The organism is Burkholderia sp. Bp9004, from assembly GCF_003858025.1.
GTDB classification, from domain to species: Bacteria; Pseudomonadota; Gammaproteobacteria; order Burkholderiales; family Burkholderiaceae; genus Burkholderia; species Burkholderia diffusa.
In genome coordinates this window covers 57,672-171,699 of the sequence record NZ_QTQD01000011.1, presented here as the reverse complement: position 1 = coordinate 171,699, position 114,028 = coordinate 57,672, and the positions used below count along the sequence as shown (strand labels likewise).

The window sequence follows — 114,028 nt, the reverse complement described above, 5'->3', positions numbered from 1 at the left end:
CATTCATGCGCTCGCGATCGTGGCTTATACGCCCGAAGAATTCAACGAATCTTCAATCTAGTCTCAACAGGAATTCCCGATGATCCTGAAATCCCCCCGCCTGTGGGTCGCGGCGGCTGCATTTGCAGCGGCACCGGCATTCGCCCAGAACATCGCCGTCGTCAACGGCACGCCGATTCCGAAGTCGCGCGCCGACGCGATGGTCGCGCAACTCGTCCAGCAAGGCCAGACCGACAGCCCGCAGCTGCAGCAAGCCGTGCGCCAGGAACTCGTGAACCGCGAAATCCTGATGCAGGAAGCGATCCGCGAAGGCATCCCGAACCGTCCGGACGTGAAGGCGCAGGTCGCCGTCGCGCAGCAGACGGTGGTGCTGCGCTCGATGATCGAGAGCTTCCTGAAGAAGAACCAGCCGACCGACGCGGAAGTGAAGGCGCGCTATGACGATCTCGTGAAGGGCGCCGGCGGCAACCGCGAGTATCACCTGCACCACATCCTCGTCGACAACGAGCAACAGGCGAAGGACCTGATCGCGAAGATCAAGGCCGGCGCGAAGTTCGAGGATCTGGCCAAGCAGTACTCGAAGGACCCGGGCTCGGGCAAGAATGGCGGCGACCTCGACTGGTCCGATCCGAAGGCGTACGTGCCGGAATTCGCGGCCGCCGCGCAGAAGCTCCAGAAAGGCCAGATGACCGACGCGCCGGTGAAGACGCAGTTCGGCTGGCACATCATCCGTGTCGACGACGTACGCGACATCGCCCCGCCGCCGTTCGACCAGGTGAAGGCGCAGATCGCGCAGCAGCTCGTGCAGCAGAAGCTGCAGGCGTTCGAGGAAGGCCTGCGCCAGCAGGCGAAGATCCAGTAACGTCGGCGACGATCGCCCACGCAAAGGCCGCTCCCCGGAGCGGCCTTTTTCTTTTTCACGCATGCTTGTGGTGGGCCGGCCCACGCGGCGGCCGCACAAGGAAAAAGCCGCTTCGAGGCGGCTTTTCAGGACTGCGGAATCGCGTACGGGCAGCGCGGTGAACCGCTATGCCGGATAGAACACATCGTGGTAGCGGACCTCGCCCGACGGCCGCGGCGCGGCTTCGTCGAACGACAGCGCGAGAAAATACTCGGGCGGCGCATCCGGGAACACCAGATCGCCGGACCGCACAAAGTCGAAACGCGCGTAATACGCGGGATCGCCGAGCACGACGCAGCCGCGCGCACCGAGCCGGCGCAACGCGTCGAGCCCCGTGCGCACGAGCCCCGCGCCGATGCTCTGCCGCTGGCATTCGGGCAGCACCGCGAGCGGCGCGAGCCCGTACCACTGCTGGCTGCCGGCCGGCTCGCCGCCGATCGACACCGGCGAAAACGCGACGTGACCGATCACGCGCTCGTCGCGCTCCGCAACGAGCGACACGCTGAGCACACCCTCCGCGCGCAGCGCATCGACGATCTGCCGTTCGAATCGACCCTGCTGCGGCTCGTCCGCGAACGCGGCCACGATCACGCGACCGATCGCATCGACATCGCTCGCGCGTTCGTCGCGCAGCGTGACGATCTCGACCGGTGCGTGCGGATCGAACATCAGCCGATCCAGCGGCGTGCGTTACGGAACACGCGCATCCAGGGGCTCGCTTCGCCCCAGCCTTCCGGATGCCAGCTCATCGTGACCGTGCGGTGCACGCGCTCCATGTGCGGCATCAGCACCGAGAAGCGGCCGTCGGCCGTCGTGACCGACGTGATGCCGGCCGGCGAGCCGTTCGGGTTGAACGGATAACGTTCGGTCGCCTCGCCACGGTGGTCGACGTAGCGCATCGCGACCGCGACGCGATCGATGTCGCCCTGCTGCGAGAAATCCGCATAACCTTCGCCGTGCGCGACCGCCACCGGAATCCGCGAGCCTTCCATCCCCGCGAAGAAGATCGACGGCGACTTCTCCACTTCGACGAACGAGAAGCGCGCCTCGAACTGCTCGGACTTGTTGCGCGTGAACTTCGGCCATGCCTCCGCGCCCGGAATCATCGACGCAAGGCTCGACAGCATCTGGCAACCGTTGCAGATGCCGAGCGCGAACGTGTCGGGACGCGCGAAGAAGGCCGAGAACATGTCGGCGAGCTGCGCGTTGAAGCGGATCGTCTTCGCCCAGCCTTCGCCCGCACCCAGCACGTCGCCGTACGAGAAGCCGCCGCATGCCACCGCGCCCGCGAAATCGGCGAGCGTCGCGCGGCCGGCCAGCAGGTCGCTCATGTGCACGTCGTGCGCGTCGAAGCCCGCGCGGTCGAACGCATACGCCGTTTCCAGATGCGAGTTCACGCCCTGCTCGCGCAGGATCGCGACACGTGGGCGCGCGCCCGTCGCGATGAACGGCGCGGCGATGTCGTCGGCCGGATCGAAGCTCAGCACCGGCGAGATGCCCGGATCGGCCGCGTCGAGCAGCGCGTCGTATTCGGCATCCGCGCAGGCGGGGTTGTCGCGCAGGCGCGCGATGCGCCAGCTCACTTCGCCCCACGCGCGATGGAGTTCAGCGCGCGGCGCGTCGAACACCTTCTTCGCGTCGCGGTACACCTCGATCACGTCGCGATCGTTGACCGTGCCGATCACGTGCGAGCAGGCCGACAGGCCGAACTCGCGCAGCGCGCCGAGCACCGCGTCGCGATCGGCCGCGCGCACCTGCACGACGGCGCCGAGTTCTTCCGAGAACAGCGCGCGCAGCGTGCGATCCTCGCGACGGCCGCTCGTCTGCTTCGCCCAGTCCTTCGCGTCGCCGTAGTCGGATTCGTGATTCGGGTCGAGCGTCAGCATATCGACGTTCAGCGACACGCCCGCGTGACCCGCGAACGCCATTTCGCACACCGTCGCCCACAGGCCGCCGTCCGAGCGGTCGTGATACGCGAGCAGCTTGTCTTGCGCATTGAGCGACTGGATCGCGTTGAAGAAGCGCTTGAGGTCTTCCGGATCGTCGACGTCCGGCGTCGCGTCGCCGACCTGCTGCGTGACCTGCGCGAAGATGCTGCCACCCATCCGGTTCTTGCCGCGGCCAAGATCGATCGCGATCAGCACGCTGTCGCCCGCGTCGGCGACGCGGCGCAGTTGCGGCGTCAGATGGCGGCGCACATCCTCGACCGGTGCGAACGCGGAGATGATCAGCGACACCGGCGACACCACTTCCTTCGCGACGCCCTGCTCGTCCCACTTGGTTTTCATCGACAGCGAATCCTTGCCGACCGGGATGCCGATCCCGAGCGCCGGGCACAGCTCCATGCCGATCGCCTTGACCGTGTCGAACAGCGCGGCATCCTCGCCGGCCGTGCCGCACGCGGCCATCCAGTTCGCCGACAGCTTCAGCTTGTCGAGCGACGCGATCGGCGCGCTCGCGATGTTCGTGATCGCCTCGCCGACGGCCATGCGGCCCGATGCCGGCGCGTCGATCACCGCGAGCGGCGTGCGCTCGGCCATCGTCATCGCCTCGCCCTTGAAGCCCGCGTAGTCGAGCGCGGTCACCGCGCAGTCGGCCACCGGCACCTGCCACGGGCCGACCATCTGGTCGCGCACCGACGTGCCGCCGACCGAACGGTCGCCGATCGTGATCAGGAACGACTTGCTGCCGACCGTCGGGTGCTTCAGCACGTCGACCGCGACTTCCGACAGCGCGATGCCCGTCACGTCGACCGGCGCGCGCTCCGTCGTCACACGCGTGACGTCGCGATGCATGCGCGGCGGCTTGCCGAGCAGCACTTCCATCGGCATGTCGACCGGGAATTCCTCGACGCCCGTCGCTTCGTCGTCGACGAGCTTCAGCTGGCGTTCGTCGGTCGCGACGCCGACCACCGCGAACGGGCAGCGCTCGCGTGCGCAGATCGCCTCGAAGCGCGGCAGGTCGGCCGGCGCGATGGCGAGCACGTAGCGTTCCTGCGCTTCGTTCGACCAGATTTCACGCGGCGACAGGCCCGATTCCTCGAGCGCGACCTTGCGCAGTTCGAAGCGCGCGCCCTTGCCCGCGCCGTCGACGATTTCGGGGAACGCGTTCGACAGGCCGCCCGCGCCGACGTCGTGGATGCTCAGGATCGGGTTTTCCGCGCCGAGCTGCCAGCAGCCGTTGATCACTTCCTGCGCGCGCCGCTCGATTTCCGGGTTGCCGCGCTGCACCGAGTCGAAGTCGAGTTCGGCCGTGTTCGCGCCGGTCGCCATCGAGCTCGCCGCGCCGCCGCCCATGCCGATCCGCATGCCCGGGCCGCCGATCTGGATCAGCAGGGAACCTGCCGGCACGTCGTGCTTGTGCGTGTGTTGATCCGCGATGTTGCCGAGGCCGCCCGCGATCATGATCGGCTTGTGATAGCCGCGCACCTGGCCGCCGACGTTCTGCTCGTACACGCGGAAGTAGCCGCCGAGGTTCGGACGGCCGAATTCGTTGTTGAACGCGGCGCCGCCGAGCGGGCCGTCGATCATGATCTGCAGCGGCGACGCGATGCGGTCCGGGCGGCCGTACGGGCCGTGCGCATCGTTCGGATTGCGCTCGCCGACCGGCTGGGCCGCGTCGCGTGCGTTTTCCCACGACTGGCGTGCGTCCGGCAGATCGAGGTTCGACACGGTGAAGCCCGTCAGGCCGGCCTTCGGACGCGCACCGCGGCCCGTCGCGCCTTCGTCGCGGATCTCGCCGCCCGCGCCGGTCGCCGCGCCCGGGAACGGCGAGATCGCCGTCGGGTGATTGTGCGTCTCGACCTTCATCAGCGTGTGGGTGAGCTCGGTGTGACGACCGTAGCGTTCGCCCGGCTCGCCGGCCGCGCCCGCGTTGCGCGGGAACCAGCGCTCGGCTTCGGCGCCGACCATGATCGACGAGTTGTCCGAATACGCGACGATCGTGCCTTGCGGGCTCAGCTTTTCGGTGTTGCGGATCATCGCGAACAGCGACATGTCCTGTGCTTCACCGTCGATCGTCCACTGCGCGTTGAAGATCTTGTGGCGGCAATGCTCGCTGTTCGCCTGCGCGAACATCATCAGTTCGACGTCGGTCGGGTTTCGTTCGAGCTTGCGGAACGCGTCGACCAGGTAGTCGATCTCGTCGTCGGCGAGCGCGAGGCCCAGCTCGACGTTCGCGCGCTCGAGCGCGCCACGGCCGACGCCCAGCACGTCGACGATCTCGAGCGGCTTGGCCGGCAGTTCGTCGAACAGGTGCTTCGCGTCGTCGCGCGTGGCGACCACGCTTTCGGTCATCCGGTCATGCAGCGCGGCCGCGACGGCTGCGCGCGCGTCGTCGGACAGCGCCTTCTTGCCGCCGAGCAGGCCCGACTTCAGCGTGACCGTGAATTCGACGCCCCGCTCGATGCGGCGCACTTGCGTGAGGCCGCAGTGCTGCGCGATGTCGGTCGCCTTGCTCGCCCACGGCGAAACCGTGCCGAAGCGCGGCAGCACGACGAAGGTCTCGGCCGTGCCCTTCTCGGCCGCCGGCTCGAACGGCGCGCCGTAGTGCATCAGCGCGTCGATGCGTGCGCTGTCGTCGGCCGACAGCGGCTCGGCCGCATTGACGAAGTGCAGGAACTGGCCGCGCACCGCGACGGTGTTGGCGTCGATTTGCCTGAGCGTGTCGAGCAGACGGGTTTGACGGAAATCGGAGAGGGCCGAAGCGCCGGGAAAACACGAGAAGTGAGCCATGGGCTGGACTGACGTCGATGAGTCGCGCGAGGTGGCGACGTGGGGCGAAAGGAAGGCCGTAATTATACCCGGAAGTCGGCCATCCCAGACCGGCTGATCGGCACCCGTCACGCACCGCGACGGTGCGCCGGCATCCGCCGCACGCAGCGGCCCGCCAGGCCGGCGCGCGCGGCCGCGGTAGCCGGCAACCACCCGGCGGCGGAATCGGACGAGGTCGCGCGAGCCCGGTTCGCGCGATTTTGGCGCTATCATTCCTGGTTCACCGGGCCGGGAGCCCGTCAGCAAATCCTCACCGGGCGGCACGCACGCCGCCCGTCATCGAAGCAATTCATGGATGTCATTGTCATCGGCGGCGGAATCAGCGGCGTCGCCACCGCCTACCAGCTGCGCGCGGCCGGCCATCGCGTATGCATGGTCGAACGCCACGCGACCGTCGCGCAGGGCGCGACCTACGGCGACGGCGGCACGCTGCTGCCGAGCCCGCTCGACGTCTGGTTCGGCCCGACCTTCATGCGCCAGCGCCAGCCGCGCGACACCGGCATCGTCTACAAGCCGGGCTTCAACGGCGGCGTGCGCCGCTTCGTCAAGCAGCTCGCCGCGCTGCGCGAGCCCGACGCATTCGCCGCGCAGTATGCGCGGCTGCGCCCGCTGATCGACGCGTCGCGCGAGTCGCTCGCCGACATCGAGGCGCGCTTCCAGCTCGAATTCGAGCAGAAACCCGGGATCCTGCACGTCGTGCGCGACCCGCGCGACTGGGAAGCGCTGCAACCGGCACTCGACCTGTTGCGTGCGCTCGACCAGCCGTACCGGGTGCTCACGGCCGACGAATGCGCGGCGCTCGAGCCTTCGGTGCCGGCCGAGCCCGGCTTTGCCGGCGGCGTGCTGCTCGAGACCGAACGCACCGGAAACTGCCCGCTGTTCGCAAAACTGGTCAAGCAGACGCTCGACGAGCACGGCGTGCAGTTCCGCTTCGGCGCGGACGTCGCCGCGATCCGCGTCGACTCCGGCCGGGCCGCGGTCGAGCTCGCGCCGGCCGGCGGCCGGCGTGCGACGAAGGCGCACGAGGTCGACGTGATGTCGGCCGACGCGATCGTGGTCGCCGCGGGCGCCGGCAGCCTGCCGCTGCTGGAGCGGCTCGGCTGGCGGCTGCCGCTGCATCCGGTGCGCGCGCATACGCTGACCGCCCCCGTCGCGTACGAAGAACATGCGCCGCACCTGAGCGTCGTCGATTCGATCAAGCGGATCTCCATCACGCGCACCCACCAGCGGCTGCGCATCGGCGGCGGCGCCGTGCTGCAGAGCCTCGCCGACACCGCGAAGCCGCTCCCCGAGCCGCTGTCCGAGGCCGCGCTCGCGCTGCTCGGCCAGGCCGTCCACGACTGGGTGCCGGGCGCCGCGAAGATTTCCGCCGCCCTGTCGTGGCAGGGCACGCAACTGCTGTCGCCGGACGGCCTGCCAGTCGTCGGTCCGACCCCGCATCCGCGCGTATTCGTCAATTTCGGGCACGGCCCGGCCGGTTGGGGCCTCGCGTGCGGGTCTGCTAAAGTGGTGACCGACTGTCTGAGCGGCGACACGCAGCAGTGGCCCGCCGACACGCTCGCCGCGCTGAGCGCCACGCGCTTCGCGACCTGACCGCCACGGGCCCGTCCCGGGGCGGCCTCCTCCTGCCGCCATGACCCCGCGATGACGAATCCCCGCCCGCTTCCCGACCCCGCCCCGCTCGCGCTGCTGCGCGTCGCCGACCTGCGCGCGGCCGAGGCCGCCGCGACCGCCGAACTGCCGCCGCACACGCTGATGGGCCGCGCGGGCGCCGCCGCCGCGCGCTGGCTGTCCGAACGGGTGGCCGGCGACGACCGCCCGGTCTGGTTCGCGGTCGGCCCCGGCAACAACGGCGGCGACGCGCTGGTGGCCGCCGCGCAGTTGCAGCAGCTCGGCGTCGCGACGCAGGCCTGGATGCCCGTGCCGGTCAAGCCGGACGATGCGCAATGGGCGCTCGGCCTCGCGCGTGCGGCCGGCGTGCCGCTGTCGGCCGAGCCGCCCGCCTCGCTCGACGACTACGCGTGGGTCGTCGACGGCTTGTTCGGCATCGGCCTGGCTCGCGCACTCGACGGACCGTTCGCTGCCCAGGCCACGCGTATCGCCGCACATGCCCGAAGCGGCGGCCGCGTGCTCGCGCTCGACGTACCGAGCGGGCTCGACAGCGACACGGGCCGGATCGTCGGCGCCGGCGTTGCCGTCACCGCGACGCATACGCTCACCTTCATCGGCGCGAAGCCCGGCCTGTATACCGGCGACGGCCGAGACCTCGCCGGCGAGATCGACATCGCGTCACTCGACGTCGCACCGCCCGCCGCGCCAGCCGTCGTGCTGAACGCACCGGCACGGTTCGCCGCCGCACTGCCCGCCCGCGCGTTCGCTTCGCACAAGGGCACGTTCGGCAGCCTGGCGGTGCTCGGCGGCGACACCGGCATGTGCGGCGCGCCGATCCTCGCCGCGCGTGCCGCGCTGTTCGCGGGCGCCGGCAAGGTGCATGTGGGCTTTCTCGGCACCGGCGCACCGCCGTACGACCCGCCGTTTCCCGAACTGATGCTGCATCCCGCGGACAACCTCGACCTCGATGCGATGTCCGCGATCGCTGCAGGCTGTGGCCTCGGCGCGCGCGAGGCCGCGGCCACCCTCGTGCGCGACGTACTCGCGCACGACGCCGCGACGCTGCTCGACGCCGACGCGCTGAACCTCATCGCGACGCACGCCGACCTCGCGGCCGCCGTTGTTGCCCGCGGCACCCGGGGCAACGCGTGCGTGCTGACACCGCATCCGCTCGAGGCAGCGCGGCTGCTCGGCAGCGACACCGCGACGGTGCAGCACGACCGGTTGGCCGCGGCCCAGGCGCTGGCCGCGCGCTACGCGAGCATCGTCGTGCTGAAGGGTTCGGGCACGGTGATTGCGGCGCCCGACGGCCGCCTGACGATCAATCCGACCGGCAATGCAGCGCTCGCCACCGGCGGCACCGGCGACGTGCTCGGCGGCCTGATCGGCGCGTTGCTCGCGCAGCGCGTCGCGCCGTACGAAGCCGCGCTTGCGGGCGTATACCTGCACGGCCTCGCGGCCGACACGCTGACCGCGAACGGCACGGGTCCGGCCGGCCTCACCGCGGGCGAACTCGCGCCGATGGTGCGCACGCTGATCAATCGCCTTTTTTACCCGTCGGCGCGCGCCGACATATAACGCCGCTATACTGGGTGCCCCGCCGCACGGCGGGCCCGCTCGTCCGCCGGCGTTCCGATCCCGATGCGCCGGCGCGGCATTCCTCCCGATTCACGCTTCACTCGAACCGCCATGACGCTGAATTCGCTCCCCGCCTGGACTGCCCTTCAATCCCACTTCGAACAGATCCGCCACGCGCGGCTGCGCGACTGGTTCGCGCCGGAAAACGACCGCGCGCCGACCCGTGCCGAACGCTTCACGATCCCCGGCGGCGGCCTTGCGGCCGACTTCTCGAAGAACCGCATCAACGACGACACGTTGCGCCTGCTCGTGCAGCTGGCCCGCGAAGCGCGCGTCGAGGCGCGCCGCGACGCGATGTTCGCCGGCGAGATCGTCAACCCGACCGAAGGCCGCGCCGCGCTGCACACGGCATTGCGCGCGACCGACCCGCACGCGCCGTTCCATGCGCAGGTCAGCGCCGAGCGCGCGAAGATGGCGACCTTCGCACGCGCCGTGCGCAGCGGCGCGTGGACCGGCTACACCGGCAAGCGCATCCGCCACGTGATCAACATCGGCATCGGCGGCTCGGATCTCGGACCGAAGATGGTCACGCACGCGCTGCACCATGTCGCGACGCCCGACATTTCGACCCACTTCGTGTCGAACGTCGACGGCGCCGATCTCGCGCGCGTGCTCGAACAGGTCGACCCTGAGGAAACGCTCGCGATCATCGTGTCGAAGACCTTCACGACACTCGAGACGATGACGAACGCACGCTCGCTGCGCGACTGGTTCGTCGCGCGCGGCTGCCCGGAAGACGCGCTCGCGAAGCACTTCGTCGGTGTGTCGGCGAACCCGGCCGAAGTCGTGAAGTTCGGCATCTCCGCCGACAACGTGTTCGAAATGTGGGACTGGGTCGGCGGCCGCTATTCGCTGTGGTCGGCGGTCGGCCTGTCGATCATGATCGCGATCGGGCCCGAGCAGTTCGACGAACTGCTCGCCGGCGCGAACGACATGGACCGCCATTTCCGCGAAGCGCCGCTCGAGCGCAACCTGCCGGTGTTGCTCGGCCTGATCGGCATCTGGTACCGCAACTTCTTCGGCTCGCAGAGCTATCTCGTCGCGCCGTATTCGGAAGCGCTGCACTACCTGCCGTCGTACCTGCAGCAGCTCGAAATGGAAAGCAACGGCAAGTCCGCGCGCCTGGACGGCACGTTCGTCGACTACCCGACGTCGGCCGTCACGTGGGGCGAGCCGGGCACCAACGGCCAGCACGCGTTTTTCCAGATGCTGCACCAGGGCCCGACGATCGTGCCGATCGACTTCATCGCCGTGCTGACGCCCGAGCATCCGCTCGCTAGCCATCACCCGAAGCTGCTCGCAAACTGCTTCGCGCAGAGTGAAGCGCTGATGCTCGGTCGCACGCTCGACGAAGCGCGCGAGGTCGCCGGCCCCGGCAAGGAAGCGCTCGCGCCGCACCTGACGTTCCCCGGCAACCGCCCGACGACGACGCTGCTGGTGGATGCGCTGACGCCGCGCACGCTCGGCGCGCTGATCGCGCTCTACGAGCACAAGGTGCTGGTGCAGGCAACGGTGTGGGACATCAATCCGTTCGACCAGTGGGGCGTCGAGCTCGGCAAGATTCTCGGCAAGGTCGTCGAAGCCGACCTGTCGGCCGAATCGATCGATTCCGCGAAGCACGATTCGTCGACGACCGCGCTGATCGAGCGCGCGCGTGCGGCACTCAAGCGCTGACGCGACAACGTCGAACGCATGCCGGCCGCACCGGGCGATCCAGCCGGTGCGGCCAACAAGCAATTCGGTCTCGCGCTATGCCGCGTGCGGCGCGACGATGCGGCCGGCGTCGATGGTGACCGTCGTGGCGCAGCGCCGCGCGAGCTCGGCATCGTGCGTCACGAGCACGAGCGTCGCCCCGTGCGTGCGGTTCAGTTCGAACATCAGGTCGATGACGGCGTGGCCCGTGGCTGCATCGAGACTGCCGGTCGGTTCGTCGGCGAACAGGATTGCGGGATGCGTGACGAACGCGCGCGCAAGCGCGACGCGTTGTTGCTCGCCACCAGACAGCAGCTTCGGATAATGCGCGGTGCGCTCGCCGAGACCGACCTGCACGAGCAACGCGCGCGCCCGATCGGCCGCGTCGCGCGCGTTGATGCCGCCCTGCAGTTCGAGCGGAAGCATCACGTTCTCGAGTGCCGTCAGGTGCGGCATCAACTGAAACGACTGGAACACGAACCCGACCGCGCCGTTGCGCAGCGCGGCGCGCTCGTCCTCGTCGAGCTGGTCGAGCGCGCGACCGAGCAGGCGAACCGTGCCGCTCGTTGCGCTGTCCAACCCCGCAAGCAGGCCGAGCAGCGTCGACTTGCCCGACCCAGATGCGCCGACGATCGCGAGGCTGCTGCCGGGCCGCACGGCGAACGTGATGCCGTCGAGGATCGTCAGCTCGCCCGTTGCGTCGGCGACCCGCTTGCACACGTCATGGACTTCGATGATCGGATCGGTAATCTTGAACATGGACACGACATTCCGCTGGAAAAGACGCGCGGCGCTCGCCGCGCTGCTGGGTACCCTGCTCGCAGCAAACGTGCCCGCACGCGCTGCGACGACGGCGGCCCCGACATCGGGCCACCCCGCGCTCGTCGTGCTCGGCGACAGCCTGTCGGCCGAATACGGGTTGCCGCGCGACACCGGCTGGGTTGCGTTGCTGCGGCAACGGCTCGCAACCGAGCGGATCGATTATAGCGTCGCGAACGCAAGCGTCAGCGGCGACACCACGAGCGGCGGCCGTGCGCGACTCCCTGCGGTGCTGCAACGGCTGAAGCCGTCGATCGTCGTCGTCGAGCTCGGCTCGAACGACGCGCTGCGCGGCGTGCCGCTCGCGACGACCGAACAGAACCTGCGCGACATCATCACCGATGCGCGGCAAGCGCGCGCGAAGGTCGTGCTGGTCGGCATGTACGTGCCGCCCAACTACGGGCCCGACTACACGCAGAAATTCCATGCGGTCTACACGCGCCTGTCGAAGGAACTCGGCGTACCGCTCGTGCCGTTCCTGCTGGCCGGCATCGAGAACAAGCCGGAAATGTTCCAGTCGGACCAGATGCATCCCGCGCAACAGGCGCAGGGGATCCTGCTCGACAACGTCTGGCCGGCGCTGAAGCCGCTGCTCGGCAAGCCGCGCGGTTGACCTCGCGGCGCGCCACCGCCGGAAAGCAAAAAGCCCCGTTTCGAACGGGGCTTTTTGTTGCTGCGCGCGAAACCGTGAACGGCGCTTCGCTTGGTTGTCGCTTGATCGCGGCTTAGCTGCCGCCGTCCTGCGACTGGCTCTGCGTGGTGCCGTACAGCTTCACCTTCGAGCGGTCGCGCAGTGCGGCGAGATACGCCTCGCCTTCGCTTTGCGCTTCGACCTGCGCCATCTGCTGCTGCGCGGCCGCGAGTTGCTGCGGATCGACGGCCGTACCCGGGATCACCGCATTCACGCGATAGATCGCGTAGCCGTCCGCGCCAAGATCGACACCGACGTATGCCGGCAGCGTCTTCGCATCGATCTTGTAGACGGCGCTCAGCGCCGCCGGCGTCAGGCCCTGCGACTGCGAGCGCGACACCTTCTGCGCGGCCGTGAAGCCATCGGCCGACTTCGACTTCTGCAGTTCGGCCAGCTTCGCCGCGCCGTCCTTCTTCGCAAGTTCCGCGGCCTGCTCGGCGATGACCTTCTGACGCACCGCATCCTTGATCGCGTCGAGCGCCGGCACGGCAGCCGGCTTGTAGTCGGTCACGCGCGCCGAGATCAGCGTGTTGTTGCCCACATCGATCGCCTGCGTGTTGTTCTGGTTCTTCACCGAGTCGTTCGCGAACACGGCGGCGAGGAACTTCGGGTTGTTCAGCGGGCTCGTCGCCGGCAGTTGCGGATTCGGCGTCGGCGTGACGGTGGCCGTCTGGATCGTCAGCTTGTACTTGTCGGCGGCCGGCTGCAGCGTCTTCGCCTTTTCATAGACGGTCGACGTGAAGCCTTCCGCGTTGTCCGAGAACGCCTTCGCCGCGTATTGCTGCTTCAGGTCGACTGCGATCTGGTCCTTCACGTCCGCGAACGGCTTGACCACGGACGGCTTCACTTCCGTCGCCTTCAGGATGTGAAAACCGAGGTCCGATTGCACGATACCGCTCACGTCGCCCTGCTTGAGCGCGAACGCGGCATCGTCGAACGCCTTGCCGCCCGCCGTCGAGCCGCGCGTGATGAAGCCCAGATCGCCGCCCTTCGCCGCCGACGGCGCGTCCTGCGAGCTCTTCTGCGCGATCTGCGCGAACTGGTCCGGATGCGCCTTCACGTCGGCCAGCAGCTGCTCGGCCTTCGCCTTCGCGGCCGCCTTGTCGGCCGCGCTTGCGTCGCTCGCCGCGGCGATGAAGATGTGGCTCACGCGCACCTGCGCTTCCGAGCGGAAGTGCGTCGGGTTGTCGTCGTAGAACTTCTTGATGTCGGCATCGGTCGGCTGCGCGCTCGCGGCGGCCGCTGCCGGCGAATAGACGAGATACTGGATCGTCGCGGTTTCCGGCGTCGCGAATCCTTGCTTGTGCGCGTCGTAGTACGCCGTGAGCTGCGCGTCGGTGGGCTGCACCTTCGCCGCGTAGTCGCTCGTCTTCAGCACGAGCGCCTGCACTTCGCGCTGCTGCGCCGCCAGTTCCGACAGCCGTTGCGCCGGCCCCTTCGGCGTGAATGCGCTCGCCACGATGCTCGCCGGAATCTGCTGCAGCGCGAGGCTGTAACGCACGCGTTCCTGATACTGCTCGGGCGTCATCCCCTGGAACGACAACAGTTGCGCGTAGCGCTGGACGTCGATCGTACCGTCGGGTTTCTTCAGCGACGCGATCATCGGGTCGCTCATCAATGCGTCGCGCACGGCGTTGTCGGATGCGGTCAGGTGCAGGCGCTGCGTCTCGTCGGTCAGCACGCGTTGCTGGATCAGGCCGTCGAGCACTTGCTTGCGATGTTCGGGCGTGTCGAACGCCTTGATGTCGAACTGCCCGCCGAGCGCCTGGCGCGCCTGGTCGATCTGCTGGCGGAACGCGCCGTCGAATTCGACCCGCGTGATCTTGTGCCCGTTGACCGCCGCGACGTTCGCGCTGTCGTCGAAGAAGCCGCGGAAACCTTGGATCCCGACGAAACCCAGCCCCGGCAACACGATCAGGAGCAGGAGCGCCATCATCAGGCGCTGGTGATTACGGAAGAAATCGAGCATGCGTGACGGGAAAATTGGACAAAACGTCCGATATTACAACATACGGGGTGGCACGGGAAAAAAGCAGGTGCGCAACGAACGGGCGCAACCGACGACGCAAATGAAAAAGCCCGCACGAGGCGGGCTTTTTCATTTTCTGGCGGAGCGGACGGGACTCGAACCCGCGACCCCCGGCGTGACAGGCCGGTATTCTAACCGACTGAACTACCGCTCCTTGGTCTGGCTGAATCAGGAAACTGGTGGGTGCTGAGGGGTTCGAACCCCCGACCTACGCCTTGTAAGGGCGCCGCTCTACCAGCTGAGCTAAGCACCCGTTTCCGATTCGTTCTGGCTGCGATCTGCGTTTCGGCATCAACAACCAGCGAGCCCGCAAGTTTAATTCATCCCCGATCATTTTGCCAAGCCCGTGCGCAAAAAATTTTAACGCCCCCTGCTCAACACACACGATGCCGACGCACATAAAAAAACCCGCGGACACGCCGCGGGTTTCGTGAACAACCGTCAGGGACGGCGCTCAGGTTTTCAGTGCTTGACGACTTCCGTCGAGCCAGCATCCGTCGCCGCCTCGCCGACCGGTGCCGCAGCCTTCGCCTCTTCTTCCGGCGGCAGCGGGGTCGGCGTACGCTCGAGCGCGAGTTCGAGCACCTTGTCGATCCAGCGGACCGGCACGATCTCGATCGCGTTCTTCACGTTGTCCGGAATGTCCGCGAGATCCTTCACGTTCTCTTCCGGGATCAGCACGAGCTTGATGCCGCCGCGATGCGCAGCCAGCAGCTTTTCCTTCAGCCCGCCGATCGGCAGCACTTCGCCACGCAGCGTGATCTCGCCCGTCATCGCGACATCGGCACGCACGGGGATCCCCGTCAGCACCGACACCAGCGCGGTCGTCATCGCACCGCCGGCGGACGGACCGTCCTTCGGCGTCGCGCCTTCCGGCACGTGGATGTGGATGTCCTGCTTCTCGAACGCTTCGTCCTTGATACCCAGACGGCGCGAACGCGAGCGCACGACCGAACGTGCAGCCTCGACCGACTCCTTCATCACGTCGCCGAGCGAACCCGTGCGGATCACGTTGCCCTTGCCCGGCATCACCGCGGCTTCGATCGTCAGCAGGTCGCCGCCAACTTCCGTCCACGCGAGGCCCGTCACCTGACCGACCTGGTTCTCCTTCGCCGCGAGGCCGAAGTCGTACTTGCGCACGCCGAGGAACGTATCGAGGTTCTCGCCATCGACCTTGATCGCGCCCGATGCCTTCTTCAGCAACAGCATCTTCACGACCTTGCGGCAGATCTTCGACACTTCCCGCTCGAGCGAACGCACACCGGCTTCGCGCGTGTAGTAGCGGATGATGTCGCGGATCGCCTGCTCGGCGACTTCGATCTCGCCTTCCTTCAGGCCGTTGTTCTTCTTCTGCTTCGGCAGCAGGTAGCGCTGCGCGATGCTGACCTTCTCGTCTTCCGTGTAACCCGACAGACGAATCACTTCCATCCGGTCGAGCAGCGGCGGCGGGATGTTCAGCGAGTTCGACGTCGCGACGAACATCACGTCCGACAGGTCGAAGTCGACTTCGATGTAGTGATCGGCGAACGTGTGGTTCTGTTCCGGATCGAGCACTTCGAGCAGCGCCGACGACGGATCGCCGCGGAAATCCATGCCCATCTTGTCGACTTCGTCGAGCAGGAAGAGCGGATTGCGCACGCCGACTTTCGCCAGGCTCTGCAGGATCTTGCCCGGCATCGAGCCGATGTACGTGCGGCGGTGGCCGCGAATCTCGGCTTCGTCACGCACGCCGCCGAGCGCCATCCGGACGAACTTGCGGTTCGTCGCGCGAGCGATCGACTGGCCGAGCGAGGTCTTGCCGACGCCCGGGGGCCCGACGAGGCACAGGATCGGCGCCTTCACCTTGTCGACGCGCTGCTGCACCGCGAGATACTCGAGGATGCGTTCCTTCACCTTCTCGAGGCCGAAGTGATCCTCGTCGAGCACCTGCTCGGCGTTCGACAGGTCGTTGTTGACCTTGCTCTTCTTGCGCCACGGCAGGCCGATCAGCGTGTCGATGTAGTTGCGCACGACGGTCGCTTCCGCCGACATCGGCGACATCAGCTTCAGCTTCTTGAGCTCGGCATCGGCCTTCTTCTTCGCTTCCTTCGGCATGCGCGCGGCGTTGATGCGCTTCTCGAGTTCCTCGAGGTCCGCACCCTCTTCGCCTTCGCCCAGTTCCTTCTGGATCGCCTTGACCTGTTCGTTCAGGTAGTACTCGCGCTGGCTCTTTTCCATCTGGCGCTTCACGCGCCCGCGGATGCGCTTTTCGACCTGCAGGATGTCGATCTCGGCTTCGAGCTGCGCGAGCAGGTGCTCGAGGCGCTCGATGACCGGGAACATCTCGAGGATGTGCTGCTTCTGGTCGAGCTTCAGCGGCAGACGCTCGGCGATCATGTCCGCGAGGCGACCTGCTTCATCGATGCCCGACAGCGACGTGAGAATTTCCGGCGGGATCTTCTTGTTCAGCTTCACGTACTGGTCGAACTGCGACACAATCGCGCGGCGCAGCGCTTCCGTTTCCGCGCTGTCGGCGTGATCGGGCTCGAGCGGCATGACTTCACAGGAGAACTGCGTCTCCTGCTCTTCGATCGACAACGCCTTCGCACGCTGCAGGCCCTCGACGAGCACCTTCACGGTGCCGTCCGGCAGCTTCAGCATCTGTAGGATGTTGGCGATACAACCGACCTCGTACATGTCCTTTTCGGTCGGTTCGTCCTTGGCCGCGGTCTTCTGGGCGACGAGCATGATGTGCTTGCCGCCTTCCATCGCTGCTTCGAGGGCCTTGATCGATTTCGGCCGGCCCACGAAGAGCGGAATCACCATGTGCGGGAAAACGACGACATCCCGCAGCGGCAGCAGCGGGAGCGTAATGCGTTCCGGCGGGAGAAGTTGGGTGCCTGACATTTCATTTCCCCATGAGTGGAATCAATTGTTCGGTAATTGAGGCCGCCACAACGAATTGCAAGCCTTCAAGTGCGGGAAATATTCGGTAAGAAAGTAACCACCGCGTGTCGAGTCAGAGTTACCCACAAGATAAACGAAAAAAAGCCGCCCACGGTCTCATGAACGGCCTTTTTCGCAGAACATCGTCGGCAAGCCGGTCAGTTCGAACCCGCCACCTTCGGCGTGTCCTCATAGATCAGCAGGGGCTTGCCGTCGCCATCGATGACGTTCTCGTCGATGATGACCTTGCTGACCCCTTTCATCGCCGGCAGTTCATACATCACGTCGAGCAATGCCTGTTCGATGATCGAACGCAAACCGCGCGCGCCCGTCTTGCGGCGGATCGCCTTGCGTGCGACTGCCTGCAGCGCGCCCGGCCGGATTTCCAGCTCGACGCGCTCCATCGCGAACAGCTTGTGATACTGCTTGACGAGCGCATTCTTCGGCTCGACGAGGATCTTCATCAGCGCGGCTTCATCGAGCTTGCCGAGCGTCGCGACCACTGGCAGACGGCCGATCAGTTCGGGGATCAGACCGAATTTGATCAGGTCTTCCGGTTCCGTTTCGCGCAGCACTTCGCCCGCGTCGCGTTCCTGCTTGCTCTTGACCGTCGCGCCGAAGCCGATGCCCGTCTTTTCGGTGCGATCGGTGATCACCTTCTCGAGCCCGTCGAACGCGCCGCCGCAAATGAACAGGATGTTGGTCGTGTCGACCTGGATGAAATCCTGGTTCGGGTGCTTGCGGCCGCCCTGCGGCGGCACCGACGCCATCGTGCCCTCGACGAGCTTCAGCAGTGCCTGCTGGACGCCCTCGCCCGACACGTCGCGCGTGATCGACGGGTTGTCCGACTTGCGGCTGATCTTGTCGATTTCGTCGATGTAGACGATCCCGCGCTGGGCCTTGTCGACCTCGTAGTTGCAGTTCTGCAACAGCTTCTGAATGATGTTCTCGACGTCCTCGCCGACGTAGCCGGCTTCGGTCAGCGTCGTCGCATCGGCGATCACGAACGGCACGTTCAGCAACCGCGCGAGCGTCTGCGCGAGCAGCGTCTTGCCGGAGCCCGTCGGGCCGATCAGCAGGATGTTGCTCTTCGACAGCTCGACATCGTCCTTCTTGTCGAGGTGCTTCAGGCGCTTGTAGTGGTTGTAGACGGCCACCGCGAGGATCTTCTTCGCGCGCTCCTGGCCGATCACGTACTGATCGAGGATGTCGCGAATTTCCTGCGGGCTCGGCAGATCCGACCGGGACAGGCTGGCCTCGACGCCGGCGGCAGCCGCCTCGTCGCGAATGATCTCGTTGCAGAGGTCGATGCATTCATCGCAGATGAATACCGACGGGCCCGCGATGAGTTTCTTCACCTCATGCTGGCTCTTGCCGCAAAACGAACAATACAACAGCTTCTCGCTGTTCGAACCTTTTTTGTCCGCCATGAATGTAGAGCCTCCGGACAGGTAAATGACATGATACGCCGAATGCTCCGGACGCCGCGCCTAGGGCGCGACCGGAGCCGGCTGGATGCGCTTGCCGCAGATGCTCAGGGCACTCGGGACATTGCGGGGGCACCGACCGAATCGGGGCGGCACCCTACTTAAGCTCACGGGCGCTTCAGCAGCACCTGATCGATCAGCCCGTACACCTTTGCATCTTCGCTCGACATGAAGTTATCACGGTCGGTGTCGCGGGCGATGCGCTCGACGTCCTGGCCCGTATGCTGCGCGAGCAGGTTATTCAGCCGCTCCTTCAGGTAGAGGATTTCGCGTGCCTGGATCTCGATGTCGGACGCCTGGCCGCGCGCGCCGCCGAGCGGCTGGTGAATCATCACGCGCGAGTTCGGCAGCGCGAAACGCTTGCCCTTCGCGCCCGACGCGAGCAGGAACGCGCCCATGCTGGCCGCGAGGCCCATGCAGAGGGTCGACACGTCCGGCTTGATGAACTGCATCGTGTCGTAGATCGCCATGCCGGCCGATACGGAGCCGCCCGGGCTGTTGATGTAGAGGCTGATGTCCTTGTCGGGATTCTCGCTCTCGAGGAACAACAATTGCGCGACCACGAGGTTGGCGGTCTGGTCGTTCACTTCGCCGACCATGAACACCAGGCGCTCCTTCAGGAGACGCGAATAGATATCGTACGAACGCTCGCCGCGGCCGCTCGTTTCGACGACGATCGGCACCAGCCCCAGCGCTTGCGCCTCGAAACCCTGCGGCGCGTTCGACGCAAGCATGTCCAGCAATTCAGCGCGAGTGATCATTCAATAAGCCTTGTTCGAATGGAAAATTGAACGGAGGGAAGCCGCCCGCTCAATCGCCATATTAATGGCAACCGTGCGCTTGACGTAGAAACGGCGTGCGGGCCGTCGCTCCGACAGCCGGCACGCCGCTAGAGCGACACTTACGCTTGCGCCGATGCGCTCGCGAGTGCCTCGAAGCTCACTTCCTTGTCCGTCACCTTTGCCTTGCCCAGCACGAAGTCGACGACGTTGCTTTCAACGACGAACGCTTCCATCTCGGCGAGGCGCTGCTGGTTCGAATAATACCAGCGGACCACTTCCTTCGGGTCTTCGTAGCTCTTCGCGAACTCGTCGACTTCCGCGCGGATCTGCTCCGGCTTCGCTTCGAGGCCGTTCGACTTCACGAGCTCGGCCAGCACGAGGCCCAGCTTCACGCGACGCTCTGCCTGCTCGGCGAACATCTCGGCCGGGATCGGTGCGTCCTTCGCGTTCGGCACGCCGCGCTGCGCCAGATCCTGGCGAGCCATTTCGACGAGGCGTTGCTGGTCCTGCTCGATCAGCGCCTTCGGCACGTCGAGTTCGGAAATCTTCAGCAGTGCGTCCATCACCTGGTTCTTGACGATGGCTTGCGTGCGACGCTTCGCTTCGCGCTCGAGGTTTTCCTTGATTTCGGCGCGCATCTTCGTCAGGTCGCCGTCTTCGATGCCGAGCGACTTCGCGAATTCGCCGTCGATTTCCGGCATGTGCGGCCACTCGATCTTCTTCATCGTGACCGTGAATTGCGCCGTCTTGCCCGCCACGTCCTTGCCGTGGTAGTCGTCCGGGAACTTCAGATCGAACGTACGCTGTTCGCCGACCTTCAGGCCCAGCGCCGCCGTTTCGAATTCCGGCAGCATGCGGCCTTCGCCGAGCACGAACGGGAAGTCTTCGGCCGTGCCGCCCTGGAACGCGACGTCGTCGATCTTGCCGACGAAGTCGACCGTCACGCGGTCGCCGTTCTTCGCTGCGGTGTCCGCACCGCCGTCACCGTGCTCGCCGGCTTCGCCGCGAGCGTGGAAGTGCACGCGCTGCTTGCGCAGGATATCCAGCGTGCGGTCGATTTCGGCGTCGCCGATCGACGTCGTCGAGCGTTCGACTTCAGCCGTCGCCAGATCGCCGATCTTCACTTCCGGGTAAACCTCGAACGTCGCGTCGAACGCGTATGCATCCTCAGCCTGCTCCTGCTTCGGCTCGAAGCTCGGCTGGCCGGCCACGCGCAGGTTTTCCGCACGGCTGATCGTGAAGAATTCCTGGCCGATCTTGTCGCTCAGCACTTCCGCCTCGACCTGACCCGAGTACTGCTGTGCGACCATCTTGAGCGGCACCTTGCCCGGGCGGAAACCCGGCATGCGAACGTTCTTCGCGAGTTTCTGGATACGGGCGTCGATTTCCTTCTGCACGGTGTCCTTCGGCAGGGAAATCGTCACGCGGCGTTCAAGCTTGCCGAGGTTCTCAACAACGTTAGCCATGGCTTCAATCGTCCTAAAATTATTCGAGCGAATCGGGTTTTCCTTGCCGTACCTGCCTGCAGCGTGTGGTGCATCGCATGCACACGCCGCGCCGGAGCGCCACGCCATCCCTGCACGCGCCGGATGGCTAGCGCAAGCGGCTCGGAGCACGGCTTTGGCCGGAAGAATCGACTATTCTAGCAAACAATTTTCCTCGTACCGCCAGAACGGCACGACAACGATGCCGAGCGGTCGCGCCGTCCGCTTCCGTCGACGGCAATGCGCGCGGATCGCCGCTATGCCGAACGGCGTATCCACCGCCGGGCCGCCATCCTGTAAGCTCCGATTGAGCATGCGCCGCGGTCGCGGCCGCCATTCTTCACATCAAACACGCCTTCCGGAGACACCATGCCGCAACACCCGTCCGCGCCTGTCGTCGTCATCGCGCCCGATTCGTTCAAAGGCTCGCTTTCCGCCGAGCAGGTCGCGGACGCGATCGCCACCGGCATCCGCCGTGCCCGTCCCGACGCGATCGTGCGCTGCTGCCCGATGGCCGACGGCGGCGAAGGCACGCTCGACGCGATGCTGGCGGGCGGCGGCACGCGGCGCGCGCTGCGGGTGGCCGGCGCGTCGCTCGCGGCACGCGACGCGGCCGTCGGCGTGATCGACGCGCACACCGCGATCGTCGAGACGGCCGAGGTCGTCGGGATCACCGACGCGGTCGGCATGAGCGTGCCCGTTGACGCGCGCAGCACGCGCGGCATGGGCGAAGCGATCCGCATGCTGCTCGACGAGGGCGTGCGCCGCTTCTTCGTCGCGCTCGGCGGCAGCAGCACCAACGACGCGGGCGCGGGATTGCTCGCGGGCCTCGGCCTGCAATGCTTCGATGCGGCGGGCCAGCCGGTCGAACCGGTCCCGGCGCGGCTCGCCGATATCGCGCGGATCGACGCGTCGGGGCTCGACCCACGCCTGAAGGAAGCGGAATTCATCGGCATGTCCGACGTCGACAACCCGCTGACGGGCGCGCACGGCGCGACCGCGGTGTTCGGTCCGCAAAAGGGCGTGACGTCCGAGCAGGTTGCGACCCTCGACACCGCGCTCGGCCGTTTCGCCGACCTGCTCGAGACCGCGCTCGACCGGCGCGCCCGCGACCTGCCAGGCGCCGGCGCGGCGGGCGGTCTCGGATTCGCGCTGCACATGCTGGGCGCACGGTTCGAAGCCGGCGCGGAAGTGGTCGCACGGCAAATCGGGCTCGATGCCGCGCTCGCCGGCGCCGACTGGCTGATTACCGGCGAAGGCCGCTCCGACGTGCAGACGCTGCACGGCAAGGCACCGTTCATCGCCTGCCGTCATGCGCGGGCCGCGGGCGTGCCCGCGTCGCTGCTGTCGGGCGCGGTCGACCCGGCCGCGCTGCCGCGCCTGTCCGAACACTTTTCGGGCTGCTTCTCGCCCGCGCCCGGCCCGATCACGCTCGATGTCGCGATCCGCGACGCGGCGAACCTGCTCGCGAACGAAGCCGAACAGTTGACACGGCTGAAGTACGGCGCACACTGACCGTTGACCCGAGCGCGCGATACAGGAACAATCGGGCCCGCCCTTTTTCTTCAGGATTCGACATGAAAGGCCGCCAAGCCGGGCTCGATCAGTTTCTGACCTATCGCCTCCATGCGCTCACGAAGCGATCCGACCGCGGGATCGCCGAGGTGTACCGGCACAAGCTGGACATCTCGCTTCCGGAGGCGCGGGTGATCGCCGCCGTCGGCGCCTTTGGTCCGTTTTCGATCATGGATCTCGCCCGCCATACCAATCTCGACAAAAGCCAGGCGAGCCGCGCGGCGGAAGCGCTGCTGCACCAGGGGTTGCTCCAGCGCAGCGCGAGCAAGGAAGACGGCCGGATCGTGCTGATCGCGCTGACCGCCGACGGCCGTGCGCTGCATCGCAAGATCATGCCGATCGTGCGCAAGTGGAATGACGGCCTGCTCGCGTGCCTGTCCGATAGCGAGCGCCAGACGTTCGAGCGACTGCTCGACAAGGTCGTCGCGAACGCGGTCGAACGCGACGACTGAGTCGCAATACGGGGGCAATCGGTACCGCACCCGCGTGGCGAAGGTGCGGCATGCACCGGGATCGCCTAAGCGGCCCCGCACGCGCCTCAAGCGGACCCCAGCGCCCGCCGCGTTATTTCAGATGAATCCTGCGGGCCTTCCAGTCGCGCAGGCGCACGGGCAGCGTGCCCGGCTTCCCCTGCCGCGGCTACCGGACGCCTACCCGGCGCCTCGCAGCCTTCTCCGCGTACCGGGCAGGCGCCGCGATCCCCCTCCGCTATAGCCCGCTGTTCGCCGCCCGCTGACGCAGCAATCCCAGCACCGCGTCGCAATACGGCGTCGGCACGTCGAGCTTGCGCCCCAGTTCCGGAAACACGCCGAGGATCGGTCCGATCTCCAGTGCCCGCCCGGCCTCGAAATCCTGCAGCATCGACGTCTTGAACGCGCCGAGCTTGCGCGTCACGGCAATCCGCTCCGGCCCGCTCATTCCCGTATCGAGACCAAGTTTCGCGCCGATCGCGGCCGCCTCCTCCATCATCCGCAACGCGAGTTCCTGCGTGAACGGATCGTCGAGCAGTTGCGAGGCGGTCGAACCCGTCAGCGCGCTCAACGGGTTCATGTTCATGTTGCCCCACAGTTTTGCCCAGATCTCGGTGCGGATCGCCGGGGTCGACTCGACGTCGAAACCGCCCGCGGCGAGCGCCGCCGCGAATCGCGCGGTCGCCGCATCGAGCCGCGGATCGGGCGAGCCGACGATCAGACGGTTGCCGCGGCCGCGGCGCACGATACCCGGCGCGTCGGTGCTGGACGACAGGTGCACGACGCAGCCGATCGCCTGCGCGGGCGGCAGCGCTGCCGAGACCGCCCCGGCCGGGTCGACCGCATCGAGCGGCACGCCGTCGAGCGGGCCCGCTAACCCGTGCGTGAACCACCACGGCAACCCGTTCATCGCGGCGACAATCACCGTGCCGGGCCCGACCAGCGGCGCAACGCGCGCGGCCAGCGCCGGCAACGCCTGCGCTTTCAGCGCGATCACCACGTAGTCCTGCACGCCGAGCGCGGACGCGTCGTCGCTCGCGCGCACCGTGACCGACGACTCGGTCCCCGCCTCGTCGATCACGCGCACGCCGTGTGCGTTCAGCGCATCGAGCGTCGCGCCGCGCGCGAATGCACTCACCGTCATGCCAGCCCGCGACAGTGCGGCCGCGAGCAACCCGCCGATCGCGCCGACCCCGACCACCGCAGCGCGCACCGACCCTGAATTCGTGTCGTTCATGATGAAAATCCGTCTACCCGGAGCGGACGAGCATAGCGCCCAATGGTTGCGGATACAACCATTTACGCAAGCATCCGCGCGGCCGTGTTCGCATGAGCGTTTCAGCGCGGTGCGATGACCGCCTCCACAGGCTCGTCGTCGGTCGTGCCGCCCGTCGCGCCGAGCACGCCGGCGATCTGGCTCTTGTCGTGCATGCCGAGCTTGCGGTACGCGCAGCGCAGATAGTGACGCACCGTCGTCGGCGAAATCGCCATCTGCTGCGCGACCTCCTTGTGCGAACGGCCGGCACCGTAATAGCGAATCGCCGCGAGCTCGCGCGGGCTCAGCCTGTCGAGCAGCGAGCGCGGCCGCGCCTCGATCTGGAACAGTCCCGCGATGGGCACGCACTGGATGCGCAGCGCGTCGCCGATGTACGGCTGGCCCGATTGGCGGCGCACATGCGCGACCAGCGGCTCCGGCACGCGCGGGCCCGTCCACGCCGGCCATTCAGTCCGCAGCACGTCGTCGAAGCCGTGATCAGCGTGATGCAGCACGCCGAAGTTGTCGCACAGCGCGCGCGCCGCCGGCGCCACCGCATCGGCACGCTCGCGCGTGAGCTGCGCCGCGCGATTGATCGTCAGCGCGGCCGCCAGATGCGGAATCACTTCCTCGAAGCGACTCGCTTCGTCGTCACTGAACGGACGATTCAGGCCCTGGCGATAGATCGACATGAACGTCGTCAGCCCGAAGCGGCGATCGAGCGTACACACGCACATCAGTTGCGCCAGCCCGTACTTCACGCACCAGTCGCGAAACCGCGCGTCGAACCCGGGCTCGACGACCGACAGACGCACCGCGCGACCGTGCGCGCCGAGCAGCGTGCGTTGCGCGAGCGGATCGCAATCGCGCACGCGTTTCCAGTCGCTGAAGAACGCGTGCGGAAGACGGTACAGGAAACTGTTGTGCATCACGGGGCCGGTCGGCGTGTGCGTCGCGACGCCGGTCCACGCGGCGTCGAACGGGATGAGCCCCTGCAGCAGCGAAAAGAAGCGGCACTCGAATTCGCCGATGCTCGACTGCGCGGCGACCGCATACAGGTCGAGCAGCATCAGGCCGAGTTCGCGTCGCGCCGCGTCGCCGCGCGTCGCGCCGTCGAAATCGGCGCGGCGGGACGGCAGCGGCGGCCATGCGGATTCGTCGAGCACGATCGCGGCCGGCACGTCGCGCAGCGCATCAGGATCCTGTCCGATATCCGTGGTGATCCTCACCTTCCGCTCCCCTGCCCGATCGGGCCGCTGATGCACGCAACGCAGACCGGCCGATTATAGCGACCGGCATTTTTGGCGGGCGCCGCCGCCGGAACACGCCGCAACCCCATCCATTTGAACGGTGCGCCGCCCGTTGCTGCTGCGCAGCACGCCGCGTCGCGGTGTCGCGGCACGTCCACCCCGTGCACCGCGGGTTTTCCTCACCGTTCATCTGCACGACTGTTCAGCGGTTTTCCCGCTGCCGACACTGCGTCGCGACAACGCCAACAACAAACGATGCAGGAAGGTATGGAGAACCCCACGTGATGACATCCCGCTTCATCCGCACGGCGACCGCCGCGGCGCTCGCCGCGTGCAGCCTTGCCGCGCACGCGCAATCGACCCTCACGCTGTACGGCGCGCTCGACGCCGGCGTGCAGTACCTGACGCATGCCGACGGACGGCACGCGGCCGTGCAATTGCAGAACTACGGCATCCTGCCGTCGCAGGTCGGGCTGAAAGGCTCCGAGGATCTCGGCGGCGGCTGGCGCACGCTGTTCAAGCTCGAACAGGGCCTCAACATCAACGACGGCACCTCGACCGTGCCGGGCTACGCGTTCTTCCGCGGCGCGTACGTCGGCATCGCGGGGCCCGTCGGCACCGTGACGCTCGGCCGGCAGTTCAGCGTGCTGTTCGACAAGACGCTGTTCTACGACCCGCTGTGGTACGCGTCGTACAGCGGCCAGGGCGTGCTCGTGCCGATGACGGCGAACTTCATCGACCACTCGATCAAGTACCAGTCTCCGACGTTCGCCGGCTTCGATGTCGAGGCCCTCGTCGCCACCGCCGGCGTCGCGGGCAATACGCGCGCAGGACGCGTGCTCGAGCTCGGCGGTCAGTACGCCAGCAACGGGCTGTCGATCAGCGCGGTGCTGCATCAGGCGCACGGCGACGCGTCGGCCGCGGACGACGCCTCCGCGCGCCGCCGCGAACTCGGCACGCTCGCCGCGCGTTACGCGTTCGCGACGCTGCCGCTCACGCTCTACGCGGGCATCGAACGCCTGACTGGCGACCTCGATGCGGCGCGCACGATCGTCTGGGGCGGCGTCCGTTATCTGACGTCGGGTGGAATCGGGCTGAACGCGGGCGTCTATCACACCGATTCGCACACGCCGGCGATCGGCCACCCGACGCTGTTCATCGCGAGCACCACCTACGCGCTGTCGAAACGCACCGTCGCCTACGTGAACCTCGGTTATGCGCGCAACAGCGGCCAGAGTTCGCAGACCGTCTACGAATACGACCCGACACCGCTCGCCGGCGCATCGCAGTTCGGCGCGATGGTCGGCATGTATCACCTGTTCTGATTCCGTCCAGCGAGATCCCGCCATGAAAACCCTTTGCTCCGATGCCGCGCTGCCGTCCGACGGCCGCGCGTCCCCTTTCGCGCGCTCGACGCTCGTCGCACTCGTCGTGTTCGCGGCCATCACGCCGCTGCTGCTGCTCGTCGCGCCGGCCGTCGCCGGTCAGCTCGCGACGCAGCTCGGGCTGTCCGCGTCGCAGATCGGCACCTACTTCTTCGTCGAACTCGGCACGTTCAGCCTCGCGACCCTGCCGTCGTACCTGTGGCTCGGCCGCGTCGATGCGCGCCGCGTCGCTGCGTGCGCGATCGCGCTGTTCGGCGCGGGCAATCTCCTGACCGCGTTGTGGATGCCCGGCTTCGTCGCGCTGCTCGCGCTGCGAGCCGTCACCGCGCTCGGCGGCGGCTCGCTGATGGTGCTCTGCATGACCAGCGCAGCCACGAGCGAGAACAGCGATCGCGTGTACGGGCTGTGGGTCGTCGGCCAGTTGATCGCCGGTGCGATCGGCCTGTTCGTGCTGCCGCACGTGTTCGCCGCGTTCGGGCTGCGCGCGCTGTACGTCGCGCTGGCCGCGCTCGCGCTGCTTGCCGCACCGCTGTCGCGCGGCTTTCCGGCGACGCTCGGTGCGCGGACCGCGTCGGGCCGGGCCGCGCGCGGCGCGTCGACGGATGCGTCACGGCGCTTCGTCGTGCTCGCGATCGGCGCGGTACTGAGCTTCTATCTCGCGATCGGCAGCGTGTGGACGTTCGCGAGCCGCGCGGCGGCGGAGGCCGGACTCGACCCGCGGTCGATCGGCAACGTGCTCGCGATCGCGAGCGTGATGGGGATTGCCGGCGCGGCGCTCGCATCGTGCGCGGGCGGCCGGCTTGCGCGGCGCACGATGCTCGCCGCCGGTTACGCGCTGCTCGCGGCGTCGCTCATCGCACTCGCCGCGCTGCCGCATGCGGGCGGCTACAGCGCCGCGATCTTCGCGTTCAAGTTTGCGTGGACATTCGTACTGCCGTTCATTCTCGCGACTGTCGCGCAGATCGATACGTCCGGGCGGCTCGTCGCGACGCTCAATTTCGTGATCGGCGCGGGCCTCGCGGCCGGCCCGCTCCTCGCCGGCCTTCTGCTCGACGCGGGCGGCACGATGCACGTGCTGTTCGCGGCCGCGACCGCCGTCGCGATCGCGTCGTTTGCCGCGCTGCGCCATATCGATCGGCGCGTGCGGATTTCCGTGGCTTCCGTTTCCTCCCAACCGTGACAGGTCAAAACCATCCATGAATCGCACTGCCTTCTTCACCGACGAACGCACCTTCTGGCACACCGGCGGCACGCACGCGCTGTTCTTCCCGGTCGGCGGCTGGGTCCAGCCGCCATCGAGCGCCGGCTACGCGGAATCGCCCGATTCGAAGCGCCGCCTCCTGTCGCTCGTGCAGGCTTCCGGCCTGGCCGACCACCTCGACATGCGCGGTGCCGCGCCGGCCACCACCGGCGATCTGTTGCGCATCCATCCGGCAAGCTATCTCGACGCGTTCCGCGCGCTCAGCGATGCGAACGGCGGCGACCTCGGCGATCTCGCGCCGTTCGGCAAGGGTAGCTACGAGATCGCCGCACTGTCGGCGGGTCTCGCGATCGCGGCGGTCGACACCGTCGTCGCCGAGCGTGCGGCCAACGCGTTCTCGCTGTCGCGGCCACCCGGCCATCACTGCCTGCGCGACCGCCCGATGGGCTTCTGCCTGCTCGCGAACATCCCGATCGCGATCGAGGCCGCACGCGCGAAGCATGGCATCGACCGCGTCGCGGTGATCGACTGGGACGTGCATCACGGCAACGGCACGCAGTCGATCTACTACGACGATCCGGACACGCTGACGATCTCCCTGCATCAGGACCGCTGCTTTCCGCCCGGCTACAGCGGCGGCGACGAGCGCGGCGCAGGCGCGGGCTTCGGCGCGAACCTGAACGTGCCGTTGCTCGCGGGTAGCGGCGACGACGCGTATCGCCATGCGTTCGAGCGGATCGTGCTGCCGGCGCTGGAGCGGTTCCGGCCGGAGCTGATCGTCGTCGCGAGCGGCCTCGACGCGAACGCGGTCGATCCGCTCGCGCGCATGCAATTGCATACAGAAAGTTACCGGTACTTGACGCGCTCGGTGAAGGAGGCGGCGCAGCGCCACTGCGGCGGACGGCTCGTGATCGTCCACGAGGGCGGCTATTCGGAGGCGTACGTGCCGTTCTGCGGACTCGCGATCGTCGAGGAGCTGGCCGGCATCCGCACCGATGTCGCCGATCCGATGCTCGATCTCGCGATCGCGCAGCAGCCGGGCGAGCGGTTCGTCATGTTCCAGCGCGAACTGCTCGACGAACTTGCCGTGTCGTTCGGCTTGTAACGCGCGCTCACCAACGATGCGGGGCCAGCCCTTGCGCGATCGGTACGGATAGGGTTTCCTGTGTCTTTACACCTGCCAGGTCCGGCCCCCTCTTCAGATGAATTCGTCTTCGCGCGATCCCGACACCAACGACAAACCGCGCCGCCAGCCGTCGAAGCTCGCACTGAATATCGCCGCCGTGCTGGTCGGCCTCATCACGTTCGCGATCGGCGCGGCGTGGTTGATCTATAGCTGGATCGTCGATCGCGAAGCGCAGTATTTCGCGATTCCGCTGGTGTTCTCGGTGCCGGTGATCGTGGCGGTCGCAGTGCGGAGTTTCTGGGACTAGGCACGCTCGAAACGACAAAGCACCGCGATCGGTGGACGCGCGGCGCTTTCTTTCATCAGGTGCAGGCAGGTATCCGCGACGGGCAGCAAGCCTCTCCGTTCAGCCTGGAACCGTTCACAGGGCCGCGCCGTGCGCACGGATTCGCGATCGGCCCCTGATAGCCGTGGATGGCGCTCAGCGCGGAACCCACCAGCACCGTGCCGACCGATTTCAGGACGGCTTCCGTCGTCGGCGGCTCACCGCTCGAGATGGGCCGCCCCGAGTAGGCCATGCACTCCGGGGACGGCGCGATCGCCTGCACGGGCTGTGCGCTCCATACAACGTTGTCGGCAGGCGTGGCAGCAAACGCCGGTATTGCCAGCGTCAGGGGAAGAACGGAAATCAGCATGCGTGCTGCGTTGAGCATCGATGGTCCCCGGTTGGACAACCCACGTGAATGAATGGCGTTGCTCATAATATGCGCAGCCGGTTTTCCGTGCCTGCGAAAGCGTGTGCGCTCCATGCGGCGCCGCACCAACAAAAAAGCGCTGCCGGTCAGCCGACCGGCAGCGCTTTCTCGGAACGGCCCTTAGCGGGGCACGTTCGACTTCGTGGTGCGTGAGGCCGGACTCGAACCGGCACACCCTTGCGGGCGTCAGGACCTAAACCTGGTGCGTCTACCAATTTCGCCACTCACGCAAATATCCGCCGCCTCAGCGCATGGCACGCAAGATGCGTTCTCCACGCGCCCGGGACTTGCCGGGGCTTCGTATCGGCACGAAAACCGGCACGCCCGATCAGGCGAGCGCGAGATTCTACCCGATCTGTGCAGCATTGTCTCGCCCTACCGGCGCCCGTCGAAGAGCGGTGCTAGAATGCCGCGCTCGAGTGCCGGCCATGCGCCGGCGCGCGTCCCCGAATCCGCCTCCGCCACGATCCCACCCGTGAACTTCGACGACTACTGTCAGCAAAAGGCCGCCCCCGCGGGCTCCAGCGTCTACTACGCGCTGCGCCAGGCGCCGCTCGCCGCCGAACCGCGCCTGACCGCCCTGTTCGCGCTGCGCCGCGAACTCGAGGAAACCGTCAAGGAAACCAGCGATCCGACCGTCGGACACACGAAGCTCGCGTGGTGGCACAAGGAACTCGCGGCGCTCGCCGCCGGCGAACCGTCGCATCCGGTCACGAAGGCGCTCGCGCAACACCACCCGGCGATCGAGGCCGAATCCGACGCGCTGCGCACGCTCGTCAGCGGTTACGGGATGGATCTCGAACAGGCGCGCTACCTGGATTTCGCGAACCTGGAGCGCTACATCGCGCAGGTCGGCGGCACCTTCGCGTCGCTGGTCGCCCGCGCAAGCGCCGCGAATCCGGCCGCCCCGCAACCGTGGGCCGCGGATGCCGGCCGCGCGCTGATGCTCGCGCAATTCGTGCAGGAACTCGGCAACGATGCGCGCCACGGCCGCATCTATCTGCCAATCGACGAACTGCAGCGCTACAACGTGACCGCTGCCGACCTGCTGAACCGCCGCTACAGTCCGGCCTTCACCGAGCTGCTGCAGTTTCAGACGGGCCGCGCGCGCGAAGCGCTGGCCGCCGCCGACGCAGCGGTCCCCGCATCCGAACGCCGCGCGCAACGCACGCTGCGCGCGCAGATTGCACTGGCCGGTGCACTGCTCGACGAAATCGAGCGCGACGGCTACCAGGTGCTGCACCAGCGCATCGCGCTGACACCGATCCGCAAGCTGTGGATCGCGTGGCGCGCCGCGCGCCGGCGCTGATCCGCGCCGTCACCCTCCCAAGCGTCACACCTTCAGCAGCGGCAGCGTATCGAATCGTTGCTGCAGTACGTGCGTCGCATCGAGCCCCCACCACGGCCCGAGCACGGTCGCATACAACTGGCGGAAATCGACCGCGACCGGCAGGTTGCCGTTGCCGTCGAGATGCCCGAGTGCCGGCGCCGCGCCGTACAGCCCGCCGGCCACGCGGCCGCCCATCACGAAATGGGGCGCAGCGGTACCGTGATCGGTGCCGTTGCTCTGGTTCTCGCGCACGCGCCGTCCGAATTCCGCATACGTCATCACGAGCGTCTGGTTCCAGCGTCCGAGTTCGATCAACGCGCCGCGCATCGCACTCATCCCTTCCGCGAACTGCTTGAGCAGCGCTGCCTGCTGCCCCGGCTGGTTCTGGTGCGTATCGAAACCGTTGAGCGTGAGCCGCAGCACCGCGACGCCGTCCTGCGCGCCGGGCCCCGACGCCTCGCATGCCGCGAGCACCTGCATCGCGGTCTTCACCGACGTACCGAACGTGCCGGCCGGAAAAGCCGTCTTGAACTCGCGCATCCCGCCGCGCGGGCGCAGCCGGTCGGCCGCCTTCACGATGTCGTTCTCGACGTCGATGATGTGCGCGAGCGCCGGGTTCCGCTCGCGCAGCGACGACGGTTCGGCCAACCTCGCCGCGCGGACGAACTGCGCAGGATTGACGAGCGCGATCGCGCGCGCGCCGTTCGCGAGCGGCCCCATCTCCGCGCTGCCGAGCACGACGCCGTCGGCAGCGAAGCCGGGCGGCACCGGCGCCTGCGCGAACGTGCGCGTGAGCCAGCCTTCGTGCAGGTACTGGTCCGAGCGCGACGCGGTATCCCAGATCTCGATCGAGCGGAAATGCGACAGGTTCGGCTGCGGGTAGCCGACGCCCTGCACGACAGCGACCCGCCCGTCGCGCCACAGCGGCATCAACGGCGCGAGCGACGGGTGCAGCCCCGTATGCGCATCGAGCTGCAGCACGTGGTCGCGCGCGATGCCGATGCTGCGGCGGAACTGGTAGTAGAGCGGATCGGCATACGGCACCACCGTGTTGAGGCCGTCGTTGCCGCCCTTCAGCTCGACGAGGATCAGCACGTTCGCGTAGCCGGCCGCCGGCTGCCGCCCCGCCGCGGCCATCGATGTCGCCGCCTGCGCGGACGACTGCCACAGTGACACGCCCGCCGCGGCCGCGGCGCCCGTCAGCGTCAGAAAATCACGTCGGTTCATCGTGCATCCTTCGGTTCGCCGCGCGGCGCGGCCATCGCGGCAGCGCGCCGGTTCATCGTCGTTTCGGTCATTTCAGTTGGTAGGCCGGATCCATCAGCAGCGCCTCGAGATACGCGCTGCCGGTCGAGTCCGTATCGATTGCCGCGACCGGCGACAGCGGCAGCACCGCGTGCTGCAGTTGAAGCTCGGTCGACAATCCGGCAATCGCCTGCGGCCGCGCACGATACTGCGCAAGCCAGCGTTCGAGGTCGAATCGCAGGCCGCCGCGCGCGGGCCTCACCGGCGCGTCGCGCATGTCGGCAACCGGTATCGTTTGCGCCCGCGCATTCGGCGACGGTGTTGCCATCGCACGCGCGGGCGCCCGCATGCCGACGGTCTCGGTTGCGCGGAACAACTGCTCGACGAACTGCTTGCGCGCGAGCAGCGTCGTGCTGTTGATCCACATCGCACCACCCGGCCAGCCCTTCACGTTCGGCGGATAGAACAGGTTCTGCCCGAGCGTGCGCACGGTGTTCGCGAGCATTTGCGGATCGCCATACGCGACGTCGAACAACCGCATCGATCCGACGACGAACTCGGCCGGCGACTTCACGAGCACGCCGCGATTGCGCGGATCCCAGAATTCGTCGGTCGACCAGAGCGCTGCGAGCGCCGCGCGTATGTCGTAGCCGCTCGCGCGAAACCGTTCGGCGACGACATCGAGCGCGCCGGCATCGGGCGCATCGGACACGAACTCGCGCCACAGCTTGCCGGCGATGAGGCGAGCGGTGTCGGGCCGCTTCAACAGGATATCGAGAAAGCCGTCGCCGTCGAACGCACCGGTCTCGCCGAGTATCGTCTTGTCGCCGGCGTCGTGCCATTCGGGCCGAACCACGAAGCGCAGCGTATCGGGGTCGACACTCCAGCCGGTCATCGCGCGCGCGGCCTCGGTCACGTCGTGCTGCGTGTAATGCCCTTCGCCGAGCGTGAACAGCTCCATCACTTCGCGGGCGAAATTCTCGTTCGGACGGCCCTTGCGGTTACTCGCCCCGTCGAGATACTGAAGCATCGCCGGATCCTTCGCGACCGCATGCAGGAGCGTGCCGAAGTTGCCGAGCGCCTCGCGGCGAAACAGCGCATTTTGCGCGGCCATCGTCTGCGGATACGGGACCTTGTCCTGCCCGGATGTGAAATGCCCGTGCCAGAACAGCGTCATGCGCTCGGTGAGCGGCGTCGGCGTCACGACCATCTCGTTGACCCACGCCGCGCGCAACGCATCGTAGCGGCGATTGCGTTCGCGCTGGTCGTCGCGCCGCATGTCGGGGGTCAGCGCCTGTCGCTGTGCGCGGGTCGGCGGCAGCTCGGCGAGCCAGTCGGGCCAGGTCGTCACGGGGTCGCGGCGCACGTTGCCGAGCGTATCGGCCACGACTTGCGCGCGCGCCATCCCGACGATGCGGGCGACCTCGGCCGGTGCGGGAGAAAAGCCGGTGCGGCTCAGGAAGAACAGCGCATCGTCGGCGTCGAGCGGCGCCTGCATCGCGGGCGATGCCGGGACGGCAGCGTTCGCTTTCATCGTCGTGGACTCCCGGAACGCACCGGCGGTGCGGATGCCGGTACAACGGCAGCAGGCATCTGAAAGTTGACGGGAAAATTGCTACGGAATCTTTCCGCGCCGTGCAAGATCGCGTGGGTGTCAGCGCTTGTACAGCTCGCGAACGGCGTCCTCGATGTGCTGGCGCAACAGGTGGCGCTCCTCGGGCGTCATGTGCCCGTCGCGGCGGCGCTGTTCGAGATCGGGAGGCACGGCGGAACGGACCGCCGTGTCGGCGGCACGGTCGGGCTGCGGCGCTTTGCCGCGCTGCAGCTTGCGCGACGAGGCGCCCTGCTCGGGGCGCTGCGCATACGCGAAGTTCGACGCATATGGACCGGCAAGTGCGATCGTCAGCATCAGTGCAATCCGGGCAGATCGCATGACCGTCCTCGCTTCTCTGGTCGATTTGTTCCCTTCGTCACGCGGCAACCGGTTACCTCTGGTACTTGAAAAACCCTGCGGAATTCGGGCGTACAAAGATGAAAGATGGAGTGCAGGGGAGTATCTACCGAATTTCGGCTTCGAGTAAAGGAATCTCTATAGCCTGCCTTTACTCCGCGCGACACTACGGGTAAATTTTGTAACGGACTGTAACGCGCGAAAATACGCAACCGTGCGTGATTTCCCATTCGCGATAAGATGCCGCTCATGGAAACGAAAAACCCCTCCAAGATTCTCGTCGTCGACGACGACCCGCGCCTGCGCGATCTGCTGCGCCGCTATCTCGGCGAGCAGGGTTTCAACGTGTACGTCGCGGAAAACGCGACCGCGATGAACAAGCTCTGGGTGCGCGAACGCTTCGACCTGCTCGTGCTCGACCTGATGCTGCCGGGCGAGGACGGCCTGTCGATCTGCCGCCGCCTGCGCGGCAGCAACGACCGCACGCCGATCATCATGCTCACCGCGAAGGGCGAGGACGTCGACCGCATCGTCGGCCTCGAGATGGGCGCCGACGACTACCTGCCGAAGCCGTTCAATCCGCGCGAACTCGTCGCGCGCATTCACGCGGTGCTGCGCCGCCAGGCGCCGGCCGAACTGCCGGGCGCGCCGTCGGAAACCACCGAGGTGTTCGAGTTCGGCGAGTTCTCGCTGAACCTCGCCACACGCACGCTGACGAAGTCGGGCCAGGAAATTCCGCTGACGACCGGCGAATTCTCGGTGCTGAAAGTGTTCGCGCGCCATCCGCGCCAGCCGCTGTCGCGCGAAAAGCTGATGGAGCTCGCGCGCGGCCGTGAATACGAAGTGTTCGACCGCAGCCTCGACGTGCAGATCTCGCGCCTGCGCAAGCTGATCGAACCGGATCCGGGCAGCCCTCGCTTCATCCAGACCGTCTGGGGCCTCGGCTACGTGTTCATTCCGGACGGCGCCGCCTGATCTTTTTCCTTTCCGGTTTCGCCCGTCCACGGCCCGTCCCATGCGTATCGACCGGCGCCTCCTGCAGCTCGCGTTCGGCGGGCTGTTCTGGCGCACCTTCCTGCTGATCGCGCTGCTGATCTCGGTCAGTCTCGCCGCGTGGTTCCAGAGCTTTCGCGTCATCGAGCGGGAGCCGCGCGCGCAGCGCGTCGCGCTCCAGCTCGTCGCGATCGTGAAGCTCACGCGCACCGCCCTGCTCTATTCCGATCCCGATTTGCGGCGCGCGCTGCTGCAGGATCTCGAGAGCAACGAGGGCGTGCGCGTGTACCCGCGCGAAAAGACCGACAAGTTCAAGCTGCAGCCCGACGAATCGCTGAACCGCCTGATCGAACACGACATCCGCAGCCGTCTCGGCGACGATACCGTGATCGCGCAGTCGGTCAACGACATCCCGGGCGTGTGGATCAGTTTCAAGATCGACGACGACGACTACTGGGTCGCGCTCGACCGCGACCAGCTCGACAGCGTCACGGGCCTGCAGTGGGCCGGCTGGGGCCTGTTCGCGCTCGCGCTGTCGCTGTTCGGCTCCGCGTTCATCACGAGCCTCGTCAACCGGCCGTTCTCGCGGCTGGCGCTCGCCGCGCGCCAGGTCGGTTCCGGCCAGGCGCCCGATCCGCTGCCCGAGCGCGGGATGGGCGTCGCGGCCGAGACCAACCGCAGCTTCAACCAGATGGTGCGCGATCTCGAACAGCTCGAGGCCGACCGCGCGCTGATGCTCGCGGGCATCTCGCATGACCTGCGCACGCCGCTCGCGCGGCTGCGCCTCGAGACCGAGATGAGCCCGTCCGACCAGGCGACCAAGGACGCGATGGTCGACGACATCGAGCAGATGGACCGCATCATCGCGGCCTTCATCGATTACGCGCGCCCGTCGCAGCGCAAGCCCGAGCCCGTCGACCTGTCGTCGATCGTGCAGGAAGTCGCCGCGCGCGTGTCGGGCGAAGACGGCGTCGAGATCCGCACGCGGCTCGCGGCGACCGCCGTGATCGAAGCCGACGAGACCGACATGCGCCGCGTCATCGGCAACCTCGTCGAGAACGCGCGCAAATACGGCCAGAGCCGCGACGACGGCGTGTCGCGCATCACGCTCGAGACGCGCGTGACGCACGCGCGTGTCGAATTGTCGGTGAGCGACGAGGGCCCCGGCATCCCCGAAGACCAGCTGCCGCTCGTGATGCGGCCGTTCTACCGCGTCGACACGGCGCGCACCAAGGCGGACGGCACGGGGCTCGGCATGGCGATCGTGCTGCGCCTCGTCGGCCGCTATCGCGGCGCGCTGCGCCTGCGCAACCGCAGCCCCGAAGCGGGCCTCGAAGTCACCCTCGAATTCCCCGGCGCCGGCAAGACGCGTGCGACGGCGTGACGCGTTCGCGCACGCTTCTTGCGCGTCACACTATCGGCGCGGTTGAAAAAAACTATGGGGATTGTTAGTCAAAATCTATTGAAGCGCTTTGTTAATAGTGTTATAGTCCTGCTCATGCTGTCACACCAACGTTGCAGCACCGAGGTAGCTTGACTCAGTCTTCTTCCCAACTCATACAGGAGTATCCGCATGAAAACCGTGGGCGATAAACTCGAAGCATTCACCGTCGTAGCCGCGAAGCCGGGCTTCAACAATCACGAGGAAAACGGCCAGTCGGCATTCGAGACCATCACCGAAGCGTCGTTCCCGGGCAAGTGGAAGATCATCTACTTCTATCCGAAGGATTTCACGTTCGTGTGCCCGACGGAAATCGTCGAGTTCGCAAAGCTGACGAAGCAGTTCGAAGAGCGCGACGCCGTCCTGCTCGGCGGCAGCTCGGACAACGAATTCGTGAAGCTCGCATGGCGCCGTGAGCACAAGGACCTGAACAAGCTGAACCACTACTCGTTCGGCGACGTCAAGGGCGAGCTGATCGACCAGCTCGGCGTGCGCGACAAGGAAGCCGGCGTGGCCCTGCGCGCAACGTTCATCGTCGATCCGGACAACACGATCCAGCACGTTTCGGTGAACAACCTGAACGTCGGCCGTAGCCCGGAAGAAGTCCTGCGCATTCTGGACGGCCTGCAAACGGACGAACTGTGCCCGTGCAACCGTGCAGTCGGCGGCGCAACGCTGTAAGCGCATCGATGCACGAAGCCCGCGGAGCACGTCCTGCCTGCGGGCTTTTTTAACGGCCAACCCATAGGAGATATCAATGGAATTCATCGACTCGATTAAGGCGCGCATCCCCGACTACGCGAAGGACATTCGCCTGAACCTCGACGGCACGATCTCGCGCTCGTCGCTCGAAGGCACCGATGCAGTCGGCGTCGCGCTGGCGGCGGCGGTCGCGGCGAAGAGCACCGTGCTCGTGAAGACGATCCGCGAAGCCGGCGTGCTGTCGCCCGAAGAGACGAACGCCGTGCTGACGGCGGCCGCGCTGATGGGGATGAACAACACCTGGTATCCGTATGTCGAGATGGCCGACGACGCCGACCTGAAGACGCAGCGTGCCGAGCTGCGGATGGGCGCGTACGCGTCGCACGGCGGCGTCGACAAGCGCAGGTTCGAGATGTACGCGCTCGCCGCATCGATCGTCGGCAAGTGCCACTTTTGCGTGAAGTCGCACTATGCGCTGCTGAAGAACGAGCAAGGGATGACGACGACGCAGCTGCGCGACGTCGGCCGCATCGCGTCGGTGATCAACGCTGCCGCGCAGGTGATCGCCGCCGAAGGCGAATAAGCCGTCGCGCAAGCGGCAACGCGGTGCAATGCAGCGGCCATGCGCGCCGCACCGCGCCGCAAATGAAAAATGCCACGCAAGCGCGTGGCATTTTTCATTCCGGCGGCGCAACCGGCGCGCCGCTTCGGACCGGCTTCAGGCGCTCACGCGCCCTGCTTCACCAGGAGTGCAGCGGCCTGCGCCTCGATGCCCTCGCCACGACCGAGATAGCCGAGCTTCTCGTTGGTCTTCGCCTTCACGTTCACGCGCTCGAGCGGCAGCCCGAGATCGGCCGCGATGTTCGCGCGCATCCCGTCGATGTGCGGCGCGAGCTTCGGCGCCTGCGCGATCACCGTGCTGTCGACATTCTGGATCGTGAAGCCGGCCGCCTTCACGCGGGCGACGCACTCGCGCAACAGCACGCGGCTGTCCGCGCCCTTGAACGCCGCGTCGGTGTCCGAGAAATGGCGGCCGATGTCGCCCAGCGCCGCCGCACCGAACAGCGCGTCGGTGATCGCGTGCAGCAGCACGTCCGCGTCCGAATGACCGAGCAGGCCGCGCTCGTAAGGAATCGTCACGCCGCCGATGATGAGGGGGCGCCCAGGGACGAGCTGGTGCACGTCGTAGCCTTGTCCGATTCTGAAATCCATGCGTATTCCGGTTGAGATGAGGTGAAAGTCAGGAAGCGTTCGCGGGGCGCGCGAGGATCGCTTCCGCAAGCGCGAAATCTTCCGGGTACGTGACCTTGAAGTTGCGCAGGCTACCCTGCACGACGCGCGGCGTATGGCCTGCCCATTCGATCGCGCTGGCCTCGTCGGTCAGGTCGTGCCCTTCGCGCTGCGCGCGCAGGATGGCGTCGCGCAGCATGCCGATGCGGAACATCTGCGGCGTCTGCGCCTGCCACAGCGCGTCGCGCGATTCGGTGCGCGCGATCGCGTCGCCGCCAGCCGGCACGCGCTTGAGCGTATCGGCCACCGGCAGCGCGACGATGCCGCCGACCGGGTCGTCCTTCAGCGTCGCGACCAGCGTGCGGATCAGCTCCGGCGTGATGCCCGGGCGCGCAGCGTCGTGGACCAGCACCCAGTCCTGGTCGCTCGCGCCGAATTCGGCCAGCTCGAGCAGCCCGTTGAGCACCGACGCCTGCCGCGAGCCGCCGCCGCAGCGGCGCACCGCGAAACGCAGGCCCGCGAAGCGGCGCGCATCGAAGTGCGTGTCGTCGGGCGCGAGGACGACGAGCGTCTGCGCGAATTCACTGCACGCGTCGAACGCGGCAAGCGTGTAATGCAGGAGCGCGCGGCCGGCCAGCGTGCGGTATTGCTTCGGCACGGCCGAACCGGAACGGCTGCCCGTGCCGGCGCAAGGAATCAGGGCGAAAAGTCGGGGAGTCACGAAGGGGAAACGCCGGAAAGATGAAATCGAGAAGCGGATTTTATAATAGGTCTTTCGTCTCGACCGGCGCACCGCGATGCGCCCGTGCCCGCCACCCCTGCCGTCCCTATGCCAGACAACGCTTCCACCCCGTTCGCTTCGCCCGTCGCCCGCGTCAAACCGGGCCAGCGGTTCGCCTTCGACGGCGCGCACGGCTCCGCCGACGCACTCGCCATCGCCCGCTATCTCGCCGACAACCGCGACGCGGTCCCGCTCCTCGCGGTGATCTGCGCGAACGCGGTCGACGCGCAGCGGCTGTCGCAGGAAATCCGCTACTTCTCGCCCGATGCGCGCGTGCGCCTGCTACCGGACTGGGAAACGCTGCCGTACGACACGTTCTCGCCGCACCAGGATCTCGTCTCCGAGCGCCTGGCGACGCTACACGACCTCGGCGAGGGCCGCTGCGACATCCTGCTGGTGCCCGCGACCACGGCGCTGTACCGGATGCCGCCCGCGTCGTTCATGGCCGCGTACACGTTCGCGTTCGCGCAGGGCGAGCGGCTCGACGAGGCGAAGCTGAAGGCGCAACTCACGCTGGCCGGCTACGAGCACGTGAGCCAGGTCGTGCGACCCGGCGAATACTGCGTGCGCGGCTCGCTGATCGACCTGTACCCGATGGGCTCGCCGCTGCCGTACCGGATCGACCTGTTCGACGACCAGGTCGACTCGATCCGGGCGTTCGATCCCGATACGCAGCGCAGCCTCTACCCGGTGCGCGACGTGCGCCTCCTGCCCGGCCGCGAGTTTCCGTTCGACGAAGCCGCGCGCACGGCCTTCCGCAGCCGCTGGCGCGAAACCTTCGAAGGCGACCCGAGCCGCGCGCCGATCTACAAGGACATCGGCAACGGCGTGCCGTCGGCCGGCATCGAGTATTACCTGCCCCTCTTCTTCGACGAGACGGCCACGCTGTTCCACTACCTGCCGCCGGATGCGCACCTCGTGTTCACCGGCGACCTCGAAGCGTCGATCCGCCGCTTCACGGCCGATACGAAGCAGCGTCACGCGTTCCTCGCGCACGATCGCGAGCGGCCGATCCTCGAGCCGCAGCGCCTGTTCCTGTCCGACGAGGATTTCTTCGCGTTCGCGAAGCCGTTCGCGCGCGTCGTGCTGCCCGCGCAGCCGGCCGGCGGCTGGGCGACGGGCCTGCCCGAGCTCACCGTCGACCGCCATGCGGACGATCCGCTCGCCGCGCTGCGCACGTACGTCGAATCGTCGGGCAAGCGCGTGCTGCTGACGGTCGAATCGGCCGGCCGCCGCGAAACGATCCTGCAACTGCTCGCCGAGCATCACCTGCGCCCCGCGTCGAACGACCACTTCGCAGGCTGGCTCGAAAGCGACGCGCCCTTCGCGCTCGGCGTCGCGCCGCTCGCGAGCGGCTTCGCGGTGCCGGGCGAAGGCTACGCGATCGTCACCGAAACCGAGTTGTACGGTGCGCTCGGCCGCCGCGCCGGGCGCCGCCGCCAGGAACAGGCGAGCAACGTCGACGCGATGGTGCGCGACCTGTCGGAGCTGAAGGTCGGCGATCCGGTGGTGCATGCGCAGCACGGCATCGGCCGCTACATGGGCCTCGTGTCGATGGATCTCGGCGAAGGCGAGACCGAGTTCCTGCATCTCGAATACGCGGGCGACAGCAAGCTCTACGTGCCGGTCGCGCAACTGCACGTGATCTCGCGTTACAGCGGCGCCGATCCCGACAGCGCGCCACTGCACGCGCTCGGCTCGGGCCAGTGGGAGCGCGCGAAGCGCAAGGCCGCGCAGCAAATTCGCGACACGGCCGCCGAGCTGCTGAACCTGTATGCGCGCCGCGCGGCCCGCGAAGGCCACGCGTTCGCGCTCGACCCGCGCGACTACGTGAAGTTCGCGGAAAGCTTCGGCTTCGAGGAAACGCCCGACCAGGCCGCGGCGATCGCGGCCGTGATCGGCGACATGACGAGCGGCAAGCCGATGGACCGCCTCGTGTGCGGCGACGTCGGCTTCGGCAAGACCGAGGTCGCGCTGCGCGCCGCGTTCATCGCGGTGATGGGCGGCAAGCAGGTCGCGCTGCTGTCGCCGACCACGCTGCTCGCCGAGCAGCACACGCAGACCTTCGTGGACCGCTTCGCGGACTGGCCGGTGCGGATCGTCGAGCTGTCGCGCTTCAAGACCGCGAAGGAAGTGAACACGGCGATCGCGCAGATCAACGAAGGCAGCGTCGACATCGTCATCGGCACGCACAAGCTGCTGTCGTCGGACGTGCAGTTCAAGCGCCTCGGCCTCGTCATCATCGACGAGGAACACCGCTTCGGCGTGCGCCAGAAGGAAGCGCTGAAGGCGCTGCGCGCGGAAGTCGACGTGCTGACGCTCACCGCGACGCCGATCCCGCGCACGCTCGGGATGGCGCTCGAGGGGCTGCGCGATTTCTCGGTGATCGCGACCGCGCCGCAGAAGCGGCTCGCGATCAAGACCTTCGTGCGGCGCGAGGAGGAAAGCGTGATCCGCGAGGCGATGCTGCGCGAGCTGAAGCGCGGCGGCCAGGTGTATTTCCTGCACAACGAGGTCGAGACGATCGAGAACCGCAAGGCGATGCTCGAGGAACTCGTGCCCGAGGCGCGCATCGTGATCGCGCACGGCCAGATGCACGAGCGCGAACTCGAACGCGTGATGCGCGATTTCGTCGCGCAGCGCGCGAACGTGCTGCTGTGCACGACCATCATCGAAACCGGCATCGACGTGCCGAGCGCGAACACGATCATCATGCATCGCTCGGACAAGTTCGGCCTCGCGCAGCTGCACCAGTTGCGCGGCCGCGTCGGCCGTTCGCACCACCAGGCGTATGCGTACCTGCTGGTCCACGACCCGCAGTCACTGACCAAGCAGGCGCAGCGCCGGCTCGAGGCGATCCAGCAAATGGAGGAACTCGGTTCGGGCTTCTATCTCGCGATGCACGACCTCGAGATCCGCGGCACTGGCGAGGTGCTCGGCGACAAGCAGTCGGGCGAGATCCACGAGATCGGCTTCCAGCTTTACACCGACATGCTGAACGACGCGGTGAAGGCGCTGAAGAACGGCAAGGAGCCCGACCTCACCGCCCCGCTCGCCGCGACGACGGAAATCAACCTGCATGCGCCCGCGATCCTGCCGGCCGACTACTGCGCGGACGTGCAGGAGCGGCTATCGCTGTACAAGCGTCTCGCGAACTGCGAGCACGGCGACGCGATCGACGGTATCCAGGAAGAGCTGATCGACCGCTTCGGCAAGCTGCCGCCGCAGGCGCACGCGCTCGTCGAGACGCACCGGCTGCGGATCGCCGCGAAGCCGCTCGGCATCGTCAAGATCGATGCGAGCGAGGCCGCGATCGGGCTGCAGTTCGAGCCGAATCCGCCGATCGACCCGATGCGGATCATCGACATGGTGCAGAAACACCGGCACATCAAGCTCGCGGGCCAGGACAAGCTGCGCATCGAGACGCGCTCGCCCGATCTCGCGATCCGCGTATCGACGATCAAGGAAACGCTGCGCGCACTCGCGCCGCGCGCCGACACGGCGAGCGCGGCACGTTGACCACACGGCCGCGATGCTGCACCGCATCGCGGCCGACGAAGGCGGGCGAACGCGTTTTTGAGTATGATTTTCCCATTCATCAGACGGAGTTTTGCCATGTCCACTCTCGACGCGACGGCGCCGTCCGCCGCCGACCAAGGCGACGCTTCGCTCGTCAGCCTGCCCTGGATCAAGCAGTTGGTGTCGATGGACACGACGAGCCGCGTGCCGAACCTCGGCCTGATCGAAACGGTGCGCGACGCGCTTGCCGCGAAGGGCATCGCGTCGACGCTCACGCACGATCCGCGCGAAGGCTGGGCCAACCTGTTCGCGACGGTGCCCGCGCACGACGGCTCGACCGACGGCGGCATCGTGCTGTCGGGGCACACCGACGTCGTGCCGGTCGACGGCCAGCAGTGGGACAGCAACCCGTTCGCGCCGGAGCTGCGCGACGGCCGCCTGTACGGCCGCGGCACGTGCGACATGAAGGGCTTCATCGGCACGGCGCTCGCGCTGCTGCCCGAGATGCAGGCGACGAAGCTCGCGAAGCCGATCCATTTCGCGCTGTCCTATGACGAGGAAATCGGCTGCGCGGGCGCACCGCTTCTGATCGCCGATCTGGTCAAGCGCGGCGTGAAGCCGTCCGGCTGCATCGTCGGCGAGCCGACCAGCATGCGGCCGATCATCGCGCACAAGGGCATCAACGCATATCGCTGCTGCGTACGCGGCCACGCGGCACACTCGTCGCTGACGCCGAAGGGCCTGAACGCGATCGAGTACGCGGCGCGCCTCATCTGCCACATCCGCGACATCGCAGAGCGCTTCCGCGCCGAAGGCCCGTTCGACGAGCTGTATGACGTACCGTTCACGACCGCGCAAACGAGCACGATCCAGGGCGGCAACGCGATCAACACGGTGCCGGCCGAATGCCGGTTCGACTTCGAGTTCCGCAACCTGCCGACGCTCGATCCCGAGCAGATCTTCACGCGCATCGAAGCGTATGCGCAGGAAACGCTGCTGCCGCAGATGCGTCGCGAGCATCCGAACGCGGCGATCGAGTTCTCGAAGATCGCCGCCGCACCCGGGCTCGATGCGACCGAACAGGCCGCGATCACGCAGCTCGTGCGCGCGCTGACGGCCGACCAGGACAAGCGCAAGGTCGCATACGGCACCGAGGCTGGCCTGTTCGAACGCGCGGGCATCCCGAGCATCGTCTGCGGGCCCGGCAACATCGAACAGGCGCACAAGCCGAACGAATATGTCGAACTCGCGCAGCTCGCCGCCTGCGAGCAGTTCCTGCGCAAGTTCATCCGCAGCATGTCGGTCGACGCACACTGACTGCCCCCGCCACGCCGGCCTGCGTGTGCGGGCCGGCCCACCCCGCCACCCGCCACGTCATGTCGACTGAACAACAGGGCACTGCCCATACGACGATCGACGGCGAGCCGATTCCGACGCTCGACGAAATCGCCGCGCAGCATTTCGCGTTGTCGCCGTGGGTCGCGCGCACGCCCGTGTTCGAGCGCGCCGACCTGCCTTCCCTCGAGGGCACGCACGTCAACTTCAAGTTCGAGCTGCTGCAGGTGAGTGGCAGCTTCAAGGCGCGTGGCGCGTTCACGCACCTGCTGGCCCTCGACGAAGCGCGCAAGAGCGCCGGCGTCACGTGTGTGTCGGCCGGCAATCATGCGGCAGCCGTCGCGTACGCGGCGATGCGGCTCGGCAGCAGCGCGAAGGTCGTGATGTTCCATACCGCGAGCCCGGCGCGCATCGCGCAGTGCAAGCAGTACCGCGCGGAAGTCGTGCTCGCCGGCAGCGCGTCGCAGGCATTCGACCTCGTGCGGCGGATCGAGGCCGAGGAAGGCCGCTTCTTCATCCATCCGTTCAACGGCTATCACACGATTCTCGGCACCGCGACGCTCGGCTACGAATGGGCAACGCAGACGCCCGATCTCGACGCGGTGATCGTGCCGATCGGCGGCGGCGGGCTCGCGGCCGGCATGGCGACCGCGCTGCGGCTCGCGAATCCGCGCGTGCACGTGTATGGCGTCGAACCGGAAGGCGCCGACGCGATGAGCCGCAGCTTCGCGGCGAATCACACGATCACGATGAGCGCGATGCAGACCATCGCCGACTCGTTGATGGCACCGCACACCGAGGAATACAGCTACCAGCTGTGCAGGCGCCACGTCGACCGGATCGTCACGGTGTCCGACGACGCGCTGCGCGCGGCGATGCTGTTCCTGTTCTCGCACCTGAAGCTGGCGGTCGAACCGGCGTGCGCGGCAGCGCTCGCGGCGCTGCTCGGCCCGCTGCGCGAAACGCTGCAGGGAAAGCGGGTCGGCGTGCTGCTGTCGGGCACGAACACCGACCCCGCGACGCTCGGCATGCATCTCGCGCACGCGAAACTGCAGCACTGAAGGCGTGCACGGCACCGAGGGTTATCCCCAGTTTATGTTGACAGCCCTGTTGATAACCCGCCGGACATGCACGCAAGTGGTTGAGCGCGCAGCGTTTTACGCGCGCGAGGCATGCCGGACGCGAAATAGGCAGATGCCGTCTTCGAACGCACGTCCCGCGACGTGGCGGCGTCGCGCGCACCACGCGATCGGCGCTGCCGCCATCGCGCTGCTCGCTGGTTGCGCGGCACCGCCCTCGCCCGTCATCGACACGCCCGCGGCCTGCGTGCAGCCTGACGCGCACCAGATGCTGCAGGCCGACCTGCTGTTCGGGCGCGCTATCGCCGGACGCGGCCCCGTCACCGATGCGGAACGCGCGGCCTTCCTCGCCGACGTCGTCACGCCGCGCTTTCCGGACGGCTTCACGTACTGGGACACCCACGGCCAATGGCGCGACCGCGCCACCGGCCAGATCATCCGCGAAGCAAGTTTCGTGGTCCGCATCGTCGCCGACGATACGGCCGCCACGCACGCGCGGCTTGCCGAGATCCGGCAAGCGTACCGCGAGCGCTTCCGGCAGGAGTCGGTCGGCATCACGCGCGTGCCGGCCTGCGCGTCATTCTGACTCGTCCTCATCGACCGACGCGCGGCGCCACGCAAAAAAAACGGGCGCCCGAAGGCGCCCGTCGCATGCGAGACATCCGCGTATCGCTTACTTGCTCTCGAACATGTCCATGATCTGCTGCTTCTCCTGCTGCGTGACGGGCGGCGGTGCGAGCCCCTCCGAGCCGGCCGAGCCGAGCGCGTCGTTCGCGCTGATCGCGTTCGCGGCCGGGTTGATGTCCACGCTCGCGACGAAGCCGTTGCCCGGCGTGCGATCAGCGTAGTAAAGCTCGCCGTCGATCGACGTCAGCCCGTCCGGCATCGGCATCTGCTGCTCGGGTACGCCGTTCAGCGCGGTGCGCATGTAGTTCACCCAGATCGGCAGCGCGAGCTGCGCGCCGAATTCGCGACTGCCGAGGCTCTTCGGCTGGTCGAAGCCCATCCATGCAACGGCGACGAGCGACTGCTGGTAGCCGGCGAACCAGCCGTCCTTCGCGTCGTTCGTCGTACCCGTCTTGCCCTGCAGGTCGCTTCGGCCGAGCGCGTTGGTGCCCGCGCCCGTGCCGGCCGTCGCGACCGTATGCAGCAGGCTGTTCATCACGTATGCGTTGCGGCCCTCGATCGTGCGCGGCGCGGTGCCGCCGGCGATCACCGGCTGCGACTTCTGCAACGGCTGGCCGCGCGCGTCGTCGACTTCGGCGATCAGGTACGGATCGACCTTGTAGCCGCCGTTCGCGAACACCGCATAGCCGGTCGCGAGCTGCAGCGGCGTGACGAGGCCGGCACCCAGCGCCATCGGCAGGTACGGCGGCGTCTTCGCCGGATCGAAGCCGAAGCGCTGCGTCACGTACTCCTGCGCGTACTGCGTGCCGATCGACGCGAGGATCCGGATCGACACGAGGTTCTTCGAACGCTGCAGGGCCGTACGCATCGACATCGGCCCGTCGGGCTGGTCGTCGTCCTTCGGCTCCCACGCGGTGCCGCCCGGCACGCTCGGCGGGAAATACAACGGTGCGTCGTTGATGATCGTCGCCGGTCCGAGGCCCTTGTCGAGCGACGCCGAATAGATGAACGGCTTGAACGACGAACCCGGCTGGCGCCACGCCTGCGTCACGTGGTTGAACTTGCTCTTGTTGAAGTCGAAGCCGCCGACAAGCGAGCGGATCGCACCGTCCTGCGGCGCGATCGCGACGAGCGCGCCTTCGACCTGCGGCAGTTGCACGACCTGCCAGCCCGCGTTGCCGTCCTTCAGCACGCGCACGATCGAGCCCGGCTTGATCCGCAGCGTCGCGTTCGCGCGCGGGCTCAGCGCGGCCGACACGAAGCGCAGCCCGGCCGGGCCGATCGTCGTCGTCGCGCCGCCGACGAACTGCACCTCGACCGCGTTCGGCGCCGCAGCCAGCACCACCGCCGACTGCAGGTCGCCGTTGTCCGGGTGATCGGCGAGCGCATCGTCGATCGCCTCGTCGCGATCGTCGCCGGCCGCCGGCAGGTTGATCGAGCCTTCCGGCCCGCGATAGCCGTGGCGGCGCTCGTAATCGAGAATGCCGCGACGCACGGCCTGGTACGCCGCTTCCTGATCGGCCGAGTTGATCGTCGTCGTGACGGTCAGCCCGCGCGTATAGGTTTCATCCTTGTACTGCTGATACATCATCTGCCGCACCATCTCGGCGACGTATTCGCCGTGCACCGCGTACTGGTTGCCCGGCGTGCGCACGTGGATCTCTTCCTTCACCGCCTGGTCGTACTGCGGCTGCGTGATGTAGCCGATCTCGAGCATGCGCTTCAGGATGTACTCCTGACGCACCTTCGCGCGCTTCGGATTGACGACCGGGTTATACGCGGACGGCGCCTTCGGCAGCCCCGCGAGCATTGCCGCTTCCGCGAGCGTGATGTCCTTCAGGTCCTTGCCGAAATACACGCGCGCGGCGGCCGCGAAACCGTACGAGCGTTGGCCCAGGTAGATCTGGTTCATGTACAGCTCGAGGATCTGGTCCTTCGTCAGGGCCTTTTCGATCTTGTACGCGAGCAGCATCTCGTAGATCTTGCGCGTATACGTCTTCTCGCTCGACAGGAAGAAGTTGCGCGCGACCTGCATCGTGATCGTGCTCGCGCCCTGGCGCGCGCCGCCGTGCATCAGGTCGGCGACGCCCGCGCGCAGGATGCCGAGGAAGTCCACGCCGCCGTGCTCGTAGAAGCGGTAGTCCTCGATCGCGAGCACCGCCTTCTTCATCACGTCGGGAATGTCCTGGAAGCGCACGAGGCTGCGGCGCTCCTCGCCGAACTCGCCGATCAGCACGTGATCGGCAGTGAACACGCGCAGCGGCACCTTCGGCTGGTAGTTGGTCAGCGCATCGAGCGACGGCAGTTGCGGCGCCATCACGACGAGTGCGTAGCCGACGATCAGCGCACCGACGATCGCGAGCGTCGCGAACAGGCCGACGAACCACAGCGCGACGCGCGAGCCGAACGAGCGGCGATCGGCGCCCCCGCCTCCGCTGCGCTGCGCGCGACGGTCGTCGCCGCGGTCGTCGTCATCGGGGTAATAGGCCCCCGACGGCGAACGGCGCAACGTGTAGTGAGGCTCGTTTCGGTCGGAAGGAGAAGACGGTCGTTTGATAATTGGCATGTCGGAATGGCGGGCGGCGTGGCGCCCTCGGACGCATGCGGAAAATGCAAGCGGATGAATCAGAGTGGGTGCATCGTGGCAACTGTCACGTCGACAGACCCCGCCGCGCGGCGATCCGTTCCCGCGACGTGACAGCGCATTTTAATGAAATCGACCGATCGGCTTCGCGATTTTTTGTAAAAATTCCCGCACAAGCGTGAATTGCGGAACGTATTGGCGCGATGCTCCGCCTATCATGGACTCGCAACCCGGTGCGTGCGGCGATGTTTCTTTCAGATGCGAAAGGTTGAAGCCCGCACGCGCATGGCGCTTGAACTCCGGCACTTAAGCCGTATTTAAGGGGCCGGCGGTGTAATATCCGCCAGCTCACGCGGGTCGGAACCGATTCGCGACGGGCATTGCCGCTGACGCGGCACCTTTCAACCACGGAGGATTTCATGTCGCTTTTCGACTCTGTTTCGCGCACGATCAAAGGCCTGCTGAACGATGCGGCCGACTCGGTACAGGATCCGTCGCGCGACGCACGGCAGATCGTGCGGGAGCTCGACGACAGCATCGGCCGTGCCGAGAATTCGCTGATCGAGATCGAGGCACAAGTCGCGACCCAGCGCAGCAAGCGCGATGCGGCCGACGACAAGGTGAAGAAGTACGAGGACGGCGCGAAGCGCGCGCTGCAGGCCGGCGACGAAGCACTCGCACGCGAGGCGCTCGCCGCGCAGTCGAACGCGGAAGCCGAGCGCGATGCGCTCGCGGCCGAACTCACGACGCTCGAGCCGTCGGTCGACAAGCTGAAGGGGCAGATCGCCGACATGCGTCAGCGCCGCAACGACCTGAACGCACGCTCGAACATCCTGCAGGCCAAGCAGGAAATCGCGCAGGCGAAGGACGTCGCGGCCAGCGCGCTGGGCGGCATCGGCGGCAAGAACCTGTCCGAGGATTTCCAGATGCTCGAGGACAAGGTCGCGCTGCAGAACGCACGCTCGGACGCCCGCCTGAATTCGGCCGACACGTCGAGCGGCAAGGCGCTCGATGACAAGCTCGCCGCGCTGAACAAGGGCCCGTCGGTCGAGGACCGCCTCGCCGCGCTGAAGAAGCAGCTCGACACGCCCGCGCAGTAACGGCAACCGCGCCGCGGCCCGCCGGGCCTGCGGCGCGCACCGATCGTCAGGAGACGGGCGCTTGCGCCCGGTTCGACCATGAAGAAATCTCTCGCCGCTCTCGGCCTCTCGCTGATGCTGCTGTCGTCCGCCGCGTTTGCGGTCCCGTCGCTGCAGCAGGTCGAGCAATCGATCGCGCAGCGCAACTGGCAGCAAGCCGACACGCAGCTGTCGCAAGTCATCGACGCGCATCCGAACAACGCGCATGCGCGCTACCTGTACGCACAGGTGCTGGACCGCGAAGGCCGCGCGTCCGACGCGCTCGCGCAACTGCAGCGAGCGAAGTCGCTCGATCCGCAACTGCGCTTCACCGATGCGGCGCGTTTCGCGCAGACCGAATCGCGCATTCGCGCGGACGCCGCGCGCACAAGCGGCAATGCACCGTCGGCCACCCAGGCCGGTTCGTTGCAGTCGTCGCTCGCCCCCGCCGCGCCGGTCGCGAAACACGGTCCGTCGACCGGCATGTGGATCGGCCTCGGGCTGATCGTCGCGATCATCGCGCTGGTGCTGCGCTGGACGTTGCGGCGCGCACGCTCCGCCGATAACAGCCGCGCCGACGACGAACGCCGCACGCAGTTGAAACGCGCGACCGACGTGCTGAACGACATCCGTCCGCTGAAACTCGACGCGAAGCTGTCGACGGCGCCGGGCGCCGCCGCACTCACCGGCGAACTCGAAGGCATCGAGACCGATGCACGCACGCTCGTCGAGGCGCTGTCGAACGGCAAGAACCCGGTGCCGCCGTATCGCATCGACGAACTCGAACAGCGACATGCGAGCATGAAGGCACGCGTCGAAGGCCGCCCCGATCCGAGCGCGCAACCCGCGGCGCCCGCAAACGGCAGCGGCTCCGTGTATGCGCAGGAAGCAGATCGCGTGACCGGCATGCAAGGCCAGCCCTATCAGCAGCAACCGTACCCGCAGCAGCCGTACCCGCAACAGCAGCCGCCCGTCGTGGTCCAGCAAGGCGGTGGCTTCGGCGGTGGAATGGGCGGGCTGCTGACGGGCGTGCTGCTCGGCGAGGCGATGTCCGGCGGCCGCGAACGCGTGGTCGAACGCGACGTGATCGTCGACGACCAGCGCCGGCGCCAGGAGAACACCGATCCGGGCTTCGACCTCGGCCGCGGCGACAACTCGAACTGGAGCGACGGCAACGGCGGAGGCAGCGTCGATCTCGGCAGCAACGACGACGGCTGGACCGACGACAACACCTGAGCAGTCCACACGCGGGCGTTGACGCATCGCGCCGCGCCCGCCCCCCTTACACCGCGCTTCCTTTCATTTCCGCTCGCACCGGCGCCCTCCGTGATTTGTTAATCATTTCAAGATGGGCTACCGGCAATGGGGCACGTTCGCTATCATGCGGCCATCGGCGTGCCTCCGATCCCCTCCGACCCGCCAGACGCTTCGCAGCCCTGCGCGTCGCGGCACGCCTCCCCTCGCCCAACCAGGAGAAAGCCGCTCATGAGCATAATCAAGGAATTCAAGGAGTTCGCCGTCAAAGGCAACGTGATGGATCTCGCCGTCGGCGTGATCATCGGCGGCGCATTCTCGAAGATCGTCGACTCGGTCGTGAAAGACCTCATCATGCCGGTGATCGGCGTGCTGACGGGCGGTCTGGATTTCTCGAACAAGTTCGTTCTGCTCGGCACCATCCCTCCGTCGTTCAAGGGTAATCCCGATTCGTTCAAGGACCTGCAGGCGGCGGGCGTCGCCGCATTCGGCTACGGCTCGTTCATCACCGTGGCGATCAATTTCGTGATCCTCGCATTCATCATTTTCCTGATGGTGAAATTCATCAACAAGCTGCGCAAGCCGGAAGAAACCGCGCCGGCCGCGACGCCGGAAGACACCGTGCTGCTGCGCGAGATCCGCGATTCGCTCAAGCAACGCTGAGCACCGCGCCACGTAGCATCCGCCGGGCCCGCCAAGTGCGGGCCTTTTTCATGGGCACGCGCCGCGCGTGGCCCATCTCACTTTTTTGTGACGCGCGAATGCACGCGCGGGAAAAGCAGGTCTATGATGGAGACTAAACGACAGTACGGGCGCCAAGACGCTGGCTGTGTCGATCATCGTGGCAAGCGGGTCGACGGGAGACATTGATCGTCGTACCGCACGAGTGCAGCATTTTCGTGTGCTATAAAGGATCGACATGCGGCGTACATAGCCGGGAGTGGGTCGCATGAAAGTGCCGCATTTCTTGCAATTGTTTTTGAGGCGAGTGTTTATGTCCTTCCCGAAAAAACGTCGACGTGCGCAACAGGACGGCCAGGAGTCGTTCCTCGCGGTATTGCGCCACTCGAAACCGTTCGCGCAGCTCGACACCAAGATTGCCCGCGCCCGTGCGCAGGACGAGCCCGTCCTGTATGCGCATGTGCTGCCCGGCCTCGACGTGCTCCTGTGCAGCGTGCGCGGCGCTCAGCCGCCCTATCCGGCCATCGCCGAACTGCGCAAGCGCTGCATCGAATCGATCGCCAACGCACTCGAACAACCGCTCGACGGCCTCGAGAACGGCGGGTACTGGTACGAGGCGAACGGCTTCGGCTTCCTCGTGTTCGCGAGCCGCGCCCGCGCGCGCATCCTGCCCGAATTTGGTGCAGGCACGAAGGCGAGCCTGCGCGGCGGCCTCGGACGCCAGAACGCCGGCGACACGACACCGCGCTCCCTCGGCTGAACCGACACCGACTCGATGGGCCGCCTCCGGGCGGCCCATCGGCCATTCAGGCTTCCCGCTTCACTGTCGCGGCGCGATCACTGCGCCGTCGCGCGCCCGTTGCCGGGCCGGACGATGTCGATGAACGCAGCGAAATCGGCACCGGCAAGCCCCTGCGCGGCGCCCAGCCGGAGCACCTGCTGCACCGTGGCCGATACGGGCATCACCGCGCCGGTGTCGCGCGCGGCGTCGGCGATCGCGTCGACGTCCTTCTGGAACGTGCTCAGCGCGCCGATCGGCGGATGACCGCCTGACGTCATGCGCGGCACGAAGGTCTGCAGCAGCACCGAATCAGCCCACCCGCCCGCCAGTGCGTCGGCCAGACGCGCGGCGTCGATGCCGCTCGCCTGCGCGAGGCCGACCGCTTCCGCGATCGCGGTCACCGTCGCGGTGACGATCGCCTGGTTGCAGAGTTTCGCGGTCTGGCCCGCGCCCGCGTCGCCCATGTGCGTGATGCGCGACGCGTAGGTGTCGATCAGCGGCCGCACCGCGTCGAGGTCGATCGCGCCACCGCCCGCCATCACCGCGAGCGTGCCGGCCTGCGCGCCGGGCACGCCGCCCGATACGGGCGCGTCGATCCAGCCGACGCCGAGCGCGGCCGCGCGCGCCGCGTAGTCGCGCGTCGCGGCAGGCGGAATGCTCGAATGATCGACGATGCGCTTCAGGCGGCGCGCATTCGCATCGCCGGCGAGGAGCCCGTGCTCGCCGAACGCGACGTCGCCGACCGCACGGCCGTCGAGCACGCACACGAACACCGTGTCGACGCGCTCCGCCAGTTCGCGCGGCGTGTCGACCACCAGTGCACCGTCCTTTTCGAGCGCCTCGGCCTTGGCGCGCGTCCGGTTCCATACGCTGACCCGATGGCCCGCCGCCAGCAAATGCCGAATCATCGGCGCGCCCATCAATCCCGGTCCGCAAAATCCGACTTCCACGATGTTCCTCGTCTCCAATTGGGGTTGCACTTGCCGCCCATCATACCTATCACTCAAGAAGCCGGACACGCGCGGTGCCGCCTCGGGCCCGCCGCTTGCGCGGCCGCACAAACCGACATCCCAGGGAGCGCATCATGAGCGACCACGTCTACAAGCTGATCGAACTGACCGGTTCGTCGCGGCAATCGTGCGACGACGCCATCCGCAACGCGATCTCGAAAGCCGGCAAGACGCTGCACAACCTGCACTGGTTCCAGGTCACCGAAACGCGCGGCCACATCGAAGGCGACCAGGTCATCCACTGGCAGGTCACGCTGAAAGTCGGCATGCGTATCGACGACTGACGCACGCGCGTCACGCGCGGTGCACTGGCCGCCGGATGCGTGCAACGCGCATCCGCGCGGCGCCGCGCCCACCCGCATCACGCCCCGTTCGGGTCCCTTCGCGAGGCCCGGCCGGCGTGCGTGTGCGGGTATCCATCTCTTGACGCTGGTTTTCGTTCATATTAAAAACCATATACCCACATCACCCCTCGATCAGCCCAGACATATAAACCGGAGAAATCATGAGTCAGCAACGCGAGGCGATCGACACGTACCTCTTGCGCGTCTTGCACACCTTGTTGATGGAGCGCAGCGTCACGCGCGCGGCCGTCAAACTGAACCAGTCGCAACCGGCGATCAGCGCCGCACTGCGGCGCCTGCGCGACATCACAGGCGACCCACTGCTCGTGCGCGGCAAGTCCGGCATGGTCCCAACCGAGTACGGATTGCGCCTGCTCGAGCCGGTGCAGAACGCACTGCGCGAAATCGAGCGCATCAAGTTCCAGCAGCACAATTTCGACCCGGCCACGTCGATCCGCTGCTACCGGATCGGCTGCCCCGACTACCTGAACGTGCTGTTCGTGCCGACCGTCGTCGAACGCTTCCGCCAGGCGGCGCCGAACGCCACGCTCGAGTTCCACTCGCTCGGCCCCGCGTTCGACTACGAGCTCGCGCTGGAAGACGGCAAGCTCGACATCGTCGTCGGCAACTGGCCCGAGCCACCCGAGCAGCTGCACCTGTCGAACCTGTTCGTCGATGAAATCGTCTGCCTGATGAGCAACACGCATCCGTTCGCGAAGCGCGGCGGGCTCACGCTCGACCAGTACCTGAACGCGCCGCATCTCGCGCCGACGCCGTACTCGGTCGGCCAGCGCGGCGCGATCGACGTGCATCTCGCGCGCGAACGGCTCAAGCGTCACGTGGTCGTCACGCTGCCGTACTTCAACCTCGCGCCGTACGTGCTGGTGAAGTCCGACCTGATCTTCACGACGACGCGCCTGTTCGCCGATCACTACGCGAAGTTCCTGCCGCTGTCGGTCGTGCCGGCGCCGCTCGACTTCCCGCCGATGCAGTACTACCAGCTGTGGCACGAACGCTGCCACTACTCCGACGAAGTGCGCTGGCTGCGCAGCCTCGTCGCCGAAGCAACCCGCACGCTGATCGAGACGTAATCGCGCACGACGCGCGCGGCGGCCATGCCGTCGCGGTGCGGCCCCGTGCAATCGTGGCGTGTGGCGGCCATGGCCTCGGCCACGCGCCCGATCGCAGCGCGACCTTCACATCGATGCGTCAGCGCGACGCCTCCACGAGTGCTTGCGCCAGCGCGTTGTGACGCTCGATGACCGGCGGCAGGTCGAGCGTCGCGAACCGCCCTTCCCGCACCACCACCTTCCCGTTCACCACCGTGTACGCCGTCTGCGACGGCGCACAGAACACGAGCGCCGCAACCGGATCGTGCAGCGCGCCCGCGAACAGCGGCTGACGCAGGTCGAACGCGGCGAAGTCCGCGGCCATGCCGGGCTTCAGCGCGCCGATGTCATCACGGTTCAGCACCTTCGCGCCGCCCAGCGTCGCGATCTCGAGCGCCTCGCGCGCGGTCATCGCGTCGGGCCCGAAACCGACCCGCTGCAGCAGCAGCGCCTGCCGCACTTCCGCAACCATCTGCGCGCCGTCGTTCGACGCGGAACCGTCGACGCCGAGCCCGACCGGCACACCCGCGAGACGCATCTTCTTCACGGGCGCGATGCCCGACGCGAGCCGCATGTTCGAACATGGGCAATGCGCGACGCCGGTGCCGGTGCGCGCGAACAGGCCGATGCCCGCATCGTCGAGCTGCACGCAGTGCGCGTGCCACACGTCGTGGCCGACCCAGCCGAGATCTTCCGCGTATTCGGCAGGCGTCATCCCGAACTTCTCACGGCTGTACGCGATGTCGTTGACGTTCTCGGCCAGGTGCGTGTGCAGCGACACGCCGTAGTCGCGCGCCAGCACGGCCGCATCGCGCATCAGGCCGCGGCTCACCGAGAACGGCGAGCACGGCGCGACCACCACCCGCAGCATCGCGTAGCGGCCTTCGTCGTGATAGGTCTCGATCAGGCGCTGCGCGTCGCGCAGGATGTCGGGCTCGCGCTCGACGACCGAATCGGGCGGCAACCCGCCATCGCGCTGGCCGACGCTCATCGCGCCGCGGCTCGCATGAAAGCGCATGCCGATTCGCTGCGCGGCGCCGATGCTGTCGTCGAGCCGGCTTCCGTTCGGATAGATGTACAGATGGTCGCTCGACGTCGTGCAGCCCGACTGCAGCAGTTCGGCCATCGCGGTCAGCGTCGACACCTCGATCATCTCGGGTGTCAGGTGCGCCCAGATCCGGTACAGGTTCGTCAGCCAGCCGAACAGTTCGGCGTTCTGCGCGGCCGGCACCGCGCGCGTGAGGCTCTGGTACATGTGGTGATGCGTGTTCACGAGCCCCGGGATCACGAGGTGGCCGCGCAGGTCGAGCACTTCGTCCGCGGTATCGGGCAACTCGGCGCTCGGGCCGACCGCGACGATCCGGTTGTCTTCGATATAGAGCCCCGCGTCGCGCAGCTCGCGGCGCGTGTCGTCCATGGTCACGAGCACGTCGGCGTGCTTGACCAGCAGAGTTTTCGGGTGGGATGAGGAAGAGTTCGGCGCGCGTGCGCCGGCGTGCTGCTCGAGGTTCATGCGTTCTCCGCGTCGGTCTGCCCCCAGGGGCGGTTCCTGGGGACGGTCACACAGCCGTTCGAACGCTGAATCGCGGCACGCTCCGGTGCCTGCGTCCGTTCGAACGCCCTGGCCCGGTTACCCGGCGTGCTCGCCGTCTTCGGGGTGCGCGCGGGCCACGGGCCGACGCGCACGGCGGGAGGATCGCCCAAGCGCGCGCCGCACACAATGCGCGATCCGGAATACCGCGCTTCACGGATTCGATATGGTACGCCGCGCAACGCCCGGCCGAGCGCCCGAAACGGCCGCCGGAAGCCGTATCCGGCGTGCCGTCGACAGCCGCTCATGCGCGGCGCATTATCTTTGATATCGCGCCCGTATTTGCGCGGGGAACCTTTTTACAATGCCTGCACGGCGCTCGCTTCAATCTCGCCGACGGGTATGTAGCCACGTGACGTGGAGCCTCGATCCGCCGCACAGTCAATGGATCGAGTCGCCGCCGAACCTCGCATTCACACAAGGACAATTGCGAATGGGAAAGCTCACTACCCACGTACTCGATACGGCACACGGTCGCCCCGGCGCTGCCATCAAGGTGGACCTCTACGCGCTGGACGGCGAATCGCGCCGCGCAATCAAGACCGTGCTGACCAATAGCGACGGCCGCTGCGACGAACCCCTGCTCGAAGGCGCCGCGCTCGCCGCCGGCGAATACGAACTCGTGTTCCATGCCGGCGACTACTTCGCATCGCTCGGCGTGAAGGTGCCCGAACCCCGCTTCGTCGACCGCGTCGTCCTGCGCTTCGGCATCGCCGACACCGCATCGCACTACCACGTGCCGCTGCTCGTGTCGCCGTGGTCGTACAGCACCTATCGCGGCAGCTGACAGCGCATCGGCGCCCGACGTATCGGCGCCCGACGCATCGGCGCCCGCATCAAAGACAACGATCTGAGTCTGGAGGAGTTTCATGGAAGGCTTCATCACCGACTGGCTGAACCTCGCGCTGCGATGGCTGCACGTCATCGTCGCCATTGCGTGGATCGGCGAGTCCTTCTATTTCGTCGCGCTCGACAACAGCCTGAAACCGCCGACCGACGCGAACCAGCGCAAGCGCGGCGTGTTCGGCGAACTGTGGCACGTCCACGGTGGTGGTTTCTACAACATGCAGAAGTACACGGTCGCCCCGCCGGAAATGCCGGATGACCTGCACTGGTCGAAGTGGCCGTCGTACACGACCTGGCTGTCGGGCTTCTCACTGTTCTTCGTGCTGTACCTGCTCGCACCGAACACGTACCTGATCGACAAGAGCGTGCTCGACATGGGCCCGGTGGTCGCCGTCGCCTCCGCCCTCGGCTTCCTCGCGGCCGGCTGGATCGTCTACGACTCGCTGTGCCGAATCCTCGGCACCAACGATCGCGTGCTGGGCATCTGCGTCGGCGTCTACGTCGTCGTCGCCGCGTACCTCGCGTGCCACATCTTCTCGGGCCGTGCGGCGTACCTGATCGTCGGCGCGATGCTCGCGACGATCATGTCGGCGAACGTGTTCTTCGTGATCATCCCGGGCCAGCGCAAGATGGTCGACAAGATGCTCAAGGGCGAAGAACCGAACCCGATCTACGGCAAGCGCGGCAAGCAGCGTTCGGTGCACAACACGTATTTCACGCTGCCGGTCGTGTTCGCGATGCTGTCGAACCACTATGCGATGACGTACACGAACAAGTTCAACTGGGTCGTGCTCGTGCTGATCATGCTGGCCGGCGCGCTGATCCGTCAGTTCTTCGTGATGCGTCACCGCGGCAAGCAGCTGTGGTACCTGCCGATCGGCGGCGTCGCGCTGCTGTCGGGCGCACTGGTGTGGACGATGCCAAAGCCGGTCGCGCCGGAAGCGCAAGCGGCCAACGCACCGAAGATCGTGATCAACGACATCATGCCGATCCTGCAGCAGCGCTGCGTCGAGTGTCACTCGGCGAAGCCGACGCTGATGGGCAGCGCGCCCGCCGGCGTGATGTTCGATACGCCGGACGAAGTATCGAAGAACGCGCAACGCATCTACGAACAGGCCGTGCGCCTGAAGGCGATGCCGATCGGCAACGTCACGCACATGACCGACGACGAGCGCGTGAAGCTCGCCGCATGGTTCGAGGGTGGCGCGGTCAAGTAAGCCGCCGCGCGCCGGCCGTCGGTTGCCGGCGCAATCCTCTCCGTTCGCGGGCCCGGAAACGGGCCCGTTTTTTTTGCCCGTCCGGAACGTGTGCCCTGCTAGCCCCGCATCGCGTCGCGCTGCAGCGCGACGAGCGCATCAAGCGCGCGCGGGCCGTCGTCGAACGGAACGAAGATGTGATCGTGATATGCAGCAGCCATCACGTTGCAGCTGATGCCTGCCGCGCCCAGGGCGCTCGCGAACGCGGCCGTCAGGCCGACCGCCGCGAGGTCCGAATGCACCGTCAGCGTGATCCACGCGGCGCGGAACAGCACGGGCCAGCCGCGACGTGCGGCCGTTGCCTCGTCGACGACGACCGTCATGCCTTCCGTTTCTCGGAACGTCGCAATCGCTTCGGATAACGATATGTCGGCATCGTCCGGCAGTGCGACGAAGGCGCACGCACCGCGATGCAGTTCCGGCCGCATCGTGCGCAACAGGATCGCGAGGTCGTTTTCAGGTTGGCTCATCGTGGTACGGCCCGGGAACCGGGCGTCGTGCGGTGGCGATGCGGGCACGATAGCACGCGATCGACGTCTTCGACGTAGCGGCGGCGTCATGCCGTGATGCGTGCGCCGAGACCATAAAAAAACCCGCGCAGGTCGCGCGGGTCTCTTCGATGAAACGGTACTGGCGAAACGCTGCTCAGGCCGTCAGCGCATCAAGTGCGTCCTCGGTGAGCCACAGCGATTCCGGCAGGTCCTGCTCGTTCAGGTTCAATCCGTCGCCGCCGCGATCGACGACGATGAAGTCGCTGACGCCGCCGAGCGCGATCAGCGGGTGATGCCACACGCCCTTCGCATAGTTCACCCCCTGCCACCCGCTCGTCACGAACGCGCGGATCTTCGACGGATCGAGATCGCCCGCCGGCGCGACGACGACGAGATACGGCTGGTCGTTCAGCGGCACGAACGCCTGGCTGCCGAGCGGATGGCGCTCGAGCATCTTCACCTCGAACGGCAGCGTGCGGGGCTGGCCGCGGAACAGGTTGACGAGCGTGCGGCCGTCTTCGTCGGTCACGTCGACCTTCGCGAGATCGTGAAAGCGGATCGTCGTGCCGAGGTTGATCGGAATCTGCTTCGCGCCTTCCGTTTCGATCACATCGCCGAACGGCGCGAACGCGTCCTTGGTCAGCGGTTCGATTACGAGTGTCTTCATTTGTCGAGCGTCCCCCACAGACGCAGGCGCGACACACCGCCGTCCGGAATGATGTTCAGGCGCACGTGGGTCACGGGGCCCAGCGATGCGATCTCGTGCTCGAAGTAATGCTGCTTGTCCATCTGCAGCTTCTGTTCGCCGAGCAGCACCGGCCAGAACATCGACTGCGTGATCAGCGAGCTGTCGGTGCCGCCCGACACGTACGCGGCCTGGATCGAGCAGCGGTCCGGGTAATTGCCCTTGAAGAACGCGGTATCGACTTCGATCTTGCGGATCACGCCCGGCTGCGCGAGCGCGATGATCGCCCAGTCGTTGCCCGGTTCGCGGCGGCGGCGGGTTTCCCAGCCATCGCCCATGTTCACGCCGCGGCCCGGCAGCAGCAGGTTCGACGCGACGCCGAAATGCTGGTTGTTCGCGGCTACCACGTAGCCGCCGTTTTCCATTGCCGCGAGGTCGAACTGCTCGGTCGCGCTCGCGCCGGCCCAGTCGAGCTGCGGCTGGCCATACACGCGCAGGCGCGCGATGCCGCCGTCCGGATAGATGTTCACGCGCAGGTGCGTGAACGCCCGTGCGTCGCTCGCTTCGACATAGTGATGGCTGTTGCCCTGCAGCGTCGTCGACGGCACGATCTCGACCCATTCGGTCGCGTGCGTCGGCGCGCCGTCGGCCACGAAGGCGGCCTCGATCGACGCGGCCGGCGGGAAGTTGCCGGTGAAGTGGCTCGTGTCGATGTCGAAGCCCTTGATCACGCCCGGCCGCGCGAGCTTGACGATGCACCAGTCGTAGCCCGTCGTGCGCTTGCGGCGCGTTTCCCAGCCGTCCATCCACTTGCCGTGGTCGTCGTACTTGCCGGGAATGAACACGGCCGGCTCGGGGTTCAGCATCCGGTCCTTGGGCGCGAAGAAGTCGTCGCTGGCCTCGAGCGCCTGCGCACCGAGGCGCGGGTCGGCGAGGTTCACGTAGCGCCGCGTGAAGTCGGGGGCGTCGGGATCGAGAAGCGGAACAGCCATGATGTTTCCTTGTTTCAGTGATGCGATCGGCCGCCGCGACGCAGCAGGCCGTCGTGAGGTGTCAGGCGTCGATCAGGTCGTCGAGACGAAAGCGCGCGATCCGGTAGATCTGGTCGAGGCTCGCGCGCAGTTCCTCGGTGCGCGAATGATTCACGCGCGACTCGAAGTTCGCGATGATGCCGTGCCGGTCGTAGCCGCGCACCGCGAGGATGAACGGAAAGCCAAACTTCTCGCGATACGTGCGGTTCAGCGTCAGCAGCTTGTCGAACTCTTCCTGCGTGCACTGGTCGAGGCCCGCGCCGCTCTGCTCGCGCGTCGACTCGGCCGTCAGCTCGCCGCGCACGGCGGCCTTGCCGGCGAGCTCCGGGTGAGCATTGATCAGCGCGAGCTGGCGCACTTCGCCGCCCGTCTCCACCGCGTTCGACATCGTTTCGTGCAGCGCATCGATGCTCGCGAACGGCCGCTCGCCCGCGGCGACCTCGGCCACCCACGGCGAATGTTCGAAGATCCCCGACAGCGCCGCGACGAATGCGCTCGGCGCCATCGTGTTCAGTTGCTCCAACGTGTAACGCATCGCCTTCATGCTTTCCCTTCGTTTCGATGATTGGGCTGATACGGATGATGTTCACGCCAATGACGCGCGATATCGACACGGCGCGTCACCCATACGCGATCGTGCTTCTCGATGTGATCCAGGAAACGCTGCAGCCCGCGGAAACGTCCCGGCCGGCCGAGCAGTCGGCAGTGCATGCCGATCGACAGCATCTTCGGCGCTTCGTCGCCCTCCGCGTACAGCACGTCGAATGCGTCGCGCAGGTAGTCGAAGAAGTGGTCGCCGGTGTTGAAGCCCTGCGGCGTCGCGAAGCGCATGTCGTTCGTGTCGAGCGTGTACGGCACGATCAGTTGCGGCAACTTCCTGCCGCCCGACACGTCGACGTCCATCCAGAACGGCAGGTCGTCGCCGTAGTTGTCGGAGTCGTACAGGAAACCGCCGTATTCCGCGACGAGACGGTGCGTATTGGGGCTGTCGCGGCCGGTATACCAGCCGAGCGGACGTTCGCCCGTCACGCGCTCGATCGCTTCCATCCCGAGGCGCATGTGCTCGGCTTCGAGTTCCGGCGTCATGCTCTGGTAGTGGATCCAGCGCCAGCCGTGGCACGCGATTTCATGACCCAGCTCGACGAATGCGCGCGCGAGTTCCGGATGACGCTCGATCGCCATGCCCACGCCGAACACCGTCAGCGGCAGCCCGCGCTTCTCGAATTCGCGCAGGATGCGCCACACGCCGGCACGCGAACCGTATTCGTAGATCGATTCCATGCTCATGTGGCGGTCCGGATACGCGGCCGCGCCGACGATTTCGGACAGGAACTGCTCGGAACCCGGATCGCCGTGCAGCACGCAGTTCTCGCCCCCCTCCTCGTAGTTCAGGACGAATTGCACGGCGACGCGGGCACGCCCGGGCCAGTTCGCCTGCACGGGATGGCGGCCGTAGCCGATCAGGTCGCGAGGATAGTTGGGATCGAGTGACATGGGTTCGAAGTGCGGCGAAAGCTTGCTGAAGTAATGGGTTCGCATCGACCCGCGCGGGTGCCGGAGGCCGGCCGCACGGGCCGATGCGATGACGGCCCAGTGTAGCGAAAACGTTCATACGCGCCCATACAGCGGCGCAGATAGTGCATGTCAGACGGCGTGTATGTGCGGTTGCGGCAAATTCGGGACCGGTTCCGACGTGTCGCTCCCGCTTCGCGCCGTGGCGGCGGCGGGCGCGGGCGCGGGCGCGTCCTCCGGCGGGCTGAAACGCGCGAATTCGCCGTCGTAGCGCTTCGGCAGCGGCCGCGCATAGTCGCCGCGCTTCGCGGTCGCGAGGCGCAGCGCGACGAGCGCCTCGGCCCACTTGACGGCCGCCGTGACGCCTTCCACGACCGGCGCGCCGATCTGCTGCTCGATCTCGTGCGCGAATTCGGCCATCCCGGCGCAGCCGAGGACGATCGCGTCGGCGCCGTCCTCGTCGAGCGCGCGCCGGCATTCGTCGACGATGATCCGCCGCGCCGCCGAACCGGGCCGGTCGAGCTCGAGCACCGCGACGTCGGTCGCCCGCACGTTGCGGCAGAACCGCTTCATCCCGTAGCGCTCGGCGAGATGCCACGCCATCCCGCAGGTGCGCGCGAGGGTCGTGACGACCGAGAAGCCCGGCGCGAGCACGCTCGCCGCATGCATTGCCGCCTCGGCGATCCCGATCACCGGCCCGCGCGCGAGTTCGCGCGCCGCATACAGGCCCGGGTCGCCGAAACACGCGATCACGTACGCGTCGCAGCCATCGCGCTCGCCCTGCGCGATCTCGGCCAGAAGCCCGGGCGTCGCGAGCGCCTCGTCGTAATAACCTTCGATCGACGGCGGCCCCATGGGCGGGCTCACCGCGACGATCTCGGTGCCTGCCGCCGCGATTTCACGCGCGCAGCGGCCCATCGCGTCGGTCATCCGCTGCGTCGTGTTCGGATTGATCAGCTTGATCTTCATCGCGCGCTCCTCAGGCCTTCGTGCTCACGAGCAGCCGGTAGAACACGAAGCCGAGCCCCGCGCCGATGAACCATGAGAAGTTCGCAGCGGCCTGCCAGCCCGGCACCATCACGCAGATGACGGCGATCACCGCGGCCGGCAGCAGCGCCGCGAGCGCGCGGCGATTCACGCCGCCCGTGTACCAGTAGGTGCCGCGCTCCGACATCGTGTACAGGTCGTCGCGCACGAGCCGGCCGCGCTTGACGAGGTAGAAGTCGGCGATCAGCACGCCGTACAGCGGGCCGATGAACGCGCCGAGCACGTCGAGCGTGTAGTGGATCACGGCCGGATTGTTGAACAGGTTCCACGGCGTGATGAAGATCGACGCGACGGCCGCGAGCATTCCGCCCGCGCGCCAGCTGATCAGCCGCGGCGCGACGTTCGAGAAGTCGAACGCGGGCGACACGAAGTTCGCGACGATGTTGATGCCGATCGTCGCGATCGTGAAGGTCAGCGCGCCGAGGATCACGGCGGTCGGGTGGTCGATGCGGCCGACCGTCTCGACGGGATCGGTGATGAGTTCGCCGAACACCGGAAGCGTCGCGGCGGTGGTGATCACCGTGACGAGTGAGAACGCGAGGAAGTTGACCGGCAGCCCCCAGAAGTTGCCGCGCTTCACGTCGCCGAACGAGCGGCAGTAGCGCGAGAAATCGCCGAAATTGAGCATCGGCCCGGAGAAGTACGACACGACGAGCGACACGGCCGTGATCATCACCGGAATCACTTCCGCGCCGTGATACTTCACGCCGCCGAGGTTGATGCCGATGTTGCGCCATCCCGCGCGCCACACCATGTAGCCGGCCAGGATGAACATCACGACGTAGACGGCCGGGCCCGCGAAGTCGATGAACTTCTTGATCGTCTCCATCCCGTTCCAGAACACGAGCGCCTGCAGCACCCACAGCAGCATGAAGCCGGCCCAGCCGACCGCCGACAGCCCGAGGAAGCCGTAGCGATGGACGTCCGCGTACGGCAGCCATTGCGGAAAGAACTTCAGCACGACGATCACGAGCGCGCTGGACGCGAGATAGGTCTGGATGCCATACCACGCGATCGCGATCAGCCCGCGAATCACGGCCGGCACGTTCGCGCCGAACACGCCGAACGTCGCGCGGCACGCGACCGGATACGGTACGCCGATCTGCTGGCTCGGCCGCGCGATCAGGTTGCACAGCCGGTTCACGATCGTGATGCCGACGATCAGCGCGATCAGCACCTGCCAGCTCGTCAACCCGAGCGCGAAGAGGCTGCCCGCGAACACGTAGCCGCCGACGCTGTGCACGTCCGACATCCAGAATGCGAAGATGTTGTAAGCGCCCCATGTCTGATTCTTAAGGGGTGCCAAATCTTCGTTGTACAAACGTTGACTGTAACCGTCCGGCAACGTGGGGCCGCCGCCCTCGCCGCCTTCTTCCGCCGGATACGCACTGTCGTGCGCCACACTGAACTGAGCCATGACTTCTCCTTGACGCGGCCGAACAGCCGCTCCACCGTCATCGATATCGCTCCGGATCGTTGCCCGGAGTCGGACTGGCGGCCGGCGGCGCGAACCGCCGGCCTGCATTGCTCTCGTTGTGTGGCGCGCGGCCGGGTTCGCGTCGCCGCTCAGGCGCCGCCGAACACTTCGCGCAAATCGACCTGCCCTTGCGCGGGCCGGTCCAGCATCTTCAGTTCGACATGTTGCAGATGGTGCGCCATCAGCGTCACCGCCCGCTTCGAATCGCCCGCTTCCAGTGCGGTCAGTATCTCGTCATGGTCGTCGCACGAGCACGGGCTGCGCCCGTGCGATTCATACAGCGCCGACATCAACGTCGAGCGTGCGACGAGCCCGTCGAGGCACTCGCAGAGCGTCGCATTGCCCGTCAGCGCCGCGAGCGCCGTGTGGAATTCGCCCGACAGGCGGATCCACGCCGCGAAGTCGTGCCGCTCGAACGCCCTGCGTTCCTTGTCGATCAGCGCGGCGACGCCCTTGAGCCGCTTCGCCCCCGGCCCCGTCGCGAGCCGCTCGACGACGGCCAGCTCGATGATCCTGCGCATCTCGAACACCTCATGCACGTCCTGCAGTGTCGGACTCGCGACGAACGCACCGCGGTTCGGCTCGAGATCGACCAGCTTGTCGGCCGCGAGCTGCGAGAGCGCCTGCCGGATCGTTCCGCGCTTCACGCCGAACACGTCGCAGAGCTGTGCCTCCGTCAGCTTCGCGCCGGGCGCGAGCCGATGCTCGAGGATCGCCGTGCGGATCCGCTCGGCGATCGCGTCGGGACCGGCAGCGCCGGACGGATGGGTAGCGGAATCGTTCATGTTCTGCATCGTGTGATGGTCCTCATCCTAGGACGGACATAAAAATTGTCAACAATTCTTTTCCGAAGTTCCGCACAATCGGCGTGCACGGACGCGACCTCAATCGGTGCGGGATGCGCGAAATCCATGCACAACAAGCCTTCATGCCATGACAGAGGCCGTTCTTGTCGTATACCCTTCCCGGGATTTTGTTGACAATACTGGTGCAAGAACCGGCGACGACGCTGTCGAAGTCCGCCGGGATTTTTGACCGTTAGTTGCGCACTTACATAAAGAAAAAGGCGGGAGACCCGCCTTTCCATCGACCACGTCAGCGTCAGCCGAGGTGCGGATAGTCCGACAACGTGAGCCGGAACCCGTGCGCATTCGCGACCAGTTGCGCCTGCGCGCCGAACGGCAGCGTCAGCAGGTCGGGCACGTGGCCGAACTGCAGCCCGGTGACGACCGGAATGCCGACCACCTCACGCACCTGGTCGATCATCGCCTGCATGTCGTAGCCGTTGTCGTATTCGAACGGCCGCGCGCCGGTGAACTGGCCGAGCACGAGCGCCTGCTGGCGCGCGAGCAGCCCCGACAGATGCAGTTGATAGATCATCCGCTCGATCCGGAACGGCTGTTCGTTGACATCCTCGACGAACAGGATGCCGCCCTCGATGTCGGGCATGTACGGCGTGCCGATGAGCGATGTGAGGATCGCCAGGTTGCCGCCCCACAGCGTGCCCGTCACGTTCACGGTGTGCACCTGCGGCGCCTCGGCGATGATCGTCGTGCTCGGCTGCGTCAGCGTCTGCCAGAAGTGCTGCATCGTGAAGTCGCTCGGCGTTTCCGCGCCGAAGTCGGCCGACAGCATCGGACCGCCGAAAGACTTGATACGCGCCTTCGCGTACAGCGCGAGCTGGATCGCGGTGAAGTCGCTGTGGCCGACGAGCGCGATGGGTTGGTCGCGCAGGCGGCGCTCGAGCCCGCGATAGTCGAGCCCGTGCAGGATGCGTGCGGCGCCGTAGCCGCCGCGCACCGCGAGCGCGATGTCCGGCAGCGCGCGTTCCGGATCCGCGAGGCGGTTCAGGTCGCCGGCCCGCTCGCCGTCGGTGCCGCCGAATCGCTGGAAGCGGCGCTGCGTCGCCTCGATGTTCTCGATGCGATGTTGCGAGCCGCTCAGGCGCTCGAGCGCGCGGTTGATCGCATCGGGGTCGTGCGGATAGCCGGACGGCGCCAGCAGGCGGATGGTGTAGGACGCAGCGGGCTGGAGGGACATGGCGAAAGGTATCGAGGTCGTCAAACCTGCTTAGAGGGTCCGAACCGTCTCCGGTTCACGGAACCGTGCTGCCCGCCCTGCTCCGGGCGACGGGCGCGGCAAGGGTTACGGCGCGCCGGATTCGGCGTCGCGTGCGAGCCGTGCTTCACGCAGCGCGCGACGGCGCTCCGCGAAGAACGACTTCAGCGCGGCCCCGCACTCATCGGCGAGCACGCCGCCGGTTACGTCGGTATGGTGGTTGAGTTGCGGATTCGCGAACGCGTCGATCACGCTGCCGCACGCGCCCGTCTTCGGATCGGCGGCGCCGTAGACAACTCGCGCGATGCGTGCGTGCATGATCGCGCCCGCGCACATCAGGCACGGCTCGAGCGTCACATACAGCTCGCAGCCGGGCATCCGGTAATTCTGCAGATGCTGCGCGGCCATGCGCAGCGCGGCCATTTCCGCATGGGCCGACGGATCGTGCCCGCCGATCGGGTGGTTGAAGCCGCGTGCGATCACCTCGTCGCCGCGCACGAGCACCGCGCCGACCGGCACTTCGCCGGCCGCGCGCGCCTCTGCGGCAGCGGCCTGCGCGAGCCGCATGAAATGCAGGTCGCGCGCCGACACGGGTGTGGCTTCGGGAACGGGAGAATCGGGAGCAGCAACCGATCCGGCTGCCGCGTCGTGCAGCGCGTCGGCGCTCACATCGGCCCCGCTTCGGCGGGCGCGTCGTCGAGCCCGCGCTCGCACAGACGTTCCGCGATGCGCCGGCAATAATCGCGCGGCATCACCATCGGGCCGCCGCGCAGCGATTCGAGCGCCATGTCGAGGGCGAGGATCTTCGCCTGCAGCCGGCAGCGCGCGGCACGATCGCTGACCGCCTGCAGTTCGTCCTGCAGATTGCGCAGCGCGCGCAGTTGCTCGACGGCCGGCGGCACGAAGCCCGCATTCTTCAGGATACGGTTGGCCACCCGCACCTCCTCGGGTACGAGCAGGTCGTCATCCAGCGCCTGCGGCGCGCCGGTACCCGGCAAATCGTCGAACTCGCCCCGCGCGGCAGCAGCGGCAATGCGTTGTTCGACCAGTGCGTCAAGCAATCTCATCAGTCAATCGGAACAAATGCGGCAGCCGAATTCTAGCAGGGTGACGTGCGTATGACAGGCCCTTCGAAGGCATGCTCGATATTGTGTTTTTTAAGGGCCGAATCGGGGCGCATGGGCGCCGATCGCCACGACTTGCCGCTGTGCTGCGCCGCAGCAGGCTCCGCGCCGATTTACCGTCGATTTCGCGCCGTTTGCGCGGGCGATGTCCGGCCCTGTTTTTTATTTTCGTCCGGGTCGATCGGCGTCCGTCGTCCGCCGGAATCGCCGTTTCGCGACTGCCCGGTCATGCGGCGACCACTTGCGACCGCGCCTTCGAAAACGGGCGGAACAGCATCGCGACGAGAAACGCGCCGATGCCGATCGCGAACGATCCGAGGTACAGCCAACGGTAGCTGCCCAGCGCATCGACGATCAGGCCGCCCGCGACCGGCCCCGCCGCCATCCCGAGGCTGCCGGCCATCGCGCAGCCGCCGATCACGGTGCCCATCATCCGCAGCGGGAAATTTTCGCGCGCGAGCACCGCATAGAGCGGCATCACGCCCGCATAGATGAAACCGAACAGCGTCGCGACCGCGTAGAACCCGTCGAGCGTGCGCACGAAGTAGTAGCCGAGCGCGCCGAGCGCCTGCGCGAGCAGTCCCGCCACGAGCATGCGCTTCGCGCCGAGGCGGTCGCCCAGCAGCCCGAACGCGATGCGCCCGCCCATGCCGGCGAGCCCCTCGACGCTGTAGATCGACACCGCGACGATCAACGGAATCCCGCACGTCACCGCGTAGCTGACCGTGTGGAAGATCGGGCCGGAATGCGTCGCGCAGCAGAAGAAATTGGTCAGCAGCAGCACGATAAACTGCGGCGAGCGCAGCGCGCCGCCGACCGACAGCGGTGCGGATCGGGGCACGCCGGCCGGCACCGGCTCGGCGTGCGGCCCATCGAGCGCGGGGGCGCGGCGCACGAGCAGCGACGCCGGAATCATCACGGCGGCCGCGAGCGCGGCGATCAACAACATCGACGTGCGCCAGCCGTGGCCCGACACGAGCCATGCCGCGAGCGGCGACATCGTCATCGGCGCCATGCCCATGCCGGCCGACACCAGCGACACCGCGAGACTGCGATGCGTGTCGAACCAGCCCGTCACGCAGGCCATCATCGGCGCGAACACCGCGGCCGTCGCGCTGCCGACGGCCAGCCCGAAAATCAGCTGGAACGCGAGCAGCGAAGGCGCGCGGCTCGCAAGCGCCAGGCTCGCCGACAGCAGAATGGCGCCCGTCACGACCACCGCACGCGTGCCGATCCGGTCCGACAGGCTGCCCCAGCCGATGCTCGCGAAGGCCATCGCGATGAAGCCGAGCGTCATCGCGGCGGAAATGCCGGTCATCGACCAGCCGGTGTCGCGTGCGATGGCCCGCAGGAACACGGGCAGCGAAAACATCGCGCCGATCGCGATGCAGCCCATCAGGCCGCCCGCGGCGACGATCACCCAGCGATAGCGGGAATCAGGCATCTGGCACCTCCTTTCTCTCCGTAGGTCAGGCCTCGACGAGGAACCTGGCTGCGGACGCCGTCGCGAATCCGGTCGACATCGATACGACGAACGACGCAGCGGGGAATCGACATGCGTGGCACACGCGAGCGCTCATGCCCGATCGTCGACGGTGTCGAGCGGTCGACAAGGGGCAGATCCGGACGAACCTCGGCCGCGCAGCCGCCCCGCTTTTCCGGAATCGGAATGTCGAAATCAGAAATGGTTGGTTTGGGCGCGCGAACGCGGTCACTACACTCGAATCCTCTTGTCATGACAAGTTGACCGATGACCCGCCCCAATGTCGTGCCGCTGTCGGCGGCCCCGCTCTACGTGCAGATCAAGGACACGCTGCGCACGCGTATCCTCGACGGCACTTATGCGCCACACAGCAGGATGCCGTCCGAGCACGAACTCTGCGCGATGTTCGACGTGAGCCGCATCACGGTGCGCCAGGCGCTCGGCGACCTGCAGAAGGAAGGCCTGCTGTTCAGGCTGCACGGCAAGGGCACGTTCGTGTCGAAGCCGAAGGCGTTCCAGAACGTGACATCGCTGCAGGGCTTCGCCGAGGCGATGTCGTCAATGGGTTACGAAATCGTCAACCAGTTGCGCAGCTTTCGCACCGTGAAGGCCGACCGCCATCTCGCAGCGAAGCTGAACGTGCCGGAAGGCGCGCCGCTCGTCGAGATCCACCGCGTGCGGCTGCTGAACCGCGAGCCCGTGTCGCTCGAGCAGACGTGGGTGCCCGCGGCGCTCGGCAAGCGGCTCGCGGGCGCCGATCTCGCAACCCGCGACATCTTCCTGATTCTCGAGAACGACTGCGGCGTGCCGCTCGGCCACGCCGACGTGTCGATCGACGCGATCCTCGCCGACGATGAAATCGTCGATGCGCTGCGCGTCGAGGAAAGCAGCCCCGTGCTGCGGATAGAGCGCCTGACGCACGACGCGTCCGGCGCGCCGATCGACTACGAACACCTGTACTTCCGTGGCGACGCGTTCCAGTACCGGCTGCGCATCGACCGGCAGAAGACGCACCAACCATTAAGGAACCCGCAATGAACACCCATGTACTCGAATACGACATCGTCGTGGTCGGCGGCGGCACGGCCGGTCCGATGGCGGCGATCAAGGCGAAGGAGCGCGACCCGTCGCTGCGCGTGCTGCTGCTGGAGAAGGCCAACGTGAAGCGCAGCGGCGCGATCTCGATGGGGATGGACGGCCTGAACAACGCGGTGATTCCCGGCCACGCGACGCCGGAGCAGTACACACGCGAGATCACGATCGCCAACGACGGGATCGTCGACCAGCAGGCCGTGTACGCATATGCGACGCACAGCTTTGCGACGATCGAGCAGCTCGACCGCTGGGGCGTGAAGTTCGAGAAGGACGGCACCGGCGACTACGCGGTGAAGAAGGTCCACCACATGGGTTCGTACGTGCTGCCGATGCCGGAAGGTCACGACATCAAGAAGGTACTGTACCGGCAGCTGAAGCGTGCGCGCATCGCGATCACGAACCGGATCGTCGCGACGCGCGTGCTGACCGACGCGCACGGCCGCGCGAGCGGCGTGCTCGGCTTCGACTGCCGCACGGCCGATTTCCACGTGATCCGCGCAAAGGGCGTGATCCTGTGCTGCGGCGCGGCCGGCCGCCTCGGGCTGCCGGCATCCGGATACCTGATGGGCACGTACGAAAACCCGACCAACGCGGGAGACGGCTACGCGATGGCGTACCACGCCGGCGCGGCGCTCGCGAACCTCGAATGCTTCCAGATCAATCCGCTGATCAAGGACTACAACGGCCCGGCCTGCGCGTACGTGACGGGCCCGCTCGGCGGCTTCACCGCGAACGGCAAGGGCGAACGCTTCATCGAGTGCGACTACTGGAGCGGCCAGATGATGTGGGAGTTCTACCAGGAACTGCAAGGCGGCAACGGCCCGGTGTTCCTGAAGCTCGACCACCTCGCCGAGGAAACGATCCAGACCATCGAGCAGATCCTGCACACGAACGAGCGGCCGAGCCGCGGTCGCTTCCACGCAGGGCGCGGCACCGACTACCGACGCCAGATGGTCGAGATGCACATCTCCGAGATCGGCTTCTGCAGCGGCCATAGCGCGTCAGGCGTATACGTGAACGCCCGCGCGGAAACGACCGTTCCGGGGCTCTACGCGGCCGGCGACATGGCGGCCGTCCCGCACAACTACATGCTCGGCGCGTTCACCTACGGCTGGTTCGCCGGGCAGAACGCGGCCGACTACGTCGCCGGCCGCGATCACGCGCCGGTGGACGACGAACAGGTCGCGGTCGAACGCACCCGCGTGCTCGCGCCCCTCACACGCGAGCGTGGCCTCGCGCCGGCGCGGGTCGAATACAAGCTGCGCCGCATGGTGAACGATTATCTGCAACCGCCGAAGGTGACGCGCAAGATGGAAATCGGACTGCAACGCTTTGACGACATTATTGAGGACATCGAAGAACTCAAGGCGGTCCATCCGCACGAACTGATGCGCGCGGCCGAAGTGCGCGCGATTCGCGACTGCGCCGAAATGGCCGCGCGTGCGTCGCTGTTCCGTACCGAGAGCCGCTGGGGGCTATACCACCATCGCGTCGATTTTCCGCATCGCAACGACGCTGAATGGTTCTGCCACACATGGTTGCGCAAAGATGCCGACGGCACGATGCGCAGCGAGAAACGGCCGGTCGAGCCCTACGTCGTGCCGCTTGCCGACGACGAACGCAGCGCCTACGCGCACCTGCGCATCCGCGAACCGGCCGCCCTCGCGGCCGCCCTCTGACTCCGAGGAGCCTTACCGTGCCCCATACCCCGCACGACATCTTCCTGCGCAGCAGCGCGCCCGTGACGATCGACGAGGACCGCTGCATCGCCGACAAGGGCTGCACCGTCTGCGTCGACGTGTGCCCGCTCGACCTGCTCGCCATCGACGTGACCAAAGGCAAGGCCTACATGCAGTTCGACGAATGCTGGTACTGCATGCCGTGCGAACGCGACTGCCCGACCGGCGCCGTCAAGGTCGACATTCCGTACCTGCTACGCTGACCCGACGGGCCGCCGGCGCGTCGAGATCGCACGTGTGCTGATCTTCCGGCCGTGCATCGTGCTGACGGATGAATCGTTCGGCGTGCTCGACGCACAGACGCGCCGAATGATGCAGACGCTGCTACTCGACATCGGATCGCGGATCGGTGCGACCGCGCTGCTCGTCACGCCTCACACGCTTCGTTAATGATCCTGATTTTTCCCATGACCGCTTCCTCCCCTGCTTTCCCGCTGCATGGCGCGCACGCCTCCGACCATGCCGCGCTCGTCGCACATGTTGCGGCACCCGATGCATCCGTGCGCCGCATCGCGCTGCTCGAACTCGCCGATCTCGAGGATCCCGATCTCGTGCCGGTCTTCGTTGCGGCATTGCGCGACGATCCGGCCGCCGTCGTGCGCGGCGAAGCTGCGCGGGTGCTCGCCGCCTGGGAGCAGCCCGTCGTCGTCGACACGCTGTGCCACGCGCTGCTCGATCCGGACGACGACGTGCGCGCGACCGCGGCACACAGCCTGTCCGAACTGAAGGATGTCGCGTCCGGCGCCGTGCTGTGCCGCTGGGCCGAACACGCCGAGCCGTTCGTGCGCGGCGCCGCGCTGCGCGCGCTGCGCGAACTGCGCGACCCCGACGCGTTCACGCCGGCGCTGCACGCGCTCGACGCGCCGGCGGCGGCCGTGCGCGCCGAGGCCGTCGCCGTGCTCGGCTGGCTCAAGGACGTGCGTGCGTTGTCGCCGCTCGCACGCATCGCCACGAACGACACTTATGCGGACGTGCGGCGCATCGCGGTCGGCGCGGTCGGATTCGCGGCGTCCGACGACACGACCGTCGTCACCGCGTTGCTTGCGGCGCTGCGCGACGCCGAATGGCAGGTACGCGAGGAAGCGGCCACGACGCTCGGCAAGCTGCGTGTCGCGGTCGCTCGCGCGCCGCTCGTCGCCGCGCTCGATGACGATTACTGGCAGGTGCGCTTGCGTGTGGTGCGCGCACTCGGGCAATTGCGCGACGCCGCCGCGGCGCCGGCGGTCGCCGCGCTGCTGTCCCATGCGATCAGCAATCTGCGCAAGGAGGCGGCGCTCGCGCTCGGCGAACTGCGCGATCCTGCGACGCTGCCCGCGCTGCATGATGCATTGGAGGATCGCGATCCCGAAGTACGCAAGGCCGTGCGCATCGCCATCGCGCAGATTGGAGGAGATGCGCGATGACGCCGCCGACAGAGATTCGTCTCGATCATGCGACTCGTGCGTTGACGCTGTGTTGGCCGGACGGCAGCACTCAGCATATCGGCTATGCGCGCTTGCGCGGCGATTGTCCATGCGCCGCGTGCCGGAAGATCCGGCTTGATGGCAAGCGAATCGACGCGCCGCTCGAGCTGACGCTGGACGGCGTGGAACCGGCCGGGTACGGCATCCGCCTGCTGTTCGGTGATGGTCACGCGCGCGGCATCTATCCGTGGCCATATTTGGCGGAACTTGGCAGAGACGAGACGGATGCGGGCATCGCATCGCGCGATGTGCCGGCACAGCGGCCAGCCATTCACCGCGCACCGCGGGTGCCTTGATCCGCTCACTGTCCGGCCGTGCGCGCGGCGGTGCACGGGGCGGGCAAGACGGCAAGGAAGACACGCTCCCCCAGCGTCAATCCAATCACGATCGCCGTTCGCACAAACGACAACGCCCGGCAGGTCATCCCTGCCGGGCGTCCGCATCGTCAGATGCCGTGGTCCGCTACCGAGGCACGCCCCGGCGCCGAATCACTCCCACTCGATTATGAATAAGTGAGATTTCCAAAATAAATTCAATAGCTTAATTCCTTAGCCAACCTGAGATACCACGAAAAATACCAAGACCAGCCTGCGCAGCCCAACTGTCGGCTCAGTAGCTGCGTGACCACGCACTGCCTGGACAACCCGTCTTGTCTAAGGACACGAGGGTTTCATGCCCCACTCACAGCGGCCTTGGGTTTCGATGACAGTCATCAGGGCATGGTCATGGCAGCAAGATTTATGCAACGACAGGCTGTTCAGCTTCGAGGGCCAGGGACTTCAGGAATAACTTGCGCAGATCGTCGAGCTTGTCTTTAGCGATGACGCCAGCCTCAATGGCCTTCAGGGTGTGAACCGGCTTCTGGTCGTCTCGAACAGGCAAGTTCAATCCGAGGAATTTCTCCATACACTCATTGACTAAACAAGCCTCCGCAAGGCGGCTTGGGCCCGCCTTGTTCCTCAACATCTCATTCACGACCTTGTGGTGGTCTTTGTCCTGATCGTCGTCCAGCATCAAACCATACGGGATGCCAAACCCTTCAAGTAGAGCAATATAGCGATGCAGATTGTATTTCCCCATCGCATCGACAATCGCCACACGATGACGGCTCAAGTCATGCCAGTCCCGTGCGAGCAGCCATGCGAACAAGGCTTTCTCGGTCGCCCCCTCAACAAGCAGCACACGGTCCGCGAAGAACATTGAGGCCCGCTCGGAATCCAACCAGAGCTGATAGCGGAATCTCTCCTCCTGTTCCGCAATCACCGTATCATCGGTTGCACCCTGTAACAACTTCTTGGCGTTTCCCTTCGCGTTATCCGGCACTGCTGCGTCGCTGACGTAATTTTCCAGCCACGTCTTGAATTCGTATCCTTGACCAAGCACGCCGCCAAGGTCAGACTTCTTGACTTGGCCGATGCTACTCATACCATTATTGCGGCGAACGCGGACAATCTGGCACAGATCGTCCGCCACCTTGCCTACGAAGATCGGCGAATGACTAGTCACGATGACCTGCTGAGCATCCCCCGACCCCAGCCTGCGCAGGTGGTAAGCCATATTCTCCTGTTGAGCGGGATGCAGAAATGCCTCCGGCTCCTCAAACAAGATGAGGGTGAATTCAGGGTCGAATTCCTTTTTCGTGGGCACCTTGCTTTCGGTGAAGCTCGGCGCAAGCTTGATCAGTTCATACAGGAACGATCGCTGGAACCCATGCCCATAACGATCGAGTGCAAACGAGGTTTCCCCAAGCATCGCATCCACGAAGCCATGCCGGATCAGGTTCTTGGTGATGTCCTCCGGTGCGACCGGGTTCACCCCCATATCGAAGCGAATGCCCCATTGCTCGATGGATTGATTGATGGGCTTGGAAATCTGAGTCAAGAAGCCCTGATCTCCACACGCCTCGTCGTTCAACTTTCCGAACGCGCCCTCCATTTCCTTGAAAGCCGGGCTGTCCGCGATTACACGCTTTAGCATCAGATTAAGCATATCCCGTAAGGGCGACGGGCCGCTGGTTTTCATCTGCTCGGCAGCGGTGGTCAGTGCCGGGATGTAGATGACGCTGCCAACCTTGGCGGTACCGACGTTCTTCGCTCCATAGAACAGGTCTTTCTCCGGCTCGCCATTGATGATGGCGTAAATGTTGCTTTGGCTTGGCTTGAACCTGTCCTTTTCCCCGGATATGAAGTAGCGCCGGACGGTGAGGCTGTGACCAGCCACACCTGCCTTGTATTTATCCGCCAACCCCTCCCATTCGCTCTCTGACAAACCGAAGGTCAGTTCGACCCAGGATTCGTCAATCTGTGCACCCTTCATCTTGGGAAGGTCGTCTCCTGAATGCTTAAAGTCCTCATAGAACGCCCGGAGCGCGGCAATGATGTTGCTCTTGCCCGCGTTGTTGGCACCCACGATCATCGTGTAGTCGTGAACCTCGATATCGGCATCGACGATGGATCGGAAATTGTGGATGCGCAGACGGCGAAGCTTCATGGTTTCCCCCGGATTCTATTGGTTGAACACCCGCCCTAATACCGCCGGCACCAGCGCGGCGCTGCTTTGGCGAATGGCAGCGTGTTTGGCTTGAGTATAGCGAGGCTCTGCTCCATTAAATACACCGTACTGCTAGCATTCCAACCTCTCTCGTAAGGATCAACCGAGGTTCCAGCAGCCGTCGCGGTCTTGGTAGGAGCCGTCAAGGATATCCCGCCAACCACATCGGCACCGTCGCGGTCTCGAACCCGCCGAACAGAACCAACTCCTCACCGTCAGTATCCAATATTGCAACCGGCAACTCAGGCACCATGCCTGAACCTATTCCACTGGGCCGGAACACGTTGCCGAAGTTGCGCCCCTATGCATCGGCTGGAGGCCACCGCAGTTTGCCTCGCCCGACGCGCACGGCTTCTACCAGCCTGGTTTTGCCCGGCAGCCTTCCAGAAAAGAGGCTGGGCTTGGGGTCCACCGCAGGTTTTCTAAAGGCCGCGACGCGGTGGTAGTCAGCGGTTGTGAGCCAAGTCCGCCCATCCCCCTCATCGGTGACAATGCGATAGAGGCCTGCGGGTGGGACGTCCGCGACGTCAAGCAAGCGCTTGTAGTGTTCGACTGACCACTTTTGGATGCCACCACTGAGGGCTTCTGTTCGGAAGCGTGCCCATAGCGCCGCTGTGTCGGGTGTCGGCCAGTCGCCAGCGTCCGTGTAGGCCGTGATCTCGTCGGATTCAAGCCAGGCCAGCATCTCGGCGGGCGTGACGAAGATAGGATTGGCATCCGCGATCGCTGCCATGGCCGCGCGCCGTGACGGAAGGCCCGCGCGGATCAGCATCGACATCATGAGTTGTGGGACGCCCGTTTCGACCGCGGCTGCAGCGCCGCCCGCCACCGTCTCCGGCGACCAACCGAGGGACATGCGGCGGGTACGTACAGCCTCCAACGCCCAAACCAAGCGATAGGTGAAGGCCTCTTCCACGGCCCGCATGTTCTGTGGCCCGATCTTAGCGACATCCTCTCCAGACACCCAATTGCGTAGGATTTCCTTCCAATTCGCCGGCAGCGCACTTGCCTTGTCGGGAATGAAGGGCCGCATGAACAGCAGGCGTTCCCCGAGACCGCCGAGCGCATCGACGAGTCCGTCGATATCGCCGGTCAAAGTCGCCTCGTCAGCCTGGTCGAGGAGTTCGGCCAGTTCGTCGGCCATGGCGTCTATGGTCAGGCCAGCCTCAAGCCCGACGCCCATGGCGAAATGTCCGCGCCGCACCTGCGCCGTCGTAGTGTTCCAAATGAGATCGGCGCGCGCCTGTAGCACCTTCTTGTGCAAAGGTGCAACGCCCTCGTCCTCGCGAACGATCTGGCGAGCCCAGAGCGATCCCTTGAGTGCATCGTCCAAGAGCTTCGGCAGGTCGGCGCGGTCAGAATCGAGTGCTTCGATCAAGCCGAACACGGTTGCATCAAGTCGCTCGACAATTTGCGATAGCGGCTCCTCGTCGATGGTCTCTTCCTCGTCACCGCCACTGTCTTCATCACCGTGGCCATCAGTGTCGTATTCCGCGCCGACAGCTAGGCGCTCGGCGACAGCGGCTTCCTCCTCGGGCGATCTCCATGCTTCACGGGCATTGGCGAGATATTCCCAGGCATCATCGCGATCCAGGATCCCTTTTCGGGACAGACGATCAAGAATCTCGGCGACGATCTGGATGAGACCGCTTTTTAGCGTGCGAGCCTTGGCGGAAGCCACCAGCTCTCGCCACTCTTTCTTTCGCCAGTCGATGTTGTCGAACATGACGTGAACGATGAGGCCTTCGACATCCACGAAGGCGCGCCCGGCGCGGCCCGCGACGTTCGCAAACTCCTCGCCTTTGATCTTCTCGGCCGCTCGATATAACGCCGGCACCAACAGCACGGCGGCGTTGAGATTAAGACCTTGCGAGAGCGTCGGCGACGCGACGATAACTTTCAGGGCGCCTTCCGACAGCAGGGCTTCTAGCTCGCGGAGGAACGGGCTGGGCAGCCGGCCGTGGTGGATGGCAACACCCTGCTTCAGGCAGGCGACGGCGGGATGGTTCTCGCCCAGCCATTCCTTGCCAACCTCCAAGGCACGCGCGATCGACGCTTGGTCCTCCAGCAGCGACTCCAGATAACCACGCTTGCAGAGGTCCACGACCTGTTTGCCGTAGCTCTCAACCCAATTTGCCTGAGTGGAGAAGATCAGCGTCCGCTTGCCTTGGCTCGCGAATTCCCACGCTGCGAATAAGGTGACATGTGAGTTTTTGCGCGGATAGGGCTTCTTCTCTCGCCCTAATGCCGGTTTCTCCACGACGAATTTGTCGAGGAAGGGACCATTGTCGTCGAGGTCAAGCCGGAGCAGCGCGTCCTTGCCCCGCCAAGTAAGCGCGCCGAATCTCTGCCGCGTGGGGCGCCAGTCGGAACGCACCGGCTCACCTGGTTCGTCAGAACGTACCCACGCGGTGAGATCGTCCAGTTCATCGCCGCTGGGCAGAATGGCGGAGAGACAGACGATCCGGCGTTCGCCCGAGTCCGCCCGCCGAAGCAAGCGCTGCACGAGCGTCTCGTAGCGGATTTCGCGCTCGCTAGGACCGATCATGTGACCTTCGTCGAGGACGATCAGGCCGACGTCGTCGATCAGAGTTGTGTCGCTTCTTAGCGCGAAGTCTAGCTTCTCGGGCGTCGCAATGATGATCTCGCGGGTGCGCAGCGCGTCTTCATCGCCAGCCGAAAGGCCGCTGGCACCGTAAAGGGAGGAAACGCTGAAGCCGAGCGGCGCGAAGGTCTTTCTGAAGGATCGCTCAGTCTGGGCAGACAAGGCGCGCAATGGCGTGACAATCAGCACCCGGCGCGCGGACGAAAGGGTCATCAACGCGGCGATCTCGGCCACCCGCGTCTTGCCGGCGCTGGTAGGCAAGGCGACGACCAGATCGTCGGTGACGTCCGTGGATCGCTGAGCCGCTTCACGCTGCGATGGCCATAGCTCGACCTCGGCAGTCTTTCGAGCGTAGAGTGACGAGATGAACAGCCGACGTAGGTCGAGGTATCTTTCTTCCGCCCCCTCTGGCGGCACAGTTGGCAAATTTTGGTGCAGCGAATGCCGCCAAAGGTCGTCGATCAGGTGGCGGCAGAGGTTCGATATCCACCACAGCGGAACATTCTCGGCGTTGTCCGCCAAGCTAACCGCAGTGGTAAGCAGCGCCCGCGCGGTCTCGATCGGCTCGGGTTCCCCCGTCTCAAGCGCAAAGTCGAAATAGGCCAGAGCTCGGCAGATCGTGGTGTTGAGGATGGTGGACAGCACCTCGTCGAAGCCCGACTCTTCGCCCTGCAGCGCCTCGGCGATCTGCTCATCGCCGTGAGCGTCGTCATCCAACCACGCGCGAACGAAACTGCGCAACTTGCCGAGATCGCGCAGAATTAGGTGTCGGATCGCCGTCTCGCCTGGCGAGGTGTTGAGGTCTTCGGGGGTCTCGTTAAAGAGCGAATAAGCGGCAGCTGAGAAGCCGGCCAGGTGATAGGCGGCGGCGGCAATGGTGCGGCGGAAACCACGATCGTGCGATTCCGGATCGCCGTTGCGCACTAGGGCTTCGAACGCATTGGCGGCACGCTCGAACGCCTTGTCGGTCAGATCCGAAGCACCAGCCTGAGCGCGCAAGGCCATTGCGCCACGAAGCAACGCGAAACCGTGTTCGGCAAGATCTGTTTCGATTGTCGCGCCGAGAGGAGGCGCATTCGGTGGCAGCACGCCCTCCTCGCGCATCAGCGACCAGGCCGCGCCACGATATAGAAGGCGCCCAAGGATACCGTCGACGGTGGCGGTTGCCAGAAACATGGTCAGTTCGTCAATCGTCTCCAAGGTCTACCGCCTCCTGATACATAGCCGCGATAAAGTCCTGATGATCTTCGACATGGACGTTTACTACGTAGTGGTCACGATTGGCCCCCGCGGCGTCGAGGTCCTCCTTCAACGAAGCATGCGGGCCGTTTCCCGACACGGTGAAGAGCATATGGTCGATGCGGTCGGCGCGGAGGGACTTCACACCCACCTCGTCACGGAGGCTACGGCCCAGCGCGTTATCGTCCGGATCGTTACTCTCTAGGAGGCGGTTGGCGACGAACAGGAGGGAGTCGGGCGTGCAACGGCCATTGTCGCGATTGAGTACCTTGCGAGCGCTCGTGACCGTGGCCTTGCCGAGTACCTTGTTGCTCTTAGCCTCGCCCTTCAGAAGCCAGAGCTTTTCGCCGGCCCCATCGTATCCGGCGCCGATGAAGTCGTCGCCACGCATGGCCATATTACGGCCATCCTTATAGCGAAGACGGCGCACGGGCACCCGTAGGCCAATTTCTTCCTCGACCAGCTCCGTCGCTAGAATTTCGCCGAGATCGCCGGATCGGCTTTTGGCGGTTTGCGGCATCGCTTCGCTGAGAATTTTCGCGGCGACCTTATATCCGAGTCGCTTCACGTCTTCAGCTATGCGTTCGAGTCGGTCGTAGTGCAAGCGAATAGTCTCGGCGAGGTCACCGCGAATCTCATCGCGACCGCCGTCCTTCTCAACATAGGTCCAATAGTACTTGCGCTTATCCTTTTCTTTGGTGGCCTCGCACCACCGCTCGTACAGTCCCACGCTCCCCCCCGTTCGACTAGCCCGGCCCTCGTTTGTGGCATGATTCCACGCATACTCCCAGCCCGAATTGGATTGTGCAATCCAATTGAGCACGAATAGGGTTCTATCCGTTGAGCGGATAGTATCCTATTCGTTGATCGGATGACGTTCTATCCGCGTCGTATACCTGTATTTGCGACTAAACCTAATTGATGAATACGATATAGAGTGGGCGAACGTTGACACATGAGGGATCAGCCCAAACTCCCCCCCGACCACGATCGCATGTCGTTTTAGCCGCTAAAATATTCGCAGCAGCAACTGAAGAGCCCAGCAAATTCGCTGCAGCACCGATCCCTCAAGTGTCAACAACCTCTTCCCATCAGACGATCGCCCCGTGAGGTCCAAGGCTCACGGGTGCTGAGCAGGCAAGAGCGAGTCCGTCCAAACCTGCCGAAAGGCAAGCTCGACCGCATTCTGTTCGCGGCAACGTTCATCCATCAACCAAGCCCCCCGGCGGCCAGCGCTTCCGAGTGGTCACAGCAACCTTGCTCCAATGCGCTGAAGATATTCCCCGTGCGGATGTTCACTTCCCTCGCTCGACCATCGTGAGTACGGCACACGGCATAGGCAAAGTAGCCTCTCGAAGCGTTCATTTCGTCGTTAGCCGATTGCAACGCAGCGCGAAGCGGCGGCAAACCATCAATTTCGCAGTCGGCACCTAGCGAGCAATAATGAACGCCAAGAAATCACTGACGATTGAAGAAATGAACTACGTCATAGCCAAATGTTGGACGGCAGCGGGCCTATCCGACCTTGTTCCGGCCGAAGAAATCGACGCATGGGTGGCGAGCTGGGGAACCGAAAACGCGCGTCCCGTACCTTTACTCGCCGATCTGCTCGCCAACACCACTCCGGAGAATCTGCATGACGAGATTGATTTCGGGCTCCCAGTCGGCCGCGAGATCCCCGATCAAGACAATTGAAAAGTGCGGTCAGCTGACAGCGGCCGCCCTTTTCAAATCGTTGTTTGCGTCAGTGTCGAACCAACAGCCGCTCAACGGCTGTCTTCGCTTCATGAAAATCCGCTGGCGTCGCCCGGCCTGTTTCGGCTTGGTAGAACACGACCATGAACATGTTTGCGACCGCCTCGGCCATCTGCGCTAGCTCGCGCGCAGTGTCCTGGTCCATGAAATGCAGCGCCGCGAGTTGCTTCGCCGCTTGCTGGATAACCTGTTTCGCTTCTGTATGATGTGTAGTTGCCATGCATCACCTCTCTATCAGGTGTTGTCGTGGAAGTGCCGGCCGGTTGCCGCCGGCCGGTGCGCCTTCACGCGTCCTGCAAAGGCTGTCGATTGACGAACGCAGCCACCTCGTCGTTGATTGATTGGGGTCGGCTCTGCGCACCGCCAACGCTGTCGCCAGTGAAACTCGCTGCATCCACTCCAGCCTGTTGCTTAGCCGTCGAACTTTCGTGAATAGCCGACGAGATTTTGCCACCCGCGGTTTGGGCGATACGATCCTTCGCAGCGTCCATCATGCCGGCGGCCTTGTCCTTGGCAACAGCACCTGCTCCTTGGGCCAGACTTGTGCCCATGTCGGCCGCGAACTTGCCGGCCGTGCCGAACATCGACGCGAAACTACTACTTCCGCCCGACGAACTGCCGCTCGCACCACTACTGCCGGAACCACCACCCGAAAACACGCCGGCGCCACTCGCCATGTTCTGCTGTGCAGACTGGAATGCTGCTTTCAGTGCCGATGCACCGCCGGCCGCACTTGACGCAGCTCCCATCGCGGCCGAGCCAGCCGCAGAAGCAGCACCAACCGCGAATCCGGCCGCTCCGATTGCTGAACCTGCAGCAGCGGCCGCCGCACCAGCACCGAAAGCGCCGATTCCGCCTGTCGAGCTGCCACCAACAATACTTGCGAGCATCGGCGGCACTTTATTCACCAATGCAAGCAAGACGATGGACACCAGAAGGAGCAAGAACAACGCGTTTAGCGAAAGCTCCGCGCCCTTGAGCGAGTCGTAATATTGATCAACAAATGACTTGCCTATGCCGACCAGCAGAATCATGGCGAATAACTGAACGCCGACGCCAAGGACGGTTTTATAGAATTGGATCGCGATACCAGATGTCCAACGCGCTCCACCGAAGCCCAGCAAAAATACTCCACCGTAAGCGAGCATCCAACCCGTCACCAGGAGCAGCAGCATATTCACGCCGACCAATGCGAGAACAATGAGATTGATGCCGGCAACCAGGATTCCGATGGCTGACTGGACGGGTTCAGACCAATGACTGCCGTCCGAAACACGCTTCAAGATATCGAAGCCTATATCGACGATTCCTGAAGGGGCCAGGCCGTTGCTTAGGCCCGATGCCTTTGCCGCGATCTGTCTCATCGAATCGGTTATCGAGATTGAAATTGCCGGGCCATTGCTGAGAATCCACCAGAAGAAACCCAACACTGTGAAAAACCGGATTGTTTCAGCCAGGAACTCACCGATATCCGCCTTGCGTAAGGCCATCATCCCATATGTCCACGTCATGCTAAGCAGCGCAAGCCCCCAGAAAAGCCAGGAGGCGTAGCTCACCATCGTCGCACTCCAGCTACTGGCGACGTCAGCATATCGTTGCAGGATGGTGTTCAAAAGATCATCGCTTCCGTTCGTCACGGACACCGCTGCATGAGCGTGCCCGGCAAACGCGACGGTTGCCAGAAAGAGACTTGTTGTTGAGAGCTTTTTCATCGTATTACCTCACCACTGTTTCGAGGAACTTGGCTTGCTGGTCCCACCGAGAAAGCAACCGCTGGCCGGGAGATCCTTGCAGGACGTTTCGCTCGCATCGCGCATGTCTTCTTTCGCATGTCGATCGCACCCAGCAAGCAGCCCCAAGGCGACGGTGATGACCATGATGGCGACAGGCATTTGCATGGCTACACCTCCACTCACCACTGTTTATCGGAACTGCGCTTGCTGGTTCCGCCGAGAAACTGCGAACTTGCTGCCATCTGTTGAGCTTCCCGATCTGCCGCTACCTGCGCGCGCGTAGCCTCCGCCGCCTGCTGCGCGACGAGCAGGCCACGGATTTGCAGGAGCTGGTTAGCCTGCGCGCTGGCGAGCTGATTCGCGGCCTGGATCGCCTGCATCTGCCCCGTCGCGCTGGTAGCTTGTGATTGCAACGAACGAAGATTCGCCGCATCGGCCGTGAGCGTCTGTTGCTGCTGATCGACGCCTTTTAGCACCGCATCGTTCGCGGCCTTGACCGAGGACGAGCCGTTGGCCTGCGCATCGATCAACGCCTGTCGCTGTGCATTCGTACAGCCGCTCGATGTGAAGCATGGCGACGACCTGTAGTAGCTCACGTCCTCGTAGCGGGAAAGATATTGATCGAGACTGCCTGTCTGGCTCTTGAACTGCGTCAACACATCCTGCGCGGCTAGCAACTTGCTAATCGTCTGGTTCGCCTGGTCCCACACCCAGGCGGCCGGCGCGAGCGTGTTTTGCAGCATGTTCTGGTACTGCTGCAACTGCGTCTCGTACTGCTGAATCTGTTTTTCGACCGCTGCGACGTTCTGGATTGCGCTGACGGTGGCCTGCGCAATGTTCGTGGCGTCGATGACAGGAATGCCCTGTGCGCCGGCGGACATCACGACGCCGAGCATCACGGCCAGCGCGGCAGTTTTAGCAGCTAAAATTTTTCTCATGACGGATACCTCTGATACGTGGCAATCGGTACATCGAATGGCTGCGCCACGAAAGCCATCGGTGCTTGACCTGGGCGACACCGAAGCCCGGCCATCTTGGGGTGATGTCACGGTGTCGGCGTGCCGGACGATGCTCAGGCTGACCGGCACACACGCCTGCTCAGCACCCGCGTCAGCGCGAATGCCCTTTCGGCTTGGCTCGCGCCTCGCGCAACTGGGAGTCGCTATTACCCTGCGCTGCGGCCTCACGGCGCATCCTTGCAAGTTCGATTTCCTGGCGTTCGGGCGACTGAGCATTGAAGCGCTCGATGCGCTGCTGCAGCGTCTCCGGGAGGCTTTGCCATGCGCTGCCCTGATCACCGTAGCCGTTGGCGCGCATCTTCCGGCGATTGGCGACGGCCCGAAACCGGCTCACGGCCTGACTTGCCGCCTGCTCGGCCCGTTGACGAACATGGTCGGGCACGGACGGCGGAATGGTCGCCGGACGGGCGACCGCCTGCTCGCGACCACCGATAACCAACGCGCGGAGCTGGGACAGCGTACGCAGACGATTCCTGCTCTCCGGTGGAGGCTCCTGTCCGACTGGTTTCAGGGCGGGCCGGCGGGTCGGCACTCGGGATCTATGTGCGGCCTGGTCGCCCAAATGCTGTTGCCGCAACCTCTCCATCGACGGATCATCGAACGTGACCGGAAGTCGCATATCGACCGCCGCACGAATAACACGCGCCTTGAATTCGGCGCTACCGGTGACAGTGATACGGTCGCCGTATCGCTCGGCCGCCATCCGTAACGCCTGTTGCACGCCGGCCTGATCCGCTTCCCGCGACACCTGGAGACGATCGCCGTCATCGCGCACTGCGCTACCGCCGGCGCGATAGATGATCGTCCCCTTCTTCGTGATGTTGTCGATCACCGGGGCATGATCGGGCTGGGCCTGCCCTTCGGCCCGAATGGTGTCGCCCTTTAACCCTTGGGCGGCCTCTCTGGCTCTCAACGCAGCCAATGCCTCGGCATTACCTTGCAAGGCTTCCTGCTTGAGCCAGTCGGCCCATGTGTGTCGGCGATGCTGTTCATACAGGTGCTTGCAGGCAACACGATGCTGCGCGTAAATCGATTCCAGCTCCGACTTCATCGCACCGCTTACCTGGGCATACAGCAGCTTTTTAGTTAGGCGACCACCGCCCAGCAGCTTGATCGCTGCGCGACGCGAGTGCCCCACCTTCTTGGCGTTCTCGACTTGCTTTTCCTTCTGGCGACGCAGCTCGGCCAGCGCGGCTGCACGGTTCGTGCTGATGCGCTGCTGCGCGGATTGATACTGCGCATACAGTTCCACCGTGTTCACGCGCAGCCGCAAGGGCTCTTTCCGGTACTCTCGTTTCGGCCGTGCGTCGGCTTGTCGTTCCGGCGATGCAGAGAAAGGCCCATACTGGCTTTCCAGCTTCGCCTTTGAGAACTCCCGGCCCAAGGTACTCGCCTTGATCTGCATACCGTTGCCGGCCTGGATCACCAGCCCGTTCCCCTTCGCACGAATTTCTAGTCCGTTCGCGTGCATGACATCGTGCAGCTCAACCCAGCTCCGAGCGCCACGAATTTCCGTAACGCACTCGCGCTTGATCCAGCCGACTAGACTTTCGATGCCGGAATGCCGCTCCATATCGGCAGCGCTTGCCTCGGCACCTCGCCGACGCGGCTCATGGTTGTCGCGTTGCAGACCGTAGGCACGTTCAAGCACGTCGCACAGTTCGGCCAAAGCCCGATGCGGGTAGTACGGCTCATGAATCGTGTTCCGCACCGGGTGAATCTTGTTGATGGCGATATGGATGTGCAGATTGTCGGTGTCGTGATGCACGGCACTGACGCGCTGATGCTCGCCAAACCCGAGGCCGGCGCATATCCGAGATTCGATGGCTTCCAGGGTTGCTGCGTCAGGTTGTTCGCCGGCGCGAAAGCTGACCAGGAGATGGTAGGTCTTGTCGCCCTTCGCCCGGGTATTCGCGCGCTGCGTCGCGAGCACTTCGGTCATGGCGTCTCGCACCGTATAGGCAGCGCAGTTCGTCATACGCACTTCGCCAATCCGGTGCTCCCTTGCCTGATCGGCCGTGATGTACTTCACCAGCTCGGCAAAATCGCTCTTGCCGAGTGACCGCATAGGAACGTGCTTCGCGATCATCACCGCCCCCTCGGCCGCATCACGCTTTCCATGATGCGGCTCATCTCGTCGCGGGTCGCCTCGATCCTCGACAACAAGGCGTGAATCGTCGCCGGGGTAAAACCCGCAACACGCGCGTCGTTCGTCAGCCATAGTTTGAGCAGGCCGCCAAGACGGCCGAGATCGCCGTTCACGCGCACCAGCTCGCGTACCTGTTCGGCATCGACAATCGCCTCGACCCGGTACCCCAACCCGACCAGGCGCAGGTACGTCGAGGCGCTGTTCCCGCTCGCAGCTGCAAGCGTCTCAATTTCCGCCCGCTCGTCGGGCAGGCAATACACCTTGATAGGTGTCGTGCCCTTGCGCGTCGCGACTTTCACCGTTTCCTCCATCGAAACCCTCGCGGTCAGTCTCGCCGGCACCGCCGGCTGGCCTCGCAGAGCGGGATGCCCGTTGAGTACCGAAGGTGCGAATAAGGGAAAGTGAAATAGGAACGCCGGCTTGCCGGTGGGACTACTTCACACATCCTGCCCCGATCACCACCTTGATTTCTGTACAACTCAATGTTTGCTAATGGCTGTTTTTCGCTGCATCCGCCACGTAGTAACAAAACTGAACGCGGAAAGATCGCGTTGAACGATGATTGAACGCCAAGGAACGGAAGAAGCACGCTCATGGCTCTGTTACTGCCAATCAAAGCAGATCCTTTGTGTCCGCCAGCGGATTGAACGTAAAACTAGAGGTCGGAGCTACTGCTGCCTTTTCTGCTGGCTTGCTAGCGCTGAACCTACCCCTGCGTTCGGTGCCGGATCGGTCGGGCAACAGCTGATTCACGTACCTCCGAAAAGCCTGGTAGCTGAATGTCAATCGCCCCTCGTCGTGCAAGGTCTGGTAGATCGCCAAGACAGACCATCCATCGTTGACCGCCTGTTGAATATCCGAACGGAGTGCCAACACTACGGCGCGATTCGAGTGCGGAGTGACCACTGCCTTATCGCGCGCCCGTTCTGCAATTCGTTCCGACAGAGATTTCATGGCGTCAACCTCATAGCCCCGCGAAAAATGCATCTGAGCCAGATTGGCAACTTCCCAACCACCCGGGCAATTCATGGTGATCGTTGAGTAGCTGCACGGGCTCCTCAGTTTCGGTGGCTGTCTTGTCACTCACGGTGATGGCGATTCGCTTCATGAATGTCCCTCAGTTGGAGTTGTCCACACGCGCTGTCGGTAGAAAAAGGTAGAAAGAAGGTAAACGGCAAAAACGGGCGGAAAAATTCAATTGCTTCAGTGGGTTGTCAGGTGGCGCCGCGACGTAACCCCGAAAAAGCGCGATGTAACCCCGACAAAACGCGACGTAACCCCGGCGTGCGCGCGACGTAACCCCGATAGCAGTCATGGCTTTATCCACATGGCTTGGGCCTTGCCTTTGGTGCTGGTTCCGATGCGGCCGTCAGTGATGATTTCGAGCCGCTCCAGCTCTCGCATCGCCCGCTCCAGGGCATCGACGAAATCACGCATGCGTCCCGTGTATTCCAGCTTGGCCTTGAGCCAGTCGAGTGCATATTGCTGAATCCTTCTGTCGGAGGTCGCTACCAAGCGTTGCAGCGCTTTCGCCATGTCCTGGCGTGCCCCGAAGCGAAGGCGCTTTTCCCAGTCGATGAGTGCGAATTCACTGTTGCCGAACATTGCCCTCCAGCGCGGATCGATACGCAACGTGTAGGCCTCGGCGACGTCGTCATAGTCGAAGCCCTCAACCATGTGCAGTGCGCGGTTCTTACCAACCGCTAGCTTCGGTTTGCCGTCTTTGGTGCGAACTTCGATCACTAGCATCGCGAACGTCAGTGCCTGCATAGTCCGGTTCAGCCACTTGTATTCGTAGCTCCCTGTTTGTCGTCCGATAGACCGCAAGAACTCGGCACGCTTGATGACGACCGGCTCGCCCAGCGGCCAACGACATGCCTCATACATAGCCTGCATCCAAACATCCGCTTGAGCTTCGTCCAATTGCTCTCCCCAAAATTTGATGACTGCATCGGCACGGCTAACAAGAACCGTGTCTTTGTGAATGCGCTTTCGTCCACGCGCAACTGGCGCAAACAGACTGGATCGGGCGATGTGGTTCGGCATGGCCCGCATGAAATCTTCAAGGCCAGGAAGGAACAGTTGCTGTGGTTCCATCGCTTCACGGCGTGTTTCGAGGCGCGATTGCGCTTCGGCGGCACGTGCGACCACATTCGGGAATCGTTGCAACAGCGACCTAGACATCAGATATCTCTAGGCGCAGCAGATCACGACCGAGCCATTCATGCGTTCGACTCCGCTACAGCACCGTCAATCAACTTGGCAATTTCTTCGGTTCGGAAATACACGCGCCCGCCGATTTTCAGGCGGGCCGTGTTGATTCGCTGCGCCCACTCGTTCGTTGCACGCAGGCTGATCCGCAGTCCGTCGGGCGAACGATCCAAGACAGTAGCGAGCTGCGCAATGCTTAGTAGTGGACCAAAGCGTTGCAACAGCGTGTCTTCTATCGTCATTGCGTAAACCTCCGTAATCAACTGAATTGCTACGGAGTTTAGGTACTACTACAGGTTGTCTACACCCTATTAATTGTTCAAAATGGTTGACATGAAGAACGAACCGACCATTTCCATCTGGGAAGGCTGTGACCCCACCGTCTCAGAGGCCATCCGGCAATTTCAGGATCGCTGGCGACCGTACTCCGCATCATCACGGCGCTATCCCATCGCGCGATTGATACAGGAACTGATCGATCCCGCTGTGACCACCTACATGGCAACCCTTCCAGCGCGTTATTCAGGCCACGTTCCTGGCGCCGGCACGGGAGTCGGTTTCAGCGCAATCATTCGGCTGGTGGGGCTTGATGCAATGGTTCGCTTGCAGCGGCAACTGCTGCGCGCGTTCGTTCTCACGGAAGATCGACAGTCCGCGAGAGATCGGCGCTTTGTAGCAACACTGGAATCACTAATCGAACTCGTGTGGGACTGTGCCTGCAAACGGCCGGCGAAATCGCAGGTGCGTGACACTCGCCTGAATGGCGAGCGCCATCAGGGTTTTTGTCGATTCTGCGGAACACTCGCCGAGCTGACCTCATTCGCTGGTGGAAGCGATGACCCAAAGGCCGACGATCCAGAAGAGAGGCTTCGGCTCAGCAGCCTGTACTGCCTAAATCACCGGCCCAAATTGCCGAGCGGCGCGTGGAATCCTTCATACAGGCAAGCGAGACGCTCACTCGCTCAGTTCGACCTCGAACTTGCAAGGCTTAGCCAGCAGTGTGCAAAGCCGGCTACGCCCCAAGTGAAATCGGGCGATCAACTGGTTGACAGCTACTTCTGCCACTACGTCGCTGGCCAGGTCTTGCAGTCAGCGGACAAGGCGGAACTACGCAATCAAGCGCGGCAGATGGTGGACTCGAAATTGTCGGATCGCAAGAAGCAGATGTTGATGCTCCAGTGGTCTGGACTCAATCAGTCGGAGATTGCGCGAAAGATGGGCATCGAGCGCCAAGCGGTATCGAAGGCGCTTGCATCGATACCCGAAATCTTCTTCTTGAGCACAAAGTCGCGCCTGCGGCGTCAACCTATTTGACCAACTAATAGGACGAAACTATCCGCATTCGCAGGCAGTATCAGGCACATGTTCGCAAGTGATTGAAAGAGGCCAAAGGATGCAGGCAACGACAAGTAAGACGCTCATCAACCGCAAGAAACTACTGGCGATGATCCCACTGTCTGAGCGCACGATTTTCAACATGGAGCAGCGCGGGGAGTTTCCACGTCGCATTGCACTCACCAGCCGAAACGTCGCCTGGGACTTGGCCGAGGTCGAGGAATGGATCGAAACGCGGAAGTCGTCGGGCACTCAGGCCATGCGTCCTGGCTTTAGCTCTGCTTCCCCTTTTAGCGGCTAAAATGCTGCGCCCCTCACGGGTCAATGAAATCCGAGCCAATGCCTCGGCGCTCGGGCAACACACGACTTATTGCTGGAGTTCGACGGCAAGCTTACCGGCCCGCAGCAAGGGCGTAGAAAGCTCTCGCGCCAAGAGGTCTGCAATCTCTGCTGGGCTCGCGTTTTGAGCGCTCTCAATCGGATCACGCCCCTTTCGAATTGGCAGTTGAATTCTTAAAAACTGGAACTCATGTCGATGTAACATGATTTCGAACTCCGAACCCACGGAGTCCGGCATCTCCGAAAGCTCCTCATAAGTGAATCCACCTTCATTTATTCTCGAAAGCACGGCATCAAGCGTTGCAAAAAAACTCTTCGTCCCTTCGTACCACTCTGCACGAAGGCATTCTGACTCTAAAAGAGCGTGCAGAAGCTTTTCTAGACCCTCAACTTCTTCCCGATACGGGGACCGCACAACGAAAGCATGCGTTATCGAATGCGGGCATCCGGTCTGAATGTTTGACAGGCGACGTTGAATGCTTGATGTCAGACCGAGCTTTATGTAGATCTTGCTTTCACCACGACATGCAATTAAATAAACATAGTGTGTGTCCATTGGTTCGGCCTCTCTGGTGGCTTAACCTATAAAAGGTTGGACTAGATCAAACAGGCCGTGTCAGATCGGCTGACTCAGCTCGACCATGACCGGTCAGCCACTCGAGCAAATTCTCCGTTGCTCGAGTGGCGCGCCTTTCCCCCGAAGGGACGTTGAGCGACTGTTCGTTATCCGTAACGCAGATTTAGATAGAGACAATTCCATCTCTTCACGGACCTCTGCGACACCACAAGTAACCTAAGCGTCTTGTGTTCCGGCTTTCCGAAGAACCCGTTTGACCAATGTGGTGAAGCCGTTAGTCTTTGTAAGCGTCGTCATTCGCCGCATCGTTATGAGATCCGTCGTCGTCGTAAGCGACGCGCCGAGCCGCCGCTGCAAGATTCTGAAACTCGTACGCTTTTTCCGCTGATTCAATCCTCTCGATTCTTGCGGCAAGAGCCGCCGCCTTTCTCTCGTCACAATAAAGCAGAGACCCCAGCAGGTTGAAACTCTGAGTGCTTTCCATCTCTGAGCCGCCGGCCATTGAAAGGAAGTCTGCGACTCGTGAGGGCGAACTTGCAAAAATGCGAGATTTTCCCTCGACCACGCTCATCATTACCTTATCCCACGTGGAAAAAATAAATCCTTCATCCACGCTGTTTTTCAAGAATGTACAAACCGATGCATCATGGTCGATGATGATGGGGGGACTTCCCGGTTTCCCGTCCGCGATTTCCTGGCGTATATCTGCATCCCACCGACCAGCAGAGATGATTTCAATGCCAAAGTCTTCGAGAATGCTTTCAATCGTGTTCTCCACTTGGCGCGCGGGAGCATTCCCCGATAGTCCAAAATGAGCAAGAAAATCCTTCAAAGAATAATTTTCTTTTAGCTCCCCTCGCTCGCGAAGGTGGCTGTAGTGACTGAGATACGAATTGCTCGAAGCTTTTAAAGCTGACTTGTTCGCTTCATTCAGCGCGGTGTAGGTTTGCGCAAATTCCAGCGCCTCCTTCCCGTGAAACACAATTTCATTGACATAACAACGAGGGACAGCGATCGAGATGTTATGGCTTTGACATAGCTGGTGGAGAGCGGCCGCGGCAATACTGTATCTGGATCTAACTGAACCAAAACAAAGTCCAAACATTAGTGGCATAGCCACACTAGAATCCAGTAACATTCTGACATCAGTCGTTCGCCCGAGAGCTCTATAAATATCAAACGTATTAGTCGAAAATATATGATCGAGAGTTTTACCGTACTGACTGACCCTGGCGACCGAAAGCTTTGATAAGTCCTCGTACAGCTCATCTTTGCGGCGAATCAAATTATGATTTGAGATGAATTCCGCAAGAGCCGTTTCTTGAATTCCGTCGCCGTTCAACACTCCTTCGCGAGCCGAAATTTCAAGTGCCATTTCAATTAATCGACGCGCATCATCAACTGAAAGCGAGTATTTTTCTAAAATTGACGAGACATCTTTATTAATCGATTGCGTATAATCCTCCTCAGCCGCCTCCATCAAATTTTTCGTCTTTATAGAAAGATCAACGATTCCCGCATTGGAAACTATCTCGCCCCTGACAATAAGGCGAGATAGAGCGCTTCTTGCGTCGTGTTCAATATCGATCCCGGGAAGTGATGAGCCGATGGCCGATACCACGTCATCATTACTTGACGAAGGATGTTTGAAAATGTACGCACGGATATTACTCTCAATAACGTCTTGACGTAAATCTTTTGCTTCGCTCGAAAAGAGCAGAAGATTACTAAGAGCAATTTCCTTAGGTGTTGCAGTAATTTTCCCTTGGACAAGATAGCCCAGCCTTTCGTATGCGGATTTAATAGTACCCGGCGCAGAAAGACTCGTAGAAATTCTATTCAAATCAAATACAGAAAGCTCCACTTCGCCTTTTTGCTTATATTTACTATTTTTAAACTTGGCGAGATCGGTGTCGCGAATTAATCTATTGGTAATATAAATTAAATGACGCTTTCCTGCGTTTCGCGTGGCATCAGCCTCACTGTTAATTTTGTTTTCCCAATCTTTTCTGACACTCAATTGAATGCGCAGATCTGTACGAGAGCATGATACATCTCTGCCCCCGTCGCCCGTTCCATCGATAATGCTGAGATCCCTATACCCTTCACTCTGAAGAAACAGTAGTGCGACGTCATAAAATTTCTTTTCTTCAACGTCTTGAATTGCTCGTCTCAGCCCGGAGAAATACATCGTATTGCTCTCCCAAAAAATAAGTCCTCGGGCTGAATCACACGACGTTCGCCGCTGCTATTCAGCCATGCTTGCACTGGTCCGCTTTTCGCGCCAGGTTTGGGCCTGGTTCGCAACGTGGGTCAAGGAGAAGTTTGCCAGAGCACGGGCCGCGAGGACAACGAAAAGTGATTGCGACGGCATCTCGGGGAAAGCACAAATCGAGCCATGATCGTATCCGGAGTTTCACTCTCCATTTCGTGGCAGGAAAACAGAGGCGATGTGGCTTCCGCCAGCGGTATTCATAGAGGAAGAGGTGAGCGTGTCAATAGCGCTGGATCTTGCTGAACATTGCGTCGAAGCGGTGCAGTTCGCGTCCGTGACGGCATACAAAACGATTCCTGGGGGCGATGGCGCTCGTACGGAAGAGTGCGAGTGTCCGGCTTCCAAACATAACCGGTCGTGATTCACGTCAATTCGTGATCGGCCGCTTCGGCTCGATCACCGCCATTGGCGACGAGCGGTCGTATTGTCCGAGACCTAATCTGACGTTGACTGACTGGTCAGGTCTCGGCCTATACATCTAACCTCAGATTTCAACTGGCTAGCTCCTTTGGCTGCTTTAGCGTCCATTCGTCGATCATGTCCGCCCAATCCTGCAACATCTCCGTGCGCTGCTCTCGATACTCAGCCTTGTTGTAGACGGCCCTGACTCCCCTCTGCTCGTGTGCCAAGCACTTTTCAATCCAGTCCGTGTTGTAGCCGGCCTCATGCAGCAGCGTGCTGGCCGTTCGCCGCAAGTCATGTGGCCCGAACTTGGCGAGCGACTTCCCCTCCTTCTGCGCCAGCCGGTATGTCAGCGTCAGCACCTGGTTGAGCGTGGCGCTGCTCATGGGCAAGTCCGAGTCATAGCGCGACGGCAGCACGTAGTCCGATCCGCCAGCAAAGGTTTTGAGGGCAATGAAGATATCCAGCGCCTGCCGGGACAGGAACACCAGATGCGGATTGCGTCGCTTCATTCGCTCCTTCGGAATCGTCCAAAGCGCGTCACTGAAACTGATCTCGCTCCAGGTCGCGTTGGTCAGCTCGCTCTTGCGCACCATCGTCAGCAGCAGCAACTTGGCGGCGGCCCGGATGGATGGTGTCGTGCCGATGCGCTCCATGTACTGGTACATCAATCCGATTTCTTCGGGTGTCAGCGCACGATCGCGCGGCTCAAACTTGGCGATGGATGTTGGGCGCACCAGTTCTGCCGGGTTCTCGACCTTCTGCCCGCGCTCGACGGCCCAGCGAAAGACCTGCAATACCACCTCGCGAGCATGCACTGCGGTTGCCGGAGCACCGCGCTCCACGATGGCGTCGGTTAACATCCGCAGGTCTTCATGCGTAATCTCCGCCAACTTCTGGCTACCAAATTTGGGCTTCAGCTCGCGCTCGTAGACTGAACGCCGCATGTCCCGCGTGGAGTCAGCCATCTGGTACCCACGCAGCCATTTTTCCGCCCAGGCGTCGAAAGTCTCCGCATCCTTGATGCGGGCCTTGTCCCGCGCCTTCTCCTTGGCCGGCGACTTTCCGGCCGCAATCATCTTCTTGGCCTCACCAAGACGCTCGCGCGCCTCCGAAAGGGTAATGCCCCCGACTCCGTACCGGCCAAACGTGATGGTCTCCTGCCGGCCGTGGATCGAGTAGTTATAACGAAACGAGATAGCCCCGGCAGCCGTGACGGCAACATAGAGGCCATCGCGGTCGTTCACCTTGTACAGCTTGTCCTTCGGTTTGAGGTTGCGCAGCTTGGTATCGGTCAGCATGATCGGAGTTCAGATTCGGTTCAAATACCATGATCTGAGGACCGTCCAATTCCGGATGAAAAACACGAAAAATCAATGTGTTATCCAGAACCAATACCATGATGCGCCGCAAGGCAGGCGCATGGTATCAGCAGCACGTCATGGCATCACGCAGAAAAGATACCATCGTTCATACCATAAGGAAAACGTGCTTGAGGGTGCCGGAAGATACCAGCCATTACCAGATAGGAATGCAAAAAAGCCCGCAAAATCGCGGGCTTAGGTGTGTTTTACTGCCAACGGATGCCGGCCGGTGCCGGACGCCGAATCATTCCCACTCGATCGTCGCCGGCGGCTTGCCCGAGATGTCGTACACCACGCGGTTGATCCCGCGCACCTCGTTGATGATCCGGTTCGACGCGCGGCCGAGCAGCGCGTACGGCAGGTGTGCCCAGTGCGCGGTCATGAAGTCGGTGGTCTGCACCGCGCGCAGCGACGTCACGTAATCGTACGTGCGACCGTCGCCCATCACGCCGACCGACTTCACCGGCAGGAACACCGCGAACGCCTGGCTCGTCAGGTCGTACCAGGTCTTGCCGACGTCGGCCTCGCCGCACAGGCCCGCCGCCGCATCCTGCGTGGTGGCGGTCGTGCCGCGCAGTTCCTCGATGAAGATCGCATCCGCGCGACGCAGCAAGTCCGCGTATTCGCGCTTCACTTCGCCGAGAATCCGCACGCCGAGGCCCGGGCCCGGGAACGGATGGCGGTACACCATCTCCGGCGGCAGGCCGAGCGCGACGCCCAGTTCGCGCACTTCGTCCTTGAACAGGTCGCGCAGCGGCTCGAGCAGCTTCAGGCCAAGCGTTTCCGGCAGGCCGCCGACGTTGTGGTGGCTCTTGATCGTCGTCGCCTTCTTCGTCTTCGTGCCGCCCGACTCGACCACGTCCGGATAGATCGTGCCCTGTGCGAGCCACTTCGCCTTCGACAGCTTCTTCGCTTCCGCCTGGAACACTTCGACGAACTCGCGGCCGATGATCTTGCGCTTCGCTTCCGGATCGGTCACGCCGGCCAGATGGCCGAGGAACTGCTCGGACGCGTCGACGTGCACGACCTTCGCATGCAGGCGGCCCTCGAACATGTCGAGCACCATCTTGCCTTCATTCAGGCGCAGCAGGCCGTGGTCGACGAACACACAGGTGAGCTGATCGCCGATCGCGCGATGGATCAGCGCGGCCGCGACGCTCGAATCCACCCCGCCCGACAGGCCGAGAATCACTTCCTCGTCACCGACCTGCTCGCGAATCTTCGCGACGGCTTCCTCGATGTGGTTCTTCATGATCCAGTCGGGCTTCGCGCCGGCGATCTGCAGCACGAAGCGTTCGATGATCTGGCGGCCCTTCACCGTATGCGTGACTTCCGGGTGGAACTGCACCGCGTAGTAGCCGCGCGCCTCGTCGGCCATGCCGGCGATCGGGCAGCTCGGCGTCGACGCCATCAGCGCGAAGCCCGGCGGCAATTCGGCCACCTTGTCGCCGTGGCTCATCCAGACCTTCAGCATTCCGTGGCCTTCGGCCGTCGTGAAATCCTCGATGCCGTCGAGCAGGCGCGTATGGCCGTGCGCACGCATTTCCGCGTAGCCGAATTCGCGATGGTCGCTCCACTCGACCTTGCCGCCGAGCTGCACGGCCATCGTCTGCATGCCGTAGCAGATGCCGAGCACCGGCACACCGAGATCCCACACGGCCTGCGGCGCGCGCAGCTGGTGATCTTCGTACGTGCTGGCGTGGCTGCCCGACAGGATCACCGCCTTCGGCGCGAACTCGCGGACGAAGTCGTCGGACACGTCGTTCGGGTGGATTTCGCAGTAGACGTGCGCTTCGCGCACGCGGCGCGCGATCAGTTGGGTGACTTGCGAACCGAAGTCGAGAATCAGAATTTTGTCGTGCATGGCTGCGGACAGGATGAAGAGAATAAGAAAAGCAGCGCATGAAGCGCTGCGTCAAATGCATGGACAGCGGCGTCGGGCGGCAGGCAGCACGCGCGACGCATCGCCGGTCAGTCCTGCGACGGCGGACGCGCGTCGAATGCGACGCTGCCTGACGCGCGGTCGGATGCGGCCGATGAAGTAGCCGCAGCCGGTGCCGAAGGCGCCACCGGACGGCTGACGACCGGCTCGACCCGCGGCTGCGGTGTGGAGACCGGTGCCGGTTCGACCGGACGCTTCACGTCCCGGGCCTCGAGCGCCTGCGCCTTCTCGCGCCGCCGCACGGCCGAGGCGAGGCGTACGCCGCCGACGCCGAGCACGATCAGCGCGACACCGGCCATCGCCGACAGCACGCGGCCGGCGGCCGCGAGCGCAGGACCGTTGCCGGTGCCGAACGACCACACCACCGCCAGCACGCCGATCAGCCAGTTCACGTGGCCGACCGCTCGTGCGACGGGCGCCGTGAGATCGCCGTTGACCGCCGCATGAAACGCGAGCCACGCGAGGCCGAGCAGCGCGATGCCGAACGCCTGGCCGAGCATCGCCGGCTGGATGTTCGCCAGCTGCAGCGCGTTGAACAGCGCCTGCCAGGGCGTCAGCACGAACAGCACGCCGAACGCCAGCAGCAGCACGGCATCGACGATCAGCACGGCTCGCAGCAGCGGTTTCATCGGCGATCAGTCCACGTGGTAGTTCGGCGCTTCCTTCGTGATCTGCACGTCGTGCACGTGCGACTCGCGCATGCCCGCCGCGGTGATCTGGACGAATTCGGCCTTCTCGTGCAGCTCGTCGATCGTGCGGCAGCCGCAGTAGCCCATGCTCGCGCGCACGCCACCGACCAGCTGGAACAGGATCGCGTTGACCGAACCCTTGTACGCGACGCGGCCTTCGATGCCTTCCGGCACGAGCTTGTCGATGTTCGCCGAGTTGTCCTGGAAGTAGCGGTCTGCCGCGCCGTCCTTCATCGCGCCGACCGAACCCATGCCGCGGTACGACTTGTACTGGCGGCCCTGGTACAGGAACACGTCGCCCGGCGACTCTTCGGTGCCCGCGAACATGCTGCCCATCATCACCGCGTTCGCGCCGGCCGCGAGGGCCTTCGACACGTCGCCCGAGAAGCGCACGCCGCCGTCGGCGATGCACGGCACGCCGGTGCCCTTCAGCGCTTCCGCGACGTTCGCGATCGCGCTGATCTGCGGCACGCCGACGCCCGCGACGATCCGCGTCGTGCAGATCGAGCCCGGGCCGATGCCGACCTTGACCGCGTCCGCGCCGTATTCGACGAGCGCCTTCGCGGCGGCGGCCGTCGCGATGTTGCCGCCGATCACCTCGACGTGCGGGAAGTTCTGCTTGACCCAGCGCACGCGCTCGAGCACGCCCTTGCTGTGGCCATGCGCGGTATCGACGACGATCACGTCGACGCCGGCCTGCACCAGCAGCTCGACGCGCTCTTCGTTGTCCGGGCCGACGCCGACCGCCGCGCCTGCGCGCAGCTTGCCGTGTTCGTCCTTGCACGCATCCGGGTGTTCGGTCTGCTTCGTGATGTCCTTGACGGTCATCAGACCGCGCAGTTCGAACGCGTCGTTGACGACCAGCACGCGCTCGAGGCGGTGGCTGTGCATCAGCGCCTTCGCTTCGGCGAGCGGCGTGCCTTCCTTGACCGTGACGAGACGCTCGCGCGGCGTCATGATCGACTTGACCGGTTCGTCGAGGCGCGATTCGAAACGCAGGTCGCGGTTCGTGACGATGCCGACGAGCTGCGGGCCTTCCACGACCGGGAAGCCCGAGATGCCATGCTGACGCGACAGCGCGATCACGTCGCGCACCTTCATCTGCGGCGGGACCGTGATCGGGTCGCGCACGACGCCCGATTCGAAACGCTTGACCTTCGCGACCTCGCGAGCCTGCTCGGCCGGCGTCAGGTTCTTGTGGACGATACCCACACCACCCTGCTGCGCCATCGCGATCGCGAGGCGACCTTCGGTGACCGTGTCCATCGCGGCGGACACGAGCGGCATGTTCAGGGAGATGTTGCGGGTCAGCTTGGTCTTCAGGCTGGTGTCGCGCGGGAGAACGTCGGAGAAGGCGGGAACGAGGAGCACATCATCGAAAGTGAGTGCTTTTTGGATCAGACGCATGGCAAATCCTATGGGCGCAAAAGCGAATTATACGCGAAGCGCTGCGAATTTTCACAACACGAACAACGGGTTAGGCGTTTTCAAGCGTTCGGGGGCCGAATCGTTCGGATCGCCGTTCGGTTCGTTTTCGATCGCCTTTCGTTTCACCCCCGCATCGCCCCATTCGCGCAGCCGGCCGGAATCGGGCCGATCGCACGTCGTGGCAACACGATGCCGAGCCTGCCGCCGGGGCCTCGGCCAGCCCCCGCTCGGCACATCCAGGCGGCCATGAGCGCCACTAGACCAGCCCGGCCGCGGCGCACGCAATCATCGCCGCACCAGCGCCGATCGCGACGCCGCCAACGATCCGCGCGACGCGTTCGCCGTCCGGCGCCAGCCGCTCGGCGCCGATCACCACGGTCACGATGGCCATCACGCGCAGATCCATCATGCCGGCTGCCAGTGCAACGGCCATCAGGTTCCCGCAACAGGCGCCGCACCGTAGCGCGGTTCGCACGCCGTACCACCAGGCAACCGCGGCCGCGGCTCCCGCCCGCCGCGCACATGCGTCGTCCGGTGCACGCCGGCAACAAGCGAGCCGGCGCGCCTTCCAGCCGGAGAACTGCAGCACGCCCGCGCCGAGCACGACCGCGCCGACCGCGAACGGCATCGCGGCGGCGAGCGCGGGCAGCCGCGCGGCGACCGCCGCCAATGCGGTGCCGCCAGGAAACACCATCGCGCCGAGCGCCATCCACACGGAGAAATACCCGGCGCCCGCGACCACGACCAACCATGCCGCGCGCGCCTCGCCCAACGGGCCGAGGCTCTGCCGGTATCGCCAGAGCACCGGCGCCAGTACCGGCAGCATCATCGTCGTCGTCATCGCGCCCCACATGCCTGCGAACGCAGCGAACGCGCGCCCTGCCTGCCATCCGCACGGCCTGAGCCATGCGGCCGACAGCGTCCAGCCGCCCGCCATCGGCATGCCGCCCATCGCGTCCATCGATGCGTGCTGCGCGAGCGTCGCCCAGATCGCGGCGCCAAATACCACGACGAACGCGGCGCCGAATGGCCGCCAGCCGCCGCCCGCAGCGCCGGTCGCAGCCGGTTTCGTCGCGTCGCTCATCGCCCGCTCCCGCCGCTCGCCGGCCCGCACTCAACCGCGCGCGTACTCGTCATGGCGGCGCCACCACACGCCCGTCTCGTTGCGCCCGAGCGGCGCACGGTCGAGCCACTGGTACATCCCCCACAGTCCGTCGAGTCCACGTGCGTATGTCGAATACGTGTGATAGACGACGCCATCCTCGCGTACGAACGCGCTCATCCCCGGCCGGTCGAGTGTGTACGTGGCGACGTCGGTGCCGCAGGTCGCCGCGAACTGGGCGACGGCCGCCGGCGGCGGGTCCATGTCCATCGCGTGACCGGCCCGCACATAGTTGTATTCGACGTCGCCGGTACGTTGCTGCGTTTCGGTAAACGACACGTTGAAGTCGAAATTGAACTCGCCGCCGTCCGATGACGCCCACGGAAAGTGCCAGCCCATCCGCTGCCGATACGCGAGCAGCTTCGCGAGCGGCGCGCGCGACACCGCCGCGAGCGTCACGTCGTGGTTCGCGAGGTGGACCGCAAAACCATCGAAACCATCGGCGAGCGCCGAGCACGACGGGCAGCCGGCCTTATAGTCGGGGCCGAACATGAAGTGATAGACGAGCAGTTGCGAACGGCCGCCGAACAGGTCGTCGAGCGTCGCCGGGCCGTCCTCGGTGTCGAACCGGTAGGCCCTGTCGACGCGCACCCACGGCAGTGCCTGGCGCCGCTGCGCGAGTTCGTCGCCCTGCCGCGTCAACGCCTTTTCCGCATCGAGCAGCGCGCGGCGCGCAGTCAGCCATTCGGCGCGCGTTCCAGTGAGATGGTTGGTCATTGCGGGTTCCTCCTTTCGATGGATATCCGGGCACGGCGCATCTGCCGTGTGCGTGGTGCTAGATTAGGGCCGGGCATCGGACCGGAGGGAGTGACAACTGTGTCGGGATTCGAATGGATTCGCTGATCACGGCCGCAGCGCGGGCGCTCGCGGCGGGCGACCCGCTCGGCGCGCTGAACCGCGTCGCACTGCGCGACGACGCACCGGCGCTCGCGTTGCGCGGAATCGCGATGGCGCAGCTCGGCGATTTCGAGCGTGCGCGCGCGCTCGTGCGCGGCGCGGCGCGCGCATTCGGCGCGAAGGAAGCCGTCGCTCGGGCGCGCTGCGTCGTCGCTGAAGCCGAAATCGCGCTGGCGTCTCGCGACCTCGGCTGGCCGTCGCGCGCCCTCGAAGCCGCCTGCGCAACGCTCGACGCACACGGCGACCGCGCGAACGCCGCGCATGCGCGCTATCTCGGCGTGCGCCGGCTGCTGCTGATCGGGCACGTCGACGATGCCGAACGGCAGCTCGCGAACCTGGATCCCGCGCCACTGCCGGCCGCATCGCGCGCAGCCCACGAACTGATCGCGGCCGGCATCGCGATGCGCCGCATCCGCCCGCACTTCGCGCGCACGGCGCTAGCCCGTGCCCGAGCGGCCGCACGGGACGCCGGCATCGCCGCGCTGACGGCCGAAGTCGAGACGGCCGCACGCATGCTCGATACACCGGCCGCGCGACTCATTGCGCGCGGCGCGTCGCGGCTCGTGCTGCTCGACGAGGTCGAGGCGCTGCTGGAATCGAACGCGCTGGTCGTCGATGCATGCCGCCACGCGGTACGCGACGCACGCACGACCGTGTCGCTCGCGCGCCGCCCGGTGCTGTTCGTGCTCGCCCGCGCGCTGGGTGAAGCGTGGCCCGGCGACGTGTCGAGAAACGCGCTCGTGGCCGCGGCGTTTCGCGCGAGACACGCGGACGAATCGCATCGCGCACGCCTGCGCGTCGAGATCGGCCGCTTGCGCGCGATGCTGCGCCCGCTCGCGAACGTCACCGCGACGCCACGCGGCTTCGCGCTCGAGCCGATCGGCCCACGCGAGACCGTCGTGCTCGCGCGTCCGGTCGACGATCACCACGCGGCCGTGCTCGCGCTGCTCGCGGACGGCGAGGCGTGGTCGAGCTCCGCGCTGGCGCTCGCGCTCGGCACGAGCCAGCGCACCGTGCAGCGCGCGCTCGACGCGCTCGCCGAAGCGGACAAGGTACAGGCGCTCGGCCGCGGTCGCGCGCGCCGCTGGATGACGCCGCCGCTGCCCGGATTCGCGACGACCTTGTTACTCCCCGCACCGCTGCCGGGCGACTAGGATGGGCACACCAACGACGAGGTGACAGACATGAAACGCTCCACCGCAGACATCTTCCGCGAATACGGCCCGTTTCCCGGCGTCGACGGCGTGCACGGCGTCACGTTCGACGGCCAGCGCGTGTGGTTCGCGTCCGGCGACAAGCTGAACGCGCTCGACCCGGAACGCGGCACGACCGTGCGCGCACTCGCCGTCGCCGCGCACGCAGGCACCGCGTTCGACGGGCGTTATCTGTTCCAGATCGTCGAGGACCGCATCGAGAAGATCGATCCCGATTCGGGCCGCGTGCTCGCGACGATCCCGGCGCCCGGCGGCGGCGCGGATTCGGGGCTCGCGTGGGCCGAAGGCACGCTGTGGGTCGGCCAGTATCGCGAACGCAAGATTCATCAGGTGGATCCGCAATCCGGCGCCGTGCTGCGCACGATCGAATCGAACCGCTTCGTCACCGGCGTGACGTGGGTCGACGGCGAACTGTGGCACGGCACCTGGGAAGCGGACGAGAGCGCTCTGCGGCGGATCGACCCGCGCACCGGGCAGGTGCTCGAACAGGTCGACATGCCGCCCGGTGTCGGCGTGTCCGGGCTGGAATCCGACGGCCGCGACCTCTTCTACTGCGGCGGCGGCAACAGCGGCAAGCTGCGCGCCGTGCGCCGCCCTGCGCGGGCACGCGCAGAGGGCGACAGTGCGGCGGCATCCGAGCCGGTCGAGCGCTGATCGCCGATCATCGACGGGCCACCCGGCCCGCCGCGATCCCCGGTCAGCACCGGAACGGATCGCGATGGTTCTCCGAGCCGATCCTGAACCGCGCCCGCTCCCGAGTGCAGGAATGAACAAGACGCTGTCGCGCCGCCGTCATTAAGATGCTCGCTCGTCAGTCATTCGGTGGGAGCAGTCGATGCAGCGCGGTGTGGTGTATGGCGTCCTCGCGGGCGCGTTGTGGGGGATGGTCTTTCTCGTACCGCGGCTGATGACCGACTTCTCGCCGCTGCTGCTCAGCGCGGGCCGCTACGCGATGTACGGCCTCGTGTCGCTGGCGGCGGCACTCCCAGCCGCCCGTTCGCTGCTCGTGCGGCTGACCCGCGAGGATCTCGTCGCGCTCGCGAAGCTCGCGCTCATCGGCAACGTCGCGTACTACATGCTGCTGTCCGGCGCCGTGCACCTGATCGGCATCGCGCCCAGCTCGCTGATCGTCGGCGTGCTGCCCGTGACCGTCACGCTCGCCGGCCTCGGCGACCACGGCGCAATGCCGCTGCGGCGCCTCGTCGCCCCGCTCGCGCTGGTGATCGCCGGCATCGTCTGCATCAACGTCGACCTCTTCACATCGGAAGCCGCGCATGCGACGACGCTCGGCCAGAAGCTCGCCGGCATCGCATGCGCAACCGGCGCGCTCGCGAGCTGGACCTGGTACGCGGTCGCGAACACGCGCTACCTGCAGCGCCACCATCATTTCGGCGGCAACGAGTGGTCGGTGCTGTGGGGTGTCGTGACGGGCCTGATCGGCGGCCTCTGCTGGCTCGCGATCCTCGCGCTGCCGGCCGGCACGGTCCAGGCGGCAGTCCCGGCATCGCGCTGGCAACTGTTCTGGCTGCTGAACCTCGTGCTCGCGATCGGCGCGTCGTGGCTCGGCAATGGATTGTGGAATGCGGCATCGAAGCGGCTGCCGCTCACGCTGTCCGGCCAGCTGATCGTGTTCGAAACCGTATTCGCGATGCTCTACGCATTCGTCTACGACCACCGGATGCCGCGCGTGCTCGAGATCACGGCGCTCGCGCTGCTGCTGGCGGGCGTCTACGGGTCGGTGCGCCGGCACGGCGACACGCACGCGAGCGGCGACACGCCCGGCCGTGCGCCAGCGAACGCGAACATCACGGCCCACTGAGCGCGTGCGGGCCTGGTCTGACGAATCGAGACAGAGGGAGATGAGGCGATGCTGGCGCGACGCGTCAGCGCGCGTCCTTGTGCATCCACTTGCGGCCCTCGATGGAGCCCTCGCGGCGGGTCTTGTCGACGCGCCGCTGGCGCGCGAGCTTCGGATCGACGATCAACGGGCGGTAGATCTCGACACGGTCATGATCGGCGAGCGGCGCGTCGAGCGGCGCGAGTTTGCCGAACACGCCGGTTTTTGCCTGCGCGAGGTTGATTTCCGGGTGCAGCGCGAGCACGCCGCTCGCGTCGATCGCCGCGCGCACGGTCGCGCCTTCGGGCAGCGACACCGCAATCAGCGTCTGACGATCCGGCAGCGCGTAACAGACTTCGATCGACAGCATCGCGTCACCCCTTCCCGTAGCGCTGGTCGGCGCGCTTGACGAACGAATCGACGAACGTGTTCGCGATATGGCTGAACACCGGCCCGATGATCTTCTCGAGCAGGATGCTCGAGAACTCGTAGTGCAGCGCAAATTCGATCTTGCATGCGTCGGAGCGCAGCGGGATGAAGCGCCACGAACCCGTGAACTTCCGGAACGGGCCGTCCGCGAACTCCATGTCGATGCGTGTCGGGCGCTGCTGCGTGTTGCGCGTCGCGAAATGCTGCCTGATGCCCTTGAAGTTGATGTCGATGCGCGCTTCCATCCCGCTGTCGTCCTGACGGCGAATCTCGACGCCGCCGCACCAGGGCAGGAAATTGGGGTAATCGGCCACGTCGGTGACGAGGTCGAACATCTGTTCCGCCGAGTGACGGATCAATACGGTTTTCTGGACATCTGCCATAAATCGCGCGGCATCGCTCAAGTAAGAACGCAAGCCGGGCGATTACCGCCCCGCTTTGCTAAAATCGTGATTTTAAACGAGTTGGCCCGATCCTTTCATGAGCATCATCGACAACAGGAAAGCGCACTTCGATTATCACATCGAGGAACGCTACGAGGCGGGGCTCGTGCTTGAGGGCTGGGAAGTCAAGGCGCTGCGCGCCGGGCGCGGCCAGATCAAGGAAGGCTACGTCGTGGTCAAGAACGCCGAGATCTTCCTGATCGGCACCCACATCAGCCCGCTGCCCGAAGCCTCGACGCACATCAAGCCCGATCCGGTCCGCACGCGCAAGCTGCTGCTGCACCGTGACGAAATCAAGAAACTGATCGGCAAGGTCGAGCAGCGCGGCTATACGCTCGTGCCGCTGAACTTCCACTACAAGGGCGGTCGCGTGAAATGCGACATCGCGCTAGCGAAAGGCAAGAAGCTGCACGACAAGCGCGAAACCGAGAAGAAACGCGACTGGGAGCGCGAAAAGGCGCGCATCATGCGCGCCGGTGCCTGACGCGCGACGTCCCCCATCGCAAACGACACGGCCCGCTCGAAGCGGGCCGTGTGCTTTTGTGAGCCGTGATGCGTATGTGCGCCGATCGAGCAGCCGCTTACGGTCACCGATGAAACCCTGCGCCGCCCATCGTCATGCGAGCAGGATCGCGATTCCATAGCGCGACGATTCGCCGCACGTCGGCCGCACGCAGCCGCCGGACGGCTCACCGAGCCGCGCCTGCGCTCAGCCCCTTCCGCCCGCAGCCGGCGCCGCATTCTTGACGATCGTCAGCGCCGACGCGATCGCGGTGCCGAGATCCGACAGGTTCGCCGGCACGATCAGCGTGTTGCCCTGTTTCGCGAGGTTCGAGAATGCGCCGACGTACTGCTCGGCAACCTTCAGGTTCACGGCGTCCATCCCGCCCTGCGACTGGATCGCGTTCGCGATCTTCTGGATGGCCTGCGCGTTCGCCTCGGCGACCGCGAGAATTGCGGCCGCCTCGCCCTGCGCCTGGTTGATCGCGGCCTGCCGCTCGCCTTCGGACTTCTGGATCGCCGCCTCGCGTGCGCCCGACGCGAGGTTGATCTGCTCCTGCTTGCGGCCTTCCGATGCGGCGATCAGCGCGCGCTTTTCCCGCTCGGCGGTGATCTGCGCCTGCATCGCGTGGAGGATCTCTTTCGGCGGCGTCAGGTCCTTGATCTCGTAACGCAGCACTTTCACGCCCCAGTTCGCGGCAGCCTGATCGAGCGCCGACACGATGTTGTGGTTGATGAAGTCGCGTTCCTCGAAGGTCTTGTCGAGTTCGAGCTTGCCGACCACCGACCGTAGCGTCGTCTGCGCGAGTTGCGTGATCGCGAGCACGAAGTTGCTCGATCCGTAAGAGGCCTTCATCGGATCGGTCACCTGGAAGTACAGCACGCCGTCGACCTGCAGTTGCGTGTTGTCGCGCGTGATGCAAACCTGGCTCGGCACGTCGAGCGGAATCTCCTTCAGCACGTGCCGGTAGGCGATCCGGTCGACAAACGGCAGCACGATATTGAGACCGGGCGACAGCGTCGCGTGATAGCGCCCGAAGCGTTCGAGCACCCACGCATGCTGCTGCGGCACGATCTTCACCGTCTTCGACACGATCACGATGGCGATGACGAGCAGGACGACCCAGATGATCAGCGAATCCATGAAATATTCCCTCCTTGTTGTATCAGCGGACGATCAGCCCGCGGGTTTCGCTACGACCACGAGACAGTTGCCGCGCACGGCGCGCACCTGATACACGTGCACATCGTCGCGCTCGCCGTGCGCGAGTTCGACGTCCCAGTCGGCGCCGCGATATTGAACGCGCGCGCGGCCGTCATGCCACGCGTCGACCGTGACGGTCGAGCCGATATCGAGATTGACGTCGGGATTCGTCGACGTGTCGCGCTTCTGCTTGCGCCCGAGCCCCGAGCGGCGCAGCACGATCATCGCGATGATCGCGACCGCGCCGGCCACGCCGAACTGCACGTGCGGCGCGAAACCGGCCAGTTGCAGCAATCCGCCCGCGAGAAAGCCGAGCGCAATCATCAGCAGGTAGAACGTGCCCGTGAGCAACTCGGCCACGACCAGCACGCCCACCGCGCCCCACCAGAACAGATGCCCCGACATCATTGTGGTCTCCAGAAAAACGGCCCCGTACGTTCACTATATTCTTCGCCGCGGCAAGCGGACGCAACCGACACGCCCAGGTCGCCCCGTTACGTACCGACAAACAAAAACACCCCGGTGCTTACCGGGGTGTTTATAACACGAACCTTGCATTTTGCCTTCAACACAAGCGCGGCGGTACCGCGCTTGCGCCGAACTGGCATTGACCGTTACTTCCGGTTGGCGAGTGCCTGCCACGTATCGATGATCGTGTCCGGGTTCAGCGAGATCGACACGATGCCTTCGTCGGTCAGCCATTGCGCGAAGTCCGGGTGATCGGACGGGCCCTGGCCGCAGATACCGACGTACTTGCCCATCTTGCGGCAGGTATCGATCGCCCGCTTGAGCAGGAACTTGACGGCCGGGTCGCGTTCGTCGAAGTCGACGGCCAGCAGTTCCATGCCCGAGTCGCGGTCGAGGCCGAGCGTGAGCTGCGTGAGGTCGTTCGAACCGATCGAGAAACCGTCGAAGTGCTCGAGGAACTCTTCGGCGAGGATCGCGTTGGTCGGGACTTCACACATCATCACGAGGCGCAGGCCGTTCTCGCCGCGCTTCAGGCCGAACTTCTCGAGCAGGCCGACGACGCGCGCCGCCTGCTTCACGGTCCGCACGAACGGCACCATGATCTCGACGTTGGTCAGGCCCATCTCGTCGCGCACGCGCTTCAGTGCACGGCACTCCATCTCGAAGGCCTGCGCGAAGTCTTCGGCGATGTAGCGCGACGCGCCGCGGAAGCCCAGCATCGGGTTTTCCTCGTCCGGCTCGTAGCGCGAACCGCCGATCAGCTTCTTGTACTCGTTCGACTTGAAGTCGGACAGACGCACGATCACGGGCTTCGGATAGAACGCCGCGGCGATCGTCGCAACGCCTTCCGTCAGCTTGTCGACGTAGAACTGGCGCGGCGACGCGTGACCGCGCGCGACGCTCTCGACGGCCTTCTTCAGATCCTGGTCGATGTTCGGATACTCGAGGATCGCCTTCGGGTGCACGCCGATGTTGTTGTTGATGATGAACTCGAGACGCGCGAGGCCCACGCCGGCGTTCGGCAACTGCGAGAAGTCGAACGCGAGCTGCGGGTTGCCGACGTTCATCATGATCTTGACCGGAATTTCCGGCAGTTCGCCGCGCTGCACTTCCGTGACTTCCGTCTCGAGCAGCCCGTCGTAGATCTTGCCTTCGTCGCCTTCCGCGCACGACACCGTGACGAGCGCGCCGTCCTTCAGCACGTCGGTCGCGTCGCCGCAGCCGACAACTGCCGGCACGCCGAGCTCACGCGCGATGATCGCCGCGTGGCAGGTCCGGCCGCCACGGTTCGTGACGATCGCCGCCGCACGCTTCATCACCGGCTCCCAGTTCGGGTCGGTCATGTCCGCCACCAGCACGTCGCCCGGCTGCACGCGTTCCATTTCCGACGGATCCTGGATCACGCGCACGGGGCCTGCGCCGATCTTCTGGCCGATCGCGCGGCCCGTCGCCAGCACCTGCGACTGGCCTTTCAGCTTGAAGCGCTGCTCGGCCTTGCCGGTCGCCTGGCTCTTCACCGTTTCCGGACGCGCCTGCAGGATGAAGATCTTGCCGTCGCGGCCGTCCTTGCCCCACTCGATGTCCATCGGACGCTGGTAGTGCTTTTCGATGATGACCGCGTACTTCGCCAGCTCGATCACGTCTTCGTCGGTGATCGAGTAGCGGTTGCGCTGCTCGTGCGGCACGTCGACCGTCTTCACGCGGCCCGGCTCGCCCGGCTGCGTGAATTCCATCTTGATCAGCTTCGAGCCGATCGAGCGGCGGATGATCGGGTACTTGTCCTGTGCGAGCGTCGTCTTGAATACGTAGAACTCGTCCGGGTTCACAGCACCCTGCACGACGGTTTCGCCCAGGCCGTAGCTCGACGTGATGAACACGGCGTCCTTGAAGCCCGATTCGGTGTCGATCGTGAACATCACGCCGGCCGCGCCGACGTCCGAGCGGACCATGCGCTGCACGCCGGCCGACAGCGCGACTTCGGCGTGCGTGAAGCCCTTGTGCACGCGGTACGAGATCGCGCGGTCGTTGTACAGCGACGCGAACACGTGCTTCATACGATCGAGCACGTCCTCGATGCCGACGACGTTCAGGTACGACTCCTGCTGACCGGCAAACGATGCGTCGGGCAAGTCTTCCGCGGTCGCGGACGAACGCACGGCGAACGACAGCTCGGCCGGCGAGCCGTTCTTCAGGATTTCGAACTGTGCGCGGATTTCCTGCTCAAGACGCGCCTGCAGCGGTGCATCGACGATCCACTTGCGGATTTCGGCACCGGCTTCGGCGAGCGCCTTCACGTCGTCGATGTCGAGCGACTCGAGACGCTTGGCGATGCGATCGGTCAGATCGTTATGCTTGAGGAAATCGCGGAATGCGAGCGCGGTCGTGGCGAAACCGGTGGGTACGCGAACGCCTGCTTCGGAAAGCTGGCTGATCATCTCGCCGAGCGACGCATTCTTGCCGCCCACGATCTCCACATCGGTCATCCGCAACTGCTCGAACGGGATTACATACGCCTGGTCCTTTGCGACGTTTGCTGCGTTAGTCATACAAGCCCCTAAGTGTGAAAAAAATGCTCGATTGCGCAAGTGGGCTCGGACGCGGGCGCTTGCAAAAAGGCGCGGCGCGTCTTGCGCAACCTGTTGGAGAAACAATCGCAGCAGCGGAAAATCTTCCGACCCGATTTGCAAAAATCCCGGCAGAAAGGCGATACATTCAGACAAATCGCCGAACTTGCCGGGAGTTTCAGATCGATCACGGCCAGCCCGAGGTGCCGTTCGCACCCTGCCCCCGCAATTGCTTATCCAACAGGTTGCCGCTATTCTACCGTGCCGGCTGCCGGATGTGGCGCGACCTTCTCACTGCGTCTGGAGGCGAACCTCCAGCTGCCCGCGCAACCGCCCTTCACGTTCGACGCCCAGATTCATGCTGCCTACCGTTTTCATCGTCTCCGACGGCACCGGGATCACTGCCGAAACCTTCGCGCACTCGATCCTCTCCCAGTTCGACCAGAAATTCCGCCTCGTGCGCTTGCCATTCGTCGACTCGCTCGACAAGGCCTTTGCGACCGTCGAGAAGATCAACGAAGCCGCGGTGCACGACGGCCGCCGTGCGATCGTGTTCACGACGCTCGTCGACAGCGAGTCGAACGACATCGTCAAGCGCTCGAACGCGCTCGTGCTGGACATGTTCCAGCGCTTCGTCGAGCCGCTCGAGCAGGAACTGGAGCTGAAGTCGAGCCACGCGATGGGCCGCGGCCACCAGAACGCCGATACCGAGGAATACAAGACGCGGATCGAGGCGATCAACTTCTCGCTCGCGCACGACGACGGCCAGTCGAACCGCAACCTGTCGGAGGCCGACGTGATCCTGGTCGGCGTGTCGCGCAGCGGCAAGACGCCGACGAGCCTGTATCTCGCGATGCAGTACGGCGTGAAGGCAGCCAACTATCCGCTGATTCCGGAAGACTTCGAGCGCGGCAAGCTGCCGTCGGCGCTGTCGCCGCATCGCGACAAGCTGTTCGGGCTGTCGATCGACCCGCAGCGCCTGTCGGAGATTCGCAACGAGCGCCGGCCGGGCAGCAAGTACGCGGCACCCGAGAACTGCCGCTACGAGATCAACGAGGCCGAAGCGATGATGCGCCGCGAAGGGATCAAGTGGCTGTCGTCGACGCACAAGTCGATCGAGGAGATCGCGACGACGATCCTGCAGGAAATCCGCCTCGACCGGCAGTCGTACTGAGCGCCTGCGCGCTTGCGGCCACCTGGCCGCCGCCGGAAACAAAAAGGCCGCGTCGAACGCGGCCTTTTTTGTGGTGCGAAATGCCCGCATGCGGCATCACGCAGGCCGCTGCTGCCGCACCTGCTCGAACAGGCACACCGCTGCTGCTGCGGCAACATTCAGCGACTCCATCCCGCCCGGCTGCGGAATCGTCACGCGATGCGTGGCCGCGTCGCGCCAGAATGCCGATACGCCGGCACCCTCGTTGCCGAACACCCATGCAACGGGGCCGGCCAGGTCGCAGTCGTAGACTGCCTGCGCGCCGTGCGAATCGGTCAGCGCGACCGGCACGTCGAGGCGTTCGGCGAGCACGGCAGAATCAACGTCTTCATGGATCGACAGCAGGAAATGCGCGCCCATGCCGGAACGCAACACCTTCGACGACCACGCATAGGCGGTGCCCGGCGCACAGAATACGTGCCGCACGCCGGCCGCCGCCGCGCTGCGCAGGATCGAGCCGACGTTGCCGGCGTCCTGCACGCCGTCGAGCACGACCGACGTGTGCGTGACGCGCTCCGGCAGCGGCTGCGCGGGCCGGTCGACGAGCAACAGGAAACCGACACCGCTGACCACGTTCGACAGTTGCCCGAACAAGGCGTCGGGCAGCGTGACGACCCGCTGCGCGTCGACGCGCGCGATGATCGCCTGCGCTTCGTCGTGCGCGAGCGCGCCTTCGGTCGCGACGCACAGCTCGGGTGTCGCGCCCGTATCGAGATACGCGCTGGCGAGGTGGAAACCCTCGAGCAGCGCCTGGCCGCTGCGGCGCTGATGGGGCGTCGAACCCGCGAGCGCCTTCAGGCGCTTGTACAGCGGGTTGTCGCGGGAAGTAATGCTTTTCATCGAATCAGATCGAGTGCCGCGCGCACGGGCGCGAACGAGCGCCGGTGCGCTTCGCACGGGCCGTGCTCGCGCAGCGCGGCAAGGTGTTTCGCGGTGCCGTAGCCCGCATGCACGTTGAAACCGTACACCGGGAAGCGTTCGTGCAGGTCGACGAGCATGCGGTCGCGCGTGACCTTCGCGAGGATCGACGCGGCCGAGATGCTCGGTACGAGCGCATCGCCGCTGACGATCGCCTCGGCACGCACCGTCAGCGTCGGGCAGCGGTTGCCGTCGATCTGCGCGAGCGTCGGCAGGACCGACAGCCCCTCGACGGCACGCTTCATCGCGAGCATCGTCGCGTGCAGGATGTTCAGCGTATCGATTTCGTCGACGCTAGCCGACGCGACGCAATACGCGCGCGAACGCGCGACGATCAGGTCGTACAGCGCATCGCGCTTCTTCGCGGACAGCGCCTTCGAATCGTCGAGCCCGTCGATCGGCTGGGCCGGGTCGAGGATCACCGCAGCGGCCACCACCGGCCCCGCGAGCGGGCCGCGGCCCGCTTCGTCGACGCCACAAACGATCTCGTCGGGCCTGCTGAAGTCGAAGCCGCCCTGCACGTCGCTCGACGCGCGGCGGCGTGGTGCACGAGCTGCCGTCATGCGCGCCCCTTGCGTTGTTCGAGCACGCGCACGACCGCTTCGGCCGCCTTCGCGGCCGTGTTCTGCCGCAGCGAGAGATGCATTTCGGTAAACACTTCGGTCAGCGTGCGACGGTTCGCGTCGTCGCGCAGCTGCGTGAGCGTCGCATCGGCGAGCGCCTCGGGCGTCGCGAAATGCTGCAGCAGCTCGGGCACGACGAAGCGCCCCGCCAGGATGTTCGGCAAGCCGACGTACGGCAGATAGCCCTGCCGGCGCATGATCTGCCCGGTCAGCCAGGGCACCTTGTACGAGATCACCATCGGCTTCTTGAGCAGCGCGGCTTCCAGCGTGACGGTGCCACTCTTCACGAGGATCGCGTCGGCGGCGGTCATCGCGACCTGCGAGCGGCCGTCGGTGATCGTCAGCGCCAGCTGCGGATGCGCGTCGACGAGCGGCTGCAGCAGTTCGCGCAGCGCGGGCGTCGCAGCCGGCATCACGAACCGCACACCGGGCTCGCGCTGTTGCATCAGCGCCATCGCCGCGAAGAACGTCGGGCCGATCAGCGCGATCTCCGAGCGCCGGCTGCCCGGCAGCACCGCGATCACGGGGCCGTCCACGGGCAGGCCCAGCGCGATACGCGCGCCGTGCGTGTCGGGCTCGAGCGGAATCTCGTCGGCCAGCGGGTGGCCGACATACGTCGATGCGACGCCCGCCTTGTCGAGGATCGCCGGCTCGAACGGGAACAGGCACAGCATGTGGTCGACGGACTTCGCGATCTTCTTGATCCGCCCGCCGCGCCATGCCCAGATCGACGGGCACACGAAGTGGATCGACGGGATGCCCGCGTCGCGCGCGGCCTGCTCCACGTTGAAGTTGAAATCGGGTGCGTCGACGCCGATGAATGCGTCGGGCCGCTCCGCGAGCAGCTGGCGCTTCAGTTCGCCGCGAATCCGCAGGATTTCGGGAATCTGGCCCAGCGCCTCGACGTAGCCGCGCACCGTCAGCTTGTCCATCTGCCAATGCGAGTCGAAGCCGTGCGCGAGCATCCGCTGCCCGCCGATCCCGTAGTAGTGGGTCGACGCGGGCAGCCGCTCTTGAAGCCCGCCGAGCAGCGACGCCGCGAGCAAATCGCCCGACGGCTCGCCGGCCACCATCGCGAGCCGG

The 114,028-nt window shown here is 65.2% G+C and carries 101 protein-coding genes, 3 tRNA genes and 1 pseudogene (2 of these 105 only partly in view); 43 read left to right on the top strand and 62 right to left on the bottom strand.

Annotated elements, in window-relative coordinates; all coding sequences use genetic code 11:
• Together DIE08_RS15215 and DIE08_RS15210 are read left to right on the top strand one after the other, a co-directional pair.
• Positions 1-61, top strand: partial view of a BolA family transcriptional regulator gene (locus tag DIE08_RS15215; protein ID WP_059604165.1) — the end only. It extends 248 nt beyond the left edge of the window; the window shows 61 of its 309 coding nt (coding positions 249-309); its start codon lies off the left edge, out of view; the stop codon is at positions 59-61.
• Positions 62-79: 18 nt separating this feature from the next.
• Positions 80-862, top strand: a complete 783-nt coding sequence (locus tag DIE08_RS15210; RefSeq protein WP_124902373.1) for a peptidylprolyl isomerase — start codon at positions 80-82, stop codon at positions 860-862.
• A gap of 165 nt (positions 863-1,027) precedes the next feature.
• Here the strand turns inward: DIE08_RS15210 and DIE08_RS15205 are convergent, their stop codons facing one another.
• Positions 1,028-1,570: a GNAT family N-acetyltransferase gene (locus tag DIE08_RS15205; protein ID WP_124902372.1), complete on the bottom strand. Its 543-nt coding sequence runs from the start codon at positions 1,568-1,570 to the stop codon at positions 1,028-1,030.
• Positions 1,570-5,634, bottom strand: coding sequence for a phosphoribosylformylglycinamidine synthase (gene purL / locus DIE08_RS15200; RefSeq protein WP_124902371.1), 4,065 nt, complete (start codon positions 5,632-5,634; stop codon positions 1,570-1,572). The genes DIE08_RS15205 and purL overlap by 1 nt, the downstream gene beginning before the upstream one ends.
• 330 nt (positions 5,635-5,964) lie before the next feature.
• On the opposite strand from purL, the gene DIE08_RS15195 reads away from it, so the two are divergent.
• From DIE08_RS15195 to pgi, 3 genes are all read left to right on the top strand, one after another.
• Complete coding sequence (locus tag DIE08_RS15195; RefSeq protein WP_124902370.1) at positions 5,965-7,266, top strand: FAD-dependent oxidoreductase; 1,302 nt, start codon at positions 5,965-5,967, stop codon at positions 7,264-7,266.
• Positions 7,267-7,317: 51 nt separating this feature from the next.
• Positions 7,318-8,862 carry an NAD(P)H-hydrate dehydratase gene (locus DIE08_RS15190; RefSeq protein WP_124902369.1) on the top strand — a complete coding sequence of 515 codons (1,545 nt, stop codon included), beginning with the start codon at positions 7,318-7,320 and terminating at the stop codon, positions 8,860-8,862.
• A gap of 111 nt (positions 8,863-8,973) precedes the next feature.
• Complete coding sequence (gene pgi / locus DIE08_RS15185; protein ID WP_124902368.1) at positions 8,974-10,596, top strand: glucose-6-phosphate isomerase; 1,623 nt, start codon at positions 8,974-8,976, stop codon at positions 10,594-10,596.
• A 75-nt stretch (positions 10,597-10,671) separates the two neighbouring features.
• On the opposite strand, the gene DIE08_RS15180 is transcribed toward pgi, so the two are convergent.
• The gene (locus tag DIE08_RS15180; RefSeq protein ID WP_059449953.1) at positions 10,672-11,373 is read right to left on the bottom strand and encodes an ABC transporter ATP-binding protein; all 702 of its coding nucleotides are present in this window, start codon (positions 11,371-11,373) and stop codon (positions 10,672-10,674) included.
• Here DIE08_RS15180 and DIE08_RS15175 point away from each other — a divergent pair.
• Positions 11,372-12,046, top strand: coding sequence for an arylesterase (locus DIE08_RS15175; protein ID WP_124902367.1), 675 nt, complete (start codon positions 11,372-11,374; stop codon positions 12,044-12,046). The two genes, DIE08_RS15180 and DIE08_RS15175, sit on opposite strands and share 2 nt — an antisense overlap.
• A 112-nt stretch (positions 12,047-12,158) precedes the next feature.
• Here DIE08_RS15175 and DIE08_RS15170 read toward each other — a convergent pair whose 3' ends face one another.
• From DIE08_RS15170 to tig, 7 genes are all read right to left on the bottom strand, one after another.
• Positions 12,159-14,093 (bottom strand): SurA N-terminal domain-containing protein, encoded by a 1,935-nt coding sequence (locus DIE08_RS15170; RefSeq protein WP_124902366.1) that lies wholly within the window; start codon positions 14,091-14,093, stop codon positions 12,159-12,161.
• Between the two features lie 137 nt (positions 14,094-14,230).
• Positions 14,231-14,307: transfer RNA gene (locus tag DIE08_RS15165), tRNA-Asp, on the bottom strand.
• A 23-nt stretch (positions 14,308-14,330) separates the two neighbouring features.
• Positions 14,331-14,406 (bottom strand) — tRNA-Val (locus DIE08_RS15160).
• A gap of 209 nt (positions 14,407-14,615) precedes the next feature.
• Positions 14,616-17,039, bottom strand: a complete 2,424-nt coding sequence (lon, locus tag DIE08_RS15155; RefSeq protein WP_059604136.1) for an endopeptidase La — start codon at positions 17,037-17,039, stop codon at positions 14,616-14,618.
• 197 nt (positions 17,040-17,236) lie between these two features.
• Positions 17,237-18,508: an ATP-dependent Clp protease ATP-binding subunit ClpX gene (gene clpX / locus DIE08_RS15150; protein WP_006754177.1), complete on the bottom strand. Its 1,272-nt coding sequence runs from the start codon at positions 18,506-18,508 to the stop codon at positions 17,237-17,239.
• Positions 18,509-18,672: 164 nt separating this feature from the next.
• A complete protein-coding gene (gene clpP, locus DIE08_RS15145) occupies positions 18,673-19,326 on the bottom strand; it encodes an ATP-dependent Clp endopeptidase proteolytic subunit ClpP (protein WP_124902365.1) in 654 nt (217 codons plus the stop codon).
• Between the two features lie 140 nt (positions 19,327-19,466).
• Positions 19,467-20,813 (bottom strand): trigger factor, encoded by a 1,347-nt coding sequence (tig, locus tag DIE08_RS15140; RefSeq protein ID WP_124622543.1) that lies wholly within the window; start codon positions 20,811-20,813, stop codon positions 19,467-19,469.
• Between the two features lie 387 nt (positions 20,814-21,200).
• Here tig and DIE08_RS15135 point away from each other — a divergent pair, with 387 nt between their 5' ends.
• Entirely contained in the window at positions 21,201-22,346 is a 1,146-nt protein-coding gene (locus tag DIE08_RS15135) for a glycerate kinase (RefSeq protein WP_124902364.1), read from the top strand.
• Positions 22,347-22,408: 62 nt separating this feature from the next.
• Complete coding sequence (locus DIE08_RS15130) at positions 22,409-22,858, top strand: MarR family winged helix-turn-helix transcriptional regulator (protein ID WP_124902363.1); 450 nt, start codon at positions 22,409-22,411, stop codon at positions 22,856-22,858.
• Between the two features lie 256 nt (positions 22,859-23,114).
• On the opposite strand, the gene DIE08_RS15125 is transcribed toward DIE08_RS15130, so the two are convergent.
• Complete coding sequence (locus DIE08_RS15125) at positions 23,115-24,113, bottom strand: 2-dehydropantoate 2-reductase (protein WP_124902362.1); 999 nt, start codon at positions 24,111-24,113, stop codon at positions 23,115-23,117.
• Between the two features lie 101 nt (positions 24,114-24,214).
• Positions 24,215-25,360: a LuxR C-terminal-related transcriptional regulator gene (locus DIE08_RS15120; RefSeq protein WP_124902361.1), complete on the bottom strand. Its 1,146-nt coding sequence runs from the start codon at positions 25,358-25,360 to the stop codon at positions 24,215-24,217.
• A 302-nt stretch (positions 25,361-25,662) separates the two neighbouring features.
• Here DIE08_RS15120 and DIE08_RS15110 point away from each other — a divergent pair, with 302 nt between their 5' ends.
• The 4 genes from DIE08_RS15110 (at position 25,663) to DIE08_RS15095 (ending at position 29,400) form a co-directional block, all read left to right on the top strand.
• A complete protein-coding gene (locus DIE08_RS15110) occupies positions 25,663-26,706 on the top strand; it encodes a porin (RefSeq protein WP_124902360.1) in 1,044 nt (347 codons plus the stop codon).
• Between the two features lie 22 nt (positions 26,707-26,728).
• Positions 26,729-27,946, top strand: a complete 1,218-nt coding sequence (locus tag DIE08_RS15105) for an MFS transporter (RefSeq protein WP_124902359.1) — start codon at positions 26,729-26,731, stop codon at positions 27,944-27,946.
• A 16-nt stretch (positions 27,947-27,962) separates the two neighbouring features.
• Positions 27,963-29,072 (top strand): class II histone deacetylase, encoded by a 1,110-nt coding sequence (locus tag DIE08_RS15100; protein ID WP_124902358.1) that lies wholly within the window; start codon positions 27,963-27,965, stop codon positions 29,070-29,072.
• A 97-nt stretch (positions 29,073-29,169) separates the two neighbouring features.
• Positions 29,170-29,400, top strand: coding sequence for a hypothetical protein (locus tag DIE08_RS15095; protein ID WP_124622527.1), 231 nt, complete (start codon positions 29,170-29,172; stop codon positions 29,398-29,400).
• Between the two features lie 55 nt (positions 29,401-29,455).
• Here the strand turns inward: DIE08_RS15095 and DIE08_RS15090 are convergent, their stop codons facing one another.
• The gene (locus DIE08_RS15090; RefSeq protein ID WP_260436528.1) at positions 29,456-29,806 is read right to left on the bottom strand and encodes a hypothetical protein; all 351 of its coding nucleotides are present in this window, start codon (positions 29,804-29,806) and stop codon (positions 29,456-29,458) included.
• Between the two features lie 185 nt (positions 29,807-29,991).
• Positions 29,992-30,078: transfer RNA gene (locus DIE08_RS15085), tRNA-Leu, on the bottom strand.
• A 245-nt stretch (positions 30,079-30,323) separates the two neighbouring features.
• Between DIE08_RS15085 and hpnD the strand changes: the two genes are divergently transcribed.
• A complete protein-coding gene (gene hpnD, locus DIE08_RS15080) occupies positions 30,324-31,157 on the top strand; it encodes a presqualene diphosphate synthase HpnD (protein WP_124902357.1) in 834 nt (277 codons plus the stop codon).
• 24 nt (positions 31,158-31,181) lie between these two features.
• Here hpnD and DIE08_RS15075 read toward each other — a convergent pair whose 3' ends face one another.
• The 3 genes from DIE08_RS15075 to DIE08_RS15065 form a co-directional block, all read right to left on the bottom strand.
• Positions 31,182-32,405, bottom strand: coding sequence for a DUF1501 domain-containing protein (locus DIE08_RS15075; RefSeq protein WP_124902356.1), 1,224 nt, complete (start codon positions 32,403-32,405; stop codon positions 31,182-31,184).
• 67 nt (positions 32,406-32,472) lie between these two features.
• On the bottom strand, positions 32,473-33,957 hold the full coding sequence (locus DIE08_RS15070; protein WP_124902355.1) for a DUF1800 family protein: 1,485 nt from the start codon (positions 33,955-33,957) through the stop codon (positions 32,473-32,475).
• Positions 33,958-34,077: 120 nt separating this feature from the next.
• Positions 34,078-34,356 (bottom strand): hypothetical protein, encoded by a 279-nt coding sequence (locus DIE08_RS15065; RefSeq protein WP_059599972.1) that lies wholly within the window; start codon positions 34,354-34,356, stop codon positions 34,078-34,080.
• Between the two features lie 258 nt (positions 34,357-34,614).
• Here DIE08_RS15065 and ompR point away from each other — a divergent pair, with 258 nt between their 5' ends.
• From ompR to DIE08_RS15040, 4 genes are all read left to right on the top strand, one after another.
• On the top strand, positions 34,615-35,349 hold the full coding sequence (ompR, locus tag DIE08_RS15055; protein ID WP_004192636.1) for a two-component system response regulator OmpR: 735 nt from the start codon (positions 34,615-34,617) through the stop codon (positions 35,347-35,349).
• A 40-nt stretch (positions 35,350-35,389) separates the two neighbouring features.
• Positions 35,390-36,751 carry an ATP-binding protein gene (locus tag DIE08_RS15050; RefSeq protein WP_124622512.1) on the top strand — a complete coding sequence of 454 codons (1,362 nt, stop codon included), beginning with the start codon at positions 35,390-35,392 and terminating at the stop codon, positions 36,749-36,751.
• 189 nt (positions 36,752-36,940) lie between these two features.
• Positions 36,941-37,489, top strand: coding sequence for a peroxiredoxin (locus tag DIE08_RS15045; RefSeq protein ID WP_059599970.1), 549 nt, complete (start codon positions 36,941-36,943; stop codon positions 37,487-37,489).
• 76 nt (positions 37,490-37,565) lie between these two features.
• Positions 37,566-38,093 (top strand): carboxymuconolactone decarboxylase family protein, encoded by a 528-nt coding sequence (locus DIE08_RS15040; protein WP_044843722.1) that lies wholly within the window; start codon positions 37,566-37,568, stop codon positions 38,091-38,093.
• Positions 38,094-38,236: 143 nt separating this feature from the next.
• On the opposite strand, the gene ispF is transcribed toward DIE08_RS15040, so the two are convergent.
• Together ispF and ispD are read right to left on the bottom strand one after the other, a co-directional pair.
• Entirely contained in the window at positions 38,237-38,722 is a 486-nt protein-coding gene (ispF, locus tag DIE08_RS15035) for a 2-C-methyl-D-erythritol 2,4-cyclodiphosphate synthase (protein WP_057925367.1), read from the bottom strand.
• Between the two features lie 28 nt (positions 38,723-38,750).
• The gene (gene ispD / locus DIE08_RS15030) at positions 38,751-39,461 is read right to left on the bottom strand and encodes a 2-C-methyl-D-erythritol 4-phosphate cytidylyltransferase (protein WP_059599969.1); all 711 of its coding nucleotides are present in this window, start codon (positions 39,459-39,461) and stop codon (positions 38,751-38,753) included.
• A 108-nt stretch (positions 39,462-39,569) separates the two neighbouring features.
• Here ispD and mfd point away from each other — a divergent pair, with 108 nt between their 5' ends.
• The 4 genes from mfd (at position 39,570) to DIE08_RS15010 (ending at position 46,040) form a co-directional block, all read left to right on the top strand.
• Complete coding sequence (gene mfd / locus DIE08_RS15025; RefSeq protein ID WP_124902354.1) at positions 39,570-43,040, top strand: transcription-repair coupling factor; 3,471 nt, start codon at positions 39,570-39,572, stop codon at positions 43,038-43,040.
• A 96-nt stretch (positions 43,041-43,136) separates the two neighbouring features.
• On the top strand, positions 43,137-44,357 hold the full coding sequence (gene argE / locus DIE08_RS15020; protein ID WP_124622508.1) for an acetylornithine deacetylase: 1,221 nt from the start codon (positions 43,137-43,139) through the stop codon (positions 44,355-44,357).
• A 59-nt stretch (positions 44,358-44,416) separates the two neighbouring features.
• Positions 44,417-45,436 (top strand): threonine/serine dehydratase, encoded by a 1,020-nt coding sequence (locus DIE08_RS15015; protein ID WP_124622506.1) that lies wholly within the window; start codon positions 44,417-44,419, stop codon positions 45,434-45,436.
• A 133-nt stretch (positions 45,437-45,569) separates the two neighbouring features.
• Positions 45,570-46,040, top strand: a complete 471-nt coding sequence (locus tag DIE08_RS15010) for a DUF3574 domain-containing protein (RefSeq protein ID WP_059599965.1) — start codon at positions 45,570-45,572, stop codon at positions 46,038-46,040.
• An 87-nt stretch (positions 46,041-46,127) separates the two neighbouring features.
• Here the strand turns inward: DIE08_RS15010 and DIE08_RS15005 are convergent, their stop codons facing one another.
• Complete coding sequence (locus DIE08_RS15005) at positions 46,128-48,647, bottom strand: penicillin-binding protein 1A (RefSeq protein WP_124902353.1); 2,520 nt, start codon at positions 48,645-48,647, stop codon at positions 46,128-46,130.
• Between the two features lie 437 nt (positions 48,648-49,084).
• Between DIE08_RS15005 and DIE08_RS15000 the strand changes: the two genes are divergently transcribed.
• The 4 genes from DIE08_RS15000 to DIE08_RS14985 all read left to right on the top strand — a co-directional run bounded on the left by DIE08_RS15000 (position 49,085) and on the right by DIE08_RS14985 (position 52,478).
• Complete coding sequence (locus tag DIE08_RS15000) at positions 49,085-49,765, top strand: PspA/IM30 family protein (RefSeq protein WP_124902352.1); 681 nt, start codon at positions 49,085-49,087, stop codon at positions 49,763-49,765.
• A 78-nt stretch (positions 49,766-49,843) separates the two neighbouring features.
• Positions 49,844-51,019: a tetratricopeptide repeat protein gene (locus DIE08_RS14995; protein ID WP_124902351.1), complete on the top strand. Its 1,176-nt coding sequence runs from the start codon at positions 49,844-49,846 to the stop codon at positions 51,017-51,019.
• 249 nt (positions 51,020-51,268) lie between these two features.
• Positions 51,269-51,700 (top strand): large conductance mechanosensitive channel protein MscL, encoded by a 432-nt coding sequence (gene mscL, locus DIE08_RS14990; protein ID WP_059599962.1) that lies wholly within the window; start codon positions 51,269-51,271, stop codon positions 51,698-51,700.
• A gap of 331 nt (positions 51,701-52,031) precedes the next feature.
• Positions 52,032-52,478 carry a hypothetical protein gene (locus DIE08_RS14985; protein WP_027784713.1) on the top strand — a complete coding sequence of 149 codons (447 nt, stop codon included), beginning with the start codon at positions 52,032-52,034 and terminating at the stop codon, positions 52,476-52,478.
• Between the two features lie 77 nt (positions 52,479-52,555).
• Here DIE08_RS14985 and DIE08_RS14980 read toward each other — a convergent pair whose 3' ends face one another.
• Positions 52,556-53,449 carry an NAD(P)-dependent oxidoreductase gene (locus DIE08_RS14980; protein WP_124902350.1) on the bottom strand — a complete coding sequence of 298 codons (894 nt, stop codon included), beginning with the start codon at positions 53,447-53,449 and terminating at the stop codon, positions 52,556-52,558.
• Between the two features lie 134 nt (positions 53,450-53,583).
• Here DIE08_RS14980 and DIE08_RS14975 point away from each other — a divergent pair, with 134 nt between their 5' ends.
• Both DIE08_RS14975 and DIE08_RS14970 read left to right on the top strand, forming a co-directional pair.
• Positions 53,584-53,793, top strand: a complete 210-nt coding sequence (locus DIE08_RS14975) for a dodecin (protein WP_006755984.1) — start codon at positions 53,584-53,586, stop codon at positions 53,791-53,793.
• 221 nt (positions 53,794-54,014) lie between these two features.
• Positions 54,015-54,944 carry a LysR substrate-binding domain-containing protein gene (locus DIE08_RS14970; RefSeq protein WP_059599960.1) on the top strand — a complete coding sequence of 310 codons (930 nt, stop codon included), beginning with the start codon at positions 54,015-54,017 and terminating at the stop codon, positions 54,942-54,944.
• Positions 54,945-55,062: 118 nt separating this feature from the next.
• Here DIE08_RS14970 and DIE08_RS14965 read toward each other — a convergent pair whose 3' ends face one another.
• Positions 55,063-56,475 (bottom strand): 8-oxoguanine deaminase, encoded by a 1,413-nt coding sequence (locus DIE08_RS14965; protein ID WP_124902349.1) that lies wholly within the window; start codon positions 56,473-56,475, stop codon positions 55,063-55,065.
• Positions 56,476-56,986: 511 nt separating this feature from the next.
• Here DIE08_RS14965 and uraH point away from each other — a divergent pair.
• Both uraH and DIE08_RS14950 read left to right on the top strand, forming a co-directional pair.
• Positions 56,987-57,340 (top strand): hydroxyisourate hydrolase, encoded by a 354-nt coding sequence (gene uraH / locus DIE08_RS14955; RefSeq protein WP_011657188.1) that lies wholly within the window; start codon positions 56,987-56,989, stop codon positions 57,338-57,340.
• 82 nt (positions 57,341-57,422) lie between these two features.
• Positions 57,423-58,616 carry a urate hydroxylase PuuD gene (locus DIE08_RS14950; RefSeq protein WP_059599958.1) on the top strand — a complete coding sequence of 398 codons (1,194 nt, stop codon included), beginning with the start codon at positions 57,423-57,425 and terminating at the stop codon, positions 58,614-58,616.
• 98 nt (positions 58,617-58,714) lie between these two features.
• Here the strand turns inward: DIE08_RS14950 and DIE08_RS14945 are convergent, their stop codons facing one another.
• The 12 genes from DIE08_RS14945 to DIE08_RS14890 all read right to left on the bottom strand — a co-directional run bounded on the left by DIE08_RS14945 (position 58,715) and on the right by DIE08_RS14890 (position 69,524).
• Positions 58,715-59,125 carry an ACT domain-containing protein gene (locus tag DIE08_RS14945; RefSeq protein WP_124902347.1) on the bottom strand — a complete coding sequence of 137 codons (411 nt, stop codon included), beginning with the start codon at positions 59,123-59,125 and terminating at the stop codon, positions 58,715-58,717.
• A 175-nt stretch (positions 59,126-59,300) separates the two neighbouring features.
• On the bottom strand, positions 59,301-59,813 hold the full coding sequence (locus DIE08_RS14940; protein ID WP_059599956.1) for an ureidoglycolate lyase: 513 nt from the start codon (positions 59,811-59,813) through the stop codon (positions 59,301-59,303).
• Entirely contained in the window at positions 59,810-60,823 is a 1,014-nt protein-coding gene (alc, locus tag DIE08_RS14935) for an allantoicase (RefSeq protein ID WP_124902346.1), read from the bottom strand. Before alc ends, DIE08_RS14940 begins: the two co-directional genes overlap by 4 nt.
• 61 nt (positions 60,824-60,884) lie before the next feature.
• Entirely contained in the window at positions 60,885-61,406 is a 522-nt protein-coding gene (gene uraD / locus DIE08_RS14930; protein WP_059599954.1) for a 2-oxo-4-hydroxy-4-carboxy-5-ureidoimidazoline decarboxylase, read from the bottom strand.
• Complete coding sequence (gene puuE / locus DIE08_RS14925; protein WP_059599953.1) at positions 61,403-62,356, bottom strand: allantoinase PuuE; 954 nt, start codon at positions 62,354-62,356, stop codon at positions 61,403-61,405. The genes uraD and puuE overlap by 4 nt, the downstream gene beginning before the upstream one ends.
• Before the next feature lie 150 nt (positions 62,357-62,506).
• A complete protein-coding gene (locus DIE08_RS14920; RefSeq protein WP_124902345.1) occupies positions 62,507-63,343 on the bottom strand; it encodes an aspartate/glutamate racemase family protein in 837 nt (278 codons plus the stop codon).
• Between the two features lie 10 nt (positions 63,344-63,353).
• Positions 63,354-64,838 (bottom strand): NCS1 family nucleobase:cation symporter-1, encoded by a 1,485-nt coding sequence (locus DIE08_RS14915; RefSeq protein ID WP_124902344.1) that lies wholly within the window; start codon positions 64,836-64,838, stop codon positions 63,354-63,356.
• Positions 64,839-64,987: 149 nt separating this feature from the next.
• On the bottom strand, positions 64,988-65,692 hold the full coding sequence (locus DIE08_RS14910) for a GntR family transcriptional regulator (RefSeq protein ID WP_124902343.1): 705 nt from the start codon (positions 65,690-65,692) through the stop codon (positions 64,988-64,990).
• Between the two features lie 307 nt (positions 65,693-65,999).
• The gene (gene ldcA, locus DIE08_RS14905; protein ID WP_124902342.1) at positions 66,000-66,938 is read right to left on the bottom strand and encodes a muramoyltetrapeptide carboxypeptidase; all 939 of its coding nucleotides are present in this window, start codon (positions 66,936-66,938) and stop codon (positions 66,000-66,002) included.
• Between the two features lie 105 nt (positions 66,939-67,043).
• Positions 67,044-67,625, bottom strand: a complete 582-nt coding sequence (tadA, locus tag DIE08_RS14900) for a tRNA adenosine(34) deaminase TadA (protein ID WP_124902341.1) — start codon at positions 67,623-67,625, stop codon at positions 67,044-67,046.
• Positions 67,622-68,023, bottom strand: coding sequence for a DnaJ family domain-containing protein (locus tag DIE08_RS14895; protein ID WP_044843744.1), 402 nt, complete (start codon positions 68,021-68,023; stop codon positions 67,622-67,624). The genes tadA and DIE08_RS14895 overlap by 4 nt, the downstream gene beginning before the upstream one ends.
• Positions 68,024-68,306: 283 nt before the next feature.
• Positions 68,307-69,524, bottom strand: a complete 1,218-nt coding sequence (locus tag DIE08_RS14890; protein ID WP_124902340.1) for an MFS transporter — start codon at positions 69,522-69,524, stop codon at positions 68,307-68,309.
• A gap of 306 nt (positions 69,525-69,830) precedes the next feature.
• Between DIE08_RS14890 and DIE08_RS14885 the strand changes: the two genes are divergently transcribed.
• The 6 genes and pseudogenes from DIE08_RS14885 to DIE08_RS14860 all read left to right on the top strand — a co-directional run bounded on the left by DIE08_RS14885 (position 69,831) and on the right by DIE08_RS14860 (position 74,156).
• Positions 69,831-70,601, top strand: coding sequence for a GntR family transcriptional regulator (locus DIE08_RS14885; protein ID WP_124902339.1), 771 nt, complete (start codon positions 69,831-69,833; stop codon positions 70,599-70,601).
• Complete coding sequence (locus tag DIE08_RS14880) at positions 70,598-72,337, top strand: fumarate reductase/succinate dehydrogenase flavoprotein subunit (protein WP_124902338.1); 1,740 nt, start codon at positions 70,598-70,600, stop codon at positions 72,335-72,337. Before DIE08_RS14885 ends, DIE08_RS14880 begins: the two co-directional genes overlap by 4 nt.
• A gap of 17 nt (positions 72,338-72,354) precedes the next feature.
• The gene (locus DIE08_RS14875) at positions 72,355-72,600 is read left to right on the top strand and encodes a ferredoxin family protein (RefSeq protein ID WP_006755644.1); all 246 of its coding nucleotides are present in this window, start codon (positions 72,355-72,357) and stop codon (positions 72,598-72,600) included.
• 10 nt (positions 72,601-72,610) lie between these two features.
• Positions 72,611-72,769 (top strand): annotated as a pseudogene (locus DIE08_RS14870) (ABC transporter ATP-binding protein); the annotation flags it as partial.
• Positions 72,770-72,804: 35 nt separating this feature from the next.
• Positions 72,805-73,800 carry a HEAT repeat domain-containing protein gene (locus DIE08_RS14865; protein ID WP_124902337.1) on the top strand — a complete coding sequence of 332 codons (996 nt, stop codon included), beginning with the start codon at positions 72,805-72,807 and terminating at the stop codon, positions 73,798-73,800.
• Entirely contained in the window at positions 73,797-74,156 is a 360-nt protein-coding gene (locus DIE08_RS14860; RefSeq protein ID WP_124902336.1) for a gamma-butyrobetaine hydroxylase-like domain-containing protein, read from the top strand. The genes DIE08_RS14865 and DIE08_RS14860 overlap by 4 nt, the downstream gene beginning before the upstream one ends.
• A 442-nt stretch (positions 74,157-74,598) precedes the next feature.
• On the opposite strand, the gene DIE08_RS14855 is transcribed toward DIE08_RS14860, so the two are convergent.
• The 3 genes from DIE08_RS14855 to DIE08_RS14840 all read right to left on the bottom strand — a co-directional run bounded on the left by DIE08_RS14855 (position 74,599) and on the right by DIE08_RS14840 (position 80,984).
• Positions 74,599-76,350 (bottom strand): ATP-dependent endonuclease, encoded by a 1,752-nt coding sequence (locus DIE08_RS14855; protein WP_124902335.1) that lies wholly within the window; start codon positions 76,348-76,350, stop codon positions 74,599-74,601.
• Positions 76,351-76,711: 361 nt separating this feature from the next.
• Positions 76,712-80,215, bottom strand: coding sequence for a DEAD/DEAH box helicase (locus tag DIE08_RS14845; RefSeq protein WP_124902334.1), 3,504 nt, complete (start codon positions 80,213-80,215; stop codon positions 76,712-76,714).
• Positions 80,202-80,984: a DUF1837 domain-containing protein gene (locus tag DIE08_RS14840; RefSeq protein ID WP_124902333.1), complete on the bottom strand. Its 783-nt coding sequence runs from the start codon at positions 80,982-80,984 to the stop codon at positions 80,202-80,204. Before DIE08_RS14840 ends, DIE08_RS14845 begins: the two co-directional genes overlap by 14 nt.
• 713 nt (positions 80,985-81,697) lie before the next feature.
• Here DIE08_RS14840 and DIE08_RS14830 point away from each other — a divergent pair.
• Positions 81,698-81,949 (top strand): hypothetical protein, encoded by a 252-nt coding sequence (locus DIE08_RS14830; RefSeq protein ID WP_124902332.1) that lies wholly within the window; start codon positions 81,698-81,700, stop codon positions 81,947-81,949.
• A 49-nt stretch (positions 81,950-81,998) separates the two neighbouring features.
• Here DIE08_RS14830 and DIE08_RS14825 read toward each other — a convergent pair whose 3' ends face one another.
• From DIE08_RS14825 to DIE08_RS14790, 9 genes are all read right to left on the bottom strand, one after another.
• Positions 81,999-82,229, bottom strand: a complete 231-nt coding sequence (locus DIE08_RS14825; RefSeq protein ID WP_124902331.1) for a type I toxin-antitoxin system ptaRNA1 family toxin — start codon at positions 82,227-82,229, stop codon at positions 81,999-82,001.
• 64 nt (positions 82,230-82,293) lie between these two features.
• A complete protein-coding gene (gene trbL / locus DIE08_RS14820) occupies positions 82,294-83,721 on the bottom strand; it encodes a P-type conjugative transfer protein TrbL (RefSeq protein WP_124902330.1) in 1,428 nt (475 codons plus the stop codon).
• A 9-nt stretch (positions 83,722-83,730) separates the two neighbouring features.
• Entirely contained in the window at positions 83,731-83,907 is a 177-nt protein-coding gene (locus DIE08_RS35670; RefSeq protein ID WP_185715865.1) for a hypothetical protein, read from the bottom strand.
• Positions 83,908-83,921: 14 nt separating this feature from the next.
• Positions 83,922-84,680, bottom strand: coding sequence for a P-type conjugative transfer protein TrbJ (gene trbJ, locus DIE08_RS14815; RefSeq protein WP_124902329.1), 759 nt, complete (start codon positions 84,678-84,680; stop codon positions 83,922-83,924).
• A 172-nt stretch (positions 84,681-84,852) separates the two neighbouring features.
• Positions 84,853-86,850, bottom strand: coding sequence for a TraI/MobA(P) family conjugative relaxase (traI, locus tag DIE08_RS14810; protein ID WP_124902380.1), 1,998 nt, complete (start codon positions 86,848-86,850; stop codon positions 84,853-84,855).
• Positions 86,850-87,221 (bottom strand): conjugal transfer transcriptional regulator TraJ, encoded by a 372-nt coding sequence (gene traJ, locus DIE08_RS14805; protein WP_124902328.1) that lies wholly within the window; start codon positions 87,219-87,221, stop codon positions 86,850-86,852. The genes traI and traJ overlap by 1 nt, the downstream gene beginning before the upstream one ends.
• Before the next feature lie 301 nt (positions 87,222-87,522).
• A complete protein-coding gene (locus tag DIE08_RS14800; protein ID WP_124902327.1) occupies positions 87,523-87,864 on the bottom strand; it encodes a TraK family protein in 342 nt (113 codons plus the stop codon).
• A 357-nt stretch (positions 87,865-88,221) separates the two neighbouring features.
• Positions 88,222-89,094 carry a plasmid replication initiator TrfA gene (locus DIE08_RS14795; RefSeq protein WP_124902326.1) on the bottom strand — a complete coding sequence of 291 codons (873 nt, stop codon included), beginning with the start codon at positions 89,092-89,094 and terminating at the stop codon, positions 88,222-88,224.
• 38 nt (positions 89,095-89,132) lie between these two features.
• The gene (locus DIE08_RS14790) at positions 89,133-89,363 is read right to left on the bottom strand and encodes a plasmid-related protein (protein WP_096503297.1); all 231 of its coding nucleotides are present in this window, start codon (positions 89,361-89,363) and stop codon (positions 89,133-89,135) included.
• 91 nt (positions 89,364-89,454) lie between these two features.
• Between DIE08_RS14790 and DIE08_RS14785 the strand changes: the two genes are divergently transcribed.
• Both DIE08_RS14785 and DIE08_RS14780 read left to right on the top strand, forming a co-directional pair.
• Positions 89,455-90,435, top strand: a complete 981-nt coding sequence (locus tag DIE08_RS14785; RefSeq protein ID WP_260436527.1) for a LuxR family transcriptional regulator — start codon at positions 89,455-89,457, stop codon at positions 90,433-90,435.
• 79 nt (positions 90,436-90,514) lie between these two features.
• Positions 90,515-90,757 (top strand): AlpA family transcriptional regulator, encoded by a 243-nt coding sequence (locus tag DIE08_RS14780; protein ID WP_124902324.1) that lies wholly within the window; start codon positions 90,515-90,517, stop codon positions 90,755-90,757.
• 66 nt (positions 90,758-90,823) lie between these two features.
• On the opposite strand, the gene DIE08_RS14775 is transcribed toward DIE08_RS14780, so the two are convergent.
• The 8 genes from DIE08_RS14775 to DIE08_RS14735 all read right to left on the bottom strand — a co-directional run bounded on the left by DIE08_RS14775 (position 90,824) and on the right by DIE08_RS14735 (position 101,351).
• A complete protein-coding gene (locus DIE08_RS14775) occupies positions 90,824-91,351 on the bottom strand; it encodes a GIY-YIG nuclease family protein (RefSeq protein ID WP_124902323.1) in 528 nt (175 codons plus the stop codon).
• A gap of 295 nt (positions 91,352-91,646) precedes the next feature.
• Positions 91,647-93,563, bottom strand: coding sequence for a hypothetical protein (locus tag DIE08_RS14770; RefSeq protein ID WP_124902322.1), 1,917 nt, complete (start codon positions 93,561-93,563; stop codon positions 91,647-91,649).
• Between the two features lie 575 nt (positions 93,564-94,138).
• The gene (locus DIE08_RS14765; RefSeq protein WP_124902321.1) at positions 94,139-95,350 is read right to left on the bottom strand and encodes a site-specific integrase; all 1,212 of its coding nucleotides are present in this window, start codon (positions 95,348-95,350) and stop codon (positions 94,139-94,141) included.
• A 307-nt stretch (positions 95,351-95,657) separates the two neighbouring features.
• Positions 95,658-97,277, bottom strand: a complete 1,620-nt coding sequence (guaA, locus tag DIE08_RS14760) for a glutamine-hydrolyzing GMP synthase (protein ID WP_124902320.1) — start codon at positions 97,275-97,277, stop codon at positions 95,658-95,660.
• 107 nt (positions 97,278-97,384) lie between these two features.
• The gene (locus DIE08_RS14755; RefSeq protein ID WP_124902319.1) at positions 97,385-97,984 is read right to left on the bottom strand and encodes a hypothetical protein; all 600 of its coding nucleotides are present in this window, start codon (positions 97,982-97,984) and stop codon (positions 97,385-97,387) included.
• Positions 97,985-97,990: 6 nt separating this feature from the next.
• Positions 97,991-99,451, bottom strand: a complete 1,461-nt coding sequence (gene guaB, locus DIE08_RS14750; protein WP_011885118.1) for an IMP dehydrogenase — start codon at positions 99,449-99,451, stop codon at positions 97,991-97,993.
• 277 nt (positions 99,452-99,728) lie between these two features.
• Positions 99,729-100,556 (bottom strand): DUF2182 domain-containing protein, encoded by an 828-nt coding sequence (locus DIE08_RS14740; protein WP_124902317.1) that lies wholly within the window; start codon positions 100,554-100,556, stop codon positions 99,729-99,731.
• Between the two features lie 30 nt (positions 100,557-100,586).
• Positions 100,587-101,351 (bottom strand): DUF899 domain-containing protein, encoded by a 765-nt coding sequence (locus tag DIE08_RS14735; protein ID WP_124902316.1) that lies wholly within the window; start codon positions 101,349-101,351, stop codon positions 100,587-100,589.
• Positions 101,352-101,464: 113 nt separating this feature from the next.
• On the opposite strand from DIE08_RS14735, the gene DIE08_RS14730 reads away from it, so the two are divergent.
• The 3 genes from DIE08_RS14730 (at position 101,465) to DIE08_RS14720 (ending at position 104,564) form a co-directional block, all read left to right on the top strand.
• Positions 101,465-102,685 (top strand): helix-turn-helix domain-containing protein, encoded by a 1,221-nt coding sequence (locus DIE08_RS14730; RefSeq protein ID WP_124902315.1) that lies wholly within the window; start codon positions 101,465-101,467, stop codon positions 102,683-102,685.
• Between the two features lie 30 nt (positions 102,686-102,715).
• Entirely contained in the window at positions 102,716-103,399 is a 684-nt protein-coding gene (locus tag DIE08_RS14725; protein ID WP_124902314.1) for a glutaminyl-peptide cyclotransferase, read from the top strand.
• A 181-nt stretch (positions 103,400-103,580) separates the two neighbouring features.
• Positions 103,581-104,564 (top strand): DMT family transporter, encoded by a 984-nt coding sequence (locus DIE08_RS14720; RefSeq protein ID WP_124902313.1) that lies wholly within the window; start codon positions 103,581-103,583, stop codon positions 104,562-104,564.
• Positions 104,565-104,628: 64 nt separating this feature from the next.
• Here DIE08_RS14720 and DIE08_RS14715 read toward each other — a convergent pair whose 3' ends face one another.
• Both DIE08_RS14715 and DIE08_RS14710 read right to left on the bottom strand, forming a co-directional pair.
• Positions 104,629-104,952, bottom strand: coding sequence for an RnfH family protein (locus DIE08_RS14715; protein WP_059599937.1), 324 nt, complete (start codon positions 104,950-104,952; stop codon positions 104,629-104,631).
• 4 nt (positions 104,953-104,956) lie between these two features.
• On the bottom strand, positions 104,957-105,394 hold the full coding sequence (locus tag DIE08_RS14710) for a type II toxin-antitoxin system RatA family toxin (protein ID WP_124902312.1): 438 nt from the start codon (positions 105,392-105,394) through the stop codon (positions 104,957-104,959).
• A 97-nt stretch (positions 105,395-105,491) separates the two neighbouring features.
• On the opposite strand from DIE08_RS14710, the gene smpB reads away from it, so the two are divergent.
• Positions 105,492-105,938: an SsrA-binding protein SmpB gene (smpB, locus tag DIE08_RS14700; protein WP_059464267.1), complete on the top strand. Its 447-nt coding sequence runs from the start codon at positions 105,492-105,494 to the stop codon at positions 105,936-105,938.
• 225 nt (positions 105,939-106,163) lie between these two features.
• Here the strand turns inward: smpB and DIE08_RS14695 are convergent, their stop codons facing one another.
• The 3 genes from DIE08_RS14695 to ppsA form a co-directional block, all read right to left on the bottom strand.
• Positions 106,164-107,099, bottom strand: a complete 936-nt coding sequence (locus DIE08_RS14695) for an SPFH domain-containing protein (RefSeq protein WP_059679990.1) — start codon at positions 107,097-107,099, stop codon at positions 106,164-106,166.
• A gap of 33 nt (positions 107,100-107,132) precedes the next feature.
• A complete protein-coding gene (locus DIE08_RS14690) occupies positions 107,133-107,567 on the bottom strand; it encodes an NfeD family protein (protein WP_124622465.1) in 435 nt (144 codons plus the stop codon).
• Between the two features lie 206 nt (positions 107,568-107,773).
• The gene (ppsA, locus tag DIE08_RS14685) at positions 107,774-110,173 is read right to left on the bottom strand and encodes a phosphoenolpyruvate synthase (protein WP_124902311.1); all 2,400 of its coding nucleotides are present in this window, start codon (positions 110,171-110,173) and stop codon (positions 107,774-107,776) included.
• Positions 110,174-110,549: 376 nt separating this feature from the next.
• On the opposite strand from ppsA, the gene DIE08_RS14675 reads away from it, so the two are divergent.
• Positions 110,550-111,365, top strand: a complete 816-nt coding sequence (locus DIE08_RS14675; protein WP_059450011.1) for a pyruvate, water dikinase regulatory protein — start codon at positions 110,550-110,552, stop codon at positions 111,363-111,365.
• 96 nt (positions 111,366-111,461) lie between these two features.
• Here the strand turns inward: DIE08_RS14675 and DIE08_RS14670 are convergent, their stop codons facing one another.
• The 3 genes in view from DIE08_RS14670 to lpxB are tightly spaced (each overlapping or abutting the next) and all read right to left on the bottom strand, a layout consistent with a single transcriptional unit that may run on beyond the window.
• Positions 111,462-112,244 carry an RNA methyltransferase gene (locus DIE08_RS14670; protein ID WP_124902310.1) on the bottom strand — a complete coding sequence of 261 codons (783 nt, stop codon included), beginning with the start codon at positions 112,242-112,244 and terminating at the stop codon, positions 111,462-111,464.
• Positions 112,241-112,885, bottom strand: a complete 645-nt coding sequence (rnhB, locus tag DIE08_RS14665; protein ID WP_059599932.1) for a ribonuclease HII — start codon at positions 112,883-112,885, stop codon at positions 112,241-112,243. The genes DIE08_RS14670 and rnhB overlap by 4 nt, the downstream gene beginning before the upstream one ends.
• Positions 112,882-114,028 carry the 3' portion of a lipid-A-disaccharide synthase gene (gene lpxB, locus DIE08_RS14660; protein ID WP_124622459.1) on the bottom strand. The gene runs 23 nt beyond the window's last position, so only the last 1,147 of its 1,170 coding nucleotides appear in the window; its start codon lies beyond the right edge, outside the window — the gene reads right to left on this strand; the stop codon is at positions 112,882-112,884. Before lpxB ends, rnhB begins: the two co-directional genes overlap by 4 nt.

What these genes read in the sequence shown, in the direction of transcription:
- DIE08_RS15210 (WP_124902373.1), top strand. Translation starts at nt 80, where the DNA reads ATGATCCTGAAATCCCCCCGCCTGTGGGTCGCGGCGGCTGCATTTGCA.
- DIE08_RS15205 (WP_124902372.1), bottom strand. Translation starts at nt 1,570, where the DNA reads ATGTTCGATCCGCACGCACCGGTCGAGATCGTCACGCTGCGCGACGAA.
- purL (WP_124902371.1), bottom strand. Translation starts at nt 5,634, where the DNA reads ATGGCTCACTTCTCGTGTTTTCCCGGCGCTTCGGCCCTCTCCGATTTC.
- DIE08_RS15195 (WP_124902370.1), top strand. Translation starts at nt 5,965, where the DNA reads ATGGATGTCATTGTCATCGGCGGCGGAATCAGCGGCGTCGCCACCGCC.
- DIE08_RS15190 (WP_124902369.1), top strand. Translation starts at nt 7,318, where the DNA reads ATGACGAATCCCCGCCCGCTTCCCGACCCCGCCCCGCTCGCGCTGCTG.
- pgi (WP_124902368.1), top strand. Translation starts at nt 8,974, where the DNA reads ATGACGCTGAATTCGCTCCCCGCCTGGACTGCCCTTCAATCCCACTTC.
- DIE08_RS15175 (WP_124902367.1), top strand. Translation starts at nt 11,372, where the DNA reads ATGGACACGACATTCCGCTGGAAAAGACGCGCGGCGCTCGCCGCGCTG.
- DIE08_RS15180 (WP_059449953.1), bottom strand. Translation starts at nt 11,373, where the DNA reads ATGTTCAAGATTACCGATCCGATCATCGAAGTCCATGACGTGTGCAAG.
- DIE08_RS15170 (WP_124902366.1), bottom strand. Translation starts at nt 14,093, where the DNA reads ATGCTCGATTTCTTCCGTAATCACCAGCGCCTGATGATGGCGCTCCTG.
- lon (WP_059604136.1), bottom strand. Translation starts at nt 17,039, where the DNA reads ATGTCAGGCACCCAACTTCTCCCGCCGGAACGCATTACGCTCCCGCTG.
- clpX (WP_006754177.1), bottom strand. Translation starts at nt 18,508, where the DNA reads ATGGCGGACAAAAAAGGTTCGAACAGCGAGAAGCTGTTGTATTGTTCG.
- clpP (WP_124902365.1), bottom strand. Translation starts at nt 19,326, where the DNA reads ATGATCACTCGCGCTGAATTGCTGGACATGCTTGCGTCGAACGCGCCG.
- tig (WP_124622543.1), bottom strand. Translation starts at nt 20,813, where the DNA reads ATGGCTAACGTTGTTGAGAACCTCGGCAAGCTTGAACGCCGCGTGACG.
- DIE08_RS15135 (WP_124902364.1), top strand. Translation starts at nt 21,201, where the DNA reads ATGCCGCAACACCCGTCCGCGCCTGTCGTCGTCATCGCGCCCGATTCG.
- DIE08_RS15130 (WP_124902363.1), top strand. Translation starts at nt 22,409, where the DNA reads ATGAAAGGCCGCCAAGCCGGGCTCGATCAGTTTCTGACCTATCGCCTC.
- DIE08_RS15125 (WP_124902362.1), bottom strand. Translation starts at nt 24,113, where the DNA reads ATGAACGACACGAATTCAGGGTCGGTGCGCGCTGCGGTGGTCGGGGTC.
- DIE08_RS15105 (WP_124902359.1), top strand. Translation starts at nt 26,729, where the DNA reads ATGAAAACCCTTTGCTCCGATGCCGCGCTGCCGTCCGACGGCCGCGCG.
- DIE08_RS15100 (WP_124902358.1), top strand. Translation starts at nt 27,963, where the DNA reads ATGAATCGCACTGCCTTCTTCACCGACGAACGCACCTTCTGGCACACC.
- DIE08_RS15095 (WP_124622527.1), top strand. Translation starts at nt 29,170, where the DNA reads ATGAATTCGTCTTCGCGCGATCCCGACACCAACGACAAACCGCGCCGC.
- DIE08_RS15090 (WP_260436528.1), bottom strand. Translation starts at nt 29,806, where the DNA reads ATGCTCAACGCAGCACGCATGCTGATTTCCGTTCTTCCCCTGACGCTG.
- DIE08_RS15075 (WP_124902356.1), bottom strand. Translation starts at nt 32,405, where the DNA reads ATGAACCGACGTGATTTTCTGACGCTGACGGGCGCCGCGGCCGCGGCG.
- DIE08_RS15070 (WP_124902355.1), bottom strand. Translation starts at nt 33,957, where the DNA reads ATGAAAGCGAACGCTGCCGTCCCGGCATCGCCCGCGATGCAGGCGCCG.
- DIE08_RS15065 (WP_059599972.1), bottom strand. Translation starts at nt 34,356, where the DNA reads ATGCGATCTGCCCGGATTGCACTGATGCTGACGATCGCACTTGCCGGT.
- ompR (WP_004192636.1), top strand. Translation starts at nt 34,615, where the DNA reads ATGCCGCTCATGGAAACGAAAAACCCCTCCAAGATTCTCGTCGTCGAC.
- DIE08_RS15050 (WP_124622512.1), top strand. Translation starts at nt 35,390, where the DNA reads ATGCGTATCGACCGGCGCCTCCTGCAGCTCGCGTTCGGCGGGCTGTTC.
- DIE08_RS15045 (WP_059599970.1), top strand. Translation starts at nt 36,941, where the DNA reads ATGAAAACCGTGGGCGATAAACTCGAAGCATTCACCGTCGTAGCCGCG.
- DIE08_RS15040 (WP_044843722.1), top strand. Translation starts at nt 37,566, where the DNA reads ATGGAATTCATCGACTCGATTAAGGCGCGCATCCCCGACTACGCGAAG.
- ispF (WP_057925367.1), bottom strand. Translation starts at nt 38,722, where the DNA reads ATGGATTTCAGAATCGGACAAGGCTACGACGTGCACCAGCTCGTCCCT.
- mfd (WP_124902354.1), top strand. Translation starts at nt 39,570, where the DNA reads ATGCCAGACAACGCTTCCACCCCGTTCGCTTCGCCCGTCGCCCGCGTC.
- argE (WP_124622508.1), top strand. Translation starts at nt 43,137, where the DNA reads ATGTCCACTCTCGACGCGACGGCGCCGTCCGCCGCCGACCAAGGCGAC.
- DIE08_RS15015 (WP_124622506.1), top strand. Translation starts at nt 44,417, where the DNA reads ATGTCGACTGAACAACAGGGCACTGCCCATACGACGATCGACGGCGAG.
- DIE08_RS15010 (WP_059599965.1), top strand. Translation starts at nt 45,570, where the DNA reads ATGCCGTCTTCGAACGCACGTCCCGCGACGTGGCGGCGTCGCGCGCAC.
- DIE08_RS15005 (WP_124902353.1), bottom strand. Translation starts at nt 48,647, where the DNA reads ATGCCAATTATCAAACGACCGTCTTCTCCTTCCGACCGAAACGAGCCT.
- DIE08_RS15000 (WP_124902352.1), top strand. Translation starts at nt 49,085, where the DNA reads ATGTCGCTTTTCGACTCTGTTTCGCGCACGATCAAAGGCCTGCTGAAC.
- DIE08_RS14995 (WP_124902351.1), top strand. Translation starts at nt 49,844, where the DNA reads ATGAAGAAATCTCTCGCCGCTCTCGGCCTCTCGCTGATGCTGCTGTCG.
- mscL (WP_059599962.1), top strand. Translation starts at nt 51,269, where the DNA reads ATGAGCATAATCAAGGAATTCAAGGAGTTCGCCGTCAAAGGCAACGTG.
- DIE08_RS14985 (WP_027784713.1), top strand. Translation starts at nt 52,032, where the DNA reads ATGTCCTTCCCGAAAAAACGTCGACGTGCGCAACAGGACGGCCAGGAG.
- DIE08_RS14975 (WP_006755984.1), top strand. Translation starts at nt 53,584, where the DNA reads ATGAGCGACCACGTCTACAAGCTGATCGAACTGACCGGTTCGTCGCGG.
- DIE08_RS14970 (WP_059599960.1), top strand. Translation starts at nt 54,015, where the DNA reads ATGAGTCAGCAACGCGAGGCGATCGACACGTACCTCTTGCGCGTCTTG.
- DIE08_RS14965 (WP_124902349.1), bottom strand. Translation starts at nt 56,475, where the DNA reads ATGAACCTCGAGCAGCACGCCGGCGCACGCGCGCCGAACTCTTCCTCA.
- uraH (WP_011657188.1), top strand. Translation starts at nt 56,987, where the DNA reads ATGGGAAAGCTCACTACCCACGTACTCGATACGGCACACGGTCGCCCC.
- DIE08_RS14950 (WP_059599958.1), top strand. Translation starts at nt 57,423, where the DNA reads ATGGAAGGCTTCATCACCGACTGGCTGAACCTCGCGCTGCGATGGCTG.
- DIE08_RS14945 (WP_124902347.1), bottom strand. Translation starts at nt 59,125, where the DNA reads ATGAGCCAACCTGAAAACGACCTCGCGATCCTGTTGCGCACGATGCGG.
- DIE08_RS14940 (WP_059599956.1), bottom strand. Translation starts at nt 59,813, where the DNA reads ATGAAGACACTCGTAATCGAACCGCTGACCAAGGACGCGTTCGCGCCG.
- alc (WP_124902346.1), bottom strand. Translation starts at nt 60,823, where the DNA reads ATGGCTGTTCCGCTTCTCGATCCCGACGCCCCCGACTTCACGCGGCGC.
- uraD (WP_059599954.1), bottom strand. Translation starts at nt 61,406, where the DNA reads ATGAAGGCGATGCGTTACACGTTGGAGCAACTGAACACGATGGCGCCG.
- puuE (WP_059599953.1), bottom strand. Translation starts at nt 62,356, where the DNA reads ATGTCACTCGATCCCAACTATCCTCGCGACCTGATCGGCTACGGCCGC.
- DIE08_RS14920 (WP_124902345.1), bottom strand. Translation starts at nt 63,343, where the DNA reads ATGAAGATCAAGCTGATCAATCCGAACACGACGCAGCGGATGACCGAC.
- DIE08_RS14915 (WP_124902344.1), bottom strand. Translation starts at nt 64,838, where the DNA reads ATGGCTCAGTTCAGTGTGGCGCACGACAGTGCGTATCCGGCGGAAGAA.
- DIE08_RS14910 (WP_124902343.1), bottom strand. Translation starts at nt 65,692, where the DNA reads ATGCAGAACATGAACGATTCCGCTACCCATCCGTCCGGCGCTGCCGGT.
- ldcA (WP_124902342.1), bottom strand. Translation starts at nt 66,938, where the DNA reads ATGTCCCTCCAGCCCGCTGCGTCCTACACCATCCGCCTGCTGGCGCCG.
- DIE08_RS14895 (WP_044843744.1), bottom strand. Translation starts at nt 68,023, where the DNA reads ATGAGATTGCTTGACGCACTGGTCGAACAACGCATTGCCGCTGCTGCC.
- DIE08_RS14890 (WP_124902340.1), bottom strand. Translation starts at nt 69,524, where the DNA reads ATGCCTGATTCCCGCTATCGCTGGGTGATCGTCGCCGCGGGCGGCCTG.
- DIE08_RS14885 (WP_124902339.1), top strand. Translation starts at nt 69,831, where the DNA reads ATGACCCGCCCCAATGTCGTGCCGCTGTCGGCGGCCCCGCTCTACGTG.
- DIE08_RS14880 (WP_124902338.1), top strand. Translation starts at nt 70,598, where the DNA reads ATGAACACCCATGTACTCGAATACGACATCGTCGTGGTCGGCGGCGGC.
- DIE08_RS14865 (WP_124902337.1), top strand. Translation starts at nt 72,805, where the DNA reads ATGACCGCTTCCTCCCCTGCTTTCCCGCTGCATGGCGCGCACGCCTCC.
- DIE08_RS14860 (WP_124902336.1), top strand. Translation starts at nt 73,797, where the DNA reads ATGACGCCGCCGACAGAGATTCGTCTCGATCATGCGACTCGTGCGTTG.
- DIE08_RS14855 (WP_124902335.1), bottom strand. Translation starts at nt 76,350, where the DNA reads ATGAAGCTTCGCCGTCTGCGCATCCACAATTTCCGATCCATCGTCGAT.
- DIE08_RS14830 (WP_124902332.1), top strand. Translation starts at nt 81,698, where the DNA reads ATGAACGCCAAGAAATCACTGACGATTGAAGAAATGAACTACGTCATA.
- DIE08_RS14825 (WP_124902331.1), bottom strand. Translation starts at nt 82,229, where the DNA reads ATGGCAACTACACATCATACAGAAGCGAAACAGGTTATCCAGCAAGCG.
- trbL (WP_124902330.1), bottom strand. Translation starts at nt 83,721, where the DNA reads ATGAAAAAGCTCTCAACAACAAGTCTCTTTCTGGCAACCGTCGCGTTT.
- DIE08_RS35670 (WP_185715865.1), bottom strand. Translation starts at nt 83,907, where the DNA reads ATGCAAATGCCTGTCGCCATCATGGTCATCACCGTCGCCTTGGGGCTG.
- trbJ (WP_124902329.1), bottom strand. Translation starts at nt 84,680, where the DNA reads ATGAGAAAAATTTTAGCTGCTAAAACTGCCGCGCTGGCCGTGATGCTC.
- traI (WP_124902380.1), bottom strand. Translation starts at nt 86,850, where the DNA reads ATGATCGCGAAGCACGTTCCTATGCGGTCACTCGGCAAGAGCGATTTT.
- traJ (WP_124902328.1), bottom strand. Translation starts at nt 87,221, where the DNA reads ATGGAGGAAACGGTGAAAGTCGCGACGCGCAAGGGCACGACACCTATC.
- DIE08_RS14800 (WP_124902327.1), bottom strand. Translation starts at nt 87,864, where the DNA reads ATGAAATCTCTGTCGGAACGAATTGCAGAACGGGCGCGCGATAAGGCA.
- DIE08_RS14795 (WP_124902326.1), bottom strand. Translation starts at nt 89,094, where the DNA reads ATGTCTAGGTCGCTGTTGCAACGATTCCCGAATGTGGTCGCACGTGCC.
- DIE08_RS14790 (WP_096503297.1), bottom strand. Translation starts at nt 89,363, where the DNA reads ATGACGATAGAAGACACGCTGTTGCAACGCTTTGGTCCACTACTAAGC.
- DIE08_RS14785 (WP_260436527.1), top strand. Translation starts at nt 89,455, where the DNA reads ATGAAGAACGAACCGACCATTTCCATCTGGGAAGGCTGTGACCCCACC.
- DIE08_RS14780 (WP_124902324.1), top strand. Translation starts at nt 90,515, where the DNA reads ATGCAGGCAACGACAAGTAAGACGCTCATCAACCGCAAGAAACTACTG.
- DIE08_RS14775 (WP_124902323.1), bottom strand. Translation starts at nt 91,351, where the DNA reads ATGGACACACACTATGTTTATTTAATTGCATGTCGTGGTGAAAGCAAG.
- DIE08_RS14770 (WP_124902322.1), bottom strand. Translation starts at nt 93,563, where the DNA reads ATGTATTTCTCCGGGCTGAGACGAGCAATTCAAGACGTTGAAGAAAAG.
- DIE08_RS14765 (WP_124902321.1), bottom strand. Translation starts at nt 95,350, where the DNA reads ATGCTGACCGATACCAAGCTGCGCAACCTCAAACCGAAGGACAAGCTG.
- guaA (WP_124902320.1), bottom strand. Translation starts at nt 97,277, where the DNA reads ATGCACGACAAAATTCTGATTCTCGACTTCGGTTCGCAAGTCACCCAA.
- DIE08_RS14755 (WP_124902319.1), bottom strand. Translation starts at nt 97,984, where the DNA reads ATGAAACCGCTGCTGCGAGCCGTGCTGATCGTCGATGCCGTGCTGCTG.
- guaB (WP_011885118.1), bottom strand. Translation starts at nt 99,451, where the DNA reads ATGCGTCTGATCCAAAAAGCACTCACTTTCGATGATGTGCTCCTCGTT.
- DIE08_RS14740 (WP_124902317.1), bottom strand. Translation starts at nt 100,556, where the DNA reads ATGAGCGACGCGACGAAACCGGCTGCGACCGGCGCTGCGGGCGGCGGC.
- DIE08_RS14735 (WP_124902316.1), bottom strand. Translation starts at nt 101,351, where the DNA reads ATGACCAACCATCTCACTGGAACGCGCGCCGAATGGCTGACTGCGCGC.
- DIE08_RS14730 (WP_124902315.1), top strand. Translation starts at nt 101,465, where the DNA reads ATGGATTCGCTGATCACGGCCGCAGCGCGGGCGCTCGCGGCGGGCGAC.
- DIE08_RS14725 (WP_124902314.1), top strand. Translation starts at nt 102,716, where the DNA reads ATGAAACGCTCCACCGCAGACATCTTCCGCGAATACGGCCCGTTTCCC.
- DIE08_RS14720 (WP_124902313.1), top strand. Translation starts at nt 103,581, where the DNA reads ATGCAGCGCGGTGTGGTGTATGGCGTCCTCGCGGGCGCGTTGTGGGGG.
- DIE08_RS14715 (WP_059599937.1), bottom strand. Translation starts at nt 104,952, where the DNA reads ATGCTGTCGATCGAAGTCTGTTACGCGCTGCCGGATCGTCAGACGCTG.
- DIE08_RS14710 (WP_124902312.1), bottom strand. Translation starts at nt 105,394, where the DNA reads ATGGCAGATGTCCAGAAAACCGTATTGATCCGTCACTCGGCGGAACAG.
- smpB (WP_059464267.1), top strand. Translation starts at nt 105,492, where the DNA reads ATGAGCATCATCGACAACAGGAAAGCGCACTTCGATTATCACATCGAG.
- DIE08_RS14695 (WP_059679990.1), bottom strand. Translation starts at nt 107,099, where the DNA reads ATGGATTCGCTGATCATCTGGGTCGTCCTGCTCGTCATCGCCATCGTG.
- DIE08_RS14690 (WP_124622465.1), bottom strand. Translation starts at nt 107,567, where the DNA reads ATGATGTCGGGGCATCTGTTCTGGTGGGGCGCGGTGGGCGTGCTGGTC.
- ppsA (WP_124902311.1), bottom strand. Translation starts at nt 110,173, where the DNA reads ATGACTAACGCAGCAAACGTCGCAAAGGACCAGGCGTATGTAATCCCG.
- DIE08_RS14675 (WP_059450011.1), top strand. Translation starts at nt 110,550, where the DNA reads ATGCTGCCTACCGTTTTCATCGTCTCCGACGGCACCGGGATCACTGCC.
- DIE08_RS14670 (WP_124902310.1), bottom strand. Translation starts at nt 112,244, where the DNA reads ATGAAAAGCATTACTTCCCGCGACAACCCGCTGTACAAGCGCCTGAAG.
- rnhB (WP_059599932.1), bottom strand. Translation starts at nt 112,885, where the DNA reads ATGACGGCAGCTCGTGCACCACGCCGCCGCGCGTCGAGCGACGTGCAG.